The sequence below is a fragment of the Blautia luti genome (assembly GCF_013304735.1).
In the GTDB taxonomy this organism is placed as follows: domain Bacteria; phylum Bacillota; class Clostridia; order Lachnospirales; family Lachnospiraceae; genus Blautia_A.
Window position 1 is genome coordinate 1 of the sequence record NZ_JAAITI010000009.1, and the last position, 113,539, is coordinate 113,539.

The following is a 113,539-nucleotide window of genomic DNA, read 5'->3' on the forward strand; positions in this document are numbered from 1 at the left end:
TGTCAAGTATTTTTTTCAAGTTTTTTTCAAACATTTTTGAGTTAAGATTTTGTTGTCGTTTTGTTGACGACTTGGATACTTTATCATATCTTCTGTCTTTTGTCAACTACTTTTTTATTTTTTCTGAAACATGATTTCTTTATCATTTTCGCAAAAACAATTTGTTTCCAACAACTCTGATAGAATAGCATCTTTTCTTTTTTCTGTCAACATGTTTTTTACAGAATTTTACATTTTTTTCAAAAAACGTGTTTTTGCGTAAAAAACCGCATTCTGCGGACCGTGTAACACCTGAATTCAGGTATTCTTCTGTCTGCAGAATGCGGTTTTATTTAACTTTGATAAAATATTCCCGTAAAAATACGGATAAAGATGTTTTTATCGTAGAGGAAATTCAGCACGGTATCTCCCCGAATCAATCCCAGACCTTTCTGTCCGATTTCTGTGTTACACAAAACTGTCAGCACCAGCATTCCTACCCATACGAAGATAATACACTTTCCTCCGCCAATTACCGCTCCAGCCAGTTTGTTTATCCCACATATGACCGGAAGTTTTGCCAGAATGTCCAGTGCATATGCCAGCACATGAATTAATATTGATGACAATATATACGATACCAGAAAAGAAAGACAGTTCACTGCCACATTTGCAAGATAACCGGAAATATATCCAGCAAATGTATTAACTGCCAGATACTGATATACCGATGCTGTATTGTTTTCACTCATTCCCTTCTGAAGCAGTTCCGGAAGTCCCATATTACTGATCAATTCATTTTGTGTTTCTTCGTCCAGTACCCCATTTCCAGCTGCCAGAGAATCCACGAATGTTTCACTGGAAGTCTGTATTTTTTCATAAACCGATGTATTCTCTCTTAGAAACTGATTAACATAAGGATTAATCAACCATACCAGAACAACGGAAATCAGCACAAGGAGTACAGATACTGCTTCTTTTATAAATCCTTTTCTGTATCCGTCTACTACAGAAAAGGCAAGAAGGACCAGCACAGCCAGTCCCAGCCATGTCCAGCTCATGTCTGCCTCCCTAACTGAATTTTATGGTACTGACTCCGGTATCCAGCACCATAAGATATTTGTTCCAACCGATCTTGAAAAAGTCGCGGATCGTTCCATCAACACTTCCCATATATTTCTGCACACCACGGCTGTTCATCACACAGATCTGAGAACTGTTGTACATGATAATATTATCTCCACTCATTTTTATGGTCGTATATGGAACATTGAAATTCTTGCGGAATTTCAGCTGTCCGCTCATATTATAAACTTCCATTGTATACAGGTCATCTTTATTATTGTTCTTAAACACCAGACCAATTCTGTCATCACTGAAAAATGTACTTACAATCTCCTGCTTTACATTAATTGTTTTGCTTTCTTTTGGAATCTGACTTCCCTGATAAGTAGAAAATCCATCATCACGCAAGGCAATATACTGGTTCGCGCTGATGCACTCTACCTGTGGAATTACTACATTCTCATAAGTATAACCGCTTACAATCCGGTCTGCTTCGTTCTGTCCTACATCTCCATAATTATAGAATGCCACATAACTTGTGGTTTTGTTTCCGTCTACATACTGGAATGTCACCATCATAACACCATTGTCAGATACTGCCACATCCAGTGGATATCCCGGATCGTCAATCTTGGTAAGATTTTCCGCAACCAGACTTCCATCCGGATTGTAAAAATTAATCCAGGTATTTTCATCATTATCAAGAATCGCCGCAACCATTCCATTCGCCGCAACACGGACTTTTACGATGGAATAGGAAGTGGTAACTGTTCCTGTAATTCCTTTTTTGTCACAGATATACAGAGATGTTCCCTCGCTGTCCGCAATTACCGCTTTGCTTCCGTTTACATCTGCAATAGGGTTCTGCATGGTATACGTTTCATTCCACACGGTATTCATACTGCCATCTACTACGGACACGCCATCCGGACTGTATCTTAAAATATCGCCATCCATTTCCACATACTGGGTGGAAACAACATCCTCCTGCTCACTTGTATTTAATACCTTATAACTGTGATAACTTCTTTTTTCCACAAAAAGAAAAACCAGGCAGACTGCTGCAACAACCGCGGCAACTGCAATCACCTTTTTTCCATTTTTGGAAATCCTACGATGATGGGAGGATTTTCCACGGTAAGCGCCTTCCTGCGCTGCCTGTTCCTGTGCCAATTTTGCTTTTTGCTTCATAAGCTTTTTGCGCTTTTGTCGTTTCTGTATTTTTTTTATAATATTCACAACTGTATCCCTTACCTTATCTGTTTTATTTTCCAGTTATTATAGCACAGTTCTTTATGGTAAAACAATTACCTGCCCCGGATAAATGATTTCGTTGGCAGAAATTCCGTTCAATGCACAGATCTGTTCCATCGCCTCCACTGTTCCATAACGATTCAGGCTGATCTGATACAAAGTATCACCAGGACGTATCACATACGTTTCCCTTTTATTTTCTGTTGATGTGACAGTTTCTTCTGCAGAAATTTTTGAATCCGAATTCTTCTTTTCTTCTGAGCTTTTCTGTTTTTTTGTATCTGCCTTATTTATTTCTGCAGATTTCGTAGGAACCGGAACTTTTGTTACCGTTACTGTTGTGCCTGCAATCGGAGTTGCTGTGATTTTTTCCCTGTTCTGCGCTCTTGCGGTCGGTGTCGGTGTCTCCGTCTGAGTCACAATCTCTTCAGCTGTGATTACCGGCGTCATCTGTGCCACAGCTGCGGAAGTTTCGCGGAAATCTTCCGGGATTCCTGCGTTTTCCTGCTGATTCCGATAAAAATTTACACCTGCCACAAGAACAGCCAAAGCCAGACATACTGTAGCAGCATAAGAAAAAACGGAAGTTTTTTCCTCCTCCCGTTCTTCTGGCTTCTTGCTGTCTATAATTTTTCGGAAATTCCTGACAGCCTTGTCCTCCACTTTCTCTGACGTCTCCTGGCCTTTCCTCTGATTTCTTTCAATCATATAGGTCTGCATCTGAGAATTTTTTTCATAATAAATATAATAACCGTTTAATTGAACCATCGTCCCGTTATCATAACGAAAAAAAGCATCTTCCCGTTCTCCTGGTTCCATCAGCATCAGAACTTTTTCCCCTCCAAAATGCCGAAGATGCACTTTTACAAAAAGTTCTGTTATCTCCAATACCATCTGCCGCTGTGCAAAAAACCATCCCACAATTTCCTGCTCCGGAAAATACTGTTCTTTATCATCCTGAAGCTGTTGCCAGACCTTTTCTGAAAAGTCGATATGTTCCGCAGCCGCATCCATAGAATCCGCGGCAATCGCTCCCTTTACAAAAATACAGGTCATATCTGCTGTCCATTGAATCTCTCCGGTAAGCACTGCTGCCATTCCCCGGCCTTCCGCCTTCTCTTCCTCTGCCAGACTGCTGAGAAAAGTGTATACATAGTCTTCCACATAGATTCTATAATCTCCATTCGTCAGACCGATCTGTCTTACGTTTCTCGGCATGGAAAACGGTTCCTGTACGGTTTCCTGATCTTCCTTGTCCTCCTTATAAATGACCTCTATCATCTCATATCACCCCTTCTGTCCCCAAGCATAACACAGTAAAAATGCGGATTTTAGCAGAATGTAAGAGCCTATCCAGAGAATTTAACGACAGATTCCGCATCATGCATATTTTTCCTTTTTTCAGGATATGATAGAGGGAAAAAAGAATCGAGGTTCCCCATGGCTTTTTACATTGATGCCAGAAAAAACGGTTCATCCGGCGAGATTGCTTATCTCTTAAAAAAATGCATTCTTCACTGTCCAAAAAAATGGACTGAAATCGTTTTTCTATGTATCGGCAGTGACCGTGTTACCGGCGATTGCTTAGGTCCATATATTGGACACCTGCTTACGCCACATGAAACCGGGCATATTTTTGTCTACGGTACCCTTTCCTGTCCGGTTCATGCCTTAAACCTGGAAAAAACTTCATCGCTGATCAAAAGATTTCATCCCCATGCCCTTATAATCGCCATAGATGCTTCTCTTGGACAAAAAAAGCACCTGGGCTATGTGACCATTGGAAATGGTGCACTTTACCCAGGTGCTGGTGTTCAGAAAAATCTTCCTCCTGTAGGTGACATTCACATTACCGGCATTGTAAATACCGCCGGGATCATGGAGCATCTTACCTTGCAGACTACACGGCTCTCTACCGTGGTCACTCTGGCGGATGCAATTGCCGGAGGAATCCTGAAGATCCTCCCTGCAGAAGCAGACTTACCTCCTACAGATTACGCGAAATCTTTGATCTGTGTGTAGATACCCTCAGCGTCAAGACCATATTTATGGAGAAGCTCTACAGCCGGTCCGGACTCACCGAATACATCATGAATTCCGATACGTTTTACCGGTACCGGTGCCTTCTCAGCCAGGCACTCGCATACAGCTCCGCCAAGACCACCGATGATGGAATGCTCCTCAACAGTTACAACTTTACCTGTTTCTTTGGCAGCTGCAACAACAAGCTCCTCATCCAGAGGTTTAATGGTATGGATGTTGATTACTTTTGCATCGATTCCGTCTGCTGCAAGCTTCTCAGCTGCTTCAAGAGCCGGTGCAACGCAAAGTCCGTTTGCGATGATGGTAAGATCTTTTCCCTCGCGGAGAACGATGCCCTTACCAAGCTCAAATTTATAATCCGGTCTGTCATTGATAACCGGAACAGCAAGACGTCCGAATCTCATGTATACCGGTCCCTGATGCTCGTAAGCAGCAGCAACCATAGCTTTTGCTTCGATATCATCAGAAGGACTTGCAACGACCATGCCCGGAATCACTCTCATCAGGGCAAAATCCTCCAGGCACTGATGTGTGGCGCCATCTTCACCTACAGAAATACCGCCGTGAGTTGCTCCGATCTTTACATTCAGCTTCGGATATCCGATGGAGTTACGAACCTGCTCATAAGCACGTCCTGCTGCAAACATTGCAAAAGTACTTGCAAAGGGAACCTTACCTGTGGAAGCGATTCCTGCTGCAATACCCATCATGTTGCACTCTGCGATACCGCAGTCAATGTGACGCTCCGGGAATTCTTTTTTAAACATACCTGTCTGTGTAGCTGCAGCAAGGTCAGCGTCAAGAACGATAAGATCCTCGTGTTTTTTTCCTAATTCTATGAGGGCACTGCCGTAGCTTGCTCTCGTTGCGATTTTCTTTACTTCTGACATAATGCTTCACCTACCTTCTCCAGATCTTCCATTGCCTGTGCATACTGCTCATCATTCGGAGCTTTTCCGTGCCAGCCTACTGCGTTCTCCATGTAGGAAACGCCTTTACCTTTTACTGTTTTCATGATGATAGCTGTCGGCATACCCTTTGTAGCTCTTGCCTCATCAAAAGCAGCCTTCAGCTGATCCATATCGTTGCCGTCCGCAACATTGATCACATGGAAATTGAAAGCTTCAAATTTCTTGTCGATCGGATACGGGGAGCATACATCTGCAATGTCACCATCGATCTGAAGTCCATTGTTATCTACGATCACAACCAGGTTGTCCAGTTTACGGAAGCCTGCGAACATAGCTGCCTCCCACACCTGGCCCTCCTCGATCTCACCATCACCCAGCAATGTATATACTCGATAGTCATCATTACTGAGTTTGGCAGAAAGAGCCATACCTGCTGCTGCAGAGATTCCCTGACCAAGAGAACCACTGGACATATCAACGCCCGGAATATGCTTCATATCCGGATGTCCCTGAAGATAGGAGCCCAGATGACGAAGTGTTTTCAGATCCTCTTTTGGAAAATATCCTCTCTCTGCAAGTACAGAATAGAGTCCCGGTGCTGTATGTCCTTTAGAAAGGACAAAGCGGTCACGGTCTGCCTTTTTAGGATCCTTCGGATCGATGTTCATCTCTTCAAAATATAAATAGGTGAACACGTCTGCTGCAGAAAGGGATCCGCCCGGATGGCCGGCCTTTGCTGCATGGACTGCTGTTACGATATCCTTGCGGACTTCGTTGGCAACTTTCTGAAGTTCTAACTTATCCATGTTATAAATGTCTCCTTTTTAGTGCCCTGCTGTTCACAGGGAATTTGTATATAAAAGAGGTTTCGATCACTCACCGAATACTGCCTTGTAATCAGCCTGAAATTTAGCGATACCTGCATCTGTCAGCGGATGATGTGTCATCTGCTCAATTACCTTGAACGGTACCGTAGCGATATCTGCGCCTGCAAGTGCACATGCAGTTACATGCATTGGATGACGAACGCTTGCTGCGATGATCTCTGTCGGGATATCTGCAACTGCAAACATCTCAGCGATCTGCTGGATCAGCTCAACGCCATCTGTGGAGATGTCATCCAGTCTTCCAAGGAACGGAGATACATATGTAGCACCTGCTCTTGCTGCAAGAAGTGCCTGGTTAGCAGAAAAGATCAGAGTAACGTTTGTCTTGATCCCCTCAGAGGAAAGAACCTTAACTGCCTTCAGTCCCTCTGTTGTCATAGGAATCTTAACAACCATGTTCGGATGAATGGCTGCGATCTCACGTCCCTCACGGATCATTCCCTCAGCATCTGTTGTGGTAGCTTTAACCTCACCGCTGATCGGTCCGTCAACGATAGTTGTGATCTCTTTGATTACTTCGTTGAAGTCTCTTCCCTCTTTGGCGATCAGGGACGGGTTTGTGGTAACACCACAGATAACTCCCATGTCATTTGCTTCTCTGATATCTTCTACTTTCGCTGTGTCGATAAAAAATTTCATTGTTTTTTCCTCCTGTTTTACGTTCGTTCTTTTTCTTGATGATTCCATTATAACAAACTCATTGTGAGGGTCAAGACACTACTTTTTTATTAATAAATATTTTATTAATAAAATGTTGTTTTATTAACAGTGTCTGTCAATTTTTTCACCCAAAACAGCTTATCTCCATTTTTACCGATTTCGAATATCGCTGCAATTACCACTGTTACCACAGTTTTTATTCGAATACGTCATAGAAACTCTCTTTATATATTATTATTAATAATTTATACGCCATTATTTATTTTTCTGCTCGCCGGGCAGGTTTCTGTCCAGTTTTGCATACCCCGTTGTGCGGCGCGTAATCAGTTTCGGGGTATATTCGATATTATACAGACTGGCAGGTCTTTCATCCAGGTAAAATTTATCATTCATATCGATTTTACGGATAATGATGTCGCAGGCATCTCTTCCCTTCAGCGCTACAAAATGATCAATGGTGGTCAGTGAAATCCTGCGGATACTGGAATAAAAAATATTATCACATCCGATGACTGAAACATCCTTTGGCACATGGAGGCGCATCTCATGCAGTGCATCAATGGCACCTATGGCCATCATATCATTCTGGCCTGCGATAGCCGTAAATTTTCTGCCTTCACGGAGAAGCTCCATAGTCAGCTCGTAGCCCATGGCATACTCCGAATCCATTCGCGGGATTTTTCTGTCATTGGACTCATCTGCCGCCTTGATGATCACGTGATCTTTTTTGCCCTCTTTTTCAAACTCGCGGACAAAACCTTCTACACGTTTGGAGCGCTGCCACTGGCGTCTGGTAAGAGGCGGCGTAATAAACGCCACATCGGTATGCCCCAGATCCAGAAGATGCCTGGCCATCAGCCTTCCTACCACCGTATTATCCTGATTGATGGCATCTACTGTGGTTGTTTTTTCCTTGTTGCTGATGATAACAAGGGGCGTTTCTTTTGCGATCTTTTCTACCTGATGCTGAAAATCCGGATGGGGATTGCAGGTATAAATGATTCCTGCCGGCCGCATGGTCTGCATCATACGGAGATATTTTTCTTCCAAACCCGCATCTCGCTGGGTGTTACAGATAAATACCCCGTATCCCTGCTCATTGGCTACGGCCTCGATTCCCTGAAGCAACAGTACATAATAGGGACTGGTGAGTGTGGGGCAGAAAACAACGATCAACTTTTCTTTTCTGTTATCTTTATGTTTCCGACGTCCCGGAAGCTCGTAGCCAAGCTCTCTGGCTGCCTGCTCCACCCGTTCTACGGTTTCTCTTGAAAAGGAAACATTGTATTTCCGGTTCAGCACCATAGATACCGTTGCCTGGGAAACCCCGGCGCGTGCTGCCACATCCGATGAAGTTGCTTTCTTTTTTGCCACCGGCTCACCTCCTTTGTTGCCTGGGAAAATTTTTCACCTGATCCGGTTAAAGTTCTACCCTTCCCTCCAGGGCGCGTAGAAGTGTCACTTCATCAATATACTCCAGGTCACCGCCAACCGGAACTCCGCTGGCAATACGGCTTACTTTGATTCCGGTGGGCTTGATCAGTTTGCTGATGTACATGGCTGTAGTTTCACCCTCAAGGCTGGAATTGGTCGCCACAATAACTTCTTTTACATCTCCCTGAAGGCGCTTCATCAGTTCCTTCAGCTTGATATCATCCGGTCCGATTCCAAGCATTGGAGAGATCGCGCCGTGAAGTACATGGTAAACCCCGTCAAACTTGCCTGTTTTCTCATATGCTGCCAGATCCCTGGTATTCTCAACGACCATGATGGTGCTGTGATCTCGTTTTGGATTGGCACAGATCGGGCAGAGTTCCTGGTCTGTCAGTGTATAACAGCATTTGCAGTACTGAACGTTCTGCCTTGCATCGGTAATGGAAGCTGTCAGCTGCTCAACCTGGTCTTTTGGCATATTCATGATATGAAACGCAAGACGCTGGGCAGATTTTGCTCCAATTCCCGGAAGATGGGAAAGCTGCTCAATGAGTTTATTGATATGGCTGCTGTAATATTCCATCAGAAAGGAAGGCCTCCGCCAAGACCGCCAAGGCCTCCTGTCAGTTTGGACATCACTGCTGCTGACTCGGACTCAACCTGACGGAGCGCCTCATTTGTTGCTGCCGCGATCATATCCTCAAGCATCTCGATATCATCCGGATCTACTGCTTCCTCGGAAAGTGTGACTTTTGTTATTTCACGTTTGCCGGAAACGGTAACGGAAACAGCTCCGCCGCCTACGGTTGCTGTGAACTCTTTTTCCTCAAGAGCCTTCTGATTCTCTTCCATCTGACGCTGCATTTTCTGCGCCTGTTTCATAAGATTGTTCATATTTCCCGGCATACCCATGCCTGGGAATCCACCTCTTTTTGCCATAATAATGATCCTCCTGTTTTTATTTTACAGATTTATGACTCATCGTCCGGGTCTTCTTCCACTACGATATCCATGTGGATATTCTCCCGGAGTGCATCGTCTACTGTGATCTGCGCGAGATTGGTGTGCTGATGCTTGTTGGCTACCAGCATATGTATCTCCACGCTTTTTCCTGTCCGGGCCGCGATAATGTCCTGAAGTTCTTTCTGCGCCTCCGGATTGTCTACATAATTCATTCCCAGGAAATCCTGAAATTCCACGTAAAGGATAGGATCCCCTGTTTCCCCGTTATACTTGGGGACTGCCCGCTGCAGGGACTGTTTGAAAAGTCCTGTCGTCTGCCCCACAATGGCTCGCCATCCTGCTACGATCTTCTGAAGATCTTCTGGAGCTGCTTTCTGTGGTTTGGGCTGCTGTGACTGCACCGCACCTGGCACTGCATTCCCCGGTTCCCCGGATGTGCCGACATCGCCTTCCCGGACGATCACCTGCTGCACCGGCCGTTCTTCCATCTGTTTTTCCAGAACACGGAGCCGGTCAAGAACTGAGTCCAGATTGGTCTCCATAGCCGGTCTGCACAACTTGATCAGCGCAATTTCCACCAACACACGTTTCTGGCTTGCAAAACGGATCTGATTGGACAGATCGGAAAAAATACGAATATACCGCATCAGGGTTTCCACATCTGTCATCTCGCTCTCTTCCTTCAGAAGCTTCAGATTTTCGGAAGAAACATCAATTGCCTCCTCCGGATTCTCGGAAGTCTTCACAAGGAGAAGATTTCGCATATACCAGGTAAAATCGGATACAAACTGCCCCAGTTCCCGACCTCCTGTAATCAGGTCTTCCAGCACATGGATGGAACCGGTCACATCACCGGAAAGCACTTTCCGAAGGAGCTTGCTGAATACCTCTGTATCCACAGCTCCCAGAACGTCCAGGACTTTATCATAGGTAAGCACCTGTCCCAGATAAAAAGAAATGCACTGATCCAGAAGACTTAAGGCATCTCGCATGGATCCGTCACCTTTTTTTGCCACATAGCGCACGGCTTTTTCCTCCGCTTCCACGCCTTCTGCTGCCAGAAGCTCGGAAAGCCTGGCTGCTATGGTATCAATGGAAATCCGGTGGAAGTCATAACGCTGGCATCTGGACAGGATGGTGATCGGTATCTTATGGGCTTCTGTGGTCGCCAGGATAAAAATAACGTAGGAAGGCGGCTCTTCCAGTGTTTTCAGAAGAGCATTGAATGCTCCTGTTGAGAGCATATGCACCTCATCGATGATGTAAACCTTGTATTTACCCTCTGTCGGGCGGTAGGCAACTTCCTCACGGATCTCACGGATGTTGTCAACACCGTTGTTGGATGCCGCATCGATCTCGATCACATTCATGGCGGTTCCTGCCTGAATAGCCTTACACATGGCACATTCGTTGCAGGGACTGCCGTTTACAGGATGTTCGCAGTTTACTGCCTTCGCCAGGATCTTTGCAACCGTAGTCTTTCCGGTACCTCTCGTTCCGCAGAACAGGTATGCGTGTCCGATACGGTTCGCCTTGATCTGGTTGGTCAGTGTTGTCACAATATGATCCTGTCCTTTTACGTCGTCAAAATTATCGGGACGAAATTTACGGTAAAGAGCAGTATAACTCATAAAACTCTCCTTCTCTTCGCCACAGTCGCCGCGGAAAGACTTCCGCGGCGGCCAGATGACTTATGATTCATTAATCGCCAAAACTGATTCCAATCTGTTTGGCTGCTTTTACAAGCTGATCTTTCGGGGATACCATCTTCAGCTTGCCTGCACATTCAGCAAGAGGAACACGTTTGATCTTGCCATTGATAACGCCGATCATAACACCATATTCCTCATCCATGATCGCCTGTGCTGCGCCTGCACCGATCCTTGTGGAAAGAACGCGGTCATATGCACATGGCTCTCCGCCTCGCTGCATATGTCCCGGAACTGTGATACGTACTTCACTTCCGGTTACCTGCTGGATCTGGTCTGCGATCTCATAGGATACAGACGGATATTTCTTTGCTCTTTCCGCAAGTTTCTCTTTGTATTTTTTCTTCGGAAGCTCTGCGTCTTCTTTTGAGATGGCTCCCTCAGCTACTGCAAGAATGGTAAAACGCTTGCCTGCCTTGTTTCGTTTCTGGATGGCTTCCGCTACCTTGTTGATGTCATACGGGATCTCCGGGATCAGGATTACATCCGCTCCGCCTGCTACACCAGCATTCAGCGTCAGGCTTCCAACCTTATGTCCCATGATCTCAACAATAAATACACGTCCGTGGGATGCAGCTGTTGTATGGATACAGTCAATAGCATTGGTTGCGATCTCCAGAGCACTCTGGAAACCAAAGGTCATATCTGTGCCCCAGATATCATTATCAATGGTCTTCGGAAGATGGATGATATTCAGGCCTTCCTCACGGAGAAGATTGGCTGTTTTCTGTGTTCCGTTTCCGCCGAGGATCACAAGACAGTCAAGACAGAGTTTATAGTAAGTCTGCTTCATTGCCTCAACCTTGTCCAGTCCCTTCTCATCCGGAACCCGCATCAGTTTAAACGGCTGTCTGGATGTTCCGAGAATGGTTCCGCCCTGAGTCAGGATTCCGGAAAAATCCTTGGCTGTGAGCATACGGTATTTCCCGTAGATCAGTCCCTTATATCCATCATCAAAACCATAAACCTCAAGGTTCTCAACGCTGTTGCTCAGTCCCTTTACAACGCCTCTCATGGTCGCGTTCAATGCCTGACAGTCACCACCGCTTGTCAGCAGGCCGATTCTTTTAATCATAGCGTCCTCCATTCTGTGCCCTCTTATGTGCACATTTTATTTGTTGCTGTCCATTACAGAAATCCGGCATTCTGGCGGATCTTTTCCTGCAAAACAGCTCCATTGTTTTCTCTTTTCACAGAGTTTTACACATTATAATATTATAAAGCATTTTCAGGCTGTATACAACATGAAATGCTCCTTTTTCATCCGGCAGAAATTTTTTCGTGCTTCTTGACAAATCCGCCATAAGAGTCTATAATTAAATTCCGCGCAGCCGGGGAGATAGCGGTGCCCTGTACCTGCAATCCGCTACAGCAGGGGTGATGCCAATCTGAGGCTTGTATCTTGTGGAGCAGCCCTTTATAAGTGGCGTTGACGTCTGGGTCTTACGCAACAGGAATCTGTGAACCGTGTCAGGGCAGGAATGCAGCAGCACTAAGCAGAAGCTCTTGTGTGCCGTGAGGGTGCCTGGGCTGAGTTAACTGTAAAGGTAACGTCTGTGAGACCATTCCGAGGTGCGGCGCGCGTAAAAAAAGGTTATAATATATGATCTCTATATAAACAGCATTTCCGCCGGGTTCGTCATTTATGACTGATCCGGCGGGATTTTTTATTAAAAAAAAACACCGGAAGTCCTTAACCGGCTTCCGGTGTTTTCCTGTATTTCTGTATTATTTACAATATCCGGCAACTACCTGATTGATCAGCTTGCCGTCAGCTTTTCCTTTCAGGTCTCCCATGACTGCTTTCATGATCTGGCCCTTGTTTCCGGTTGCAAGAACATCTGCAAATTTCTCCTCGATATAAGCCTTGATCTCTGCTTCATCCATCTGCTTTGGAGCATATTTTGCAATAATGTCATATCTTGCCTGATACTCTTCTTTCAGGTCTGTACGGTCTGCCGGGCAGGTGTCGATCTGTTCTTTTGCTGTTTTCAGCTCTTTCAGGATAACTCTGTCTACCAGATCTCCTTTAATATCATCACGGCATCCTTCATCAATGGCAACTTTCTTTACTGCTGCGATCAGTGAGGAAACTGCTTCCTTGGTTACCTTATCCTTGGCTTTCATTGCTGCTACCATGTCTTTTCTTAAAACTTCAAGTTCCATTATGTGGTCCTCCATTTTCTGTCGTCCTCTGCCGGAACGGCTTTCATTTTTATCTGGTTTTATTTTGATATTTCTCTGTAATTCTGTCAAGAGAAAATCTCAGAGAACTTTTTGTTCCATATTTATCCCGTTCTGTTTTATTCTGTGCCATCCGTCTGTGTCTGCTGCCCGGCAAGGCGTTCTGCTTCCTGTTTCTTCAGAATTTTTGCCTGTTTCTTTTTCTCGCGGAGTTCACGGAAAAACGCAGAAAGCATTTCCGAACATTCTTCTTCCAGTACTCCTTCGGTAATCTTTACCTGGTGGTTAAACCCTTCGATCTGAAGAAGATTCATGACAGAACCTGCACAACCTGCTTTCGGATTCATACAGCCGATGACCACCTCATCAATTCTGGACTGTACAAGAGCTCCTGAACACATCTGGCAGGGTTCCAGCGTCACATACATGGTACATCCTTCCAGTCGCCAATCGCCCAGTTTTTTGCTGGCTTTCCGGATTGCATTCAGCTCTGCGTGGGATAACGTATTTTTATCTGTATTGCGGCGGTTGTAGCCTCTGGCTATAATTTTCCCTTCGTGTACAATTACACAGCCAATCGGAACTTCCTCCAGCGCACGGGCTTTTTTTGCCTGGCGGATCGCCTCTTTCATAAAACGTTCCTGGTCTGTCACGTTTTTTTCCTCCTGTGGTTTTAATCAAACATCTGCTTTCTGTTAGAATTATATCTGCCGTCCCTTCCCCTGTCAATCCGGGCCGGAACTTCAGTCTGAGCCGCTGCTTTTCTTCGCAGCACACAAAAAAAGCGCTGCAGGAACAGAAAAAAAGTTCCTGCGGCGCTTTCTCATATCTTGAGTCTTTATTTATGAAGTGCTTCTCCGTTGGTAGCAATCACATCTTTATACCAGTAGAAAGATTTTTTCTTATAACGGTTCAGGGTTCCGGTTCCATCGTCGTTGCGGTCTACGTAGATGTAACCATAGCGTTTTTTCAGCTCTGCTGTGGACGCGCTGACAAGGTCGATGCAGCCCCAGGATGTGTAACCCATAACGTCTACACCATCTTCGAGCGCCTCCTCTACCTGGAGAAGATGTTTCTGGAGGTAGTCGATACGGTAGTCATCCTCAACGGTCATAACGCCGTCTTTCTCAACAAGCTTGTCTACTGCGCCCAGTCCGTTCTCAACAATGAACAGCGGTTTCTGGTAACGATCCCAGTAGTAGTTCAGCACATAGCGGAGACCTTTCGGGTCGATCTGCCATCCCCAGTCGGAAGCTTCCAGATACGGGTTCGGAACACCGCCCATAAGATTGCCTTTTCCTTTTGTCTGCTTTGCAGGATCTGCTGTCTCACAGATGCTCATGTAGTAGCTGAAGGAAACAAAATCCACGGTATTTTTGAGGATCTCCTCATCGCCTGGCTCAAATTTGATCTCAATATTGTTCTCACGGAAATAGCGTTTCATGTATCCTGGATAGTATCCACGAACATGTACATCGCCAAAGAAATCGTTCTTGTGAACGCTCTCCATAGTCTTGATCACATCATCCGGGCACGGTGTCAGCGGATACATCGGCATGCTTAAGATCATGCAGCCGATCTTGGCATCCGGCATCATCTCATGGCCGATCTTTGTAGCAAGGGCACTTGCAACCAGTTCATGATGAACAGCCTGATAAAGATCCTGCTGGGAAAGCTTGTCCTTTTCTGTGTAAATGCCGCCGCTTAAGAATGGCTCATGAAGAACGGAGTTGATTTCGTTGAATGTCAGCCAGTATTTAACTTTTTTTCCGTATCTTGCAAAAATAGTTCTTACATATCTCTCATAGAAGCCGATCATCTTTCTGTTTACCCAGCCATCGTAGGTCTTTGCAAGATGAAGTGGTGTCTCATAATGGGAAATTGTTACCAACGGCTCAATTCCGTATTTATGGCACTCGTCAAAAAGATCATCATAGAACTGAAGGCCTTTTTCGTTTGGTGTCTCCTCATCTCCGTTCGGGAAAATACGGCTCCACGCAATAGAGGTACGGAATACTTTGAATCCCATCTCTGCAAATAATTTCACGTCTTCTTTGTAACGGTGATAAAAATCAATTCCGATAAGTTTCATGTTGTCTTCTGTAGGCTCTTCTGTTCTTGGTCCTACGATTCCGTGTGGTGTTACATCCTGTGTGCATAAACCTTTTCCGTCCTCATTGTATGCACCCTCGCACTGATTGGCAGCAACTGCGCCGCCCCATAAAAAATTCTTTGGAAATGACATTCTGGAGTCCTCCTTATGTAATATATTCAAACGGACATTCGGAATCCGCTTCGCTACTTCCTCATGAATAAATAAGTGGTTTTCACCGCTTATTTGTTCATGAAGTGATATAAAGCACCAATCAAATTTGCATCATTGTAAAATCTACAGTTTGTGATCTTTGGTTCCGGAACGTATGGAGAGATTTTTCTCAGCGGAATATTTTCCAGTACCTCATCCAGGCTCCTCTGCAGATATTTATGCAGAATCGGCTGCTGACTGATACCGCCGCCGATCGCGATAATATCCAGATCCAGATAAATATTCAGGTTGTAGATCTGTACAGCCAGACTGTCCGTATATTCTTTAAGTCCTGCGAGAACTTTTTCATCACCGTCATTTGCCAGGCTGAATATCTTCAGCCCGTCGTAAGTCTGCCAGTCCTCACCCGTATGCTTTGCAACAATCTTTGCAAGACCTTCCGCACCGCTGCTCATTCCCCAGTAACTGTCCATCTCTTCCGGCTTCTTCGCATCTGTGCACACATAGCTGTACTCACCCGCTGTGAAATGATTTCCGCGGAAAAGTTTTCCGTTGAGGATAATTCCGCCTGCAACGCCGGAACCCAGAACAACAACCGCTCCGTTTGTACAGCCCTTAAGGCTTCCTCTCCAGAACTCGGCAAGTGCCGCACATTTTCCATCGTTTTCTACAGAAACCTGGATTCCGTAACGTTTGGAAAGCTCTGTTCCAACTGTGCTTCCTGCAAGATATGCAAGATATCCCGCGGTTACACAGTAACCGTCCTTGTTGTCCAGCATACCAGGCATGCTGATGGCAATCCCTTCGATGCGGTTTCTGTATTTTTCTACAACACCGTCCAGAACCGCATAATAGTCCTCTTTTGTCTTTGTTCGATAGTCCGGTGTAGGAACTTTATCTTTTTCAAGAATTTCTGCATTTTCGTCCATTAACGCGTATTTCGTAAATGTTCCGCCTGCATCAAAAACCAGATAATTTTTCATTTTCATTTTACCTCAGAATTTATTTCTCGTCACCGAAATTCAGTGCAAGTTTTGCAAAGAAATCTTCCAGTGTCAGTCTTGCGTCCAGATATTTGTAAACACGGATCTCACGGTTGTTCTGTCCGTGAATGTAAGTCATATCCTCAGCGATTCTCGGAGCAGGTACCATATCGTAGCTTACTTTTTCCAGCTCTTCCATCAGAACCGCGATGGTTCCCTGATCGCCAAGTCCCCAGATTTCACCCTGCGGCCAGTCCATTTCGTACTTGGCTGCTACATGGTTGAAATCTACCAGCTGCTCGAAAAGATATTTTCCGATCTTTCCGCATGGACGGACCTTCAGCTGAAGCTCTGCAAGAGAAACAGCCATCACTTTGTAAAGGCTCATCGGTACCTGCCATACCGGTACTTTGGAGGAAAATACTACGTTTGCGGCGTTGATATCCATCATCAGGTTGAACTCAAATCCTCCCTTTGGATAATCCGCTCCACCGATCCAGATTACTGTCATTCGCTCTGCGATTTCCGGCTTCATCAGAAGTGCGGATGCAACATCTGTGATAGCGCCCTGGCATGCGATGTATAACGGTCTTTTATCCTCTTTCATCGCTTCTTCAATGATGAATCTTGCACCCTCGGAATCGATTGGTGTGTGTTCATCCTCAAGGGCACGCGGCGCACCAAGTTTTACCGGATACTGGTCCTTAAGGCCCATAAGATCCATAACTTTGATGATCTCATCATAGCTTGCCTGTGCAGTACCAAGCTCACCGTACTGCTGTGGGTTTTTCCAGAAATGACCTGCAACAAGACCTTTTACATCGAATCTTGGTGTCATGAGATGATGTGCTACCGCATACTGGTCATCTGCCTCGTTTTTGCAGTCTGTGTGCACAATCACTCTTACTTTTTTGTTTTCCGGTACTGTATAGGCATAATTCCACATATTATTTTTCCTCCTGAAAATTTCTTTTTCTGTAATTGAAAGGAGCACCTTTCGATGCTCCTTATTTTGATTTCTGTATTGTTTTATGCGTTCTCTTTATGGCGTTTGTCAAGATCTGCACGAATCTGCGGATATTTTTTATCCAGATCATACGGAAGAAGTACAACAACTGCCATCACTGTAGATACCAGCGCAAGACCACCAAATGCAAAGTTGATTGCTGTATGTGTCTGCGGATATTTTGTTGCGATATCTACACCATCTGCGATTGCTTTGTCAAGTTTGGATGCATCGTAGTTACCCCATACAAGAAGAGCAGATACGATAGCAGATGCTGCTGCAGATGAAACTTTGTTTACAAATCCCTGGATTGCGTTCTGTGTTCCACCAAGGTTTCTTCCTACCTGCCACTCTGTGTAGTCAAAGATGTCAGGCATCATGGAGAAGAACATACTGGAACGGAAACCAAATCCAAGTCCGATCAGTCCAAGTGCTGCGGTTGCAATTGTTCCGTCAGATGTGAAGAACAGGATTGCATAACCAATGATATCTACAATCGCACCAAACTGGATCAGTTTGATCTTCGCGATTCCCTTACCATTGAGGTAAGCGGCAAGGATCATGGTCGGGATAGCAAGTAAGGTAAGTAAAGTAAGTGCAAGTGACATTCCGCTTACATCACCAACAATGTAAGTATAGTAATACTGCATTGCTCCGTACATGGAAAGGTATCCAAGGAAGAGGAAGAATACCTCACCCAGGAACATGATGTAATATTTGTTCTTTACAAGGCTGCTGATATCTTTAACAAGGGAGCTTTTTCCTGCGGACTGTGTCGGCGGGTTGATCTCCACGATAGAGAATACGCAGATTGCCATGATGATGATAACGATGATTCCAAGTACAATGTTTGTGTTACGGTATCCGGTAGCCAGTGCTGCTCCTGTTGCATTTTTGGATCCGGAGAAGAAGTATACCATCGGAAGCACAAACAGGGAAGAGGTCAGTGATCCAAGGTTTGAAAATACAGTACGTGTTGTTGAAATCTTTGTACGCTCTGTTGCGGACGGTGACAAAGAAGATACGATCGGTGCCATCGGAATGTTTACCAGAGTGTAACCAAATGAGAAGATAACGTAAGTTACATATGCCCATGCAAGTTTTGCGCCTGCGCTCCATCCTGTCGGAACGGAAAACAGAAGAACCATACCAACTGCAAGGACCGGTGCTCCATAAAGCATCCACGGACGGTAACGTCCCATTTTTGTATCTGTACGGTCGATCATTGCACCTACCATGTAGTCTGTGAAAGCATCGATGAATTTTGTTACAACGAACATAAATCCAACAGCTCCAGCTGCAAGTCCCGCGCAGTTTGTGTAATAGAAGAGAAGATATGTATTGGCAAGAAGGTATGCAAGATTACAAGCATAGTCACTGATACCAAAACCGATACGCTGTCTCCATTTAAACTTTGTCGTTTCATAATATGCCGGTTCGTGTTTTAACTTTTGCATTTCTTTCCTCCACCTTTTTTATGTTGATTTAACGATCCGTTTCAGAACATGTAAATTTTTCTGCGCGCCCTGCTCCTGGCGGATCAATTAGGTATGTCTCAACCACAAGCATATTATAAGCAAAGATTTTCGATTTTCGTTATCATATTTTTGATGTTTTTGTTATTTTTCCAACATAATTCTAATATTTTTATAAACTCATTCAGGAATAAAATTCCTTACGCTTATATTTTTCCCGATATTGCCTGGGAGTCATCTTCATAAATTCTTTAAATACACTGCCAAAATGACTCTGGGAATTAAAGCAGACATAATCGCTGATCTCCGACAGAGTCGCATCCGAATATTTCAGGAGATTGGCAGCTCTTTTTACGCGGAATTTCAGAATATAATCCTGAATCTTTTCCCCTGTATCCTGACGGAAAATCCTGGAAAGATGCCCCTGGCTGATTCCAATGGCTTCTGCAATATCCTCCAGATAGATTTTATGGTGATAATTCTGGGAGATATAATCCTTGCACTGTTCTGTGTAGCTGGAAAAATTTCTCGTTTTTTTGGTATCTGCCACCAGTTTTGTAAATTTATAAAGACATCTTCGGTTCAGCTCAATCATCTCTTCCATTGTCTGGCACTGATCAATCTGGTTAATCAGATAGTCGCTGAGGCGGTAGGCATCTGCCGGCGCTACGCCTCCCGCTATGGCCTCTCTTGTAGCCATAGTTGTTGTTACAATAGCCAGATTTCGCTGATTATTAAAATGTTTCTTGGAAAGAATTCCTGCTTTTTCAAAGAGTCCGGATGCCCGCTCATTAATTTCCTCCACGTTTCCCTCTCGGATACAGTCCATTACATAGCGTTCTTCCATGTATGTATGGTGGTAAGCTGTCCCATCTGGTTTATCCAGTTCGATACGAACCGTATCGTTCTCCTCCCGGATCTCTTTTTCCTCGATGAGGTTGTTTTTCTCCATAAGATCGTCTGGCTGTACATCGTTTCCTTCCAGGAGCTCATACAGAAAACTTACGAAATTCAGCATCCGGTTCAGGGTCATTCTGTCCGGATGGCGCTCCTCCCTCACAGACATATGGTATTTTTTGTAAAACTGGTGAATTTCCACATAACTTAGCTGTTCCACACAAACAGGGCCTGACAGATAATATTTTTCTCCACTCTGTACGCAGAAAAAATAGATTTTCCCGGATATTTTGCAAATAGCCGGTACATTCTGTTCTTTTGCCTGGCAGATCAGAGACCGACGCAATTCTTCAGATACAGTCAACGGATTCTGTTTTTCAGAAAACACTCCAAGACTTTGGATATTTTCCCCTGTTTCGTCTGCATAAAAAATTGGAACTCCCCACAGGCTTTCCAGTTTTCTTAACAATGTATGTTCTGCCATGTCTATATCCTTTCTTTTGCAATATAAGGCTATTAATTGGAATAAATTATACGTTTTTTTCCTTTCCTGTGCAATCATGCTCTTGCGGCTTTTCCCGAGGGAGAGTATGCTTGTAGTATCATAAATAAGATAAATAAGGGGATTTTCCTATGAAAATATGTGGATTTAATAAAACAACTTTACTGGATTACCCGGGCCGTGTTGCCTGCACCATTTTTCTTGGCGGTTGCAACTTCCGCTGCCCGTTCTGCCAGAATGGCGCGCTTGTTGTGGAACCGGATACACAGCCGGAATATTCCCGGGAAGAGATTCTCTCTTTTCTGAAAAAAAGGAAGGGAATTCTGGACGGCGTGTGCGTGTCCGGTGGAGAACCGACGCTCTCCGCTGAGCTTCCGGATTTTCTTCATGAAATCAAAAATCTTGGCTACGATGTAAAACTTGATACCAACGGTTCCCGTCCTTCTGTGGTAAAAAATCTCGCAGCCGATGGCCTCATCGACAAGGTCGCCATGGATATCAAGGCCTGTCCTTCCAATTATCATGTGCTTACCGGTGTAGCTGCCGACCTGGATGCCATCCGTGAAACTGCCATGTGGCTGCTGAAGGGCGATCTGGACTATGAATTTCGTACCACCGTTGTACGGGAGCTTCATACAGAAAAAGATTTCCTGGAAATCGGTCAGTGGCTACATGATGCAAAGGCTTATTATCTTCAGGCTTACCGGGATTCCGATGGAGTTCTGATGCCCGGATTTTCTTCCTGCTCAGAGGATGAAATGAAAAACTACCGGGATATCCTTTCTCGGACAATCCCGATAGTTGAAATTCGTGGTATGGATCTGTAATTCCGGAGAATTATTCTGTTCAGACATTGATAAAACAATACCAGTATCCGCCTTTTCCTCCCGGAATATGAATTTCAGGGCTTTCTCTGAAATAGGGAAAACCGAACATATTTGCCATAAATCGTTCCTGCTGACTGTAGCTGCCGGGGACTCCCAGTATGTACTGTCCCCGGTAGTTCTGACACAGCAGAAGATGCCCGAAATTCTGATATCCGTACATGACAAAACGGTTGTTGCAGAAACAGCCGTTTTTTCTACACAGGGTACTGCAGTCGGATGGTTTGATCTTGCGGCAGTCTGTAAACTGACCATCGTTAAATGGATCGTAGGGGATACCTGGAACCGGGCGCGGTGGTCTGGGCGGCCGCGGACCTGGATGCGGTGGTTCCGGTGGCCTTGGGCCCGGGCCTGGATGTGGGGGGCCTGCTTCTGACATCTCCAGCTTATTCTCTTCCGGAACAATTCTGTCCTCTTGCGGCACTTTCTTTGACTCCTGATTCATCATGCTCGCGGAAATCCCTTCCTCTTCTTCCTGAACTTCCTCCACCGTCATAATCTTGTCTGCTTCCTTCTGATTTTTCTGCTCCTCCGCTCCTGCCTTTTCTATGCCTGTTTTCTCCGATTTTTTCTGCGGCTCCGTTTTCTCCTTCTTCCACTCCCGGAAATTCTCCGGCCGGATGGGCTGGTCATCCCACTCTGTTCCCCAGAATCCTCCTGCGTCTGAAATCAGCAGCATTCCCCCAAGATCCCGGAGATTTTTTCCCCTATCCCCGATATTCTCCGTCTCTGTTTCCAGAACACACTCAATCTGTTCCCGCCCGGTCACACAGCTTCCGATCAAGATTCCATCCATCAGGCCTTCCCGCCGCACAAATCCGTACACCCGGCACCGGCTCCCCGGCTCCAGCCCAACACAGCGAAGATGAACTTCAATCAGACACCGCCGATCTCTTGCTTCCACTCTCACATAGCCGCTGCTGCTGTCTTTTTTTCCTTTGCGATACTCATATACATATGCAACAAAACGCTGATATCCAGCCAACGCACGTCCCTCCGATATTTCGGTTTCGTTAATATATATGAAAATTGCAGGAAATCATTCCAGGAAAGCGTACATTCCCATTCCGGCTTTCCTGTCGTGGTAACACGAGGTAACTCAAACTTACGTTCTTTTATTTTTCATAAACAAAAAAGAATCCCTCAGCCAAGGGATTCTTAAAGCTTTAGTCGAAGCGACAGGATTTGAACCTGCGACCTCTGCGTCCCGAACGCAGCGCTCTACCAAACTGAGCCACGCTTCGTTATTTTGTTTTCAGTTGTTTGTGTGTTGTTCAACTGCAAGAGCTATTATATTAGAGTTTCTGTCCTTTGTCAATAGAAAAAATCAAAATTTTTCAAAAAAATCGAATTTTTTATTTTTTACCACTTCAGGACTGTATTTTCGCAGACCTGAAGTGGTTTCTGGAAAGGTTTTTTATATTTCGGTTATAATATTTCAGATGGAATATCAGCGGATATTACTTTACTGTAACTGTCACTTTCTTTGTAACTCCGTTACTGCTTACATAGATAACAGCTTTTCCTTTTTTCACACCTTTGACAACACCCTTGCTGCTTACCGTTGCAATTTTTGTATTGCTGCTTCTGTAAGTGATCTTTGCCTTTGAAGTAGCTGTCGCCTTGATGGTTGTTGTTTTCTTTGTCTTTACAGTTACCGCAGTTTTAGACGTGATCTTCAGGCTGCCTTTTTTAACAGTGATCTTGCAGGTTGCTTTGTAACTTCCACATTTTACTGTGATCGTAGCTGTTCCGGCTTTTTTCGCTGTTATCTTTCCGCTTGTACTTACTGTGGCAACGGATTTACTGCTGCTTCCATAAGTTACTTTTCCGGTAAGCCCTGTTCTGTCCACCTTAACCTGACTTGTCCCGCCTACAAACAAAGTGTTTACGGATGCCGTAGCTTTTACAGTTGGTTTTTTAACGGTAATTTTGCAGGTTGCTTTATAATTACCACATTTTGCTGTAATTACAGCAGTTCCTGCTGACGCAGCAGTTACTTTTCCTTTTGCGTCTACAGAAGCAACGGAAGATTTACTGCTTGTATAAGTTACTTTTCCGGTAACACCTGCTGTTGTTGTTTTCAGTGTAACAGTAGCCGGAGTTCCTTTTACATAAAGTGTTTTTGCTGAAACATTCAGTTTCACGGATGGAGTTTTTACCGTAAGTTTGTACTGTGCAGCCTTTCCTGCTGCAGATGTTGCCGTGATCACGGCTGTTCCCGCTGCCTTTGCAGTTACTTTTCCGTTTGCGTCCACAGATGCAACTTTTTCATTGTTGGAAGAATATGTTACATCTTTGCAGTTCTCACCTGTAGCTTCAAGCTGTCTGGAACTTCCAATGTAAAGAATTCCCGACTTTTCTTTAAAGGCAATTGTTCCATACACCAGCTGAACAGAAACATCCGCATAATCATCACTGGAAACTTTTACCGTATAAGTTTCATTCTCCGGTCTCGCTACAGTGGAATCCAATGTAACCACTCCATTTGCGGCAGCCACATCCTGTGCAAGATATGTTGTCTTTGAAGCATGTCCCACACCTGTTGTATAGAAAACAGATACTTTCGGATTTTTATATTTATCAAGATTTGCAAGTTTTACATGGGTACTGTCTGTAAATTCCGGAGAAACAGCCATTGCTTCTGTTGCCTGCGGTTTGATATAAATACCATTTGCAAACTCATATACATAAGCTCCATCTGCCATGATATATGTAATCCTGTTTACGGTTTTTCCTGCAAGACCTGCATCTTTTGCAAACGCAACCTCATATACCTGCAGCCACATCTCGCTCATATGGCGCATACCATATTTTCCGCCATCTGTTGTTTCCAGGATCATTCCCTGGATCCCGGAGTTAACTGCAAAATCAGCATCACTCTTTGTGTCGCGGAGATATTTTGTGCTGGTTTCTTTTACTTTGATCTCATAATCTCCCCAACGAGAAGATGTATTGAGTGTTGCCTCCGCATCTGTCACAGTTGCCTTTACATTAAATTTTGTAGCACTGTATGTTCCATCTGTATTCAATTTTTTATACTGCCCAGGCTCTACCGCCGGAGTACGCCCCAGGGTGATCCCTGCTGCTTCTGTATATACTCCGCTTTCCGGAAGTTCTCCCGCTTCTGAAAGGATCCGCGCCTCTACATACGTTTTTGCATCTGTAGCTACACTAACCTTTTTTACTCCTGCGATCTCATATCCATTTTCTGTCAGATTCTGAACATCTGCATTTCCGAAAGCAGTGCTTTTTCTGGTTGTAGCAGATGTAACGGAATCATATTTGCGGCTCGTTGCATCTCCTGCATAAAATTCCTCATATGTCAGAGTCGCTGTACCATAAAGATTTCCTGTCAGCGCTTCATGACCGTTTGCCACTTTATAATAAATATCACTTCCCGGAATCTGTGTATATCCTTCTGTTGCTCCTTTTACCCAGTAATAAGATACATTGGCAACTGTGATCGGCTCTCCTGTCAGCGTGATATTCTTTGTCATATCCACGTAATTGTCGCTTGAGATCATAACTGTGTAGATCTCATCTTCTGCTCTGGCAACACTGCTGTCAAAAGTTACAATTCCGTTTTCTGCCACTGCATGGTCTACGACATAGGTTGTTTGCTTTCCATGTCCGCTTCCTGTTGTATAATAGACAGAAACTTTGGGATTTTCATATTTGTCAAGTCCGTCCACTTTAATCTGGGTTGTACTCTCTTTTACAAAAGCCGCCTGTACTTTCATTCCCTCTTCAGGCTGTTTTTTCACAAGAGGTGCTTTATCTCCAAACTCATATACGTAGGAACCATCCGGAGTAATATAAGTCACTTTTGAAATTTTTTCCCCGATAAGCCCGGACTCTGCTGAAAATGCAAGTTCATAAGGCTGTACCCAGATTTCATAGGTATGACGAAGTCCTACCTTCTTACCACAGGCAGTTTCAAGGATCACTCCCAGTGTATTTCCACCTACGGCAAAATCACCCTGCCTGGAATTGCGGAGATATTTTGTGCTGGCTTCTTTTACCACCAGCATGTAATCGCCCCAGATCGATGGTGCCTGGATCTGGGCAGATGCATCTGTGACTGTTGCTTTTACATCGAATTTTGTTGCACTGTATGTTCCGTCTGTATTCAGTGTTTTATACTGTCCTGTTTCCTGTGACGGCGCTTCATTCAATGTAATATCTGCTGCCTCTGTATAGACACCCTCTCTCGGAAGCTTGGAAGCAGCTTTCAGCGCCTGTGCATCTACATAGGTTTCCGCGTCCACTGCAACACTTACATTCTTCACACCCTGGATCTGATATCCGGAAGAGGTCACCTCTGTGCTGTCCTCATTAGCAAAAATCTGATTTTTACTCGTTGTTGCCGAAGTGATAGCGTCATAGCTCTCCTGAGTGGTATCCCCGGCATAAAATTCCGAATAACTTAAGGTTGTCGTTCCGTACAGCTTTCCGTTCAGAGCTGTCTGCCCGTCTGCCACTTTTACATAAACGCCTGTTGTTCCTATCTGTGTATATCCCTCTGCCGGCTGCATGGACCAGAGATATTTCACTCCTGCAACAGTGATCTCAGAAGCATCCTGAAGAACCTCGCCTGCTTCTGCCATAAATGCTTCTCCATCACCGAATGCCTCTTCTGTATCCTCCTGGATCTGCGGTTCCTCTTCCTGTTGAATCTCTTCTGTTGAAATTTCTGCTACTTCTTCCTGAATAGCTTCTGCATCACTTTCTTCCGGCTCTTCCGACTGAATATCAGCTTCACCAACTTCCAGCTGGTCCTGGGAAACCGACTCCTGATCCTCGTTCTCTCCTTCTTCCTGTGCTGTCTCTCCTTGTGTTTCTCCTGACACATCACTAAAAACTTCCGCCTCAGACGCCATTGCCGTTACCGGCACTCCTGACGCGATCACCGCTGAACTCAGAACGAGTGCAGCTGACTTCTTAAAAAGCTTCCACTTATGCATACCTGTCCTCCTCTTTGTCTTTTATATTACACGACTTTATACCAGATTATGACCTTACAGCTGCTCTGGTTAATTGAAATTTCTTCTGCAGGATATTCAACATATGTCAGTTTCTGCAGAAGTGCTCTGTCAAGCACGCTTTAGTTTGTTCAAACTAACATATTGTCATTTTATCAATGCTTAAATTATTTGTCTATACATATCTGGCAAAAAAGCCTCACGGTTATTGTTGTTTTTTTCTCAACTAGAAATTGTTTTCAAAATATTTATATTATTATCTGATATTTCAAATAAAAAAAGTATATATTCCAAGACATCATTTCAGGAAATGCAACAGCCATTGCCATTTCCTCCGGCATTCTCAGATCATATACTTTTTATATTTCTATATTTTTGCTTTCTTTTATGCCCAGCGGCTCTTCTGTTCTTCGCAGATACTGTTCCACTGGCAGTTTCCACAGATTTCCTTACGTTTATCCATCGCAAGGATTTTTTCCTGTACTTTTTTTGTAAATTCGCTGAAGTGCAATGTCTGTCCGGCCTTCAGTCCACATTTTTCCAGCACGGCATTGTCATACTCTGCCACTTTATCTCCGGCTTCGCAATGTCCGCCCAGATTATTCGGACAGGCAGAGCAGATCTCATCCGTATCCACATGAAGCCTTATTTTCTTTCCCTCCAGAAAAATCTTCAGCATCTCGGACATATGTGCAGTAAAACCGTTACTGTAGCCTTCCCCCTTAAAATACGCCAGGCACATACCATGATGAGGGCGCAGAGGAATGATTATTTCCTCTGTGCCCTCATCAGAAGCATATGCCGCAGCAATGCTTTTATCTTGCATATTTACGTACCTTTCCTGATAAAACATAAGCCAGTGCGATCTTGATAAGATCCGGAATGATAAACGGGAATACGCACCAGCCAAGAACTGCCATCAGACCTACCGGACCTGTGCTTCTTGTGTAAGCAAACATAAACCATGCGGTTCCAAATGCATAGCATACGATCAGTCCAATGATCATGGAAATGATCTGAACAACCGGCTTTCTGCCAAAAACACTTTCAATGGCCCACATAACAAGTGCGGAAAAGATAAATCCGATAATATATCCACCTGCATTTCCAAGAAGAGATCCGATTCCTCCGGAAAATCCCGCAAATACCGGAACGCCTACAGCTCCAAGAAGAACGTAAACCAGAACTGCCAGAGTTCCCCTTTTTCCTCCAAGTACACCTACTGCCATAAATACACCAAATGTCTGCAAAGTAAATGGTACCTGTGCCGGAATGGAAATCCATGAGCAAACTGCCATCACTACTGCAAAAACCGCGATATAAACAAGATCGTAAGTCTTGCTTCTGGTTGCTGCCGCTGTTGTCATAATAACCTAAGTCCTCTCTTTCCTTTTCTGCTTTCCCTGCCGGAAAATCGTCTTACATCTTTTCCTAATGATTTCCGTCTTTTGCTGTTAATAATTTAACACAGCGCGTTTAGATTGTCAACCAATTTCTTCTCTTACAGTTTACGTTTTTTCTGCTTTCAAAATTTCTTCTCCGATGTTATACTGAAAGTAATGATTTTTCAGCCTAAAAAGGGGGATTTTTCCATATGGATATACATGATATACACAACATCAGCACAACCTGCACCCGGACGGAATTCGTGGGAACTGCAGTCCTTGACACCATCGGACTTGTGATTTCCGGAGTTGACGATTCCCTTCTTCAGCAGATGAATGTCGGCACAAAATACCACTGTCTCGGACTTTTCAGTTCCCGAACAGGTGCTGCCGGACAGATCACAGCCATTGATGATGCAGTAAAAGCAACCAATACGGAAGTTCTTTCCATTGAACTTCCACGAGACACAAAAGGCTGGGGCGGACATGGAAACTACATTGTACTTGGTGGAAATGACGTATCCGATGTACGCCACGCCATTTCACTGGCTTTGGAACTGACCAACAAAAATGCCGGTGAAGTTTACATCAGCGAATCCGGACATCTGGAATTTGCTTTTTCTGCCAGCGCAGGCCCTGCAATCCATAAAGCTTTCGGCACACCACTTGGTGAAGCATTCGGATTCATGGCAGGTTCCCCCGCCGCAATCGGACTTGTTATGGCTGACAATGCCGTAAAATCCGCTGCTGTTTCCATTACTAAATACATGACCCCGGATATCGGCACCAGCCATTCCAACGAGGTAATCATTGCCATCTCCGGTGACGCCAGTGCAGTAAAAGCAGCCGTACTGGAAGGCCGTCAGACAGGACTTGAACTTCTTATCGGCATGGGAACCTATCCGGAGATTCCTGGTACCCCATATTTATAGAAAATTTTTGTAACCCTGTTACCGCAAAAAACAGCGCCACAGAAAATCGTAACACGATTCTGCGGTGCTGTCTTCATCTTATATATTTTCTCCCCCTGTCAGAATCAGCCTACCTGATATACATCCGCAGACTGAAGTCCGAAACTTAATGCCTCCTCATGGCTTCCACAATAAATATCTACATGTCCGTAAGGAGTTCCAAGATCCTCTACTGTATATACATTACCATTGATCAGAAGTTTGGTTCCAAAAGGTACTCCTGCCATTGCAACTGTACGTCCTGCTGTCGGAACCGTACCACTGGCTGTAAGATTACCTGCTGTACCACAACACTGTGCACAGTTACAATATGCAGTCAGTGTAAAGTTTCCAAGGTAAGTTCCCTGACTGGAAGAACCGGAATCTGAAGATGTATCGGTTGTATCTGAAGATGTATCTTCGGATGATGTGTCCTCAGAACTCTCATCAGAATAATCTGAAGAACTTCCAGACTGTACATCGTCTTCCTCATCTTCTTCCTCTACAACAACCTCAGAACTTGTAGAGCTGCTGGAAGATTCTGTAGTATCCTCATCCGGGTCATATCCGTAATCGTAATCATCCGCTGCTGTATCCTCAGAACCGGAACTGCTGTCTGCATCGCTCTCTTCTGTATCCTGTGCGGCTTCCGCCTCAGCTGCTGCTTCTGCCTCTGCCTGTCTCTTCGCCTCTGCTGCAGCTTCCGCCTGTCTTTTCTCTTCGGCTGCTTTCTCAGCTTCTGCCTGCTGTACCAGAGCAGTAATACTGCTGTCCGCATTGCTGATATCCGCCATCAGCTGCTGGGCTTCTTCCTGGCTGGCACTGATCTGACTCACATAAGAGTTGATATCGCTGCTTGTACTTGCGGCCATGGACTGCACTTCCTGCTGTTTGGACGCACGCTCTGTCATCAGATTATCAATCTCTGCTGATTCTGTCTCTACCTTCTGTTCATTTTCCTGAATATTTTTCTGAAGGCTTATGTATTTATCCAGCATATTTCTGTCGTATGTGGAAATCTGGATCGCATTCTCTGCGCGGTTCAGAAATTCTGCCAGGCTCTCGGAGGAAAGCAATGTTTCCAATGCGGAAGTTCCGGCATTCTCATACATATATGCAATTCGAAGCTTCATGGATTCGTACTGATCTGCAGAAGCTTTTTTTGCTTTTGTAAGTTCGGTTTTTACTCTATTTAATTCTTCTTCCTTCTCGGCAGCCTGAATGCTCAGTTCTGCAATACTGTTGGTAAGATCCTCATACTGTGCGTTTAAATCGGCCAGATAGCTCTCCAGCTCCTGCTTCTTGCTCTCCAGACTTCCGATGCTGCTCTGTACCTGCGCCAGACCCTCTTGAGCGGCCTGTTTCTGCGCCTGTGCATCTGCAATGGCAGCTTCTGTGCTGGATGCATATACAGTGCTTCCCATGGAAAGGGTGAGCATACCTGTCAGCAGTAATGTGAAAACTTTTCTATTCTTCATATAAACACCTTTCGTCCTTTCATGGGTTATAGTATAACACATTTTTCATAAAAAGCAACAATTTTATTTTATTTCTGTAACAAATACGTAATAATTACAATTTCTCTGCAACAAAAGCCCACCAAAAAAGCTGCTGCTTTACAGATTTTCCATGTAAAACAACAGCTTTTTATTTACCTTATCTTATGCAGTCTCAATTCCCAAGTCGTCAGCTATGCGGATCTTTCTCCGCTGTCATTGCCATACACCCTTTGGCTGTATTTACTCTGCAGCCTCCATAAGAACCTCATTTTCAGCTTCCTCAGCCATTACTTCCTGATACTTGTCCAGGATAATGGTCTGAATCCGCTCTCTTGTTGCGGAGTTAATGGGATGTGCGATATCGCGATATTCTCCGTCACTTGCCTTGCGGCTCGGCATTGCGATAAACAGACCTTTCTCTCCTTCGATTACCTTAATGTCATGTACCACAAACTCGTCATCTATAGTGACAGACACAACGGCCTTCATTTTCCCTTCTTTTGCTACCTTTCTCACACGTACATCTGTAATATTCATTGTTACTTGCCCCTTTCATTTCGCTAAACGTATCTGCGGGAATTTCTGCATTTACAATACGTAGCGCTCGTTTTTCTCCACGACGATTTTCACTTCTCCTTCTTCGCCGCAGTAATATGAATTCGCCCGGATGGTATCCCGGCTCTCAACAATGCAATTCTCAATATGTGTATTATCTCCAAGGTATACATCATTGAGAATTACAGAGTTTTTGATTACACAGTTATTGCCTACAAATACATCACGGAACAAAACAGAATTCTCTACGGTTCCGTTGATAATACATCCACTGGATATCAGGCTGTTCTTTACAGCTGCACCAGGATTATATTTTGCCGGTGGCACGTCTGCAATTTTGGTCTTGATTGCAGGTTCCTGTTTAAAGAAATAATTACGGATCTCTGGTTTCAGGAAATCCATATTTGTCTGATAATAAGCCTCTGCAGTAGAGATGTTATTCCAGTAGGTATCGATCTTATATCCATAAATTCTCTTCAGATTCTTATATCGGATGAGAATATCATTTACAAAATCATGTCTTCCCTCCTGGGCCGCACGCTCGATCAGCTCAATCAGCTGTCTTCTGCGGATGACATAGATACCTGTAGACACAGTGTTATAAGAAGAAACAATCGGTTTCTCCTCAAATTCCTCAATCCGGCAGTCTTCATTCATACGAAGAACACCAAATCTCTCAACCTGGCTCTGATCCTGGCATGTGGTACATACAACGGTAACGTCTGCACGTTTCGCAATATGATACTCCAGAACTTTATTGTAATCCAGCTTGTAGATTCCATCGCCGGAAGCAATTACAACATACGGTTCATGGCTGTTCTTAAGGAAAGTCAGATTCTGATAAATCGCATCAGCAGTTCCCTGATACCATAAACTGTTGTCTCTGGTAATGGTTGGCGTAAAAACATAAAGCCCTCCCTGCTTTCTTCCGAAATCCCACCATTTGGATGAGCTTAAATGCTCATTGAGGGAACGGGCATTATACTGTGTCAGCACAGCAACCTTCTGGATATGTGAATTCGCCATGTTACTGAGGGCAAAATCGATTGCACGGTAGCTTCCTGCAATAGGCATCGCCGCAATCGCTCTTTTGTTTGATAATTCTCTCATACGGTTATTGTTACCGCCTGCCAAAATAATACCTATCGCTCTCATTCTTTCCCACCGTCCTTTGCTGCAATTACCTGGCCAGCTGCCAGCTCTCCGTCAGGGTAGTCTTCTTTCGTTGTAACGCCTGAGATGGCGGTATTCTTACCGATCTTAACATTGTCCGGAATCACGCTGTTTTCTCCGATTGCCGCAAGGCCGAAGGAATATACGGCAGGTTTCAGAACATTAGGTGCTTCCTCACCACATCCGATTACAACGTTATTTCCCACAACAACATCCTCTGCCACAATGGCTTTATCCATAACAACATTCTCACCAACAGATGTGTTCTTCATGATGATAGAATCACGGATCACACTGCCCTTGCCAATAACAACATTCGGACCGATTACTGAATTATGTACTTCACCGTAGATTTCGGTTCCCTCACCAATGATACATTTGTCCACAACCGCATCTTCGGAAATATACTGCGGAGGAATCACATCACCCTTGGTGTAAATTCTCCAGAATTCTTCATAGAGATTAAACTCCGGAATGATATCGATCAGCTCCATATTTGCTTCCCAGTAAGAACCCAGTGTTCCGACATCTTTCCAGTAACCATTGTACTCATAGGCAAAAAGGCGCTGTCCCTTCTCCTTGCAGTACGGAAGAATATGTTTACCGAAATCACATCCGTTCTGATCTTTCAGCGCAATCAACGCTTCCTTCAGAACCGGCCATGAGAAAATATAAATACCCATAGAAGCAAGATTGCTGCTTGGATGTTCCGGTTTCTCCTCAAATTCAGTGATACGGTTACTCTCATCAGTGACCATAATACCAAAACGGCTGGCTTCCTCGATCGGAACAGGCATACATGCAATGGTAATATCTGCCTTGTTCACCTTGTGGAAATCCAGCATCACTTCGTAATCCATCTTATAAATATGGTCACCGGAAAGAATCAGTACATAATCCGGGTTATACTGTTCCATATAAGCCAGGTTCTGATAAATCGCATTTGCAGTTCCTGTGTACCATTCGCTGCTTGTGCTCTTCTCATATGGCGGAAGAACTGTAACACCGCCTTCATTACGGTCCAGATCCCACGGAATACCAATCCCAATATGTGTATTCAGGCGAAGCGGCTGATACTGTGTCAGCACACCCACCGTATCAATTCCCGAGTTAATACAATTGCTCAGTGGAAAATCGATAATACGATATTTACCACCAAAAGCGACTGCCGGCTTTGCAACCTTTTCTGTCAAAACTCCTAACCTGCTACCTTGCCCACCGGCCAAGAGCATGGCAATCATCTCTTTCTTAATCATGCGATCACCTCTTGTATGTTATGATTATTTAATTATAACATACTTTACTGTATTAGTGAACATTTTTTACAATTATTTTGATTGCGTTTTACTTTTTTTATCGCTATTGTATACTATAAATTGGTAAGACTTGTCATTCTTTTCATTCTTCTGGTAAATTTCAACATTTTTCAACAATATTTTCTAGTTACTTTTACACTCCGTAGAAAACCATTTTTTATCCAAAAGTACCACTTTTCAATTGTTTCTGTTGGCGTTATAATAAAACAGACTAAAGAACCCCGAAAATAACATATATAAGGAGATTATTATGTATCAGATAGACTTTCATAAACCACTCCATATTCATTTTATCGGCATCGGCGGCATCAGCATGAGCGGCCTCGCAGAGATCCTTCTGGAAGAAGATTTTAAGATCTCCGGTTCCGATGCCAAGGCCAGTCCGCTGACCCGTACCCTGGAAGAGCGCGGTGCCGTAATCTACTACGGACAGCGTGCAGCCAACATCAAAGATGATGTGGACGTGGTTGTTTATACAGCAGCAATCCATCCGGACAACCCGGAATTCGCCTGTGCAAAAGAAAAAGGGCTTCCAATGCTCACACGTGCGGAACTTCTCGGTCAGATCATGCGTAACTACGATACACCGATCGCAATTTCCGGTACCCACGGAAAAACCACCACAACTTCCATGGTTTCCCACATCCTTCTTGAGGGCGAATGTGATCCTACCATCAGTGTAGGAGGAATCCTTCCTGCTATCCACGGAAATATCCGCGTCGGAAATTCTGAAACTTTTGTTACAGAGGCATGCGAGTATACCAACAGCTTCTTAAGCTTCTTCCCGAAAATCAGTGTCATCCTGAACATGGATGCGGACCATCTGGATTTCTTCAAGGATATTGACGATATCCGCCATTCCTTCCGGAAGTTTGCAGAACTTCTTCCTGCTGACGGCACCCTGATCATCAATGCTGACACACCGGAATATGAAACTATTACCCGTGATCTTCCATGTCATGTTCTTACTTACGGTCTTGAGCATGACGCAGATTATACAGCTGCAGATATCACCTGGGATAAATACGGACATCCTTCCTTCTCTGTTCTTTTCCAGGGCAAAAAAATCGGCAGCTATTACCTTCGTGTACCGGGCATCCACAATGTCTCCAACGCATTGGCCGCCATTGCCGTAGGACGCCTTCTGGATCTTCCGGATGATGTGATTGTCAAAGGCCTCGGAAGCTTTACAGGCACAGACCGCCGTTTCCAGTACAAGGGAGAAATCGGCGGCGTTACCATCATTGATGATTACGCACATCATCCAACAGAAATCGAAGCTACCCTTCACGCGGCGAAGAATTATCCGCATCAGAAAGTATGGTGTGTATTCCAGCCTCATACCTACACACGTACCAAGGCTCTTCTTCCTGAATTTGCAAAAGCCCTGACTCTGGCTGACCATGTTGTGCTGGCTGATATTTATGCCGCACGTGAAACAGACGATCTTGGTATTTCTTCCCAGGATCTCCAGAAACAGATCCAGGAACTTGGAACCCCCTGCGAATATTTCCCGACTTTTGATGAAATCGAGAGCTTCCTCTTAAAAAGTTGTGCACATGGTGATCTGTTGATAACTATGGGCGCCGGAGACGTTGTAAATATTGGAGAACACCTCCTCGGAAAATAGTTATCCACATTATCCACATGCTTATGCACATTCCAGACGTGCCTGGCATGTGGATTTTTTTGTGTATAACCCACTTGACATAATTCAACAGCCAATTTCAACAAATACCGCATTTTTCTTATAAAATCGAGGTTTTTGCAAGTTGCTGATAATGTTATCCTCAAAGTTTTCCACATTATCCACATTTTCCACATGTGGATTGATGCACACCCCCTGTGAAAATAAACTATTCTCAACTAAAAGTGGTTGTGCTATAATCCTGTTTAGCAAAAGCGGGCTTTTGCACCGCTTAAAGAAAAAGATAAAGAAAGGGAGCTGCTGATCATGAGTCTGGTTTCGCTTCAGAATTCCTCCGAACAGGAGGTGACGATTCTTTCCAATCGTTTTATTGACAATTTTATGCCGCGTGCCAACGGAGAGTTCGTGAAGGTATATATCTATCTTCTGCGGATGGTATCTGCCGCTCCTTCTTCTTTCAGTCTGGAGCGTATGGCTGACTGCCTCTTCTGCACTGAAAGAGATATCTCCCGTGCACTGAAATACTGGGAATCTGAGAAACTGGTTTCACTGACCTATACAGCCAACCAGCAGCTTTCCGGAATTACTCTTCTGGAACCATTTGCGGACGCCGGTCATATGGAGAGCAGCGCTTCCATGGAAGCAGGTACAACTGCTGCTCAGACAACACCTGCTGCCGTTTCCGGTAATACAGATACCACCATTCCGGAATCTTCTGATTATATCCGCAGCCTTACTCCGGACCGGATTAAGGAGCTGAAACAGAAAGAAGAGATCAGCCAGCTTCTCTACATCGCCGAGCAGTACCTTGCCAAGACACTGACTCCTACGGAAATGCAGAAGATTCTTTTCTTCTATGATGAACTGCACATGTCCGCGGATCTGATTGAATATCTTGTGGAATACTGTGTTTCCAGAGGCCGCAAGAGTATGCGTTATATTGAAACTGTTGCCCTCGCCTGGGCGAAAGACGGCGTCACCACCGTTGAAATGGCCCGCGATGCCAGCTCCCGTTTTTCAAAAGATTATTATACCATTCTGAAAGCAATGGGAATCAGCGGCCGTAATCCGGTTGATAACGAAATCACTTATATTGATACCTGGCGCAAGACTTACGGTTTTGACCTGGACCTGATCCAGGAAGCCTGTAGCCGGACAGTTCTCGCTACCGGACAGCCAAGTTTCCAGTATGCAGATAAAATACTCTCGGGCTGGAAAAAGAAAAATGTACATACGTTGGAGGATATCCGTATTCTGGACGCCGAACACAAGAAACGTCAGCTTGAGAAATCTGTTGCCCCCAAAAAGCAGCAAGCCACACAGCCCCAGAATAATAACCGTTTCAACAATTTCCACCAGCGTGATTATGATTTTGCAGAATACGAAAAACGTCTTTTAAACAACCAGTAACAGAAACTGGAAGGAGCTTTTTATGCCTTTACAGAATTTTCAGTATGATACTATAATGAGAGAATACAGCCGCCGTCAGGCACAGAACCACCGGATTCTGGAAGAACATACTGCCGAGGCTTACGGAAAAATCCCCCGTCTGAAAGAAATTGACGATGAGGTGGCAACCTTAAGCGCAGCTAAAGTACGGCGTCTCCTAAACAAAGAAGAGAAGGGCACTGCTGATCTGAAAGCCGCCATTCAGGAGCTTTCCGATGAGCGTATCACTCTTCTCGTTGCCAACGGTTTCCCCGGAGATTATCTGGAAATGCCTTATACCTGTCCTGCCTGCCAGGACACCGGCTACATTGGCAGCAAAAAATGCACCTGTTTTAAGAAAGCTGAGATCGAACTGCTCTATGCTCAGTCCAATCTGAACGAAATTCTGGAAAAAGAGAATTTTGACAGCTTTTCATTTGACTATTATTCTGCTACAATAAAAAACGAAGCCACGGGACTGTCTGCACTGGAAACAGCCAGACGGGCCTACGATACTGCGCAGCGCTTTGTGCAGGACTTCGACTATAAATTTGAAAACCTGTTTTTGTATGGCGATACCGGTGTGGGAAAAACATTTCTTTCACACTGCATCGCACGGGAGCTTCTCAGATCCACACACTGTGTCCTGTACTTTTCAGCCTACGATCTTTTTGATATGATGGCTGCGAATTCTTTTTCCAGAAAAGATACCGGCACGGATGAGGAACTGATCTATGACTGTGATCTTCTTATCATTGATGATCTGGGAACGGAACTTACCAACAGTTTCGTATCCTCACAGCTTTTTCTCTGTCTCAATGAACGGATCATGCGTAGAAAATCTACGATCATTTCCACGAATCTGACGCTCAAGAATTTCTCGGATACCTATTCCGAGAGAACCTTTTCCCGTATTGCCAGCAATTATCAGATGATATCGCTGATCGGGAAAGACATCCGTATACAGAAAATATTTTTAGGAGGAAATTAAAATGGCACAGGTAACTACAAAAGATTTTTCCACACTCCCGGTAGGAAGACTTGGACTGATTCCCCTTCAGAGTTGCAGCTCATTAGGTGCGAAGGTGAACGACTGGCTGGTTAAATGGCGTGCCGAAAGACAGTATCCTGGAATGGATTCCTTCGCATTCGAGGGATACAAGCGTGACTCTTACATCATCGATGCCAAGACTCCACGTTTCGGTTCCGGCGAGGGTAAATGTACCATCAATGAATCTGTCCGTGGCGATGATATCTACGTTATGGTAGACGTAACTAACTACAGCTTATCCTATCCGATCGGACCTTACACAAATCTTATGTCCCCGGATGATCACTTCCAGGATATGAAGCGTGTTATTGCCGCTGTAGGCGGAAAGGCCCGCCGAGTCAACGTAATCATGCCATATCTTTATGAGAGCCGCCAGGACAAGCGTGTCGGAAGAGAGTCTCTTGACTGTGCCAATGCACTTCATGAGCTGATCGACATGGGTGTTGAGAATATCATCACCTTTGACGCACATGATTCCCGTGTACAGAACGCAACTCCTCTTCACGGCTTTGAGACTGTACAGCCATCTTACCAGTTTATCAAGGCTCTTCTTAAAAATGAAGAAGGACTCCACATCGACAAAGATCACTTCATGACCATCAGCCCGGACGAGGGAAGCATGAGCCGTGCAATCTATCTTGCCAATGTTCTTGGTGTTGATATGGGTATGTACTACAAACGTCTGGATTACTCAAGATATGTAAACGGCCGTCATCCGATCGCTGCATATGAGTTCCTCGGACCGAAGATTGAAGGCAAGGATATGATCCTGATCGATGATATGATTTCTTCTGGTGATACAATCCTGAAAATCGCTTCTCTCCTGAAAGAGAAAGGAGCAGGCAAGGTTTATATCTGTTCTACATTCGGTTTCTTCACAGACGGGCTTGAGAAATTTGACGATGCTTACAAGAAAGGCTACTTCGACAAACTCCTTACTACCAACCTGGTTTACCAGGCACCGGAGCTTCTTGAGAAGCCATACTACATCAGCTGTGATATGAGCAAGTACATCGCACTGATTATTGATACTTTGAATCATGATACTTCTGTCAGCCACCTTCTGAATCCGGTAGACAGAATCAAACGCTGTGTAACAAACTACATGAGCCAGTATGAGAAATAAATAATCCCAAAAAAGAAACAGCGGTTACGCTTTCTGTAATCAGTATCCTGATTGTCAGAAAGTGTAACCGCTGTTTTTTATTCATCCTCACAGAAAAAGTTTCTGATATGGAATTCCTTCTTTATCCAGAATTTCCATTTCTCTCTTGTGGCAGGTGCTTATAATCACCTGTCTGTTTTCTTTATGAAGCCACCGGAGAGCTGCCGCAAGCCGGTCTTCGTCATACATTCCAAATACATCATCCAGGATTACAGGAAACGGTTCTTCTTTACAAAAAAGCTCTCCTGCCGCCATACGGAGTGCAAAATAAATCTGCTCCAGAGTCCCCCGGCTCAGCCGTTCAATGGAAACGGTTCTGTCACCGGTATTCACAGACATGTGAAGTTCCTCATCCATCAGAACTTCCCGGTATTTTCCACCGGTAATCTCACTTAAAATTTCTGAGGTACGGCGTTTCAGGCGGATTCCTACCTGCTCGGTGATGTTTCCTGAAAGTGCTTCAATCGTATCCATAGCCATATTCAGTGCCTGGATTTCCATTTCTTCCGGAGTTAATACCTCTGTATTTTCCTCACATTCCTGAAGTTCTGACTGAAGATTGGAAAGTGCCGTATATTTTTCTTCATAGTCACTGTCCAGGCTGTTGCGGTTCCAGGTCAGTTCATCATGTCTGGAAAGCCAGCGCTCTCTCTGACGTTCTCTTTTATTCAGTTCCCGGCTCAGCCGTACATGGAAAAACAAAGCTGCCACTGTAACTCCCGCTGTTGCCACACCGGCAAGGAGACTTAAAATAATCTGTCCGGAAAAAGCTGCCAGGCAGCCGGTTCCGGCAATACCGCACAGAAGAACAACCGCCAGGAATGCCCCGTTAAGCTCCCGTCTTCTTTTCACACGGTCAATTCGAAGTTCCAGAAGATCTTCCGTGCTTTTATCCCGGGTTCCCATATTCATGCCATTCTGCTGCTGTGTAATTCTGTCCCGCTTTTCATCCAGTTCTCTGATTTCCCGACGGATATATTCCATATTTGCGGAAATTTTTTCCTTTTCTTTTTCCAGGTCTTTTTTTCTGCGTGCAGATTCTGTCAGATATCCTTTTCTGGACATTTTCAGCATCTGCATGGCACGTCCCATATCCACGGAACTGTCGCCGGTTCCCTGATAGCTTGCCATGTAGTTCTGCAGTTCGCGGACGAGATCTTTTCCGGTAACGCTTTTCAGCTGCGCCACGGAAACCGTGTTATCATAAACTGCCTCACTCACATTTCCGAGAATCGTACCTAGAGCTCCCTGTTCCGCATCCACAAGACTTCCATCATCCTCGCAGAGAAGCTCCCCCAGTTTTTTTTCTTTGTAAAAATTTCTGGTAAGACGATAATTCTTTCCCTTACTTGTAAACCAAAGAATTCCGCCATATTCCGCCGGATTTTCCCAGGGTTCATATTTCGTATATGTATCATTCTGAGAGGCTTTTCCACGAAGTCTGCGAACCCCGTAAAACATGGAACGGATAAAGGTATGTGTTGTTGTTTTCCCGCTCTCATTCTCTCCGTAAAGTACATTGATCCCCGGAGAAAGTTCCATATCCTTATCCCGTATTTTACCGAAATTTTTTATTTTCAAACGTCTGATAACCATCTTCCACTATCCTCCTGCGCTTTCTGGTTATCGCCTGCTGCTTGTCTCAAGCAGTGCCTGAAGTCCATAATACAGTGCCTTTTTTTCCACAGTATCCATCCTTCCCTTGGCAAGAAAATAACCGATATAATCGCCAATCAGCGTACCGCTGTACCGTTTATAAAGATCTTCCAGATCATAGGCAGGCCAGGATTCATCTACCACCTCTGTGATATTTCCCAGACTTTTCAGTTTTTCCGGAATCAGAAGAATATCCGGCGACCGCATTCCCTGAAGGATAATCCGGTAGATATTCCTGCCGCCTCTGCGGAAAATCTGAGATTTCACAGCTTCTTCCAAGGAAATCTGCGTTGTTTCTTCATGAAGAGGCATCACCAGTTGCTGATAGGAACGGCAGGCAAACGGAACAAATTCCGTGCGGATTCTCCCATCCACCAGACGTCCTTCCATATAGCCATGTTCTCCGGTATCATTCCTGTCGATGGGCTCCAGCGCACCTGAAAAAGCGGCCTGGTCACGAATCAGAATCTGTGGTTTATGGATATGTCCCAGTGCCACATAATCGAATCCTGCCGCAGCCAGGGAAGCCGCACTTAACGGAATGTGTTTCTCATCTCCGCCATGGGCAAGAAGAATATGAATTCCCTCTTCCTGAATCGGCACAGCTTTATCATAAAGCCCTTCTTTGATTTCTCTGTCATAATAACTGAGTCCGTACACATAAACATCCAGCCTTGGATCTTTGACACAGGTCAGTTCTCTGCTTTTGAAAAAAGTCACATTGGAATTCCACTCAAATGTATTGTAAAAAGAATCCCTGCTGATAAAATCATGGTTTCCCGCCATCAGATACACTCTGGTGTCCGGAATGGTGGAAAACAGATAATTCACTTCCTTAAGCTCTCTCATAAGCGGCTGGCGGTGGAACAGATCTCCGGATATAAATAGCAAATCCACCGGATCTTCGCGGATGCCCGCAATAACCCGGCGGAAAGTGCTCCAGATTTCTTCCTCCCGCTCTTTGCTCCATGGGCAGCCCCTGTCAGGAACAGCGCCCAGATGCACGTCTGCAAGATGAATAAATCTCATAATAGTGTCTCCCTTGTGTATTCCTTACACGCAATCATTAAAGATCGCAGTTCTTTACAGTTCTCGGGAACGGAATCACATCACGGATGTTACCCATACCTGTGAGATACATAACGCATCTCTCAAATCCAAGGCCAAATCCGGAATGACGGGTAGAACCGTATTTACGAAGATCCAGATAGAAGTCATAATCTTCCGGTTTCAGTCCAAGCTCGTCCATACGTGCTTTCAGTTTACCGTAATCATCCTCTCTCTGGCTTCCTCCGATGATTTCTCCGATTCCCGGTACAAGGCAGTCCATAGCTGCAACTGTCTTGCCATCCTCATTCAGCTTCATATAGAATGCTTTGATTTCCTTTGGATAATCAGTAACAAATACCGGTCTCTTGTAAATCTGTTCTGTCAGATAGCGCTCATGCTCTGTCTGAAGATCGCATCCCCAGAATACCTTATAGTCAAATTTGTCATTGTTTTTCTCAAGAATCTCAACAGCCTCTGTGTAAGTTACATGTGCAAACTCAGAATTAAGCACATGGTTCAGTCTGTCAAGAAGTCCCTTATCTATGAAAGAATTGAAGAAATTCATCTCTTCCGGTGCGTTCTCAAGGACATAACGGATCACATATTTCAGCATAGCTTCCGCAAGCTCCATATCATCCTGAAGATCTGCAAATGCACACTCCGGCTCGATCATCCAGAACTCAGCTGCATGACGGGTTGTGTTGGAATTCTCTGCACGGAAAGTCGGTCCGAATGTGTAGATGTTACGGAATGCCTGTGCATAAGTCTCACCATTCAGCTGGCCGCTTACAGTAAGGTTGGTCTCTTTTCCAAAGAAATCCTGTGAATAATCTACCTTTCCATCTTCTGTCATCGGCATGTTCGCAGGATCAAGTGTTGTTACCTGGAACATCTCTCCGGCACCTTCACAGTCACTTCCTGTGATCAGCGGTGTATGCACATAAACAAAGCCTCTCTCCTGGAAAAATTTATGGATGGCATATGCACAGAGAGAACGTACACGGAATACAGCCTGGAAAGTGTTGGTTCTCGGTCTTAAATGGGTCATAGTTCTTAAATATTCAAGGCTGTGACGCTTCTTCTGCAGCGGATAATCCGGTGCGGAAGTTCCCTCTACGGATACCTCTGTTGCCTGGATCTCGAATGGCTGCTTCGCCTGCGGGGTAGCTACCAGTGTACCTTTTACAATGATGGCTGCTCCAACATTCAGTTTGGAAACTTCTGCAAAATTCTCCATATTGTCATGATATACAATCTGAAGAGTCTCAAAAAAACTTCCATCATGAAGTACGATAAAGCCAAAAGCCTTGGAATCACGAACGCTTCGTACCCAGCCGCCTACGGTGATCTCTTTATCGAGATACTGTTCACGGTTTCTGTAAATTTCTTTCACTGTTGTCAGTTTCATAATCTATACCTCATTCCTCATATTCAGGATTACACGTCCCTGCGGACTTCCAAATGTCCGTATCGAATTAAGTATAGACTATTCTTATGGTTCGTGCAAGGAGTAATTCTCACAGGGATAAAAAATCCCGCATACCGGACAGATTCCGGTATGCGGGATCAGCTTTGCTGTCAAACCGTTAATAATAGAATGAATCAATGCTTCCTGTATTCAGATAAATCACGCAGTAATAATAGATTCTCTTGAATGTTTTGGTTGTATAATGAAGTCCGTCGTCACTGACACTGTCTTCCCCATTATAAGAAGCGTTGGTTCCGTATCCGGTTTTCATCAGTACACTGTAGGTATCAATATACTTGTAATTTGCAGAAAGTCCCGAGCGGATCTTGCTGTTAAACTCTCTGACCTGTGCCTCTGTTCGGCTTCCTTTTCCTGCTTTCGTAATCATGGTACTGTTAAGCGGATTTACAGACATGTAAAACAGTTTACAGTTTTTACTTTTCAGTGTAGATGCAATATTGGTCATATAGCTTACATAATTGCTTGCATTCGCCATATCATTTACACCAAGATTAAAGACTACCGCCACCGGAAGAGATCCTTCGGCTTTCTCAACCTCTTTAAGCAATTTTGCATAGCCTTCACTCTGGAACCAGCTCAGGCCCTGGCCTGCACTTGCCACAAAGGAAACTCCACTGGACGATGAACTGCCGATCTGCTTATTCAGTGTTGCATACATTCCAACTGTACGGGAATCTCCTACAAAAATCACTTTGCTGTATTTCATTCCGACAGCCGGGCGTGCCATCTCATCTGCTGTAATATCTCTCTCTTTAGAGCGGTTAAATACTGTAGCATACAGGCCGGTGTTTTTGCTGACTTTCAAAAGTTCGCCTGCTTCATAATCCGGAGCTGCCGCTGAGCCGGAGCGTTTAGTCTTCGACCATCCCATAAACGTATATCCTGATGCATTGGATGCGGAAGGAAGCTTCAGGTATCCGCCTTTTCCAAGCGTTACCGTCTTCCATACGGTTCCGTTTGCCTTGCAGAGATTTACACTGACTGACTGCATCTGCACTGCATAGTATTTGATGTTGCCTGCTATCTTGATCTTTGTTCCTGCTTTTTTTGCGGTGGAAGACTTGCCATTCTTGGTTGTGGACCATCCCAGGTTTACATAACCAGTTCTGGACGGTACGGAAGGCAATGTATAATAAGTGCCCTCTTCCACACTCTTGGTAAGTTTCTTGTAGGCAGCATTGGTGCTTCCGTTTCCGAGATAAAAACTTACTGTATAGTACTTGCTCTTTCTGCGAACCGCATACAGTGTCATATCTTTTTTGACTTTTACACTTGCGCCGGCCTTATATACAACCTTGGTGCTTCCTTTCTGTGTGGTCCAGCCAAGGTTCTGATAACCGACTGCTTTCGGAACGGACGGAAGCTTAATCGTTGTGTTCAGTGTGACATTCCGTGTCAATGATGTATAGGTTTTGCTTTTACTGGTACCGGAATTGTTATTAAACTTCACAGTATAAACAAGTTTACTTGCTGATACCTTCTGCGAAGCAGCTGGCATAAGAATCAGTGCCATCGCAGCAAGTGCCAGTACAAGCCATTTTATTCGAAAGGCTTTTCCGGTTCTCTGTGTTTTTTTCATATAAATAAACTCCTCCTGAAATACATACCCATCACCGGTGCGCCTCCGTATACTACAGAGTGTTGATAAATCTCATAAATGCCTCTCTGCCCTCTGGTGTGCATTTATAAACACCGGCATCCTCCAGCACGTGAACAAATACATTGCCCACTTCTTTGCGGAGAACTTCCTGAATATTATCTTTGTCAAGTTTCTCATATTTCGGCAGAAATTCTGCAACCCATGCGGCATGTTTCTCAATCTTCTCGTTGGAAGCAATATCTTTGCCGCTTAAAATATACTCTTCCAGAAGTTCCAGTTCCTCTTTCAGGCGAGCCGGAAGAACTGCCAGTCCCATAACCTCAATGAGACCGATATTTTCTTTCTTGATGTGATGATACTGTGCATGAGGATGATAAACACCAAGGGGATTCTCGTCTGTTGTAATGTTGTTTCGAAGTGTCAGATCCAGTTCAAAAGTATCTCCCACTTTACGTGCAATTGGTGTAATCGTATTGTGAGGCTCCCCATCTGTCTCTGCAAAAACAAATGCCGCTTCATCTGTATAACCTCTCCAGTTCGCCAGCACATGTGTTGCCAGATCAATCAGTCGTTTCTCATCTTTACTGCGAATACGTAAAACAGAAAGCGGCCACTTAACAATACCGGCTTCCACATCTTCATATCCCGGAATCGTCACATGTTTCTCAATCTCAGCCTTCGCCATGGCAAACGTATAATGTCCGCCCTGGAAGTGATCATGGCTCAGGATAGAACCACCAACAATCGGAAGATCTGCATTGGAACCAAGGAAATAATGCGGGAACAGCTTCACAAAATCAAACAGCTTGATAAATGTATTTCTCTCAATCTTCATCGGAGTATGTTTGCTGTTAAATACGATGCAATGTTCATTGTAGTAAACATATGGGGAATACTGGAAGCCCCATGGACTGTCATTAATCGTAATTGGAATAATTCTGTGATTCTCTCTCGCCGGATGGTTCACCCTTCCTGCATATCCTTCATTCTCCGGACAAAGCAGGCATTTCGGATAACTGCTGGACTTCACCAGTTTGGCAGCTGCAATTGCCTTTGGATCTTTTTCCGGTTTGGACAGATTGATGGTGATATCGATCTTACCATATTTGCTGTCTACTGTCCACTTCTGATCTTTTTTCACACGGTAACGTCTGATGTAGTTGCTGTCCTGGCTCAGTTTATAAAAGAAATCCGTAGCTTTTTCCGGATCTTCTTTATAAGCATCCCAGAACTCTTTCTGCACCTGCGCCGGACGTGGCATCAGACAGTTCATAAGTTTTGTATCAAAGAGATCTCTGTATACGACACTGTCCTCAATAATGCCCCTCTTTACAGCTTCATCAAGAAGCTCATTCAGAGTTTCCTCAAGGTCAATTTTAGCATATTCTGTCTCCGGTTCTGTATATTCGCTTTCACCGAAGGCATCCAGAAGAAGATTTGTTGCATAGATTCTTTCACATTCCGGTGTAATACCACTCTCCACTCCATATTGCACCAGTTTTTTGATACTTTCACTTAACATTGCATTTTCCCCTTTCCTGTCGCGCTTTTTCCGGAAAACGGGTGTATGTTTCACCACGTTTTCCGATTTATGCCAAACGGGATTTCCCGTATGCCATTCTGCTGTAACCCCAGGGCCTCTGTCCGGCCATTTTTTATATTACTCGGTAATATTTTCTATATAAGTAAGAAATACATTTCCCGCACTTTCAAACAGTGCTGTACTGTCATTCAGTCCATATGGCGCTGTCTGTCCTGTAGACGGATCATAAAGATACGTATTGTATTCATCATACCCTACAATCACCACACTGGAATTTTCTCCTGTTTTGGCAATTACAGGTCTCTGGGCACTTACCTCATAAAGAACACTGTCAAGACTGCAGCCAGTCAGGTCAATCACGGTTCCGGCATCTCCCAGGCCATCCTGAAGCTCTTTCTTTTTCCAGTTGGCTGTACGTATGATTTCCGGTACATCCTCTATATTCAGCTGCATCTTTGTCTTCTTATTTCCACGTTCCCATACGTACTGCTGGGCACGGTTAAGAACAACTCCTGTCTGGTCATCTGCACGTTTTACAGCAGCCGCAGGATCTGTATAGATCCGGTCAAGCGTACCATATGCATAGACATAGTAGAGTTCTCCCTGTGGAACTGTAGTGTCCAGTGTTACCGGTGAATCCTCTGTACTTTCAATTTTTGAATAAACAAGCAGCGGATTATCGGTTTCCGGTTTCTGATTCATGGTCAAACGAATCATGGTTCCGGCACGGTTTGTAGTAATCAGAGCTACATCCACCTGACTTCCGGATGCTTTTTTGTTATTCATGATATTATCTTTTTTCTGAACAGCATAGGCATTTCCGGATTTGGCAGAAAGCTCAAACTCCATCATGGTACTGCCGACAGTTACATTTGTGATATAAAGTCCGTCCTGATGGTATTCTTTCTTTACCTTGCCTTTAAAACTTTCAATGCGGAAAGTACTGAGACCTTCTGTCTCATGTCCGTTGGCATCGGTAAGGATGTCCGCATCCGAAAGAATTCCATATACAAGATCTTCATTCATAAATCCCAGAACCCGCAGTTTCTGCCCATTCTCCGGGGAAAGATCTCTTGTTTTCAGTGAATCAAATTCAATCTCCCTGATTTTCCCCTGGTCATCTCCGGAGGTAATCAGCCATGCGGCATGTGCCTTGGTATCGGAAACCACAAAATGATTCTGTTTGATACCTTCTTCCAGAACCTCTGAAGTTCCCGTCTCAATATCTACCTGATAAAGTTTCTGGGCAAAAAGCAGAAACAGCTGATTATTTTTGTTTACATAAGTAAGCGTACCAAGATCTTCTTTCAGAAACTCGTAAGATTCCGTGCTTGGTATGAAAACTTTTTCTTCTACCACATTCCGGTCGCTGTTGTAATGATAGACACAGACACCGCTGTATCCTTCATGAACACCGCGGTTCATATAACCATATAATACAAAATCCACATCTCCATTATCAGCCACACGAATGATCTTGATATCGTGCTCGTTTCGCACATATCGCGAATCATTCTCTTCATCCTTGCGGAAACTGAAGATTCTTGTAATCTTACCACTTGACGGTGCATAAGACCAGAGATCTCCATCCTGTTCAAAAACAGCAATTTTTCCATCGCCGTTTACTGCATAGGTGACATTTTTGTCCCGGATTCCAAGAAGAAGGCCTGCATCCGAAACAACTGTCTGAGATGGATCAAAAACTTTTGTTGCAGACCGTTTGAAATCAAGAAGCATGATTCTTGTTTCTGTGTAACGCATACGGTAAAATTCCGTAACATCATAAATTTCGGTTTTATCCTCATCATTCTGTGCGGAAATCTGATAATTCAGTGTAATACTTGCGGTCGTCTCATTGATATCATCAATCAGCGGAACGCCTTCCATATAAAGTTTTGGGGAAAGTGAACCCCAGCTGATGTTGGACAGTCCTGAGTTAATCGTAATATTATTAAAATTCGTTCCACTGGATGTATCTTCCGCTTCCAGGTAACCGGCCAGGGTATCTGCCTGTTCCTTATCAAGACATTTAACAGAAAAATCTTTTACAAACTGAAGATACTCCTCTGTGTTCAACTGCGTTCTGGAAACCACCCTGGTATAGTAATAAACTTCTCCCTCATTGGTATCCAGTGTAATCTGCATGGAATATTCCTGGTTCATGCGAAGATCGCTTCCTATTTCGATCTCCGTACTCAGATATCCATTTTCTTCTTTTGTAAGATTCTTGATCTTACGGTTCTCCATAACCTTGCTTCCATCTGAAGTCCGTACTTCATAAGCAAGTCCTGTTACTGTATCTGAATATGGATTGATTTCAAAAGTCACCTTTTTGGTTGTATCCAACGGTGTAATACTGCCACGCATAAAATCTGTCTGCATCTGCTGCTTATAGCCATACATTTTATTCGCCTGCGTGCTTCCAATTTTTACCATTACTTCCGGAAGCGTGGCATCATTCATATCAGAACGGTTATCCGTAGACTGACTGTTCATCAGAAGTGACGTACCTGCCACAACTGCCACAAAAATCACCAGCAGTATTGCTCCCTTGCGTAGGATTTTTTTCATGTCACTCTCCCTTCTGTGAGGCTGACTCATCCGGATAGAGGAGCCTGTCCAGTGTAGGATTCACGTGAAGAGCTTTCATGGAGTCCGCAAAACTGTCCCTGCTCTTTTTCTTTCCGGTTTTTACTGCACGGATCAGAATGTTCTTCGGTGTGTGTTCCATATCAATAAATTCAAGCAGCTGCGTATCATATCCCTTACTTTCCAGCAATTCGGCACGCAGACCGTCTGTAATCAGTGCCGCCATACGCTCTTTCAGAATCCCATATCGCATAATCGGCTGTAAAGTTTCATTTCTGATCTGACGGTTCAGTTCATGCTGGCAGCACGGAACCGAGAGAATTACCTGTGCCCCCCATTCCACCGCCTTCGCAAGGGCAAAATCTGTAGCTGTGTCGCAGGCATGAAGCGTCACCACCATATCTACAGAAGAAACGCCCTCATATCCGGCGATATCTCCCTGATAAAAATGCAGCTTGTCGTAACCGTAAGATCTGGCAAGTTCACTGCAGTGACGGATCACATCTTCTTTCAGATCCAGACCTATGACATTTACATCGAATCCCTCCAGCTCCCGCAGATAGTAGTACATCGCAAATGTCAGATAGGACTTTCCGCATCCAAAATCCAGAATCGTAATCTCTCTGTCTTTTGGAAGTTTCGGAAGAATATCCCGGATAAACTCCAGAAAACGGTTAATCTGTCTAAACTTATCATATCGGGAAGCAACAATTTTCCCGTCTTTTGTCATCACACCCAGGTCTACCAGAAACGGGGCTGCCGTTCCCTCCTTGAGAATATACTGTTTTACCCGGTTGTGGGGCGCAATCTTTACCTTCTCATTCTGTGTGGTTTCATGATGTTTGGTTTTGATGGTTGCCTTTCCTTTTTTGCTGATAAGAATGCTTCCATCCTGACTGCGTCCGGTTGCCTGAAGCTGTCGGAATTCCTCCATGGCATGTTCCAGATAATCAATCATCTCTTCTCTTGAATAATTCTTATGATAAACCTTCGGCCCCTCAGTCATGGACGCCTGGTAAAAAATCTTTCCTTTCAGCTCCACAGGACGAAGCTTCACCTTGGAAGGTCCCTCGCCGGTCCTGCGGCCGCTGACAACAGCCTGAATCAGCTGTTCATTAATCTGTTCTTCTAAAAATTCCCTTATTGTTTTCATCATACTTCCATTATATTCATTTTTTGTTTTATTGTATATGGACAGATGTTGGACGAACCTGTCATTGATTCTGTCCTCATCCAGGGGTAAGCGTATTTTCAACGTGGAAAATACGACCTGCATCTCCGTCTTCTGCATCTTCTTCTGGAAATCTCCTGATATACCAGTACTTCAATCAGATCATCCAGAAAACCTCCCGGCATTTCCTGTGCACTGGTATCTGCTGCCATTTCCTCTTTTATCTGGCTGCATATATGATAAAGCATGAAACGATCCGGATATTCATCATAAAGACGGCTGCCTTCATAATCCAGAAGCTGACACTGTGCTTCCGCCTTCTCCTGAATCTTTCTGGCTGTATCCGGATAGTAGGATCTCATCAGATCAAATTCTCTCTCCTGCTCCCGCTCTTCATTATAAAAAACAGGATTCCCCTGTGCAGCATAAAACGGATAAAAATCTCGATAAAGCATAACAGTCCTTATGTCCTCTCTCTGCTATCTCTTCCAGTATATGCAGCAGAAATACGACGGTTCCCGTTCTGCCTGTAAAGCGGATATCCCTATTATGCCATCTGTTTCAGCATTCCCTGTGTCAGGCGGACACTATGCTCAATGGCAAGTTTCTCAAATGCAGGATAATCCATATTTGCACTGTTGTCTGCCTTATCGGAAATTGCACGGATAATCAGAAACGGTACCCCGTTAAGGGCTGCTGCCTGTCCAATTGCCGCACCCTCCATCTCAACTGCATATGCACCAAATTCTTTTACAATGGCATCCTTCACGCCCTGATCACATACAAACTGGTCTCCGGAAGCAATTCTTCCCTCAAAAACCTGAATTTCCGGATTTACTTCCTCACATACATTGTGAGCAATTTTACGCAGGCACTCATCTGCCTGGAAGGAAAATTCCTTCATCTGCGGAATCTGTCCCTTCGGATATCCAAATCCTGTTGCATCCATATCATGATGAAGAACATCTGTGGAAAGTACGATATCTCCGATGTTGATATCATTATTCAGACTGCCTGCAATACCGGTATTGATTACAGCCTCTACCTGAAAAAGATCCACCAGAATCTGGGTACACATTCCCGCGTTTACCTTACCGATTCCGGACTGTACTACTACTACTTTCTTTCCTTCCAGAATTCCTTCATAGAAATCCATGCCAGCTCTTGTTGTAATGGAAACATTCTCCATAACTTCTTTCAGTCTTGCAACTTCCTGCTCCATTGCACCTATAATTCCAACACATTTCATGATCTGTAAATCCTCTCTTTCAATATAGTATCCCTCTGAGTTTCTGTTTTTTTCTGCCCAGAAGTGCTTTTTCTTTTTCTACAACGTTCATTATAACAAATTTTATTTTTTATGGAAACTTTTTTTGAGAGATGATATAATCGGAAGATACAGAAAGTCACTGCTCACTTTGTGAACAGCAAATAAATATAAGGAGGTACCATTCATGGTTTATAAGACAAAAGGTGTCTGTGCTCAGGGAATTGAGTTCGAGATCGACGATAATAAGAAAGTTCACAACATCAAATTCACAGGTGGATGTTCCGGAAATACTCAGGGCGTTGCCCATCTTGCAGAAGGAATGGATGCAGATGAAGTAATCAGCCGTCTGGAAGGAATACGCTGTGGATTCAAGCCTACTTCATGTCCGGATCAGCTGGCAAAAGCTATCCGTCAGGCACTGAACGAAGGCTGATCTGCCAATCAGAGATTCTGTTAAATCATCACCCTGCGAAGATTTTCCGCAGGGTGATTTTTTTCTGTCAGATATCCGTTCTGTCCCATTTATCACACAGTGACTGAATATCTCTTGCAAAACGATCCAGATCTTTGTTCGGGCAGCCTTCATTCTTCCGGATTATGGTCATCAGGCGGCGTCCCATAGCCAGAAGTTTCTCGTATGCACGTGCAGCTTTGGTTGTCTTCGGTGAAGCGGTTGCCTTTACAATACGGACTCCCACAGCTTCATGGATACATTTATTCTCCAGAAGGTCATATTCGGTTCCGCTGAACGGCGCTGTGGCATCATATCCCAGTTCTTCTCTCAGTCTCTGTGCAAAAACCTCTGTTACCGTATCGTCTCCATGTGTGACAAACACATGCTTCGGTTTCGTCTCAAATGCCTTCGCCCAGTCCAGAAGCCCGTTTACATCTGCATGGCCGCTGATTCCGGGCATCCTACAGATTTCCGCTGCTACCTGCACAGTCTCACCAAACAGTTTCATCTCTGTGGCACCTTCCAGCAAAGCCCGGCCAGGTGTTCCAATTGCCTGGTATCCTACAAAAAGTACTGTATTTCTCGGGTCCCACAGATTGTGTTTCAGATGATGCTTGATACGTCCTGCATCGCACATACCGCTGGCGGAAATAATCACCTTGCAGTTTTCGTCAAAATTGATGGCTCTGGAATCATCTGTAGTAACTGACGTCTTCAGACCCTGGAAAGACAGTGGATTAATCCCCTTCTTTAAAAGATCCATCGCTTCTTCATCATAGCAGGTGTAGGCATTCTCACTGAAAATCGTAGTTGCCTCATTGGCAAGAGGACTGTCTACATATACGGTAAATCCATCGTGTCCATGGACCAGACCCATCTCCTTGATCTGACGAATAAAATACAACATCTCCTGGGTACGGCCTACTGCAAAGGACGGAATTACCAGATTACCTCCTCTGTCAAAGGTTCTCTGGATAATCTCAGCCAGCATAGCCGGATAGTCCGGCCTCTCTCCGTGACTTCTGTCTCCATAGGTAGATTCCATAACAACATAATCTGCCTCTTTAATATATACCGGATCCTTAATCAGCGGCTGATTAAGATTACCGATATCACCGGAAAATACGATTTTTTCCTTTTTATCATCCTCGGTGAGCCAGATCTCAATGCTGCTGGAACCAAGAAGATGTCCTGCATCTACAAAACGTACCTCTATTCCTTCTGCAGGTTTAATAATCTTATCGTACGGACATCTGACAAAATTCCGAAGCACTCCCATGGCATCTTCCATAGTATAAGCAGGTACAAATTCCGGCTTGCCTTCTCTGCGGCCCTTACGGTTTCTCCATTCTGCCTCAAACATCTGGATGTGTGCACTGTCACGAAGCATAATATCACAGAGATTGCAGGTCGCCTCTGTTGCATAGATCGGTCCCTGATAACCCTTGGCATACAAAGCGGGAAGATTTCCTGAATGATCCATATGTGCATGCGTCAGAAGCACAAAATCCAGATCACCTGGAGCTACTGGCAATTCCTTATTTTCGTAGTAGTCCGGTCCCTGTTCCATTCCATAATCTACCAGGAACTTCCGGCCCGCCGCTTCCAGATAATAACAGCTTCCGGTCACCTCATGCGTTGCGCCGATAAATGTTATCTTCATGCATAAGCCCCCTTTTCCGTCCGGTGTTTTAAAAATTTCTGTATCACAGAAAGCGCTGAATCTGGCAATCATACAGAGAATTTCCTGAAACACCGCAATTTATAAAATAACGTGTTCAAACAGAATTAACGGACATTCTGTTTAGAAACGGCTTGTTATTGTATTTATTATACACGAAATGTTTTATTTTTGACAGTCTTTTTGTGGAATATATCGAATTTTTAGAATTGATTTTTGGAGAATTGTTTTTATTTTTCAGAATATTTCAGAATTTTTGAATTCTCCCCGGCGAAGGTAATGTAAGTTTACTGGATTTTTGTTTTTTTTAAAAGGGGGTGAACATCACCGGGGATTGAATTTTGGATTTTTTTATTTGATGATTGTTATTTTACCAGAACGCCTTTGGTTAAGGTTGAGACAGATTCTTTACTTCCGTCTTTTGCTGCATGATAGCCACGTACACGGTAGTAGTAGCCGCTTGGTACAAGTACTGTTAAGTTTTTATCAAGATTGGTAGCATTAGAGGCTGTAAATTCCCAACTCTTATATGTAGAATATGTTCCCTTCACTTTTCGCTCCAGTGTTAAAGTCAAATAAACTGTACTGCAGACATGATGGCACTGTGTAATTCCTGAGATGGCAACTTTATTGCTGGCCAATTTATTGATAGCTGTAGTTCCAAAGTTCAGATTATTTCCACGTAACATGCTATACGTTGTATCTTCAGCAAAATCTTCATCTGTTTCCAGATCACTATCGGCTATTTCTCCGGCTGAAGCAGTAACTACACCTATACTACCAAGACATAATACTAAAAATAAGATTCCGAGCACTCTTTTCATTTTTCCTATCATACTTGCTCCCTTCACTCCTGTAACTTCCATTACATAAACTTATACGATATTAAAATAAAATGCTCTCTTAAAAATGTATATTTTCTATTAATTTTATAAATTCTTTTTCTTCCATATTTCCGCTGATTTGATAAAATGCTCTATCTGTTTTCCAATATGCAACATAATTTTCTTTCTTATCCTGCTTATCTTTTACTTTTCGTATTTCAATTTCAAATTTTTCATCTTTTATTTTTAATGATTCTATTATCTGCCCATCAAGAACATAATCCGTTGTCTTACTGTTATTTCTATAATCACTGATATAAACCGTTATAACAGATTTTCCATAACAGTATTCCATTAATGCAATACCTGTATTGGAATGGATTAAATAATCTTTATACTTAAAATTTTCGGGACGATACATAAATTTAGGAATTTTATCAAATCCCATTTGATTTTTTATATCATCAATCGCACCTTGCTCATCTCTCTCAACTTCATCACTGGTCGCATCATTATCTATACTAATGCTCGTATCATTTCCCGTCCATATCTTCACAGAATCAATAAAATAACTCCGATTCGCCTGGCTGGTCATTCCTGCGGCGAATACGCCTGCTGCACATACAAGCACCACAGCCGCCACACGGGCCAGTTTATGATGCCTTTTTTCAGGAAGATAGACAATTTTTTCCTTTGTATCTGCTTTATGGTCATCAGCCTCTTTGCTGCCATTTTCTTCATCTTCTTCATAAACCCCATCTGCTTTCAGCCTCGCTACAAGTTTCTGATAAGCAGCTTTTGCCTCTTCTTCTGTTTCCCCGTCATCTGGAAGGACTCCATCCGGAAACAGCACTTTTTCCATTTCGTCGATTTCTCGTTCGTATTCTTCTGCCAACCATTTTTTCAGTTCATCATCCCTGAAATCTACCATTATTTTTCTCCTGCAATCGTATCTTTCCTTGACAATTCCTCCGTTAGAGTTCATATTTAATGATAGTATATATGACTATTCAGGAGGAATCCAAATGAAACACATCGTACTTACCGGCGGTGGTACTGCCGGCCATGTAACTCCAAATATTGCCCTGATTCCAAGGCTCAAGGAGCTTGGTTATCAAATTTCCTATATCGGTTCCTATAATGGAATCGAAAAAAAACTGATCGAAGAACTGGGAATTCCCTACTATGGAATCTCATCCGGAAAGCTGAGACGTTACTTCGATCTCAAAAACTTTTCTGACCCGTTTCGTGTCCTGAAGGGCTTCAGCCAGGCCAGAAAAATTCTCAAAGAGCTGAAACCGGACGTTGTTTTCTCCAAAGGTGGATTCGTTACCGTTCCAGTTGTAATTGCTGCAAAACGCTTAAAAATTCCGGCTCTTATCCATGAATCCGATATGACCCCGGGTCTTGCCAATAAACTCTGTCTCTCTTCAGCATCTAAAATCTGCTGTAATTTTCCTGAGACAGTTGCAAATCTTCCTGCCGAAAAAGCAGTTCTTACAGGAACTCCAATCCGCCAGGAACTTCTTTCCGGAAGTGCCGAAGCCGGACGCAAATTCTGTGGTTTCACAGCGGACAAACCGGTACTTATGGTCATCGGTGGCAGCCTTGGTGCAGCCTCCGTCAATGATAATGTACGCAAAATTCTCCCTGAACTTCTGAAAGAATTCCAGGTTGTCCATCTTTGCGGAAAAGGTAAAACAGATGAAAGCCTTAACGGTACTGCCGGATATGTTCAGTATGAATATATTCAGGATGAGCTTCCAGATCTGTTCGCCATGGCTGATATCGTAATTTCACGTGCAGGTGCCAACGCAATCTGCGAAATCCGCGAGCTTCATAAGCCTAATCTTCTGATTCCACTCTCAGCAAAAGCCAGCCGTGGTGATCAGATTCTCAATGCCCGTTCTTTCGAACGTCAGGGCTTCAGCATGGTACTGGAGGAAGAAGAAATCACAGAAGCCAAACTTCTGGATACAATCCGCCAGCTTTATACTGACCGCCAGAAATATACAGATGCCATGGCAGGAAACGGCCGTGTGGATTCTATCAGCAAGATTACCGATCTTATTGAAGAGTGTGCCCGTTCCTGACACACCGCTCTCATACAGAAAACTCTGCCATTTCTTTTTCAGATACGGCAGGGTTTTCTTTTTTTATTCGTATACTTTCCGAAATTCTTCTTTCAGCCAGCGCTTTTCCTTATATATCCTGTTATTAACGCCACTTTTGGTCAGTCCGTACTCTTCTGCAACTACTTCAACGGGAACATCCAGATATTTAACCTGAATCAGAATGTCATAATTAACAGGCTGCTCCTCACGAAATCTTTCCAGTACCATATACATAAATTTATTCTTCTCTTTACGCAGAAGTTCTTCTTCCGCATCAACCGTCTTATATACATTCAGAACTTCTGTAACGTCGGCTGTGCAGATAACTTCATGCCGGAAACTGGATTTCTTTTTGTAATCCATCGCCTTATTCACCGATGCTCTCCGTATCAGAGAATACATCATTTTTTCATTATCAATATTCAGATGTTTCCGCTTGGTATACATTTTGTAGAGTACATCCTGACTGACATCGTCGGATATGTTCCAGTCATGCAAAACTCCGTATGCATATGCTCTGGATATTTTTCGATACTTAAGGTAAAACTCTTCATATGTCTGATTTTTCATTTTTCCTCTTTAGTAGGTATTGATTAGTCTCTGACCTTTTTTAGAATTTCGTCTCTCACCTCATCACTGAGTTCTCCCGGAGTCCAGGTCAGTCCAACTCCGTCTCCTTTATATCTCGGAATCAGATGCATATGAAAATGAAATACAGTCTGTCCCGCAATTTCTCCATTGTTCTGCACAATATTAAAGCCATCGCAATTCAGTGCGTCGCTAAGCTTGCCAGCCATTTTTTTTGCAAGGATCATAGCTTTTCCTGCAGTTTCATCCGGAAGCTCATAAATATTGGCTGCATGTTTCTTTGGAAGAATCAGTGAATGCCCCTTGCTGGCAGGACCCAGATCAAGAATTACCCGAAAATCTTCGTCCTCATAAAGTGTTGCTGCCGGAATTTCTCCATTTGCAATTTTACAAAATATACAATCTCCCATTTTATTGCCCTCCTGTTTCAGAAAATATTTTCACTTATTCTTATTGTGTCGTATTTTGTCGATTTTTTCAATACTGTTCTTGTTGATATTTGAAATTTCTGATGTTAATATTTCTCCGAGGTGATAATATGTGCAACGATGACACAGTCAGTAAATTAAAAAACGATTTTCATTACACACTTTCCAAATTTTCTCATGAAATCCGAAATCCTCTAACACTGATCAGCAGTGAACTCCAGATGATTTCTTCCGCTCATCCAGAAGTTGAAGATTACGACCACTGGAACGATGTCATGGATAATCTCGCTTATGTAACAGATCTTCTTGATGATCTTTCTGTTTTTAATAATGCAGGACGTATCCGGCTGGAAGCCACAGATACCTGCGATTATCTGAAAACAGTAATTTCTTCCATCAAACCTACTCTTGATTATCTGGGTATTACTTTTGAATCCCATATCCCGGAATCTCTTCCAGTTTTAATGCTTGACAAAATTCGAATCCGGGAAATGCTGCTGAACCTTCTGAAAAATGCATGGGAAGCCGTTCCTGTTCCCGGCGGAAAAATTTCCGTATCTGCTTTTTCCAAAAAATCCGGTATCTGTATCGATATTAAAGACAATGGATGCGGGGTTTCAAAAGAACTGCTGGACAATATTTTTCAGCCGTTTTTCACAACAAAAGAATCTGGCACCGGCCTCGGACTTGCCATTTCCAGACAGATTATTGAAGCTCATCACGGCAGTATCTCCATAGAGAGTACTCCTGGTCAGGGAACCGTTTTCCATATTTTTCTTGGATGATAAACGATTACAGCAGCAATAAAGCCACACAACAGACCGCCTGCATGGGCTGCATTATCTACTCCACCACTTGCAAAGCCGAAATAAAGAGAAAATGCAGCCATAAGCAGCATCTGCTTCATATTCAAATCTGCGACTCTTCCTCTGTGACGTATGATCACATAAATCATTCCACCCATCACTGCAAAAACAGCTCCGGAAGCTCCTGCTGACAGTGAATAATTTCCTGTCCGCATATCCCAGATCAGAGAAATCAGATTCCCGCCCAGTCCTCCAAGAATATAAATCAGCAGAAATTTCATTTTTCCGGTAACTGGTTCCAGGCGCTGTCCCAGAACAAACAGTACCAGCATGTTATTAATCAGATGTGGCGCACCGAAATGCAGAAACATACTGGTAATCATGCGATACCATTGTCCCTGCTCTATGATAAGTGGTGCATAAACAGCACCACATTCCAGCATATGCTGTCCATTCTCTGAACCACCGGTGAATTCCACAATAAGAAAAATAAGAGTATTCAACAAAATCAGTAGTGCAGTCACAGGTTCTCTCTTTATTTCTTCCACTTTAGTCCTCTTTTCTGCAGTTTTTCATGATAGTCTCAAAAACTGCGCCGTTATAATCTGAAAATTCAAATCTATTGGACTATTTTAACAGATTTCCATTATACAGACAACCTGTGGTCCATTATACAATACGACATAAACCTGATATTTTCGCTCTGTTATTTCAAAAAAATATAACGAGCCTGTGCAAAATCCACTTCATCTTCGTCTTCCAGAAGGCGGTCTTCTCCGTTTTTCAGGATCTGGCCATTAACAGATGTTCCATTTCTGGAATTCAGATCTGTCAGATAATACTCCCCATCTCTTTTTCGAATCTTTGCATGGATACGGCTTACGGTAGGCATATTGATCACTGCATCCGCTGCAGTCTCCAGCTTTCCGATTACTGTAATATCCCGGTCCAGATATATGGTTGCCAGCTCTCCTGGCTCATGGCTGACCAGAGTAGCCGGTCCCTTTGTTATTCCTGCCGAAAGAACTACGGTCTCTCCAAAACACTCCGTATTTTCTTCTGATACTTCGTGCTCTTTTATTTCCGGCTGTTTTTCTTTTTCCTGCGGAATCTCATAAATATTCTTTTCCTGAAAATCTCTGATCCTGTCTGTTTCCTCATGAGGATTCTGTTTCTTCTCAGGAATCTTTTTCATCAGAATATAACTCAGCATTCCAAGGACCATCAACCCCAGAATCACAGACAGAAATACGCCGGTGCTTACTCTTGGAAGATATCCTGCCGCCATTCCCGCAGTAATTCCCAGAAGAATCAGAAGTGCCAAAAGAAACCCTGCCGTTTTCCACAGTCTGTCCCTGTTCTCTTTTTTCACCTCTCTGTTATTTGGCTTACTGTCCTTTTTCTTTTTTTCCACCCCGTCCAGGTCTTCTCTGTTCCAGTTTTCCATCTGCCAGAGTTCTTCCTGTTCTTTATGCTCTTCCTGGCTTTTCTCTGCCTGCTTAAATGGCTTCTTTTTTTCGTATGCGGCAAAATCTGATGCCTTTCCATTTTTCACTTTATAAAGTTCTTCTTTGATATACTCCAGGTGAAAACTATCTTCCAGTGCACGTCTGTATACGCCATATCCCAGCATAACCGCTTTTCCGTCTTCATGATTCAGCTTTGGAAGAATATATTCAGCCAGATTCTGAAACTGTTTCTGTATCTCGCTGTGAAATCCTGGAAGATAACAGAACCGGACATTCTGTTTTTCCGCATCCAGATAAATATATTCCGGTTCCAGAATCAACTGGCAGGGATTCAGAAGATACTCGGACATTGCTTCCATAACCTGGACAAATCCTCCCAGAATTACCTGAAGTTCTTCCATCCCAATCTTTTTTTCTTCAAAAAGAGCAGTCATTGAATGCCTGGAAGTCACATCGTAATACACCATGAATTTTCCATCTATCCCCTGAATCCGGCACTGAAGAAGATCCGGTACTGCATTTGCCACAATCATTCGAACCTGATAGGAATTGGTATCAATTGCCTCTTCTCCTGTCAGAATCAGATAATTATGATTCATGTCTCTCTTATATTCTGATTTCATTTTATTTTTTCACCTCTTCCAAAACATCCACCGTTCCCTTCACTTTACGTATCCATCCTGTCGGACGCAAAACAGCTGCCTTTCCGCAAACTTCAATCTTCCATTTCTGTGACAGAAAACCAGCCGGTACATCCATCTGATAGGTTACCTGTACGGTTTTCCCTGCACTGGTCTGCATACTTAGGTTTTCACCACCCGGAAGTCCGGTACTCCCAAGCATTCTACCCTGAATATCTGCTTTTTCATATATGTCTCCGTCTTTTTTATAACCTTCCATACTTCCACTGACTGCCGCCTCATATGCCGCTGACGTCAGCCATGCCCGGTTATGTACAAAAAAATCCAGATACAGAAGCCCCATCAACACCATGAGGATCAACGGCATCAATAATGCCGCTTCTATTGTAAAACTTCCTTTTTTCAGTTTTTTCATAAAAGTATTCCTCCCAGATATCCGACCAGCAGAAACGGTGCAAAAGGTATTTCCGTATCACGCTTCTTTTTAAACACCAGAAGCTGCAGGCCTGAATAGATTCCACACAGCAAAAGCGCAGCGCAGAGTACTCCCAGTAATTCTCCACTTTTCAGTACAGATCCCATTGCCAGAATCAGAAGTCCGTCTCCAAATCCGATTTCCCCCCTGGTCAGCACCGATATCACCGCCGCAATTGTACCTGCTCCCATAGAAATCAGCCCATCTGCCCAAAACGTTCCTTCCCATATTCTCCACAGAATTCCCCCTGCAAGAAAAACACTTAATACCGGAACACAAATTTCTTTTTTCCGAATGTCTGTCCATGTATTAATTCCCAGGAATACAGTCATACAGATTTCCAGCCTGTCCATAGTCTTCCTCCTTTTAACCACAGCGCCCGCAGGCACTCATTTCACCGGATACTTCTGCTTCTTTTACCATTCGCACAGACCGTTTCAGTGCACTGCAGCTTTCCCTGTTGTGAAAACGATTGCTCTTTTTTGTAATATACACAGTTCCCGCCGGTTCCTGCCCGCGACTGCAAAGTTCACATGCCTGATATTTTTCCCCATATGTATTTTTGAGATTTTTTACCGAAGATCCGGATAACTGCTGCACAGACAGATTCAGATAACTGCATCCAAGTGTTCTGTGATACACGGTTCCAGACTCTGTCACATAGACCATTGGCTGGCTTTCCACTGCATCATTTCCTTCTTCATAGAGCACTCCTGTCCATGCATGAACCTTTACCGTGTTGTGGAACCATATTTTTGGAAGCGGAATCAGACCACCGATAGGCTGATAGGAATATACATCCGGCAATGTAACAGTTTCTGCTCCGGAACTGCCAGTTCCATAAGCATACATTCCTGCCTCTTTTGTTTTCTGGCATAAACCAGTCAGATGCTCTGTCTGGACTCTGTAAATATCCATAAATGAAATCAGTGCAATCACTCCAAAAAAGAACATTGGCAAAACCAGTGCAGTCTCCAGTGTAAGACTTGCTTTCTTTAAAAAGGTGCACGGGGATACTTTTTCAGAAAGCGGTTTTCTGCTTATCGGGGAAAACAGAAATAACCTTCCTTGAGAGCGCCTTTCTCTTTTTTGATCCAGTCTGTTTATCTGATTTTTATCTTCTTTTTCTTTCTGAAAAAGCATCCCTGTGCACCTCCTTTTCTATTCATAGGCATACTGCCTTGTAACCGTAAATATTTTCTTTTTGTTTGCTTTTACATCTGCGGATGCTTCCAGTGCAACAACACAATGATCCATCTGAAATCCCGGTCTTTTTCCTTTTTCACGGATCGCACATTCAATCATATCCATTCCTCTCGTAACTTTTTCCTGTTTTCCTTTTGCCATAAGAAGAACCCGGAGATAATCCTCATAAGACATCCCTCCACTGGAATCTTTTCTGGAAGAATCCAGCCTGTCCAGAATATGCGCCAGATTTTCCAGAGATAGCTGCCAGTCTGCTGCTGTTTTTACAAGCGGAACATGCCCGCCTGCAAACAGTTCCCTCACATCCAGAATACTTTCCGCAAACGCCCAGCAGAATATCAGTGCAGCTTCAATTACTACTGCTGCCGGCGGAATCAAAAAACCCGATGCAATTGCCAGAGCCAGTGTTTCTACCTGGATACGTTTTCCTCCGTCAGAAATTAAATATGCCATATTCACGCCCTGACGGATCAGAAGCAGTTTTGTTGCTACAGATTTCAGATTCTCGCGGTCACTGTTTTTTCCTCCCAGAATATACTCCACCTGGTAGTTCAGTCCCGAAGACGCAGGCTTTCGATAATTTCCCAGTTTTTTCAGCAGATACTGGCCAAACAGAATTCCTGAAGTATAGGAAGTATCTGACTGAATATCCGAATTCATTACCATTCCCGTCTGAAGTTTTCTTCCTGACGCCAATGTTCTCCTGTCTGTGGAAGCATCTGAAATTCCACGTTCTGCCGGAACTACCAGATCGAGAAGTCCCATTTTTCGGACTCTTCTGATAACCGGAATCGGATTTTCTACGGTTGTATCTGCTCCACCGGTAAAATCATCTCCACTTCCTCCATCTCCGAAATCTCCCTGTTCCTTCTGATTCTCCTGGTTATTCTTTGCTTCTTCACTTTTCTGCGCCGCATTTGAAATCTCAGAATCATAGGAATCCAGACTTCCACCGTTTTCAGACTGTTCTCCTTTTCTCTGCGCTTCGTCTGTTTTTTCTTCCTGGTCTTTCAGTTTTTCGAGAAGGATCTGTACCCCCTGACTTCCGAGTGTTTCCCGCATATAACCGGCAGCCTGCTGATAAAAAACTTCTCCGTCTCCGTCAGTCAGCAGACGGTATCCATTAAATCCTCCCTGCAAAAGTTCCAGTTTCTGACTGTTCTGTTTTAATACAGGTTTCATATAGGACTCAAAATTATCATACACAGAGGCCATATCTACCTCATCTTTTCCACCTGCATAGAATGCGAACAGATCATAATTTTCAAGCAGTGTCCTGTCGTACTGCCCGAACAGGGAATAAAGTCCGATATCCATACTGTTCAGTATCTGCGTCCTGGCAGCTGACATACGTACAGATTCGATACTGGCACATACAAGTGACAGAACAACACTCAGAATCAGCGCCAGAAAAATCGTAATACTGCCTTTTTTCACTGTCTTTGCCAAAGGGTACCTCTCCTTTCCAAAACGGTAAATCATCGCTTACCGTTTTTTATCCTTCTCAGATTGAATTACTTTGTTTGGTGATTTTTGAAAGGATATTTTTAACAAGCGAAGTGAGCTGTTGCTTAAAGATGACAACCAGACTGATCAGAACCACCAGAATCAGAATAATCTCCACAACTCCCACTGCATCTTCTTCCGCCACAAATTCTTTCATATATTTCCAGATATTTTTCATTTGTCACCTCTCATTTCTGTGTTTTCACACGGTTCTTCTATCCGCCGTAAAAGGAAAGACAGGCCGGCAGCATAATTACTGCCATCACAACCAGAAGCATCAGTACCATCGGAAGAAGCAGTTTCGTTGCTGCCGCCTCGCCCAGTACTCTTGCCTTTCTTTTTCTTTCCTCCCAGGCTTCCACAGATTCTTTTTCCAGTAAATCAGACAGATACCGGCTTCCTTTCTGAAGATTCTGAATCAGAAGTGTTGACAGCGTTTTATATTTTACCTGTCCACACCGCTCTCCAAATCTACGATAAGCCTCTGCTTCCGAAACGCCGCTGTCCATCTCATAACATGCTGTACGGATTTCCTCATATGCTGCGCGTTTATTTCCCTCTTCTCTTTTTCCATAATCCATGGCAATTTTCTGAAATGCCTTTCTCGCAGTTAAACCTGCCTGTACCAGAAGAGTGAATTTCATAACCAGCCCCGGATAATCCATCAGCATCTGTTCTCTTCTCTTTATCTGAACAGATTCTTCTTCTCTTCTTTTTGCGATTACCACTGCTGCTGCCGCAACCAGTCCCAATGCGGAAATCAGATTTCCGGTTGTATCCTTCGGCTGCTCCCATTCCAGGTGTTTTCCATTCCATTCTTCCGGAAGATAATAGTACCTGGGATCATTCTTTTTCTGGTTATACTGTACGATCATATCCTGCAGTTCTTTCTCGCGCTGCTGTTCTTCGCTCAGTTCTTTCTCAGTTTCCGGCTCTTCCCCGGACTTTTCCGTTTCCTTTTCCGGCACCTGCACATACAGGGAGCCGGCTTTTTTTCCGTCTACAGATACTATGAATTTCTCTTCGTAAGCACCTGTCTCCTCTTTTTCCATACGGTATCCGGATGAATACACCGTACCTCCGCCACTTTGAACGGTCAGAAGCATTCCGATGATATTTCCGGCAAGCGCTACCAGGATAAAAAGTTTCTGTCCTTCTGCATTCCCTGCCCACGGCGGCAGACGCCCCAGCTTTCCGGCAAGAAAAGCTCCAAGAATCACCATAAATATCACAATATGTATCCACATCACACACACCTACACTTCTATATCTACAATTTTCACTCCCAGCCAGTAAGACAATCCATAAATTACCATACAAACTGTCATGGCACAGATTCCAAAGGGATTTCCGTAAAGTACATCCAGAAATCCCGGAGAAGTCAGCTTCAGATAACAGATAATGCCGGCCGGCATAACGCTCATAACCATCTGTTCAGATTTTTTTGCAGCCAGCGTTGCCTCTATTTCTTTTTTTACTTCAATCTTATCTCCCAGCATCCTGGCAACCTTCTGAATCATCTGCGTCATATCTCCGCCAGTCCGTTTCGCTGTATAAAATACCGCCGCAAAATTCTCAATATCTTCCACGCCGCTTCGTTTTCCAAAATCCAGAAACAGTTCTTCCACAGGAACACTTAAACGCAGCTGACTCTCGATATAACGAAATTCTTCCAGAATATCACTTCCCTTTTCGTAGAGTCTTCCCAGATCCTTCACACTGGCCCGCACAGCATTTTCCGCAGAATACCCGGCCTGTACGGCTACATTCATGGATGTCAGCGCATCCCGGAACTGATAATTCAGATTCCGCTGTTGTCTTGCAATGCATTTTTTCTTCTGGATTTTCAGAAAAATCACCGGTACCGGCAACATAAACAGCAGTACTGGTAGGCTCTGATAAAACAGATAATCGGCTGCAGCGCATACGGCAACTCCCTCCAGAAGATACTTTGCTGTCTCCTTCGCCGTAAAATGATATGTCCTGTAATCTTTCCTCGTAAATTCCCATTTCTTTCCTTTCCGTTCTTTCATAATTTAATTCCCGCCCGTTCCATTTTTTCACAGCGTAAAAGTGTATTTACTTTTACAAGTCCTTTTCCTTCTTCCCTGCGATACAGCGGCCGTGTCTGAATCTCTCCATTCTCAAAACCACACACCTCCGTAATCTCAAGCAGTTTTCTGCTTTTGTCCCGCATTCGCCCAAGGTGTACCAGAACATCTACGCCAGAGGCAATCTGCCTGCGTATCGCTTCCAGGGGAAGATCAATTCCCATAAGCGTCATAGTTTCTATTCTGGACAGCATATCTCTGCTGCTGTTTGCATGAAGAGTAGACAGACTCCCATCATGTCCTGTATTCAGGCTTTTTATATGGACTCCCTATGTTCCCATCATGCAGAAATACAATATCTGTACTTAATATACACTGTATATAACGTTATTATCTTGCCATTCCACAGTTGCAAAAAGAAAAGAGAGCCTTTCACAGCCCTCTTTCATATTGACTTTCTCATTCATTTGTCATACTTAACAGTTTGGCAACCAATGTCTCTAAACTTTTTCCCCAAAATGGGACAAAGTCTGGTATTGCACCAAATGCCATCCCAATTATTATCATTCGCCCACATTCTCTTGCAGATTCCAATGCAAATCCATAACTCAAAACACCTGTCAGAATAAATATAATTGATAAAAAGTAAAGCAAAATATTTCCCAACATCATCGGAATTTTTAATAACCAGCGAATCAATGTCATTACTGCAAGAATTAAATATAAAAACACTTTTATTATGTACTTAACCAACATTTTTAATCCCTCACTTTTTTGTCTTTCCGGACAGCAAGAATCTTGCCATCCGGACTTCCACTTTTTTGCTATCCGGGCTGCAAAATTCTTGCTATCCAATGCAGTTCATTATCCTTTCGTGTATATCATTTCCGTCAAAATCATCTCTTCTGCATCATGACAAAGGGTATTCATCCTCCTTGTCCATTCCATGTTGTCTTGCCTTTTTAATTCCTCTGTAATTCCTTCTTTCTCCATCATCTGTTTTACTAATTGTTCTTCTCTATCCCTTGCTTCTGCATCAATCTGATTCAAATGCTCGACAAGTTTTCCTTGTAACAACAATATTTGATATTTTGCCTTTCTGTGTTCCTGTAAATAGCTTTTACGAAGCATCCCATATTTCCCATAAGTTGGTTCGATATCTGTAAGTGCCAATTCTGGCAAATAATAATCACCACATAACATATAAGTAAGTCCATTTTTCTCATCATAAATTTCGTTCTGCATAAAATATTCTCCTTTTCTTCCTATAATTGGTCGTACATCTTCAACAGTGTTCCCTTTTTCATTTGACTATATTTCACCTGTAATTCTTCATATTTTTTCTGAAGACTTTCATATTCGTTTTTCGGAACACTATCGGATAATTTCTGTTCTAAACTCTTAATCCGTGCTTCCTGTGCTTTTGCAATAGCATCACTTTTAGGATTTCGCAATATCATTCCCTGTTGTTTTTCCTTCAATTCCATCATGACCTGTTTCACATTCGGATTATTATAGAAAAAACCTCTGGAAAGTCCTGTTAGTTTTGTAAGTTCAGCAACTGAAATTTTTATATTTTTTCTATACATTGTTTCAATAGCTGTTATTGCTGTTTCCGTCATTTCCGCACTTTTTTCTTTTGCCAGTGCTACCATTTTATCGTGTTTCTGCATTTTCCTTTTCCCTCCTGTATTGTGCTAATAATTCATTCATTTCATCTCGTACAGCCTTTGTATCCTCCGCTAATGCTTCGTTTCTTAACCGCCGATAATGTGGTATGGTTCGTGTATCCTTATGCCCCAACAGCCTTGCAATGCTATCATCATCTAATTTCATTTCTGTAAGTTTTACTCCAAAAGTATGTCTAAAACGATGTGTACGAAACTCAAAATAATTTCCCTTATCATCCCTGATATCATTTTCATAAATCATGATATTTACATGATATTTCAGCATTGAATCTGTATACAATTTTCCATTATCTTGCAGAAAAATATATTCTGAATCTGGATGCTCCTTTTCTGAAACTTCTATTGCTTTTCTAATCAATTCTGCCAGCTGATCGCTAACTGGTCTTTTGTATTTCCTTGTTTTCTGCTGGATAATAGTTATAAAATAATGTCCTGATTTCTCAGATAAGCAATCTCTTCGCAAAGTCAACGTATCCTCTATTCTTGTACCGAGCATCTGATGTATTATTAAACATCTGCCTAACTGGGGCTTTAATTTTGTTAATGCACAATTAAATCTCCTGATTTCTGCATCTGAATACGCTTCTGGTAAAGCGTTATCATATGCTCTGCAATCACTGGACAGAAAAAGGTTGCATATATTTTCTATTTCCAGTTCACGCCCTATTTCATCCAACAGATTATCCAAAACCGACAGCTCTGTCGTGTAACTGACTGATGTAAGACCGGTATCCGTTTTTATATAAACCAGATAATCTTCTATCATATCCCTGCTAATTTCTGTAAAGTGCTTTACTTCTGGGAATCGATCATACATGAAACTAGCAAACCGACGGAATCCACGCAATTCACCTTTTATACTACCCATTGCTTTTGTCTGGCAGTGGCTATACAATATTTTCTTTATTATCTCTTTAAATTCTTTCTGCCTGATCTCACGAAAATCTAATCTATATCTTCCACGAATCGGATTACTCCTTGGCACAATATCCAACTTTCTCATATCCCATACATCTTTTTCATTTTCTGGAATATCTGCTGTTTTACACTTCACAACATACTCATAATACATTTTCAGAAAAGAAACCTGAGCGCTACTTTGCTGCTCAACATTCCGCCTATCCGGTCTATTTCTTCTAACGTACAGCGCCAATCCTTTTTTATATAAAAATGCTTTATAACTTCTCTCCAGTTCTTCCCATTTTTTATCAGTAATGCTGCTACAACTTGTACACTTCTCATTCAGAAATTCTTTCAACAGATCAAATCTGTAAATATCATTTACTACTGTTGATAATGACAAACGTCTACATCTATCATCGATATACCCATAAATCTCATCCTGTATCTTTTCATTATGAATCTCAGATATGTAGTACACCCTGTTTTCCTTCCATTTCAGCCCTGCCAACTGTTTTTCTGTAGCTTGTTGATAACAGTCATACGAAATCAAATTAATATTACCTTTCATCATCTTCTGCTCCTTTCAATTTAAATGACTGATTTTTAGAGAAATATTTATCTTCAGCCGATACAATACGTTCCGGCATGAAATCAATGTACTGTTTTGTCATATTCTCACTTGAATGTCCTAGATAATCTCGTACCCCTTGTATAGAAACCCCATTTCCGTACATTGAAGTTGCAAGGTTATGTCTGTAATCGTGTGCTCTAAAGATATAATCTCCGCAGGCAATCCCACGAACCTTACACTCCCGAATCATCTGATTTGAAAATGTCTGTCCATTAAATGCACCACCCTTTTTATTTTTGAATAAATACTCCCCATTTTTTATTCCGTACTTTTTTTCATAATCATTCACCAGTCCAACCAATAGACTGGGAACAGGAATAACTTTTTCTCTCCGCATTTTGCTTTGATATATGCGCATCCAATTCTCATTGCCTTGTGAATAAAAGGCTCCCGATTTTATTGTACAAACCTCGCTTTTCCTAATTCCTGTGCAAAGCAAAATCAAATACATCAACTGTAAATGCTCTGGGAATGCCGGCAGCTCCTTAATCAGATGAGCAATTGTTTTTTCTGGAACACTTCTTTCATTGTGTTCCGAAAAACCTTTTTTTAAAAATCGTTCCGGATAAAACTTCAACACTTCAATATTTTTCATTTTCAAAAACTGTAGAAATGTATGCATATGTGTGATATATCGGTTAAAAGTGGAATACTTAATATCGGACTCATCCAAAACAGACACATAATCCGCTATATCTTGCATCGCCAGTTCAGTTACTTTCTTACTCTGTCCATCCAGATATTTTAAAAATTGTGAAATAAAACTTATTGTATTTCGGATATTTGATAAAGACAGATCAGATATCCCGACCAAATATTTTGCGTATAATTGTAAATACCAACGATTTTCTTTTTCGTAAATATTAATAAATGAAAGGCTTTTAACAGGTGAACTGGCATTGATTCTCGATTTATCAAACTGAAACCTATCCATATACCAGATACACGCTCGCCAATTTGTCTCTGAATCTGTTAGAAATAACGTTCTTCTCGCAAACTCAACAATCTTAGAAGCCTGTTTTTTTATAATTTCCGACTCCTTGTTTAAATACAGATAAAATCTGTTTTCGTCTGCCTGTTCCATTTCTTCAATATCATCTATTCCGTACTTATCGCAAAACCGTATAAGTGCTTTTAATGGTTCTAAAAAATATCTTCGATGTCTTTGTACCTTATCCATATTCAGAATTTCACACAGCAATATTTTTGTCTGTCGCACCAACTGTGATGAATGTATCCTCGTTAAGTCCCATAACAAATCATTCTTATCAACCACCTGACGGAAAGATTGTGCTTTCTTCTTATTGGGGACATACAGCAAAAACAATTTGTCTTGCTTAAAAAACTCCTGTTCTACAGAGAAGGGGGTTCCTTGTGAATAGACATCCGGCATATTTTCTATTTTTAAACGATCAAATAAGCTCAGTAATTCCGCTTTATATTTTTCTGAAATATCCTCTTTTTCAAGAGAATCCATATACATTTTTCTCGTTTCATAGTTAATATCTGCAGTACACTGTATATCGGTATACTGAAAAAATTTGTATAACCGGTTATAGTATTTTGCTTCTCCATTTGTAACTAAAGATATTTCTTCCTTTAATTTCTCAGATATTTTTTCCTGATATAACTTCGGAACAATTTTTAATACTGCCAAGGTAATCCCTCCTTCCTTTTACAGAAAATCTGCAATTTGGTATAAATCTTCATTATTTGAGTAGTATTGATCTGTCGCTTCTATCAATCGTTCATTATTTTCACCCAAGTATTTAATGGTAGTTTCGACTTTCTTATGCCCCAGGGCAAAACGAATGTCATTCAAATCCCACCCTTCTTTTCTTCTTTCCTCCGCAAAATAGTGTCGGAGCTGATGCGGATGGGAATTGATATCCGTTTTTTTGGATAGCCTTTTCAACATGCTATACACAGAATCCGCATCTAATGGCTCTCCTTTGTTTTTTCCTGTCAATTTTGTAAATAGATACTCCGAGTTCATCAGACTTTTTCGGTTATCAGAAATGTACTTAACCAAGAACTCAAAAGTTGTATTACTTAACAAAGCCATTCTATATTCTGCATTTTTTGCTCTTGCCAAGTTGGTATTGGATTCACGATACCTTACCCGAACCGTCCTTCTTTCAAAATCAATATCTTCGGTATAATGGATTCCCAGAATTTCCCCTAATCTAAGACCGGTTTCTGCCATCATTGCTATCAGCAATCGATCTCTATCATTCGTACAGGCATTTATCAGTTCCTGTATTTCTTCGGATGTTATTTCTTCCAGATTAGGTTCTTCTTCTTTGAAGAAACCTTTAAACGAATTCACTGCATTTTGATGATTTACTCCCATACTGTCAAAATACGATACTTTTTTTACTCGTAAGACTTTAAGCATTGGCAAAACATCTTCCAGTGCCAAAAACTGGTAGTATCTGAAGACTGCACCAAGATACATATTGCAGGTCTTATTGCTCGTCTGTGTGTTATGCTCAGTATGCTTTCCACTCTTAACCCAATACAAGAAATCAATAAAATGTTTATTCTGCTCTGAATAGGATCGCAATATAATCTCATCCAATCCTATCGTTTGCTCCTGCAGAAAATTGTAATAATATGAAAGTGCGAAAGCTGCAGATTTTACAGTATTCGGAGAAGCATTAATCTGATCCAGATGCTTCAAATACTTTGATGGAAGGATTTCAATTTCTTCAATATCAGAAATAATCAAAAAACGTGGTCTATTATCTTTCAAAATCGAAACAACCCTATATTTCAATCCACAGCCCTCCTTCCTTTCTTTTTGATTCATTTGACTTCTTTGACTTCTTGATTTACATTATACACAAAGATGTCAAAATGTCAATTACGTTTTTGACTTCTTTGACTTTTGCAAGAATATCAATAAAGCATTTTTTGATTTCTTTATGTTTTAAATTGATTTTTAGGGATATAATTGATAAGATAAAATACAAGAAGTCAATTTATACAAAGTCAAAGAAGTCAAGAGGAGATTTGAATGAACGAATTTATATCAAATTCAGGCACACTAATAAATCCTGACAGCGTTTACGATCAGGAAAGATTCATCAATATACTTCAAATCATTTTACAGAAAAAAACACAAAAAGAATTATCTGAACAAACAGGCTTAAATAATGCAACCATTTCACGAATGCTCAACGGTGCCCGATCTGGAAGACCATATAAAAGCACTATTGATAAAATTGCAAAAGCCATTGATGATCCAGAACTTATCCAAGAATTATATGATGCAACGGGATATTCTTCTAAGAAAATACGGGAACGAAAAAAGATAATTGCAGACAATGGATTTTCTCTGGATCTCTCTACTGTTCAGGTGCATGAAAAGTTTTTTTCTACTTTAATGCGTGGACTTTCCATGATGACAAGTCTGCATAAAGTTGAATGGACAATAAAATCTGGAACGCCCAGATCATACGATTATTTAATTGAATTAAAAGAGGGAAATATAGATTATTGGTATATTAGATATGTAGATAGAATTACTTCTGATGAAGAAAGAAAAAAAGCCTTAACTGCCATTTATGGAGAATTTGCAAAATTGAAATTGGACGGAAAAATTAAAGTTTCTTGCGCCACTCCTTCTTACGAAGATTATGATTATTTTGTTACAATTCCACCATACCAATTAAATACAAATGCTTCAATTATACATTTTGATTCTGAACTCGAAAGATTTGCAGACGAAACCTTTTTAGAGACAGCTTTACCACTTAAAGAAAATATTCCTGTTAAGGATTTTTGTAATCTTACCGAATCACTGATACTATAACTTTTTAATTTTATCACAGAGAGAGTTGCTTATGGCTCTCTCTTTTTTTAACGCTTCCTCCTCCCATGTTCTAACTCATTATGGCAAATCATTTTCTAAAGCAAGTATCGCCTAGAGTAACTCAAAATCCCATTTCTGGATTATGATTCTCTGACGAACTTAATGGAGATTACGATTCCCCATACCCTCAATATCACAAAATATCAAATTTTGCTATTAGCTCATAATAAATTTTCGCAGCTATCTGTTTTTGCACTCATAGTTATCAAAAGCTTTTTATAACCATCTGCTTCTACCAGTAACAAAATGTCAATAGTTTTTTAATCACTTTTTCAAAAAAGGCAAAAAAATAGAACGTATAGATTATTTCCATACGCTCTATCTCACATTTCATATTAAATTTTTGAATTCTACAAACTTGAATTTTTCTTGTTACTTATTTTTTTGATTGTGGCGTTTCTTATTCCACAGTGAACCTACCAACATACCGATTGCAGAGATTATTGCTCCGGCTACAATCATTCCCAAGTCAGGGGTATTCAGTTTGTTAAAAGCAATGTTGTTTGCCATTTTGAATGTGCCATATTCAGCAAGCATATACATTACGCCAAAGAAAAGAGTGAATGCCCATTTTCCTTTTCCCCAAAAGTTATTTTTACCAATAACAATAGATACAATAAATGTGGATATAGGAAGAATAAACCAAAGAAACATCAAACTGTAACCCATAGCGTCACTTCCACTTGTAAAAAACCAGAACACTATCATTGCAAACGCCCAAATCAAGAGATAGGAGAGAATCGTAATAATCTTGTTTCTGTTGGCATTGCTTTTCACAACATTCGTACTTTCTTCAAGATAATCATAATAGCTTTTCATTTTTCGTTCTCCTTTCAATAGATAGTCAAGAGAGACATCGTAGCATTCGCTCATTTTAATGACGCTGATAATATCTGGATAGGATTTTTCATTTTCCCAATTTGAGATGGTCTGACGACTCACACCCAACAATTCGGCAACCTGTTCTTGCGTCAGCTTTTTTTCAATTCGGGCTTCCTTGATTTTGCATCCAATATCATGCTCCATGCCACTATACCTCCTTGCACTTTTATTGTAGGAAAAACACTCACTATTGTCTACAAAATAGCTTTGACATCACTTATTATGCGTGTCAAAATCCTTTTACATCTGCCAAATCCCGATTTGTTACTCACATGATATCATATTTTTTCTTCAATTACATCCACCTAATTTTAATACACTGCCTGTCGACTTGCTTCTGTAACCAGCATCCGGTTAATCTTCTCCTGCATTGTTTCCTTTGCATTTTCATTGAAATGATAACGGACAACATAGACTGTCTGCCCGATTTTCTTTGTAAATGTGTTACCCTCTGTTTTTGTATTCATCATTTTTTCCATAATCATTTTTCCTTTCTTTTGGAGCCCCAGCAGAGAGTCATTCCATTGGTCTCTGTCAGAACATTATTCTTTAAATCAGGCCCAAAATGGGCACTTCCAGTTTCACAGGCTACCTATATATAGCCTTTTCATTTTTGCTTGCAAAAAGCCTTGTGATCACAGCACTTTTTTAACGTAAAAAGCGTTTTAATATGATGCAGCCAACGACAAGAAGCATATCTAACAAATATCATTGTCTATCACTTCTGTTTTCTCTGCCGATATCTCTCTGGTTAATGCCTAATAATCTTCCCTGCCAGACAAGACGATAAGTACAGCGTTTGCTTCTATCGTGTTTCCAAATACTTTCTTCCATCATCCGATGGTTCTTCATCAAGTTTCAGTCCGTGACGTTTACAGATATCTAAAAACATTGTCCGGCAGGCAGAATCGGCTGCAGATTCAAAATTTTATTATTCAAAAATAAATAAAAATGGATTCCACCAAAATACCCATCACCAAAAATGTACTGGACACTTCTATTCATTATATTTGCACCAACAACTTGAAGTTATCTTCCTGCTTACGACTTTCCAACAACATAAACTCCAAATATCATTTTGATAATATAAAGATACTTCTTTCTTACCCCAGAGCAAGATCCACCTGTGTTTAACAATATTGTCTTTCATCACAATATTCTCTCATCAGGTTTTCATCTTGCTGGAGATTCCCCAAACCCATTTTTCTATTTATGCCGAGGTCTCAGTACACACTAGAGCAAGATCCACCCCGGTAATACCATATCGCTATTTTAGCAATATGATATTTTCCGGATGTAGGATTCTTGCTGAGGATTGTGCTCCCCAGTTCCTCACATTCAGCATAAATATATAATTGGTTCCTCGAATTTCTTCGGTCACAGCACAGGGAGAAAAAATAGGCTAAACAGCCCTATATCCCTGTGAAATCACCATGTGATTATAAAAACAGCAAGGACAGGAAGTGTGGATACACTTCCGCAAAATTGCCAATTTCGGAGCCATATCCAAAATTGAAAAATACATAAAAATCAAAAATCCGAAACCTTACTCGATATCCAAATTTATAATTTTTACATATTACAAAAAAACCAATATGAAAATTTTACAAATTTTGTAACACCTGTAAAATTCCCATATTGGTTTTTATTCATCTTTTATGGATTTGGAATATTCTATGTTTTCAAATATTTTACTTTGAGCAAAAAAACAGCTCTATAAACTTTTATCATTGCATTTTCTGGTATAATTTCATCAACTCTCCCACACAATCTGCTTCCGTCATTTTTGTACTAAAGCCATATGCAGCCATAACAGCTTTATCATTTGCAGTATGTGCTCGCCGTAACTCGGCTGGCATTGTTAAAGGATCATATAAAGCCGCAAGATTACTATTCGGATATAATGTTCTTGCTTTCAAAATTTCCTGTGCCGATTTTTCAATTTGTTCCCGATTCTTCTCCGTTACTACAGGCCACGGGAAATTGTTATACACTATTGTGTTTGAATAACTATAATCACTTTTTAATCTTCCACACACTGCTCGCATCCATGCCATATGAACATTCGACATCAATACACCAAATTCATAAAATGATGCATTTGGCATAGTGAATAATTTGTCTCCCGGAATAATTTCACCATCTAAATAATCCATTGGAATATATCTACGATTCTGAGAAGAAACTTTGGGAATCGCAATATATTGATTTTTATGTTCAAGTATTGATGCAAATAAAGTTGGATTCTCAGCCGCTTTTTTTGTGTTCGCTCTTGTACTACTAAGTCTAAATTCACGTACTTTATTCACTCGTTCTAATATCATCGGACATTTTTTTAATAATCCAGGATCAGCTCCAACAAGCCAAATACAATATCTCGGCTTTCGATCAATAAAATCTTTTCCCATCATATAATGTCTAAAAAACGGAGAAGCCTGTGGTTCTTTTTCCAAAAACTCTTCCTTTTCCTCTTCCGTCAATATTAAAAATCCACCATCAATTGCTTGCCCACCTAATGCTATTTCAGGAACATTACACAATGGTTTCATTCTTTTTTCAATGAATATATTTTCTGCATCAAGCAAATATCCATTAATATTATTCGCCGGAATTGTGTTCTCACCTGAAAAAATTATTTTCTGCTTATTATTTACAGCTCTACTAAAGCCAACAATTACACAATGAACATGCGCTTTTATTGACGCTTCACTATCCCATATAAATGTTCTGTATGCAAAATCAATGTGTAGACCTGATTCAAAAAGAGGTTTCCAGAGAATCGAAACACTTTCTCCCTGTGTAATTGAATTAGTTGATACCAATGCTGCTCTGATATTATAATTTCCCATATAGTCAGCCGCTTTTTTATACCAGCAACTAACATAATCAAGATTTCCTATACTCTTCCATCCTTCAAATATCTTCTCAACATCTTCCTTCTGCTCCGACGCCATCCAACGTGCTCCTACAAATGGCGGATTTCCCATTATAAACGATAATTTTTCTGCAGGAATTACATCATTCCAATCAATTCTTAATGCATTTCCTTCTGTGATATTTACATATGTCTTTAAAGGAAGAAAATCATCATTAAATCCATACACAATATTTTTCGTTTCTTCCAACATTTGAGATTCTGCAATCCATAAAGCCGTTTTTGCAACTGTAACTGCAAAATCGTTAATCTCTATTCCATAAAATTGCTGAATAGAAACTCTAATTGGATTATTTACCTCTACCAATGTCATTTGTCCGCCAACTTTTTCCCTTATCACCTCATTCTCCAAACGACGAAGCGACAGGTATGTTTCTGTAAGGAAATTTCCGGAACCACACGCAGGATCAAAAAATGTAAGTGATGCCAATTTATTTTGGAATTCTTCCAATTTTTTATCTCTGGTACGCTTCACTTGAATTGCTCTAACACTATCAAATTCCTTTTGCAAATCTTCCAAAAAAAGAGGACTAATAACTTTATGAATATTTTCAATAGATGTATAATGCATTCCTCCTGAACGTCTGGTCTCAGGATTTAATGTAGATTCAAATACCGCTCCAAATATAGTTGGAGAAATATCACTCCAGTCAAAATCTTCTGACGCTTTTGTAAGAAGTAATTCTTTAATTTCCTCTGTAAAAGGTGGTATCTCAATAGTTTCATCAGCAAATAACCCACCATTTACATATGGGAACTGAGCAAGTTCTTCTTCCAAATACTCGTCTCGCTCTGATACAGGTGTATCCAATATCTTAAATAATTCTATTAAAGCTCTCCGGCAATCCTTTACTTCATATGTTTCCAAATAATCGTGAAACATATTTCTCTTTCCAAAAATACCAGCATCTTCTGCATACAAGCAAAAAACAATTCGCACACATAAAGCATTCAGGCTCTTTAGTTTATGCTCTCTTTTTTCTTTCTGCTCAAATGTTTCATCCTTTTCCTTAATATCTGGTATACGATATTGTTTTAAAAACGCATCATAAATAAGCCCAACAATACCTCCTGCTTTTATTGATACTTCCATTTCATGCGATATTGTCTTTACTTCCTTTTTCACCAAGAAGTCCAACAATGGATATTTGCTTTGTAATTCATCTAAAGCAATCTTTGTCGGTTCTGGCTGTTTCTGGTTCATATCATAAATCCAAATTTCAGCAAAATTTGACGTAACAATCCATCGAGCTCTTTCATCAAAAGTCAGTTTCCCATTATATCTGTCTGCCTGTTCAAATGGAGTAAGATCAACATCTCCTGAATTCCTGATTTTCTGATCCAATGCTTTTCCAAGACTCTTCTGTTCAATGATTACTCGTGTTTCAGGAATATATACATCAATACGTTTTGTATTTCCATCAATTACAACTTTCTTTTCAAAATTCAAACGTTCTGTCACATTATCCATTCCCAAAACATTCGTCAATAAATCAATCCAATAAGAACGTCCATCTTCATCTTCTTTCCCTTTTCCCATCCATCGGTTTACAAATTGACGGGCAGCCTCTCTTTGTTCTGCATCTGTCATGCTTTTTTCCTCCTAAATAATCGTGCATTCACCAATCTTTCTCCGACTATTTTTACATATCATATCCACAGTATATCATAAAATTATTACAGAACAGCATTCATATATCATTATTTGTATTTTGTCTACACACAAGGAACTTCTACCGCCAAATCATAATAATATTGATACATGATCATGTTATCTTTTGCTTCTATATACACTCTCTGAGCTTCTTTCATCAAGTTATTCCAAATATCTTTCCATTCACTAGGAGCCGAATCTAAAAACCACATATTATTAAATGACATTTCTATCGTCCCCCATAAATCATCTTCTTTACGCTCAGTTTTTATATTCATCTGCATATTTCGGGCAATTTCCAATGCATCTTTTTGTAAAAAAGTAAATTTCACTACTTTTTGAGGATCTGGAACTTTCTTAAAACGACGCATATGAGCTTCTGCCTTTTTTATAATTGTTTCCAATTGTTCATCATGCCATTTTTTATCCTCTAGTATCTCTTCTTCTGACATTTGCGCTTTTTCTGCATTAATTTCTCTTTGCATTTCTTCCAATTCACGCTGTGCAATATCATAATATTTCTTTTCAATCACCATAATCTCCCAACTCCATAAAAAAAGAAACAGTCAACATTTTCGTTACAACTGTTTCCTTTATTTTTGAAGTCCCCGGAGCATTTGTATCACTACATTCTGTTCTTTTTCATCAAGATTATTCCAAATATTCAGAACCTCTTGTTGTGATTCTGATAAGCTTACTGGAACATCCATTCCGGCAAAGAATTGTGCCATTGTTACTCCCAGTGCATCACATATCTTTTCTACAGTAGGCATAGTGGGTAAACTTTCTTTAGCAATAATTTTTCCAATCGAAGATTGAGATATACCAGTCAATTGTGACAGCCGATATTTACTCATATCACGTTTTTTACATAAAGCTATAATATTGTCCGCAATATAATCCTCTGTACGCAAGTAAATACACCTCTTTCCGATAGTAGTTACCTTAATTGTAACTAGAAATCCGAAAAAATATTAGAGATGTATCTTACAAGTATTTACTAAGGGAAACAGTAGTATTAAAACAAAAAAAATAGAACTATATAAAGTTGTATTCCATTAATGTCAGCTTATTATCTAAATGCTCATATTCTCTTTGTATTTCTTCAATTTTATCATATAGTTTCAACACTGTCGAACCCTTTATCATTTTATTTTCTTGGCACATCTGCCGGAATTTTTCTTTGTACTCCCCGCAGTATTCTTCCTTTTTCCTCTAATCCTCCAGTGTTTTGATTTCCTCTTTATCTGCCATGTATTTTCCTCCCAGACATAATTTTTAATACATAAATGATAACCCTTTTTTCACTGTTGTTCAATTACAACTCATCGCCTTTTTCTCCCATCAATCGACAATCTTCTTTTTGCTATATACATATGATATACTTCTCTTTATACAACCAATTGCTGTTGTGTAGCTCACCATTTTTTCTATCTACAACACAAAAAAGTCAAGTTGTGATGGAAAGGAGGTGAGGACATGGAAATAAATTATGCACTTATAGGCAAACGTATAAGAGAAACCCGCAAACAACGAGGATTATCTGCCGAGGAGCTGGCTGAAATTGCTGATCTTTCTACTGTTTATATAAGCTATATAGAAAATGCCAAGCGTAAACCCAGTTTAGAATCTTTAATCAAAATTAGCAACGCACTTGAAATTACTATTGATGAATTACTCTATGGGAACTTGTTATACAATCCTACTGAATATCAAACTGACATTGATTTATTAATGGCAGATTGTACCAGCACTGAAAAACGTTACATATTCGAGGTTCTTTCAGCCATAAAAAACATTTTACGAATCAATGATTGGCATCTATCCTCAAAACACAATTACGATGCTGATAACCTGAATGATTATTAAATCATTCAATAACAATCAAATATCTATTTCTACATAAACCATCCGTTAATCACTTAACCGATGGTTTATGTCTTTTTCAATCCAAAAATTCTATGATAGTTATATCAACTATAAAGGATGTCGCTATTGATGAAAGAAAGTGAAGAACAAAGCAGTAATATTGATGAACAGAAAGCCAGAATCCGGCAAAGATACAAAGGTATTGATCCAGAAGAACTGGAAGTAATTCCGGCACTTCCACCAGAGGATATTTTTAAAACAGAAAAAAAACTACGAGTAGCTGTATATGCAAGGGTATCTACGGATGATCCACGCCAAACATCCTCATATGAATTGCAGAAAAATCATTATCAGGATGTAGTAAATAAAAATCCGAATTGGATGCTTGTAGAAATATATGCCGACGAAGGCATTTCCGGCACTTCGCTTCAACATAGAGATGCATTCAAAAAAATGATTGAAGATTGTGAAGCCGGAAAAATTGATTTAATCATAACAAAAAGTGTATCCCGATTTGCAAGAAACGTTGTTGACTGTATCCGATATGTACGAGAGCTTTCTTCACTCCGTCCACCCGTCGGTGTATTTTTTGAAACAGAGCATTTAAATACTCTTGATCCCAAAAGCGAAATGATTCTGTCATTCATGTCAACACTTGCGCAGGAAGAAAGTCATACCAAAAGTGAAATTATGAATTCTTCCATTGAAATGCGTTTTCGTCGGGGAATATTCCTTACACCTCCTCTGCTCGGATATGACCAAGACGAAAATGGAGATCTTGTAATCAATCCACATGAAGCTAAAATTGTGCAGCTTATTTTTTATATGTATCTGAATGGAAGCAGTACTCAACAAATTGCTGATTCTTTGACAGAACTCGGTTGTAAAACAAAAAAGAATAATGATGTCTGGTCATCCAGTACCATACTACAAATCCTTCAAAATGAACGCCATTGTGGGGATGTTCTGGCGAGAAAAACATGGACTCCAAATTATCTTGACCATAAATCAAGGAAAAACAATCAAGACCGTAATCAATACAGAAAAGTCGGACATCACGAAGCTATTATCTCCCGAGATGATTTCATAGCTGTTCAAAAATTAATTACAAATGCGAAATATGGAAATAAAGAGATTTTACCAGAATTACATGTGATACAAGAAGGCTCTCTAAGTGGATTTATAAGCATTAATCCAAGATGGTCTGGATTTAAAGCCAGAGACTACTTTGAAGCATCTCAAAGCGTCCTTAAACCGGCAAATATGAATGTACCTGATACAATTACTGCTTCCGCCGGTTCCTTCGATTTAAGAGACTATGAAGTTGCCAGAGGACAATTTTTCTCCTCTGTTGGTCGGATTTCTGTTTCTTTTTCATATAAACAGATCTCTTTTAACAAAGATGCTATACGGAAATTTCCAAACATAAAATTTGTCGAACTGCTAATACACCCAAGCTCAAAACTACTTGCTATCCGACCATGTTCCTCTGAAACAAAAAATAAAGTGCAGTGGTCACGTCTCAAAGATGGTCAACTTATTCCAAAACCAATTTCCGGCGCTGCATTTTTGCCAACATTATACGAGATATTTAAATGGGACAAAAAATGCAAATATAGAATATTAGGAGTTGCCCACCAAAAAGACAATGAAAATGTCCTTATTTTCAACATGGACGATACAGAAATACGAATACCGACAAATACCAACGACGTATCCGCCCTCAACAATAACACGCCTGATACAATATCTGATTCTAAGAGTGTGTTAGCTTATCCTGCCGACTGGATGAATAGCTTCGGTAATAATTACTATACTCAGTCTCAAGCGCCAGAATTAACAGAATTTACAGCGGACAAAAACTGGCAGACTGCTTCAGAAAGTAAACCTTATAAAGAACCCGAGCTACAAACCACTCCCAAAGAAACCATTATACAAAATATAAAGAATATTATTACAGAAATTAAAGGAGACACCCAATGAGCGAGCAACCTATAAATCAATGGAATATGACTACAGAACCTTCTGATATGATGAAAATCAACACACCTATGCCAATAACAGTCGCACCCAGCCCCTCAAATCAAATGGAAGTCATTGACGATGATTCTTTCAGCTATGACGGTTATCAAGTTGTACGTGGCGAATTCTTCGCTCATATTTACGAACCTTCGTTTACGTTTAATAACTACAAGGTATCTGTAAATACCGCCTGCATAAAAAAACTACCCGATGTCGAATATGTGCAAATATTAGTCAATCCCATTGAAAAAAAACTGGCTGTCCGTCCCTGTCGAGAAGAAGAAAAAGACTCTTTTCGTTGGTGTTCCTCTGGAAAAAAGCGTTCGCCAAAACAAATCACCTGTCGAATTTTCTTTGCTAAAGTGATATCTCTCATGGACTGGAATCCTAATTATCGGTACAAGATTCTCGGCAAACTAATTCGTTCTGGCAATGAAATACTGTTCATTTTCGATTTAACTTCACCTGAAATATTTCCTCGTACACTAAAAGACAATGGAACTGTAACCACTGCTAGGACACCTTCTTATCCTGAAGAATGGAAGAATCAGTTCGGTATTCCAGTGGAAGAACATCAAAAATCAATGCAAGTCAATATATTTGAAGGCTACGCAGTATTTGACATACAAGAAAAGAAGAAGGCAACTGATAAATCCATAGAAAAAGCAAAAGAACCATCAACAACAGAAAGTGAGGAAAAATCCTATGAACAACAAACACTCTTCCCATCCACTAATATGTATTGACTTTAAAAAGAATCGTATACGAATCCACCGCAATACACTCCGTCAAATTGGTAACCCAGAATATATTCAACTTCTTGTTAATCCTGATCAAAAAATGATAGGTATAAAGGCTAGTTGTGCAGAGGATAAATTGGCACATAAAGTTAAGGATTATTTTGTCATCAATGGTAACAGTTATGAATTGTACAGCCGAGAATTACTATATTCACTTTCCCAGCTTAACCTTTCTTGGGAGAAATTTAACATTTTTCGTTTAGAAGGCAATATTTACCCAGATAAGAAAATAGCTCTATTTTCCATGGATAACATCATCACAAAACTGCCACAAACAGAATTCAAATCAGAAATAATGGGAGATGAGTATGCGCAATTATAGTATATATACATTAAAAACAAAACTAGAATTCACCAATTTGTATCAATATCTCAGTGAAAAAGATTATAAACAACTTGAACAACAGATATTATGTCATTCCTATCACACCCCAATCTGCACATGGAATGGTATTGTCATTAATGGTATAGAAGCGTATGAATTATTTCGTAAACACAGTATTCCTTTCCGAATAAAAAGACTCCATTTTTCCAGTAAAGAAGATGTAATTTCATGGATATGTACTGACCAACTTAAACGAGAGGATTTAACCAATATCAATAAAAAATACCTGATTGGGAAAAAATATGATGCTGAAAAAATTTTAGTTTCAAGACAACTTTCATCTACGAATAAATCTCATATTTCCGGTGCAAGCATCGCAGCGAAAAAAATATCCGAAGAATGTAATGTAGCAATGGCTACCGTTTACAAATATTCTGCTTACAGTAGTGCACTAGATATAATTGATGAAAAAGTTCCCGATTTTGTCAAACGAGTTCGTTCTGGTCAGCTCTGGATTTCCCAAGCTAATATTATTGAGCTTTCAGGATTATCAAAAGAGCAGCTTTTAAGCCTAAATAACTACCTTCTTGCCGAAAAGATAGAACATCTCAGTTATCATGATATGAAAAGGGAATTACTATGGAATAATTACGCCAAACCGATGTTAAGGAAAGAATCTTCCGTTTCTATTCCTTCAATACGCAACCTGCCACAATTTGATCCAGATGCGGAAATTGCAAGTCTTACATTGACGATTCCCTCGTGGAACAGTTCTATCGAAAGGGTATTAAAAGTTTCAGATTTTAAAATTGCATCTGATACAGCAAAATATAAGCTTAAATATCAGCTTATGTGCCTAATATCAACCACAAATAATATTTTAAAAAAATTGGAGGAAATATAATTATGGATGGAAATACCGAAGATTTACAAAAGTTTGTTCCCCAAGTGCATTTTGAGCAAATACCTATTAAAAATTTATGTTCAAATCAAGATTATCAACGTAATCTTTCCATCAAACACGTTCAGCGTGCTGCAGCTAATTTTGACCTTTATCAGATAAACCCTGTAAAAGTAAGTAGACGTGATGGGATAAATTATGTGTTCAACGGACAACACACTATAGAGATTGTTGCTCTCGTCTCTGGATCAAGAGAAACTCCTGTCTGGTGTATGGTTTATGATGATCTTGTTTACACCCAAGAAGCAGATATTTTTGCAAATCAGATGAAATATGTCAAATCGTTATTACCTTATGAAATATTCATGGCTAATATTGAAGCTGGTAATGATAGAGAACTTATTATTCGTGACCTTGTTGAATCATATGATCTCACTATTACTTCTTCCTCTCGCCCCGGAGGTATATGTGCTGTATCCACTTTAATTAATATCTATGAAAAATATGGTTTTCACACTCTTGATCGTGTTTTACGCCTTTGTGTTGCCACATGGGAAGGTGCGCCTATGTCCTTTAGTTCCAATATGCTTAATGCTATTGCCCGTCTGGATAATGCTTATGGAGAAACAATGAAAGATGACACCTTTAAAGAAAAAGTTGGGCGTGTCTCTGTCAGAGAAATCAGTCGTACTGCCAGAGAACGTCGTGCCGGTTCATTAGGATTCGCAGAAGCTCTTTTACTAGAATACAATAAAAAATCCAAGTATTCACTTCCTTTTGAGAAATTATACACTCATAAAACACCCAAAAAAAGAGAACCATCAACTGAAGATGAATCCGGTCAAAGTTCCACTCCAGAAGGTCAGTTAGATTTATTTTCTACGGATCAGGAGAATACTCAGGCTCTGCCAAACGAATAGCGCAGAGCCTTCAGCCTTTATTCTATCCATACTTTCAAAAGAACACCCTGCTTTAAGGCTCTCTTACATGCAATCACTATTTTATCTTATCCCAAATTCATCATCCGCTCCATCCGCCACCTTATATATGAATACCCATTCCAAATATTTGCTTTTACCGGATACTCTTTCCTGTAAACAAATACAGTGTGATATTTAACAAAATGTATTCTACACCAATTATGTATATCTTTCATATATATGTTATTTATACCATTCACCCACTGTTCTAAAGACCATATGTCTTTATCTGACACTAACTCCATTATGAACAGTACATTATAATATTGAATGACACCTACTCTCTTCCTTTCCTCTATTAACCTTTTACACAATAACCTATACTTAATGTTCATATCGTTCCTATGTCTCTCCCTCTAATCTATATTTTCCATCCTTATATACGTTATATATATAATTATTATATAGTACATATAAGGCTTTGCAGCATATCTACCGCTTCTCCTCCTCGAACTTCGCCTACAATTATTCTGTCCGGCCTCATTCTGAGTGCAGACCGTATCAGATCACGGATTGTCACAGAAGCCGCACCTGCCATATTTGCCATCTTTGCCTCAAGACATACCAGATTTTCAATGCCACGGATCTTCAGCTCAGCATTATCTTCAATCGTAATCAGACGTTCATCCTTCGGAATATACTCCGCAACAGCACCAAGAAATGTTGTTTTTCCGCTGCCCGTACCACCGCCAATTACCATCGAATACCTTGCCTGCACAAGTTTCTTCAGAAATTCAGCACATTCTTCCGTAATACTGTCCAGGGAAATCAGTTTCTCCATGGTAATCGGATCATCCGGAAATCGACGAATTGTCAAAATTGGCCCATTGAGGGCTACCGGATAAACTACCGCATTAACCCTCGCTCCGTTTTCCAGTCTCGCATCCACAATTGGCATGGATTCATTTACTACACGGTTGCATCGCCCTACAATCTGCTGAATCACATCTTCCAGTTTTTCTTTTGATGTAAAAGTTTTATTCCATCTGGTCAGTTTTCCCGCCCGCTCCACAAAAATAGCATCCGGTCCATTGACCATAATTTCTGTTACACTTTCATCTTCAATCAGTTCCTGTAGTACATCCAGCTTTCTCACCGAACAGAACAGCTCCTGACGAAGTTCCACTTTTTCTTTCAGTGAAAAAACTGTCTTGCCCGACTGATTCAGTATCAGATCATCGATCACCTCCAGGATTTCTTCATCAGACAGCTCACGGGAAACATCCAGCTGTTCCATGAGGAGATCATGAATTTCCCGGAAACGTTCTCTGTTCATGTCCGCTCCTTTCTTAACAGTTTGCGTATATAGTCTCCCAGCTGGCTCCAGACCAGCTGTTCCACGTAAGATTCCGGAGATATGTTATCTGCATGAAAGGGTAAATGCAGTTTTTCTGTTTTTTCCAGAATTTTTTCTTTATTCCAGATACGCAGAAGATTTTCAAACTGTGTAATCTTACAGGCAGACATGGTATCATTCAAAACCGGCATATAAATTCTGTTACACAACTCCAAAAGCTGAAAATTTTCATCCGCACCTCCTCCGATATCCAGAATCAGAACTTCATAGGAACTTTGCAGAGTTATCGCCTGCAAAAGCCGTTCCCAGTCTTCCCAGCACACGGTCTGAATATCCGAAGGTGTCCGTACCGGCGGTACAAAATCCAGATTATTCACGGACTGAATCATTCCGTTCATTCTGTGAATCAGATTCTCATTTCCCTGCCGTACATAATAAAAAAGATCACTTAAGTTTGCAGAAAACTTTTTTCCAAAAAGCTCCTCAAATCCGGAATATTCTTCAAGATTCAGATAAAGAACCGCCCGTTCTTTTGCCAGAATCTGCCCCAACGCAAGCGCAAAGGATGTTTTCAGGCATCTGCCAAGTGGTGAAAAAACACCGATAATGTCCATATTCTTTTTCATTGCCGGAAAATCCACAGGGTTTAATGACTTTTCCTCTCCATAGCAGGCCATTACTTCGCGTATTACATCGGATGAGGACTGGTATTTATACACACTTGAATACTGATCCAGTTCCGGCGGATGTACTCCTTCCGAAAGAATGATAATCTTTCCGATTCCAAGCTCACGTACCTCTCTCTGCATTGCCTTATCCGAAATCAGCAGCAACTCAATATGATTTTCTTTTCCATAGGCAACAAGACTTTCCGCCGTGGTAAATACCTGGATTTCAAAGGGAAGATTTCTTTTCTGGTTCAGATAGTCCATGAAATTAAAAGCGTATTCCACTTCCAGATCACAGACTGCAAATATGTTTTTCTTCAATACACACCTCCTACATAAAGCAACACACTTAAAAATACTGGCACTGTAAAATGAAAATTCTCCGGAAATTCCATTCCTTTTCGGTAATAAGGCCGTATCTCGCCTGTACAGTAAAATTCATTCATATACTGACATAAATAGAGGATTCGCTGGCGGATACCGCCTGTAGAAAGAAGAATTGCCAGAGAGATGAACGCACCTGCAAGCAGAGAATAAACAATACATTCCACAATTGTCCGGGGTCCCATAATTCCACCCAGAGCACACAGAAGTTTAATGTCTCCGGCCCCAAGCATCCGAAGTACAAAAAGAATTCCCAGAAGAATGACCGGAACTGCAGCCCCTGTCAGAAATATAATTCCTCCCTTCGGCCCTTTTTCCATAACCTGGATCACAAGTCCCATAATAAATGAAAACAAAATCCAGCCATTATCTACAGATGCATCTCTCAGATCCATCCATACGGCCACTGCTGAAATCACTACAGGTAAAAATATACCAAAAGACATACACACCCCTTTCTTATTACAAATATATGTTTATTCAATTAGATAAATGTGGAATTTCCCGCCTGACCTGGCGGTGATCGATACCAGAAGATCTCTGGTGAAATTTATTATAGGATTCTATAAAGCTTTTGTCCAGCATTTTCGTTCGACAAATTCTGACATTCAAGAAGCTGTTCGCAATCTCATTGCTGCATTATCTGAATATAACGAAAAAACAGTTAGAATAAGATTTCTAACTGCTTCATCTGATAGCCAGTACGGGAATCGAACCCGTGTTTCCGCCGTGAGAGGGCGGCGTCTTAGCCCCTTGACCAACTGGCCATATTCATTTGTTTCTGTCGTTTAAGTTGTTTCCCTCAACCGACTTCGTTAGTATATAACACTTTCTTTCAAAATGCAAGTACTTTTTTTAATTTTTTTTAAAAAAATTCATGTTTTTCATGTTTATTCGTTTTTTACCCATTTTCCGGTATTTCATGCGCTTGACCACTGTGGGTGTAAGTGCTACTATCAAAGCACTAAATGTTACAGAAAGAAGGATTTTTTATGCCCCGTCTCCTGTGTCTTGGCGACAGCATCACAGACTGTGGCCGGCTTTTTTCCACAGATCCTTTGGGAAATGGATATGTGAAGATTCTCTCCGGCCTCCTTCATAATGCCGGCCATGATTTTTCCGTGGAAAACAAAGGAATTGATGGTTTTACCCTGGAACGGCTTCTTCAGAACACGGATTTCTGGCTTAAAGCCTCTGATCCGGATATTGTTACTGTGCTGATCGGAATCAACGATATTGGAATCATGATGAACACCCGACGTTCATCCACACAACAGCAGGATTTAATGGAAATATTCGCTGCCCGGTACGAACAGCTTGCCCGGAAGCTCTCCGGCACAGACTCCCGGAAACGGGAACTCTTTTTCCTGGAACCGTTTGTTTTTCCATGGCCACGCTGTTATGCTTCCTGGTTTCCCCTTCTTTCGCAGATGTCCTCACATATCCGAACAATCAGTCAAAAATACGGTGCCGTTTTTGTCCCGCTGCAAAACGATCTGAATCAGGAAGCTTCTCTGCATGGAATGTCAGCCATAACGGAAGACGGCATTCATCTTACCCGGCAGGGACACCGGATTCTGGCTGAAAAACTTTATACATTGATCACATCAGAAAGGTAATATTATGGAAAAAGCAATCAAAAAAATTGAAGATATGTCACTGAACGCCTGGCCATCCCATAAAATGGAACTTTATGACGGATGGATTCTCCGTTTTTCTTACTTTTACACTCACAGAACCAACAGTGTGGAACAGTTTGGAACTTCCACCCTCCCATGGCGGGAAAAAATCCCCTACTGCGAGCAGGTCTATAAGCGTCTGGGAACTCCTGCAATCTTTAAGATCAGTCCACTTGTATCCCAGGATTTTGACTACATGCTGGAAAACCGTGGCTATTCCATTCAGCATGTAACCAATGTCATGACTGTAGATCTGGATAAGGCTGTTCTGGATGCCCCTGTCACAGATGTTCTTTTTACCAATGAGATCCCTGATTTCTGGATCCACAGTCTTTTTGACCTGAAAAAAACCACCAATCCAATCCACAGAAGTGTGGTTCCTTCCATGTACCGGGCCATTCTTAAAGAGACGGTCTGCGCTTCCATCACAAAAAACGGCCAGATCATTGCCACTGGGCTTGGAATTCTGGACCGTGACTATATCGGTATCTATGCAATCCATGTACGTGAAGATTACCGCCGCAGAGGATATGCCCGTCAGATCTGCACCGGTCTTCTCAATGAAGGTAAAAAAAGAGGTGCACGTCACGCTTATCTTCAGGTGGTAAAAAATAATGATTCCGCAGAAAAGCTTTACAGCTCTCTTGGTTTCCAGTATTTTTATACTTACTGGTTCCGCGTACAGCCTGTCGGAACACGCTTTCAGTAAATACAGGGATTTTCACAAAATCCCTGTAGAAATCAAAAAATCTTTTTGCTATAATACTTTTAACATGTATAGAATCTTTCCTGCTTTCATATACTGATCCTTATCAATCAATAAGGAGACTGATCCCATGAACGATCCGCAGGAAAAAAACAAAAAAAATCCCTATCACATTAATTACAAAAATTATCTGGATACCAATGCCTGTACTGAATGCACGGGTCTGATCAACCATGGAATAGACAGCCGTGAGCAATGGGAATCCTTCCGCCAGATCTTCGATTTTGTGCCGGTACCGGAATCTCAGGACCTTACAGATAAACAGGACTGACCGTTATCCCAGATCGGAGGACACAAATGAAAAAACTGTCTGCTGCATGTATGATTCTGGGCCTTTCCCTGTTTGTGGGTGGCTGCAGCAATGATCAGATCGATGATCACATTATTTCCCTTCAGGATAAAATTTCAAATGCCACATCTTCAGATTCCGCTTCCCAGGAAACATTGGATTCTTCCCAGGAAGAACGTGTTTATATGGATGAAATTACCGGCACACTGCAGAATTTTGACGGCACAAATCTGACTATTTCCAGTGACGGAGAAACCTATGTCTTTGACGTTTCCAACACACGGCTGGAATGTAAATACGGCGTTGTGTTCAGCGACCAGGTCAGCATCATCTATCAGGGACAGCTTTCCGGAACCGATATCAGCACCATTTCTCCAATCAAGGTAACTGACAAATATCATAACGAAACCCCTCTGGAAAACCGCACCCTGAAAGGAAAAGTAAAAAAACTTACTTCCAACGCACTCGTTATTGTTACAGAAAAAGGCAATACCGTAACTTTTCCTGTCACCGGTGTCAGACAATACTATAAAAAAGGAATCAAAGCCGGCAGGTGGGTCTATGTCCATTTTCGTGGCAAATTCATCAACGAAACCATAGTCGGAGACAAACAGTACAATGGCAGTTTCACAAAAGTGATCAGTGTTTCTGACACCGATCCTCTGAAAGTACCTGCCGCAACCCCAACCCCTTCCCCAGCACCAAAGAAAATAGAACAGCATCTCCGGGCAAAAATTGTAAGTGTCAGCACCAGTACCATGACCGTTATCCCTCAGACCACAGGTTCGGAACTGACTGTTCCAATCACTTCTGTTCCTGTATACTTTAAAGGTGGCATGGCACCTGGTTCTTATGTAAATATTATCTATACCGGTAAATTCAATGGAGAATCCACCAGCGGCATGAAAATCCGCGGAATTACCGGTGAAGATCCGGATACACTTTCTGTCCGCAATATCTCATCCACTGTAACCGGTACAATCCTGGCCACAACCGCCAATACCGTACTGATCCAGACTTATGATGGTGTAAAAATTCTCTGCAGCCGTGAAAATGTACAGGATCTTTCCACCAGTGGAATGGAAGAAGGTGCGGACATCCGGGTTACCTTTAACCCTGCGAAATCACGCACCTCCAATATTTATACCTGTATTAAATTCGAAGACCCGTGACGGAAGAGCGTTCGGATTCTTTCTTCCCCCTCTTCCATCCAGGCGCACACCTCCGGTGTCTCACCTAAGATGTCAAAAAAAGCTCTGCATTCATCTTCCACACCTTTTCCGTGAAGAACCTTAAATGCACCGGCATCACTGCCAACTGCCACATGCACTTTTTTTCGGAAAGCTTTTTTCAGATTTTCTTCTCCTGTCCGGATAATGGAGGACAGGATCTCATTTTCGAATCTCCCACAGTCCATCAGATTCCGAACTGTCACAAGAGTAGGTACCCACACACTTTTGCTGTCTGCCAGCATGGAGAGGGTTTCTTCATCCATGTAATTGGCATGCTCGATGCTGTCAACACCGGCCTCAACTGCCGCCTGCACCCCATAATTTCCATTGGTATGGCTCATCACTGCAAAACCTTCTTCATGTGCAATATGTACCATTTCTTTCACTTCGGCCGCAGAAAGCGGAGTTCCCGTGATCTTTCCGTGATCCTCAAAATCCAGAAGGCCGGTAGTCATGATCTTGATAAAATCAGCCCCTTCCTCAGCGGCTTCCAGAACTCTGCGGTGATATTCCTTCATATCCGAAAAACTTTTTCCGACAATTTTTCCGTAATGCCCTTCTTTATAAATAGCAAAAACCGGCGTACGGTAATCAATTCCATATTCTGCGGCCAGCTGCGCGGTTCTTCTGGAAACACCATAATGATCTCCTCCATCTCTTACAAAACGGATTCCTCTTTTCTGGTATTCCTCAAGATGGCTTCGGATCAGTACATCCTGTGGCCCGTTTTTCTGTGTCTCAACGGCTTTCCGGTAATCATAGCCATTGAGAAATATATGTGCATGACATTCTCCAAACATTTTCATCACTGCTCAAAAAATCTTCTGATCTCTTCCTCAGTTGCCTGTACAGATCCCTGCACAAAGAATGGCTTTCCGCCTCCCCGTCCGTTTAATTTTGCATTCATCTCTTTTGTAAACTGGCGGAAATCGCCATCTTTTTCACCCATTGCATATTTGTAACTTCCATCTGCATTTTTGGAAAATACCGCACAGCAGCCCTGACAGGTCTGTGTTACGGCATCCGCAAGTTTCCTCACACTGTCCGCATCCATTCCGTCCATAAAGATAAGAACACTTCCGCTTCCTGCATAGCGCTCTGCCTCTTTACGGCACATGTCATCTACCATCTGGCCAACCTGTCCCTTCAGGCGGAAATTCTCTTCCTGAAGACGTTCCACTGCCTGCGCGGTCTTGTCCATCTTTGCGGAAAGTTTTACAGAAATCTGATGGTTCTGATCGTTGACCATATTCAGATAATCCAGAACACGTTTTCCACAGATCATCTCAATACGGACACCTTCACGGAATTTTTCCACAGAAAGAAGCTTCACCATACCGATCTCTCCGGTATGTGTCACATGGGTTCCGCAACATGCACAGATATCCACGCCCGGAAATTCCACAATACGCACCTGGCCGGTAAGTTCTTTTTTACTTCGGTAATCAATTTTTTCCAATTCTTCTGCTGTAGGATATAAAATCTTAACCTCCGTATCTTCCCAGATCTTTTCGTTTGTTTTCCGCTCGATCTCGGCAAGCTGTGCCTCATCCAGTGGACCATTCAGATCTACCGTAATAGTATCGCTTCCCATATGGAACCCTACATTATCGTATCCGTAAGCCTCATGGATCAGTCCGCTCACCATATGCTCACCGGAATGCTGCTGCATCAGATCAAATCTTCTTGCCCAGTTGATACGCCCCTGTACTTCGGTTCCGGCTTCCAGCGGTTTATCTGTATAATGAAGAAGTTCTCCGTCTTTTTCGTGAACTTCCTTTACTTTCACATCGCCCAGATATCCGATATCACTTGGCTGTCCGCCACCTTCCGGGTAAAAAGCACTCTCATTCAGAATAATATGAAAGCCTTTTTTCGCTTCTCTGCACTCCAGGACTTTGGCTGTAAATTCTTTTTTATATACATCTTCATAATATAAGCGTTTTGTCTCTGTCATCTGTCTCATCCTTTCTGCATCTCTGCTTTGACGTTTTATAGTATAGACCAATTTGGGGTTCCCTGCTATAAGAATTCTATTTTTTTCAAAAAATTGCTTTTAAAACTGAAGTTTTATCTCTGTCTTACGCGTTATAATAAGTGAACGGGCTGAGAAAGGAGCTGATCACATCACACGGGAAGAATATCTGGAATATCTGATACATACATACCAAAATTTAATATTTTCCATTTGTCTGAAATCGGTGGGCAATCCTTTTGACGCCGAGGATCTGACACAGGATGTTTTTCTTTCCGCCTACAAAAATCTCTCCCGTTTTGACGGTACCTACGAAAAAGCCTGGCTCAGCAAGATTGCAATCCGAAAATGCCTGGATCACCTGAAGGCTGCCGGCAGACGTACCATTCCCACAGAGGATACTTATTTTGAACAGCTCCGTGATAAAGAATTCTCCCCAGAAGAGGCCTGCCTGGACAAAGATTTCCAGAATCGGATCCGACAGCTTTGTTCCGATCTGAAAAGTCCCTACAGAGAAGTGGCCACCGCTCATTTCTGTGAAGAAAAAACTGCAGCCGAGATTGCAGCTTCACAAAATAAAAATACAAAGACAGTCCAGACTCAGATCTACCGTGCAAGATCTATACTGAAGGCACTGTTGGAAAGGAGTGATTAGATGCATATACCACAGGATGAATTACAGAAATTTCAAGACGGGACTATGAATACAGGCGAAATGATCTATTTTCTGGAACATATAGATCAATGTGATTTCTGCCTGGAACAGCTGCTTCAGGATGAGGAAACTTCTTCTGAACATGCTCCTGCCTATCTTCAGGATAAAATTCTGAAAAAAGCAGCTTCTCCTGAAGTACAAACTTCCAGAAAAATACATGAAACTGCTTACTGGATGAAGCTTCTCTGCACAGGCTTACGTACTGCAGTGGGTATGGGTGTTGCGCTGATCATGCTTTTTTCTGTATCGCAGACAGATTTTACAGCTCTTCATACTTCACCGGAAACAAAAGCTAAGATATCTTCATCCCTTGACATTGGTTTCAATCTGAGCCAGCTTTCCAGGAAGGTAGGTTCCCAGCTCAGTGAAAATTCTCAGAATATCAGTGATAATCTGAGTGATCTTACGAATAAAATTATAAACGGAGGCAAGTAAATATATGAAAAAACAAAAACATGGTTTCTGGGTATTTATCTTTTCCCTGATCCCCGGTGCCGGAGAAATGTATATGGGATTCAAAAAACAGGGAATCAGTATTATGCTGCTGTTCTGGGGAACAATTGCGCTGGCTTCCATTACCGGCCTTGGATGGCTGGCCATGTTTCTCCCTGTGATATGGTTCTACAGTTTTTTCAATGTCCATAATCTGAAGTCACTGTCAGAAGAAGAATTTTATTCTGTAGATGATAATTACATTCTTCACATGGATCAGTTTTCCGGTGATATCGGAAAATTCTTACAGAAGCATCGAAATACAACTGCCTGGATCCTGATCCTGTTTGGTATCTGTATCCTGTGGAGTCGTTTCACAAGTCTTCTGTACCTCATTGTACCGTATGATCTGGAAGACTATGTATACAATATCTGCAATAGTCTTCCTCAGATTGCCATTGCTATCGGTATCATTGCTGCAGGTATTTATCTGCTCACTCAACAAAAAAAGAAACTGGAGGAAGAAAAAAATAAAGATGAGCATTATTGGGAACCGTACCGTCCATATCAGCAAATAGCTTCCCCTGATGATAATTCAGAAGCTGCTGAAAAAAATCCTGAGACATTTTCTTCTCAGGACAATATTTCTTCTGAAAATAGTATTCCTTCTGAAAATGCTGTCCTTTCCGAAAATAAGAAAGATACCTCTTCCTCTGAATAATCAGTAACTTCAAAAAAAGATCCGAAGTCTTCCGACAACGGATCTTTTTATTTTCATCAGCCTGTATACATAACCCTGGAAAACTGCGGTGACCCTGCATGGCCCTGTGATTCCTTAAATGTTACTGCTTTGATCCAGCCTGTTTTGGAACCATTTTTTACACGAATATACATCTTATTCCCAGCGATCCAGAAATTCAGAATTTTCACGCCCGTATTCTTGCGGATCACAAATGCTTTACTTCCGGAAGTGGGAGTTGTGTACGCCTGTATGTTCTTTGCCGCTGCAAAAAGTCCTGTTCTCTTGTTAGCAGCATTAAGTTTTATATATTTTCCGTAATTGGATGTACGAAGTAATGTTCCTTTCTGATATTTGTATGTAAATTCTGTTGTACAATATCCAAGAGAATATGACATAGCCTCCGTTCTTACACGAACTGTATTACCACTCAGGTAAATTTTCGCTTCATTTACCGGTCGTCCATATGTTTCATTAATGAAATTTACAACCTGAACGATTTTTCCGTTACGGTACTGATAAAGTCCGTGGAATACACTGATATCATTATCCGTACCACCTCTCAGACACAGGAAAGGTTTTCCATTAGATAATGTAATAATACGAATGGACATATCCATAAAAGCTTTATTTATTGCACAGGCTTTTGTATTATTTACATAAATATCTGCACCGTTCCAGCACCCATCATACTGACTTTTTTTCCGGACAACCTTAATCCTGTCTTTCTTTCCATCGCCGGTAATATCATACCTTGTCCAGGTTTTTCCCGGCTGAATTGTATACATCCTGGGTGCTGCCGCCTGCACTGGCAGTACGGAAAAGATCATGAGACCCATAAGAAATATACAGATACCCAGTAATTTTTTTGCTCTTCCTTTCTTCATTTTTTCTCCTCCTTTTTCTTTGCATACTCTGGCTTTTTTATATCAGTATAATAAAAAAGCACCTTTTGAATATTCTCTGTACAAAGCGGCTGTTCTCATTCCGCTCTGTCACATGGTCATAAACGTAACCAACTTATGATCTACGTTTATTTTACTATTCAACAGGTGCTTTCTGTAATATATTTTTTACTGCTTATGTGTTACTTTAAGACGTGTCATCGCTCTCGCAAGAGCCATCTGGTTCATATGATACTCCTGAATGCTCTGCTTCTGACGAAGCTGCTCTTCTGCACGCTCCTTGGCTTCCTGTGCACGGCGGATATCAATCTCCTCCGGGCTCTCTACGCTGAGGCAGAACAGCTTGGCACGGTTGTTGATCATCTCAACAAATCCGCTGCTCACCGCAAAAATATGCTCATTGCCCTCTGCATCCGCAAAACGCATCTCACCGGGAATGATAGCTTCTACGACATTCGCATGATGAGCAAGAAATCCCCGCTCACCATCCACTGCCGGAATAATGAGCTTCTGAGCACGTCCTGCATAAGCCAGTTTATTGCTGGCGTAAATTTCCAGGCCAAATGTCTCACTCATAGCCGCTCCTTACTGCCGGTTCTCCTCGGCTTTTGCTTTTGCAATTACGTCATCAATAGTTCCAACATTAAAGAATGCATTCTCAGGATAATCATCCATCTCGCCATCGATGATTGCCTTAAATCCACGGATGGTCTCTTTCAGTGGTACGTATTTACCTTTGATACCGGTGAAGTTCTCAGCTACATGGAATGGCTGGGAAAGGAACTTCTGGATCTTTCTTGCACGGAATACAGTCTGCTTATCTTCCTCTGAAAGCTCTTCCATACCGAGGATAGCAATGATATCCTGCAGTTCTTTATACTTCTGAAGAATCTCCTGTACTCTACGTGCTACTTCATAGTGTTCTTCACCGACAATATCTGCCTCCAGGATACGGGAAGTAGATTCCAGAGGATCTACAGCCGGATAAATACCCTGCTCAACGATCTTACGGGAAAGAACTGTTGTTGCATCCAGATGGGCAAATGTTGTTGCCGGAGCCGGGTCAGTTAAGTCATCGGCCGGTACATATACTGCCTGTACAGATGTAACAGATCCTTCCTTGGTAGATGCGATTCGTTCCTGCAGTTCACCCATCTCAGTTGCCAGTGTAGGCTGATATCCTACTGCGGATGGCATACGTCCAAGCAGAGCGGAAACCTCAGATCCTGCCTGTACAAAACGGAAGATATTATCAATGAAAAGAAGTACGTCTCTGTGTTCCTGATCACGGAAATACTCTGCCATGGTAAGTCCTGTCTCAGCAACACGCATACGTGCTCCGGGCGGCTCGTTCATCTGTCCGAACACTAAGGCTGTCTTCTCAAGAACACCTGATTCCTTCATCTCGGTCCAAAGGTCATTACCTTCACGGGAACGCTCACCGACACCGGTGAAAATAGAATATCCACCATGCTCGGTAGCGATATTCTGGATCAGCTCCTGGATAAGGACTGTCTTACCAACACCGGCACCACCGAACAGACCAATCTTACCACCTTTGGCATATGGTGCAAGAAGGTCGATAACTTTGATACCTGTCTCCAGGATCTCAACTGCCGGTTTCTGTTCTTCAAATGAAGGCGGATCACGATGGATGACCCAATGCTCTTCGCCCTCCAGAGATTCACCACCATCTACGGTATCTCCAAGAACGTTGAACAGACGACCAAGTGTTTTATCTCCAACCGGAACCTTGATACCGCTTCCGGTAGCTGTTACTTCTCTGTCCCGCTGCAGGCCCTCACTGGCTCCCAGCATGATGCAGCGTACGATATTATTTCCAAGGTGCTGGGACACCTCCATAACGCATCTCTTACCGTTGTTCTCAACTTCAAGCGCATCCTTGATATTCGGAAGCTGTCCGTCTTCAAAAACAACGTCTACAACAGGTCCCATAACCTGTACAATCTTACCTTTATTCATAGTCATCACTTCCTTTTTTGTGCTTTAGCACCGCTGATAACCTCTGTGATCTCCTGCGTGATCGCAGCCTGACGTGCACGGTTGTACTGAATGGAAAGATCCTTCAGCATCGCCTTCGCATTATCTGTAGAGGACTGCATTGCTGTCATTCTCGCATTGTTCTCACTGGCATATGCCTCTACAAGACATCCATAGATCACACCTGTAAGGTAGTTCGGGATCATGGTATCCAGAAGTACATCCGCAGATGGAGATAACACGATCTCCTCCTGGTAAATGTCTGCCGGAACCTGACCAACTTTAAAATCAGCTTTTTTCAGCGGTAAAAGCTGCATATTCACATTCTCCATCGCCATTGCATTCTGCATCTGTGTATAGACAATGTGAATTTCATCCAGCTCTCTTTCCAGAAATGCCCGTACGATCTCTTCTGTGATAAGACGCGCTCTGTGCATGGTCGGCTTCTGTACTGTATACTGAAAACTGCCGTCCATATCCACATCTCTCTTGCCGAAATACTGACGTCCTACCATACCCAGAACATACAGTTTATGATGTCCCGGTACCTCTTCCATGAAATCTTCTGTCATTTTCTGTACATTATGATTGTATGCACCAGCCATACCTTTATCACCTGTAATGACAATGGTACCTACCTTTCTCTCTTCCTTTGGAACAAGATGACGCTCACTGAAGAAAGGATGCTGGATATCCGGCATATGACGGAGGATTCTGGCAATGGCAGCCTGCATATTATAGAAATATGGTTCTGTATCCTGCAGAATCTTCTTCGCCTTCTGCATCTTGGAAGAAGAAATCATGTACATCGCATTGGTGATCTTCATGGTGTCCTGAATGCTTTTCATACGAGTCTGTATTTCTTTTGCATTTGCCATATCAACACCTACCTGCTCTTATCTCTGAATTCTTCTGCCGCCTTTATGATTTTCTCTACAAGCTCATCAGAGAGCTGTTTTGTAGTTTCGATCTCTTTGCCGATCTCTGGATATACATTATCAAAATACTCCAGAAGGTCTTTCTGGTATTTCTTGATCTCTTTCTTTTCTACGTCGACCATCAGCTTGTGAGTTGCAACACAGAGAGTAATTACCTGCTGATGAAGACTTAACGGACTGCAAAGAGGCTGTTTCAGAAGTTCCATCAGACAGCTTCCGTATTTCAGCTGTGCAGTTGTAGCCTCATCCAGATCAGAACTGAACTGGGTAAATACTTCCATTTCTCTGTACTGTGCCAGATCGATACGTACGCTACCGGAAGCTTTCTTCATAGCCTTGGTCTGTGCCGCACCACCAACACGGGATACAGAAAGACCAACATTGACTGCCGGACGCATACCTGAGAAGAACAGATCACTTTCCAGGAAAATCTGACCATCTGTGATGGAAATTACGTTTGTAGGAATATATGCAGATACATCACCGGCCTGAGTCTCAATGATCGGAAGTGCTGTGATGGATCCGCCACCTGCCTCTTCACTCAGACGGCTGGAACGCTCCAGAAGTCTGGAATGGAGGTAGAATACGTCACCAGGATAAGCTTCACGTCCCGGAGAACGCTCAAGCAGAAGTGACAGCGCACGGTATGCCACTGCATGCTTGGAAAGATCATCATATACGATCAGTACATCTTTACCCTGATACATGAAATACTCTGCAAGAGCAGTACCAGCATAAGGAGCAATATACTGAAGCGGTGCACAGTCGCTGGCTGTTGCGGAGAATACGGTTGTATACTCCATTGCACCGTATTTTTCAAGATTGGAAACTACCTTTGCAACGGTAGAAGCTTTCTGTCCGATGGCAACATAGATACAGATCACATTCTTACCTTTCTGGTTGATGATCGTATCGGTTGCGATGGATGTTTTACCTGTCTGTCTGTCGCCGATGATCAGCTCTCGCTGTCCACGGCCGATCGGGAACATGGAATCAATAGAAAGGATTCCCGTTTCCAGAGGTACAGTTACAGACTTACGGTCGATGATTCCAGGAGCCGGATTCTCGATCGGGCGGTATTCCTCTGCCTGGATCTCTCCCTTTCCATCAATAGGCTCACCAAGTGCGTTCACGATTCTTCCGATAAATTTATCCCCTACCGGAATACCTGCCTGCTTGCCAGTTCTGGCAACCTTGGTGCCTTCCTTGATTCCTGTATCCTTTCCGAAAAGAATACATCCCATGCTGTTGGCACGGACATCTTGTACCATACCTTTCAGACCATTCTCGAAGGTCACGACCTCACCGTACATGGCATGATCGATGCCATAAACAGTTGCGATACCATCTCCCACGGAGATGACAGTGCCTACTTCCTGGTCCTTGCTGATTTCGTCATAGTTCTTTATTTCTTCCTTGAGAATCGAAATGATTTCATCTGGATTTATTGCACCCAATTCAATTTCACCTCCGGGTTAATTTCTGTTTCAGTTTCTTATAACGTCCGATGAGGCTCCAGTCGTACTCACGATCTCCTGCCCTGAGAACAAATCCACCTACAAGGCTTTTATCCTCTGTAAGGGTAAGTTCCACTTCTCTGGCAGAAAACTGGCTACGGAGAAACTCCTTCATCTTATTTTCCTGCTCTTCGGCAGGACGTGTTACATAAAGAAGCTCTGCCTTGAGAATTCCTTTCTGTTCCCGGCTGTAAGCATCATAAGCTTCAAGGATCTCTCCGATTCTGTCAATCTTCTGATACTTACACGTTACTTTAAGAAAACTCTTCATTTCCTGCGGAAAAACCCGCTCTATTACCTGTTCTTTTTCTTTGAGGGAAACAAGTGGATTTTCAAGCATCTTACCTATCTCAGGTGTATTCTTAAAAATCCTTCCTGTTTCGCAGATTGCCTCCCCCGGGACAGAAAGACCGTATAATGCTTTTGCATAATTAATGGACGTCTCTGTCATGAGGATCACCTGCTCCTTCTAAAAACTGGTCATATAGGGACATATCCTGTGCTTCGTCGTTCTTTTTTCCCATGATTCTGGATGCTGCATCCATAGCCAGCTCGGCAACCTTGCCTTCCATCGCTTTCATAGCAGCCTCCTGCTCAGTGCTGATATCTCTTCTTGCTTTCTCAAGAATCTGACCAGCCTGATCATTGGCTCTCTTCACGATGCTGTCTGCCTGTACTTTTGCCTCGTCCTTAGCCTGCTCTACAATACTGAAGGATTCTTCCTTCGCAGATTTCAGTGCATCCTCATACTGTCCTTTCAGCTGGTTTGCTTCAGCGGTTGTCTTCTCAGCTGAAGCAAACTGTTCGTCGATCATGGCTTTTCTCTTTTCCATGACAGCAATGATCGGTCCGAAAAGGAACTTTTTCATTAAAAGATAAAGAACGATCAGGTTTATAATAGTAAAGACAAGGTTGATATCAATTTTAATCACCTGGTCCACCTGCCTCTCTTAATCCTGAATTTATTGTCTCGTCTTTACCTATTAGCCAAGCATGATGATGATCAGAAGACCAATTACGAAACCGTAAATAGCTGTTGCCTCTGCAAGAGCACATCCAAGAAGAAGTGCTTTACTGATCTTGCTCTCTGCCTCAGGCTGTCTTGCGATAGCTTCTACTGCTTTGGATGTTGCGAGACCGATACCAATACCTGCTCCGATACCTGTAAGAACTGCGATAGCTGCACCAATTGCGATTAACATAGTTTTTTCCTCCTGTAAAATACAATTTTTTTCATTTTTGAATCAAGCGGATGTTCCGCTTCACTACTCAATTGCTTCCTTGATAAACAAGGATGTTAAGAATACAAATACATATGCCTGTATGAATCCGTCGAAGAAATCAAAATACAGACTGAATGGTATGGGAAGAATAGCCGGACAAACAAACTCCAGCAGTTTCATAACTACGAAACTTCCCAGAACATTACCAAACAACCGCATGCAGAGAGATGTAGGTCTGATCGCGATTTCCAGAATATTGATTGGAAGCATGATCGGAACCGGCTCCGCAAAGCTTTTCAGGAAACCTTTCAGTCCCTTTTTGTGAAAGCCTGCATATTCGATCAGAATAATGCTCATCAGCGCCAGCGCAATGGTCACGTTCATGTCCTTCGTTGGTGGTGTAAAACCAAACACGCCTGCGATATTGGCTATTCCGATGTAAATTACGGTTGACATCAAATAAGGCACATACTGTTTGCCTTCTTCTCCAAGGATACCCATGAAGAAATCCTGAAGAAAACTTACCCCGGATTCCAGAAGCAACTGCTTCTTACCCGGATTTTCAACACTGAGATTCCGAACTAAGATCAGAGACAGAATCACAAGAACCGCCATGATGACCCATGTGACTACCACACATTCTGCAATTGGTATTCCACCAAACACCGGAATGGTAAAGGCTGTCTTGCTGTTTAGCTCTTCTGCCAGTGTACTTGATAAATCTCCCGTTTTTCTCCCTCCTTTTCTCTTGGCGCTGATCGCATCTTTTTATAATTGGTATGACCACGCCTTGTAGTTGACTTTATTTTACTCCGCATTTCCAGAATGTCAATATTATTTTTGCCTGTTTTGCATAAAAATGTATCTATTTTTTGTGCAAAATAGACAATTCATTTTGACTGATCCTCATCCGGCTTCCTGCGTACGGAAACTTCTCCATAGGAAAGCAGGGTTTCTGAACCATCCTGTTCTCTTACAACAAGCCTTCCATCCGGTGCTATAGCCTCGGCATAAGCCTCCCTTGTACGCGCTCCGTCTGTGATCACGATCATATTTCCAGGAATGATATTATTTTCTGTATATTCTCTGGAAAGTCCCGGAGTTTCTACTTCCATAAGAAGCTGATTGGCAATCTCCGCCACAAGAATACTGCAGTTCACATGTTCTGCAGCCTCCCTGCTTCCAAACAGTGCACCTGCCGTTTCCTGTATCTCTTCCGGAAATCCGTCTTCCGGTACATACAGATTCAATCCGATTCCAACAACCGCAAACTCGATGTTTCCACTTTCAAAGTCTGTAACAGCCTCAGTCAGTATTCCACACACTTTCCTGTCGTGAAGATACAGGTCATTGACCCACTTGATCCCAAGGTCAATCCCGCAGATTTTCTTCACAGCACGGCACACTGCAGTTGCTGCCGCTGTCGTGATCAAAAGGCCTTCCTTCAGAGTCCGGTCTGGTCTTAGAACGATACTCATATAAAGTCCTGCATTTTCAGGGGAATAAAAACTTCTGCCTCTGCGGCCTCTTCCGCTTTTCTGCCTGCGCGCCAGTATCAGTGCGCCATGGCCTGCTTCTCCTGAAAATGCAGCCTCCTTGGCTGCCCGGTTTGTAGAATCCAGTTCTCTGTATATTTTTACAGGGACATCCGGATGATCGAGGTAAAGCCGTATTCCTTCTTCTGATAAACGGCTGCCGCCTCGAAGTACATAGCCTTTGTTTGGTCCCGCTTCTATGGTATATCCCTCTTCCCGAAGGGATTTCACAGCTTTCCAGATGGCTGCCCTTGTGCAGTTCAGTTCTGCTGCTGCCGCTTCTCCGGATATCAGTTCATTCTCGTGCTGCTCCAGAAGCTTCAGCATTCTTGCTTTTACAGTCATATCTTCACCGTCCATAATCTGCCTGAAATGGCAAAATTTGTTCCCTTCCAAGAGACGAAAGCATTATAGCACTTAAACATCGCGATGTCTATTATCTTTTTTACATATGCTGTCTATATTATTTTTATATTTCAGATATGTTTATTATATAATTTTTCTCATTTTTGTCTGTTTTCATTAATTTTTTTGGGAATTATTTCTGCAGAAAACGTACAGATTCAGGAATAAATCTTCCTGAATCTGTAGTATACGCAGATTTTCTTTGGTATAGATTTATCATTTGTAATTAGAAAGACTTTTCTCAAGAAATTCCCGGTACCTGCCGCGTACATCATCTGGTGACGCGATTACCGCATCCGGGCCAAGACTGGCTATCCAGCCAAAAAACTGATCACTGACGTTTACACGGACCAGCGTTTTGAAATGTTCATGATCCTTCCTCTGGATCATAATGTCCCTGCCAAACCGGTCCAGTACAACTCCGACCAGACGGTTATGCGCTTCCAGACATATGGTTTCTTCTTTACCGCCAAACATCCCAAAGGTTCTGGATGTCAGCTCTCCCGCATCATAATTCTCAAAAAGCTCCCTGCCGCTGCGGGCTGCCTCCTCAAGGCGGATCTGCATGATCTTGTCTACCCGGTAGTGCTTCACTCTGCCACACTTCTCATCACAGGCGACCAGATAATAATTCTCATTCTGCCACACAAGTCCCCAGGGACTGACACGGTACCGTTCTCCATTCTTCTTCAGCCGCAGCTCCTTCTCCACTGTCCATTCGCAGTACTGAAACGAAATCTGCTGATCCTCGGTAAGTGCTCTCTGAATCTCATCAATACTGTAATACACACTCTCATTCATAGTCCGCACACGGTTCTGCACAAAAACCTGGCGACGCAGCTGTCTGGCCTCATGGACACTCGCAAGGCTCTCCAGCTTCCCGATCAGCTGGCGGGACTTCCCACTGGTAATAAATCTGGACGACTGTACCGCATCTACCAGAAGTTTCAGTTCCGGAAGCTCAAATTTCCGGCTGGCCAGATAAAAACCTGCCGGCTGTTCTCTGCGGTTGAGAATGTCCATTCCAAAATTCCGTAATGTTTCAATGTCATCGTATACGGTTTTGCGCTCTGCGCTGATTCCCAGGCTGTTCAGATAAATGATCAGTTCCTTCACAGACATCGGATGTTCTTCATCTGTCCGTTCCAGAAAAACACGCATCAGATATAAAATTTTTATTTTCTGGTTAAAAACCCTGGGCATTCCGACTCCTCCGTTCTATTTATCTGTCAGTGAGGCAACCACTGCAAAGTATAATACCATGAATGCGAGCACAACAGCAATGATATCCGCTCCCTTAAAATCAAAATTAAGGATCATCGCGCCACCGATCATGATCTCTATTGTCAGAAGTGCTCCCAGAATCATAGCCATTCCGGAAGAAAGCTTCTGCTTCCCGGTGTGTCTGTGCTCTGTCTCCACGTATCTTCCCTCTGCCAGTGCAACCTTCCTGCTGTTCTCTGTATTCCACATAAGATCCATCCTCCCTGTTATATGTTCATTCACGATTTATCGAACATATTTTCCAAACATATTTTCTGTATGTTGGTATTATAGCGCATTATAAGTCCGATAAAACGGTATAAACATGGTTTTTCCGAACATTTGTTTATTTTGCACAAAAATATGTTCGATTTTACAGCAAGAAAAAAGTCTGCCAATAACAGCAGACCTTTCATACACATTTCTTTTCTATGGAAACAGGATTACATCATTCCGGCAAATACCGATGCGCCTACAACAGTAAGCAAACCGGCCACTGCAATAGCAAGACTGCTCATAGCACCTTCCACAGGACCAAGCTCCATGGCTTTGGCTGTTCCGATGGCATGGGCGGAAGTCCCAAGTCCAAGTCCTCTTGCGATCGGCTCCTCGATCTTTGCAATCTTATACACAACCTCTGCGATCATATTTCCAAGAACTCCTGTGATAATGATCACGGCAACTGTGATCGTCACAATGCCGCCAAGTTCCTCGGAAACACCCATTCCGATAGCTGTTGTGATGGACTTCGGGAGCATAGTGACATATTCCTGATGGTTGAAACCAAACAGTTTGGAGATAAGCAGAATACTGCAAAGTCCTGCCAGGGTTCCGGAAATAATTCCAGCTGCTACTGCCTTGAGATTCTTTTTCAGCAGATGGATCTGCTCATAAAGAGGTACTGCCAGGCATACGGTTGCCGGTGTCAGAAGATAACTGATGTATTTTCCACCTTCGTTATAATCATTGTAATCAATGTGGAATATCAGAAGAACACCAATGACACAGATGATTGAAATCAAAAGGGGATTGAAAATCGCCATTTTAAATTTCTTTTTCAGGATAAGACCAATCTCATAGGCAATCAGACTTATCATCGCTCCGAAAAATGCGGAGTTTTTTATGAATTCCATCATTTTTCAGTTCCTCTCTTTCCTTTTCGGATTACTCCCTGTGTCACTTTTCCTGTTACGACCATTACAACCACCGTGCTGATAAACGTCATGATGAGAACCGGTACACAGATCGGTTTCAGAGAACTCCAGGCTGTAATCAGCCCCGCACCTGCCGGCACAAACATCACCGGCATAATCTCAACCAGAAAATCTGCCGCACCTTTTACCTGATCCAGTTTCAGAATACCTGTGAGCAGTGCCACCAGCATAATCACCAGACCATAAACACTGGCCGGTACCGGAAGTGGGAGAAAAGTTTTCAGTAATTCTCCAATGACGGAAATCAGCAGGATGATGCTGAACTGCTGCACGTACTTCATGTTACATCCCTCCTGATTCATTTCAAACGGACATTGCAAAAGTGGTCTTACCACTTTTTGTTTTAAACGTTTTCTTATTATACGCTCCAAATCTTAAATTACAAGGATTGTTTCCCATAAAGTACAAAAAAGCTACAGTATAATCTTTTCTATCTGATACTGTCCGTCCTCCACGGTCATTACCGCCATAGTGACCTCTCCTCCAAAACGACTTCTTCCACAGCTTCCCGGATTCAGCCACAGACGGCCATCTACGTACTTTTCAAAGTACTTATGGGTGTGCCCGAAAATTACAACCTGCGTGTCTCCCAGATCCCATGCCACATCTTTTTTGTTATGAACCATAAAAAATTTCACTCCGGCGATGGTAAAGCTTAAACTGGTACGCAGGTTTTCTGCCCAGTCTTTGTCATTATTTCCACGAACCACATAAAGGTTTCCCATAGAACGCAGCACGTCCAGAATCTCATCCTTATTCACATCTCCCGCATGAAGAATGTATTTACAGTCTTTCAAAATTTCCAGCACCTCCGGGCGCAGAAGGCCATGGGTATCTGAGATAATCCCAATTTTTTCTTTCATATCTTCCTCCGTCAGAATAATTCTATCTTTCCATACTCTCCGTCAAATCCTGGTTTCCGTATAACTTCTCCGGCACGAAGGCGACGAATTCCCTCCGCCAGGGAAGCCCCGCCCACAGTCCGGATATCTTCACAGGGTACCTTACGCAGAATTTCAAATTCGGCACCCAGTTTTCCAAGAAGCATTTCATACTGTCCCTGAACTTTTTTGCTTGCTGTGGAAAATCCCACACAGGCGGAAATCACCTCCGGTAAAGGCACAAGGCTTTCATAGGGTCGTCCACTTTCCGGCATGGCAGCCGCACCTTCATCTCTGTCCGAAAGCTGCAGAATTCTGTGATCCACTCCCATGGTCAGTTTCTTTCCACAGACCGGACAGATTCCATTATATTTTTCGGCTTCCCGTGGACTTAAACAGACACCACATTTTCTGTGTCCGTCGTAATGATACTTTCCTTCCTCCGGAAAAAACTCAATAGTTCCCTCAAGCCCTTCCCCCTTCTGGACAGCATTCCACAGACCTTCGTAAGAAAGTTCCATATCCAGAAGATCTGCCTCTCTTCCCAGTTTGGATGGTGAATGGGCATCTGAATGAGATACCAGCTGATAACCGTCCAGTGCCGAAATCTGCCAGTTCATCACCGGATCTGAAGATAATCCCGTCTCCAGCGCATGAATATACGGTGTCAGATCCCCGAAGCACTCTTCTATGGTATCAAAACCGGATTTTGCCCCGAACAGAGAAAAATGTGGCGTCCAGATATGCGCCGGAATATACATGCCTTCCTCACTGACTTCCAGCATGATTTCCAGAAGATCGTGGCAGGGCAGCCCCAGAATAGGCCGGCCATCGGAATGGATATTTCCGATTTTTTCAAGCCTTGCGGCAAAAGCATCTGCTTCATGGAATCCGGGAAGCAGGATCAGGCTGTGTACCTTTCTGGTTTTTCCGTCTTTTTTATAGATAGAACTGATTTCTCCTGACAACACAAATCTGGGGACGTTTCCCGGATACTGCAAGGCTTCGGGGAGAACATACTCCTCTTTCAGCCGAAAGAGGCCCTGCTCCGCCGGAATCAGCTTTTCTTTTAATTCCTGCCTCCAGAGCGGATGTGTCATATCTCCTGTTCCAATCAGTGTAATTCCCTTTTTTCTGGCCCAGAGATCCAACATCTCCATCGTCCCGTCTTTACTTGTTGCCATGGAAAATCTGGAATGGATGTGTAAATCTGCAATCTGCTTCAAAATTTTTCCTCCTGTAGTAAAGCATTCCTACCTGTATTATAATTTCCCACCGGCGGCATGTACATCCTGTTTTCCATTTTCCTGTTATGAAAAAATTCCCATAAAAAAAGAATCCCCTCAAAAGGGATTCTCTTTTTCTTCAAAAACTGCCTTGATTTCCTCTGCCACTTCCTGAAGTTTCTGAGCACGGTGTCCCAGAATACGGACAGCCAGATCTCCGTGGACCAGCTGTGTCACGCCACCGTCACACTCCTTCTCAGCTTCCAGAATTTCCCAGATTTTCTCCTGCATATCGCCTGCCGGACCACTTAAGAATATGTTTGCCATATGCGTACACCCCTCATACATTCCCAGGCACTTCATGTCCATTATTTCCGGAATATAACGCGTGTTATCCCGGTAAACCAGCCGGTTTTCCCGTCGGATATTCACTCTGGACGCAAATTTCCGATACCGGAACTGCTCATCAGATGCCTTTCTTCCGCAGGAAATAATTTCCAGCAGAAACAACCTGGCACTTTCGTCTGCCAGATCAATTTCCATGGTACTGTCAAAGGCAGACTGGGCATAAGGAATCACAGGCTGTGGATAATAATAAAAAACAGCGTTTTTCTCCACCTGAGCCTTTACGTGACGGACAGCCTCTCCTTCTTTCATCTTATGAACCTTATCAAAAGACTGGGACAAAAATTCCATGTCTGTACCTTCTGCCACAGAAAAATCAAACTCCTGTCTGTCTCCTTCCATAATCCCCGCAGAAGCACACAGTGGCATTACCGAGATTCCTCCGTTTTTCTTTGGAAAGGGATTCATAATCTTATAAGGTGCGGTAAAAGCAACATCTTCTATTATCGTCTTTCCATTTCTTAATCCGGTACGCAGAGAAAGCCTGGAAAGTTTTCCAAATTTATTCTCAGACAAAAATTATCCCGCCTTTCTTACAGACCTTCCAGCAATACATTCTTTTTGATCCATTCCACAACTGTATCCACGTTCTCATCTCCGCGGATATTGGTAAACACAAAAGGTCTTTCCCCTCTCATTTTTCTGGAATCCCGTTCCATAACTTCAAGACTTGCACCAACATAAGGTGCAAGATCAATCTTGTTAATCACCAGAAGATCTGATCTGGTAATACCCGGTCCTCCTTTTCTCGGAATCTTATCTCCTTCTGCCACATCAATAACAAAAATCGTCGCATCGACAAGCTCCGGGCTGAACGTTGCAGAAAGATTGTCTCCACCACTCTCAATAAAGAGCAGCTGAATGTCAGGAAAGCGTTCCATCATTTCATCCACAGCCTCAAGATTCATGGATGCATCCTCACGGATGGCAGTATGAGGGCATCCTCCGGTTTCAACACCGATGATACGTTCTACCGGAAGTACACTGTTTTTTGCAAGAAACTGGGCATCCTCCTTGGTGTAGATATCGTTTGTAATAACACCAATGCTGTAGTCCTTTGCCATTTTTCTGGATAAGGCTTCAATCAACGCTGTTTTTCCGGAACCAACCGGTCCGGCAACACCGATTTTTACATATGACATAAAAAAATCTCCTCTCTGTTTACGACATATAAAGTCTGGAGTAAAGCTTCTCATGCTGAATTCCGCGAATATCAAATCCAGGTGCGGACAGGCAGAGATCGTCCTCCGTACAGTCCATAATATAGGACAGTATTTCTTCGAATTCCTCATAGCACCCGCAGAGAAGTGTCTGTCCCGCACTCTGACTCAGCGGGATAGTCTTTACACAGTTGGTCACCATTGCAGATGTCTGGGCATAAAGATAGTGATAAAGAGTCTCTTCCTCTTCAATACCAAGAGCGGCACAAAATACCCCATATGCACAGCAGTGGCTTACCGGTTTTCCCTTTCGGGTTTCCAGATATTTTTCAAAAACTTCTCTCTTTTCCATAGGAATTTTTTCCTGTGGAAGTTTGCAGACCGTTTTCGTAAAGCGGGAACCCATTTTTCTGGATGCCTCTCTCTGTTCCATGGGAATTCTGGATGCACCCAGGATTTCTTCCAGTATATCCAGCGCATCCACATCTTCTTTCAGTGCATATTCATAAGCCAGTCTTACACCCAGAAGATCTGTGCAGGCCAGATTCAGTTTCAGTTTTTTGCTGATATATTCTGCCGCCGTTTTTTCATCATGGACCCTTCCCTGCTGAATATACGTCTCCAGTCCCTGGGAATGGGAATAACCTCCGATTGGAAAAAGAGCATCATTTACCTGCAGAAGAAAAAAACGGCGGATTTCTTTCTTTTTATCCATACAGATTCCTCAATGATGATGATTGTGGACAGCTGCTGAGATTCTCCGGTCAAAGTCCAGTTTCACAGTCTTTTTCTCTGCTTTTACACCATGAATCTTTTCCAGCATAACCATCATCGGTTCATTATAGATTGTAATAAATGTGTTTTCCTGGTCTCCCCAGAAAAGCGGTGCATGGCGGTTTCCGATCTCATAGCAGACTTTTGCCACATATTTTTCATGTCCCGGTTCCAGAGATACTTCGATTACCTCACAGGGCGGTGTATTCACAGCAATTATCGCTCCATCCTCTTCACCGATCACATCATCCTGAAAAAGTCCTCTTGTAAGCACGGAATCATCCAGGCGAATCCCTATTTCACGGTCTTTGTCCGTAATCTTTCTGTGAATTTTCTTGAACGCTTCATGCCACTCAATATCCACATATTCCACCGTTTTTCCGGTCAGATCAAAATCCTTTAATTTTCCCAGAATTTTTTCACAAAGCATATATTTTCTCCTCTGTTTTTACCATACTCCAAGAAGCATCATTACGCCCGGTATCCAGGCTGTAACCACTCCTTCAAACACCTGAAGCCCCGGAACAAATTTTCCAAGTTTTTTGCCCATGATGTCCTCCACAAAGGCTGTTCCCCAGAGAATTGCCCAGAGATACCAGATTCCTGCCCAGCGAAGATCCGGTGTAATTCCAAGAACCTCGCTGCCCAAAAATCCCTCAATGGTTCCAAATACAACTGCATTGACAGCTACAAATGTGGAAAACCAGGCAAAAGGAACCGGATTCAGTTTCAGAATTTTTGAAAAAGCGACAAACAGGTAGGTAAAGCAGAACAGAAGTCCTGTTCCCGCCGCATAGTAATTTCCCTGTACAAGGTTTACAAAGTTAATAAACAGAGACAGTCCGCCTGTAAAAATATTCATAACTGCAGCGGATTTTCCATCTACATTATATAAGGTACACATTCCGTTATTGATCAGAACAATTCCTACAAATAAAAGGCATACTCCTAACATCTGTTTTCCTCCCTATGGTAAAGTCTGTCCGTCCGGAAACAGTCTCCGGAGACCTTTACGCGTCCCGGAAGACTGCAGTCCGAACGAATATTAACTGCTATGTCTTTTAGAACAGATTGTAGAGCTGTGTAAGCGGAAGTTTCTCGGCAGGTTTGGATGTAATGGCCTCTCCGTCTACCGTTACTTCATAAGTTTCAGGATCTACGGTAATTTCCGGTGTACGGTTGTTGAATACCATATCCTTCTTGGCAATGTTTCTGCATCCTTTTACAGGCACGACTGTTTTTTCCAGACCATAAGCCTCCTTAATGCCCGCCTCATATGCAGCCTGAGAAACAAAAGTAAGGCATGCCTCGTTCTTTGCTTTTCCATGAGCAGCAAACATTGGCTGATACATAACCGGCTGTGTAGTTGGAATGGACGCATTGGCATCGCCCATCTTGGAAGCGATGATCATTCCGCCTTTGATGATGATATCCGGCTTTACACCGAAAAATGCAGGATTCCACAGAACAAGGTCTGCAAGTTTTCCTTCCTCAACAGATCCTACATAACTGGAAATTCCATGCGTAATGGCTGGATTGATGGTATATTTTGCAATATAGCGTTTTACACGGAAATTGTCATTTCCTTTTCCTTCGTCTTCCGGAAGGGCCCCCCGCTCATCTTTCATTTTGCTGGCTGTCTGCCAGGTACGTGTGATAACTTCTCCTACACGTCCCATTGCCTGGGAATCGGAACTCATCATACTGAAAATTCCCATGTCGTGAAGAACGTCTTCCGCTGCAATGGTCTCAGGACGGATACGGGAGTCTGCAAAAGCCACGTCCTCCGGAATTTTTTTGTCCAGATGGTGGCATACCATCAGCATGTCCAGATGCTCGTCCAGCGTATTTACCGTATACGGCATGGTCGGGTTTGTAGAAGATGGCAAAACATTTCCTGCGGCAGCAGCACGGATAATGTCCGGTGCATGTCCGCCGCCGGCACCCTCTGTATGGTAAGTATGGATGGTTCTTCCACCGATGGCAGCAAGAGTATCTTCCACACATCCACCCTCATTTAAGGTATCTGTATGAATAGCAACCTGCACGTCATACTCATCCGCAACATTCAGGCAATGGTCAATTACTGCCGGTGTTGCTCCCCAGTCTTCATGGATCTTCAGTCCCATGGCACCGGCTTTTACCTGTTCGATCAGTGGAGCCTCATCGGAGCAGTTTCCTTTTCCGAGGAAACCAAGATTCATCGGATATTCCTCGGCAGCTTTCAGCATCATCTTAAGATTCCACGGTCCCGGAGTACAGGTTGTTGCATTTGTTCCATCTGCAGGACCGGTTCCGCCTCCGATCATGGTTGTGACACCGCTGTACAGGGCACAGTCAATCTGCTGCGGACTGATGAAATGAATGTGGGTATCAATACCACCGGCTGTGACAATCATACCTTCTCCTGCCAGTGCTTCTGTGGAAGCTCCTACCGTCATTCCGGGAGTCACACCATCCATGATATCCGGGTTTCCCGCTTTTCCGACTCCGACAATTTTTCCGTCTTTGATTCCGATATCGGCTTTGACAATTCCTGTGGCATCCACAATCAGAGCATTGGTAATCACAAGATCCAGATCTCCGTCACGGCTGCATGTTTTTACCGACTGACCCATTCCGTCACGAATGGTTTTTCCTCCGCCGAATTTCACCTCGTCTCCATATGTGGTGTAATCTTTTTCGACCTCGATTACAAGACTGGTATCTGCAAGTCTTACCTTGTCGCCAACTGTAGGGCCGTACATCATTGCATATTTTTCACCGGAAATTTTTACGCTCATTTGTGTCCCTCCTTATAAGAATCCCTTTAATGCTGCCTTTTCCATGGAGGCTTTCTTAGTGTCCTCTGCTGCCCTTGCTCTTGTCAGGTCATTCAGACCAAATACGCGTTTTCTGCCGCCCATCTCTGTCAGCTGTACCTCTTTTTCTTCACCCGGTTCAAAACGTACCGATGTACCGGACGGAATATCCAGATGATATCCATAAGCGGCCTCACGGTCAAAAGAGAGGCATTTGTTTACTTCAAAAAAATGGAAATGAGAACCTACCTGTACAGGACGGTCGCCTTTGTTGGCAACCAGAATTTTTGTGGTCTTTTTCCCTTCGTTTAGTGTAATTTCTCTGTCTGCGGGAATGATTTCACCAATTTTCATGTCAATTCCTCCTTACTGAATCGGATTGTGTACAGTCACAAGCTTTGTTCCGTCAGGAAATGTTGCTTCCACCTGCACTTCGCCAAGCATATCTGCCACGCCTTCCATCACCTCGTCCTTTGTGAGGATCTTGGTTCCAAGCTGCATCAGTTCCACGACTGTTTTGCCGTCACGTGCAAGCTCCAGAAGCTCTGAGCTTATATAAGCCAGCGCTTCCACATAATTCAGTTTCAGTCCGCGTTCCTTCCTCTCCTTTGCCAGATTTCCGGCCATATGGAGCATGAGTTTTTCCTGTTCCTTCGGGGTAAGTCTCATTGTTTCTTCCTCCTTTTTGCCTGTCATTGGTTAGTTCTGACTAATTTAGTCCAAGTCAAGACCACCCGCTTAGCGGGTGGCTTGCTCTGTCCCTATAAGGGACTATTC

At 42.4% G+C, this 113,539-nt stretch carries 112 protein-coding genes, 2 tRNA genes, 1 other RNA gene and 2 pseudogenes; 25 read left to right on the forward strand and 92 right to left on the reverse strand.

Features of this window, described 5'->3' with window-relative positions:
• Positions 1–332: 332 nt before the first annotated feature.
• From G5B06_RS06800 to G5B06_RS06810, 3 genes are all read right to left on the reverse strand, one after another.
• Positions 333–1,040 carry a CvpA family protein gene (locus G5B06_RS06800; RefSeq protein ID WP_148445852.1) on the reverse strand — a complete coding sequence of 236 codons (708 nt, stop codon included), beginning with the start codon at positions 1,038–1,040 and terminating at the stop codon, positions 333–335.
• Between the two features lie 10 nt (positions 1,041–1,050).
• Complete coding sequence (locus tag G5B06_RS06805; RefSeq protein ID WP_148445854.1) at positions 1,051–2,235, reverse strand: DUF5711 family protein; 1,185 nt, start codon at positions 2,233–2,235, stop codon at positions 1,051–1,053.
• A 102-nt stretch (positions 2,236–2,337) separates the two neighbouring features.
• Entirely contained in the window at positions 2,338–3,579 is a 1,242-nt protein-coding gene (locus G5B06_RS06810; RefSeq protein WP_173762331.1) for a LysM peptidoglycan-binding domain-containing protein, read from the reverse strand.
• A 159-nt stretch (positions 3,580–3,738) separates the two neighbouring features.
• Between G5B06_RS06810 and yyaC the strand changes: the two genes are divergently transcribed.
• Positions 3,739–4,320, forward strand: coding sequence for a spore protease YyaC (gene yyaC, locus G5B06_RS06815; protein WP_148445858.1), 582 nt, complete (start codon positions 3,739–3,741; stop codon positions 4,318–4,320).
• Here the strand turns inward: yyaC and G5B06_RS06820 are convergent.
• The 8 genes from G5B06_RS06820 to G5B06_RS06855 all read right to left on the reverse strand — a co-directional run bounded on the left by G5B06_RS06820 (position 4,293) and on the right by G5B06_RS06855 (position 11,980).
• The gene (locus G5B06_RS06820; RefSeq protein WP_118062387.1) at positions 4,293–5,231 is read right to left on the reverse strand and encodes a transketolase family protein; all 939 of its coding nucleotides are present in this window, start codon (positions 5,229–5,231) and stop codon (positions 4,293–4,295) included. The genes yyaC and G5B06_RS06820 overlap by 28 nt on opposite strands.
• Complete coding sequence (locus G5B06_RS06825; RefSeq protein ID WP_015525669.1) at positions 5,219–6,058, reverse strand: transketolase; 840 nt, start codon at positions 6,056–6,058, stop codon at positions 5,219–5,221. Before G5B06_RS06825 ends, G5B06_RS06820 begins: the two co-directional genes overlap by 13 nt.
• Positions 6,059–6,124: 66 nt before the next feature.
• Positions 6,125–6,778, reverse strand: a complete 654-nt coding sequence (gene fsa / locus G5B06_RS06830; RefSeq protein WP_015525668.1) for a fructose-6-phosphate aldolase — start codon at positions 6,776–6,778, stop codon at positions 6,125–6,127.
• Positions 6,779–7,054: 276 nt separating this feature from the next.
• The gene (locus G5B06_RS06835) at positions 7,055–8,173 is read right to left on the reverse strand and encodes a LacI family DNA-binding transcriptional regulator (protein ID WP_148445860.1); all 1,119 of its coding nucleotides are present in this window, start codon (positions 8,171–8,173) and stop codon (positions 7,055–7,057) included.
• 46 nt (positions 8,174–8,219) lie between these two features.
• Positions 8,220–8,816 (reverse strand): recombination mediator RecR, encoded by a 597-nt coding sequence (gene recR / locus G5B06_RS06840; protein ID WP_015525667.1) that lies wholly within the window; start codon positions 8,814–8,816, stop codon positions 8,220–8,222.
• Entirely contained in the window at positions 8,816–9,172 is a 357-nt protein-coding gene (locus G5B06_RS06845; protein ID WP_015525666.1) for a YbaB/EbfC family nucleoid-associated protein, read from the reverse strand. The genes recR and G5B06_RS06845 overlap by 1 nt, the downstream gene beginning before the upstream one ends.
• Before the next feature lie 32 nt (positions 9,173–9,204).
• Positions 9,205–10,827 carry a DNA polymerase III subunit gamma/tau gene (gene dnaX, locus G5B06_RS06850; protein ID WP_119248102.1) on the reverse strand — a complete coding sequence of 541 codons (1,623 nt, stop codon included), beginning with the start codon at positions 10,825–10,827 and terminating at the stop codon, positions 9,205–9,207.
• Positions 10,828–10,897: 70 nt separating this feature from the next.
• Positions 10,898–11,980 carry a 6-phosphofructokinase gene (locus G5B06_RS06855; protein ID WP_118062409.1) on the reverse strand — a complete coding sequence of 361 codons (1,083 nt, stop codon included), beginning with the start codon at positions 11,978–11,980 and terminating at the stop codon, positions 10,898–10,900.
• Positions 11,981–12,228: 248 nt separating this feature from the next.
• On the opposite strand from G5B06_RS06855, the gene ffs reads away from it, so the two are divergent.
• Positions 12,229–12,490, forward strand: an RNA gene (gene ffs / locus G5B06_RS06860) — signal recognition particle sRNA large type.
• 143 nt (positions 12,491–12,633) lie between these two features.
• Here ffs and G5B06_RS06865 read toward each other — a convergent pair.
• From G5B06_RS06865 to G5B06_RS06895, 7 genes are all read right to left on the reverse strand, one after another.
• Positions 12,634–13,071, reverse strand: coding sequence for a GatB/YqeY domain-containing protein (locus G5B06_RS06865; RefSeq protein WP_021977973.1), 438 nt, complete (start codon positions 13,069–13,071; stop codon positions 12,634–12,636).
• Positions 13,072–13,208: 137 nt separating this feature from the next.
• Positions 13,209–13,742 carry a tRNA adenosine(34) deaminase TadA gene (gene tadA, locus G5B06_RS06870; RefSeq protein ID WP_173762333.1) on the reverse strand — a complete coding sequence of 178 codons (534 nt, stop codon included), beginning with the start codon at positions 13,740–13,742 and terminating at the stop codon, positions 13,209–13,211.
• Between the two features lie 185 nt (positions 13,743–13,927).
• Positions 13,928–15,334 (reverse strand): glycoside hydrolase family 1 protein, encoded by a 1,407-nt coding sequence (locus G5B06_RS06875; protein WP_148445866.1) that lies wholly within the window; start codon positions 15,332–15,334, stop codon positions 13,928–13,930.
• 89 nt (positions 15,335–15,423) lie between these two features.
• Positions 15,424–16,338, reverse strand: a complete 915-nt coding sequence (locus G5B06_RS06880) for an ROK family protein (RefSeq protein ID WP_173762334.1) — start codon at positions 16,336–16,338, stop codon at positions 15,424–15,426.
• Positions 16,339–16,357: 19 nt separating this feature from the next.
• Complete coding sequence (locus G5B06_RS06885) at positions 16,358–17,284, reverse strand: nucleoside hydrolase (protein ID WP_173762335.1); 927 nt, start codon at positions 17,282–17,284, stop codon at positions 16,358–16,360.
• A gap of 83 nt (positions 17,285–17,367) precedes the next feature.
• The gene (locus tag G5B06_RS06890) at positions 17,368–18,801 is read right to left on the reverse strand and encodes an MFS transporter (RefSeq protein ID WP_173762336.1); all 1,434 of its coding nucleotides are present in this window, start codon (positions 18,799–18,801) and stop codon (positions 17,368–17,370) included.
• Between the two features lie 202 nt (positions 18,802–19,003).
• The gene (locus G5B06_RS06895; RefSeq protein ID WP_173762337.1) at positions 19,004–20,200 is read right to left on the reverse strand and encodes a helix-turn-helix domain-containing protein; all 1,197 of its coding nucleotides are present in this window, start codon (positions 20,198–20,200) and stop codon (positions 19,004–19,006) included.
• Between the two features lie 149 nt (positions 20,201–20,349).
• Here G5B06_RS06895 and G5B06_RS06900 point away from each other — a divergent pair, with 149 nt between their 5' ends.
• A complete protein-coding gene (locus G5B06_RS06900) occupies positions 20,350–21,045 on the forward strand; it encodes an anaerobic ribonucleoside-triphosphate reductase activating protein (protein ID WP_173762338.1) in 696 nt (231 codons plus the stop codon).
• Between the two features lie 19 nt (positions 21,046–21,064).
• Here the strand turns inward: G5B06_RS06900 and G5B06_RS06905 are convergent, their stop codons facing one another.
• From G5B06_RS06905 to G5B06_RS06925, 5 genes are all read right to left on the reverse strand, one after another.
• Complete coding sequence (locus tag G5B06_RS06905) at positions 21,065–22,087, reverse strand: DUF6128 domain-containing protein (protein WP_173762339.1); 1,023 nt, start codon at positions 22,085–22,087, stop codon at positions 21,065–21,067.
• Positions 22,088–22,272: 185 nt separating this feature from the next.
• Positions 22,273–22,346, reverse strand: a tRNA-Pro gene (locus tag G5B06_RS06910).
• Positions 22,347–22,562: 216 nt separating this feature from the next.
• A complete protein-coding gene (locus tag G5B06_RS06915; protein WP_173762340.1) occupies positions 22,563–26,069 on the reverse strand; it encodes an Ig-like domain-containing protein in 3,507 nt (1,168 codons plus the stop codon).
• Between the two features lie 403 nt (positions 26,070–26,472).
• On the reverse strand, positions 26,473–26,913 hold the full coding sequence (locus tag G5B06_RS06920) for a DUF1284 domain-containing protein (RefSeq protein WP_173762341.1): 441 nt from the start codon (positions 26,911–26,913) through the stop codon (positions 26,473–26,475).
• Entirely contained in the window at positions 26,903–27,454 is a 552-nt protein-coding gene (locus tag G5B06_RS06925) for a biotin transporter BioY (protein ID WP_148445884.1), read from the reverse strand. The genes G5B06_RS06920 and G5B06_RS06925 overlap by 11 nt, the downstream gene beginning before the upstream one ends.
• A 227-nt stretch (positions 27,455–27,681) precedes the next feature.
• Between G5B06_RS06925 and pduB the strand changes: the two genes are divergently transcribed.
• Entirely contained in the window at positions 27,682–28,404 is a 723-nt protein-coding gene (gene pduB, locus G5B06_RS06930; RefSeq protein WP_021977988.1) for a microcompartment protein PduB, read from the forward strand.
• A 104-nt stretch (positions 28,405–28,508) separates the two neighbouring features.
• Here the strand turns inward: pduB and G5B06_RS06935 are convergent, their stop codons facing one another.
• The 4 genes from G5B06_RS06935 to G5B06_RS06950 form a co-directional block, all read right to left on the reverse strand.
• Positions 28,509–29,900 (reverse strand): hypothetical protein, encoded by a 1,392-nt coding sequence (locus G5B06_RS06935; RefSeq protein WP_173762342.1) that lies wholly within the window; start codon positions 29,898–29,900, stop codon positions 28,509–28,511.
• Between the two features lie 261 nt (positions 29,901–30,161).
• Positions 30,162–30,458: a septation regulator SpoVG gene (spoVG, locus tag G5B06_RS06940; protein WP_148445888.1), complete on the reverse strand. Its 297-nt coding sequence runs from the start codon at positions 30,456–30,458 to the stop codon at positions 30,162–30,164.
• A 51-nt stretch (positions 30,459–30,509) separates the two neighbouring features.
• A complete protein-coding gene (glgD, locus tag G5B06_RS06945; protein ID WP_148445890.1) occupies positions 30,510–31,631 on the reverse strand; it encodes a glucose-1-phosphate adenylyltransferase subunit GlgD in 1,122 nt (373 codons plus the stop codon).
• Entirely contained in the window at positions 31,628–32,905 is a 1,278-nt protein-coding gene (locus G5B06_RS06950) for a glucose-1-phosphate adenylyltransferase (RefSeq protein ID WP_173762343.1), read from the reverse strand. The genes glgD and G5B06_RS06950 overlap by 4 nt, the downstream gene beginning before the upstream one ends.
• 310 nt (positions 32,906–33,215) lie before the next feature.
• Between G5B06_RS06950 and murC the strand changes: the two genes are divergently transcribed.
• The 4 genes from murC (at position 33,216) to G5B06_RS06970 (ending at position 38,218) form a co-directional block, all read left to right on the forward strand.
• The gene (murC, locus tag G5B06_RS06955; protein WP_173762344.1) at positions 33,216–34,595 is read left to right on the forward strand and encodes a UDP-N-acetylmuramate--L-alanine ligase; all 1,380 of its coding nucleotides are present in this window, start codon (positions 33,216–33,218) and stop codon (positions 34,593–34,595) included.
• 324 nt (positions 34,596–34,919) lie between these two features.
• Positions 34,920–36,023, forward strand: coding sequence for a DnaD domain protein (locus G5B06_RS06960; RefSeq protein WP_173762345.1), 1,104 nt, complete (start codon positions 34,920–34,922; stop codon positions 36,021–36,023).
• Positions 36,024–36,045: 22 nt separating this feature from the next.
• On the forward strand, positions 36,046–37,032 hold the full coding sequence (locus tag G5B06_RS06965) for an ATP-binding protein (protein WP_148445897.1): 987 nt from the start codon (positions 36,046–36,048) through the stop codon (positions 37,030–37,032).
• 1 nt (position 37,033) lies between these two features.
• A complete protein-coding gene (locus tag G5B06_RS06970) occupies positions 37,034–38,218 on the forward strand; it encodes a ribose-phosphate pyrophosphokinase (protein ID WP_148445899.1) in 1,185 nt (394 codons plus the stop codon).
• 87 nt (positions 38,219–38,305) lie between these two features.
• Here the strand turns inward: G5B06_RS06970 and G5B06_RS06975 are convergent, their stop codons facing one another.
• The 9 genes from G5B06_RS06975 to G5B06_RS07015 all read right to left on the reverse strand — a co-directional run bounded on the left by G5B06_RS06975 (position 38,306) and on the right by G5B06_RS07015 (position 50,604).
• Complete coding sequence (locus G5B06_RS06975) at positions 38,306–39,853, reverse strand: ATP-binding protein (protein ID WP_173771620.1); 1,548 nt, start codon at positions 39,851–39,853, stop codon at positions 38,306–38,308.
• A gap of 27 nt (positions 39,854–39,880) precedes the next feature.
• Complete coding sequence (locus tag G5B06_RS06980) at positions 39,881–40,942, reverse strand: metallophosphoesterase family protein (protein ID WP_173762348.1); 1,062 nt, start codon at positions 40,940–40,942, stop codon at positions 39,881–39,883.
• Positions 40,943–40,979: 37 nt separating this feature from the next.
• On the reverse strand, positions 40,980–42,371 hold the full coding sequence (asnS, locus tag G5B06_RS06985; RefSeq protein WP_173762349.1) for an asparagine--tRNA ligase: 1,392 nt from the start codon (positions 42,369–42,371) through the stop codon (positions 40,980–40,982).
• A 178-nt stretch (positions 42,372–42,549) separates the two neighbouring features.
• A complete protein-coding gene (locus G5B06_RS06990) occupies positions 42,550–44,031 on the reverse strand; it encodes an InlB B-repeat-containing protein (RefSeq protein ID WP_173762350.1) in 1,482 nt (493 codons plus the stop codon).
• Positions 44,032–44,083: 52 nt separating this feature from the next.
• Positions 44,084–45,574, reverse strand: coding sequence for a UDP-glucose--hexose-1-phosphate uridylyltransferase (gene galT / locus G5B06_RS06995; protein WP_173762351.1), 1,491 nt, complete (start codon positions 45,572–45,574; stop codon positions 44,084–44,086).
• A 138-nt stretch (positions 45,575–45,712) separates the two neighbouring features.
• Positions 45,713–48,166 carry a hypothetical protein gene (locus tag G5B06_RS07000; RefSeq protein ID WP_148445910.1) on the reverse strand — a complete coding sequence of 818 codons (2,454 nt, stop codon included), beginning with the start codon at positions 48,164–48,166 and terminating at the stop codon, positions 45,713–45,715.
• Position 48,167: 1 nt separating this feature from the next.
• Positions 48,168–49,337 (reverse strand): class I SAM-dependent methyltransferase, encoded by a 1,170-nt coding sequence (locus G5B06_RS07005; RefSeq protein WP_173771631.1) that lies wholly within the window; start codon positions 49,335–49,337, stop codon positions 48,168–48,170.
• A gap of 98 nt (positions 49,338–49,435) precedes the next feature.
• Positions 49,436–49,810: a hypothetical protein gene (locus tag G5B06_RS07010; protein WP_148445912.1), complete on the reverse strand. Its 375-nt coding sequence runs from the start codon at positions 49,808–49,810 to the stop codon at positions 49,436–49,438.
• A 92-nt stretch (positions 49,811–49,902) separates the two neighbouring features.
• On the reverse strand, positions 49,903–50,604 hold the full coding sequence (locus G5B06_RS07015; protein ID WP_148445914.1) for a 5'-methylthioadenosine/adenosylhomocysteine nucleosidase: 702 nt from the start codon (positions 50,602–50,604) through the stop codon (positions 49,903–49,905).
• Between the two features lie 205 nt (positions 50,605–50,809).
• Here G5B06_RS07015 and G5B06_RS07020 point away from each other — a divergent pair, with 205 nt between their 5' ends.
• The gene (locus tag G5B06_RS07020) at positions 50,810–51,058 is read left to right on the forward strand and encodes a TIGR03905 family TSCPD domain-containing protein (protein ID WP_173762352.1); all 249 of its coding nucleotides are present in this window, start codon (positions 50,810–50,812) and stop codon (positions 51,056–51,058) included.
• Between the two features lie 67 nt (positions 51,059–51,125).
• Here the strand turns inward: G5B06_RS07020 and G5B06_RS07025 are convergent, their stop codons facing one another.
• The 3 genes from G5B06_RS07025 to G5B06_RS07035 form a co-directional block, all read right to left on the reverse strand.
• Positions 51,126–52,742: an MBL fold metallo-hydrolase RNA specificity domain-containing protein gene (locus tag G5B06_RS07025; protein WP_173771622.1), complete on the reverse strand. Its 1,617-nt coding sequence runs from the start codon at positions 52,740–52,742 to the stop codon at positions 51,126–51,128.
• A gap of 383 nt (positions 52,743–53,125) precedes the next feature.
• Complete coding sequence (locus G5B06_RS07030) at positions 53,126–53,596, reverse strand: DUF6147 family protein (RefSeq protein WP_180215121.1); 471 nt, start codon at positions 53,594–53,596, stop codon at positions 53,126–53,128.
• Positions 53,597–53,663: 67 nt separating this feature from the next.
• On the reverse strand, positions 53,664–54,515 hold the full coding sequence (locus tag G5B06_RS07035) for a DUF4367 domain-containing protein (RefSeq protein WP_173762354.1): 852 nt from the start codon (positions 54,513–54,515) through the stop codon (positions 53,664–53,666).
• Positions 54,516–54,609: 94 nt separating this feature from the next.
• Between G5B06_RS07035 and G5B06_RS07040 the strand changes: the two genes are divergently transcribed.
• Entirely contained in the window at positions 54,610–55,677 is a 1,068-nt protein-coding gene (locus G5B06_RS07040; protein WP_173762355.1) for an undecaprenyldiphospho-muramoylpentapeptide beta-N-acetylglucosaminyltransferase, read from the forward strand.
• A gap of 63 nt (positions 55,678–55,740) precedes the next feature.
• Here the strand turns inward: G5B06_RS07040 and G5B06_RS07045 are convergent, their stop codons facing one another.
• A complete protein-coding gene (locus tag G5B06_RS07045) occupies positions 55,741–56,268 on the reverse strand; it encodes an RNA polymerase sigma factor (protein WP_173771624.1) in 528 nt (175 codons plus the stop codon).
• Between the two features lie 23 nt (positions 56,269–56,291).
• The gene (locus tag G5B06_RS07050; RefSeq protein WP_173771626.1) at positions 56,292–56,696 is read right to left on the reverse strand and encodes an HIT family protein; all 405 of its coding nucleotides are present in this window, start codon (positions 56,694–56,696) and stop codon (positions 56,292–56,294) included.
• A gap of 128 nt (positions 56,697–56,824) precedes the next feature.
• Between G5B06_RS07050 and G5B06_RS07055 the strand changes: the two genes are divergently transcribed.
• A complete protein-coding gene (locus tag G5B06_RS07055) occupies positions 56,825–57,499 on the forward strand; it encodes a two-component system sensor histidine kinase NtrB (RefSeq protein ID WP_173771627.1) in 675 nt (224 codons plus the stop codon).
• Here G5B06_RS07055 and G5B06_RS07060 read toward each other — a convergent pair.
• The 16 genes and pseudogenes from G5B06_RS07060 to G5B06_RS07135 all read right to left on the reverse strand — a co-directional run bounded on the left by G5B06_RS07060 (position 57,466) and on the right by G5B06_RS07135 (position 70,905).
• A complete protein-coding gene (locus tag G5B06_RS07060) occupies positions 57,466–58,068 on the reverse strand; it encodes a rhomboid family intramembrane serine protease (protein ID WP_294413919.1) in 603 nt (200 codons plus the stop codon). The two genes, G5B06_RS07055 and G5B06_RS07060, sit on opposite strands and share 34 nt — an antisense overlap.
• A 158-nt stretch (positions 58,069–58,226) precedes the next feature.
• Positions 58,227–59,612, reverse strand: a complete 1,386-nt coding sequence (locus G5B06_RS07065; protein ID WP_148445931.1) for a DUF6382 domain-containing protein — start codon at positions 59,610–59,612, stop codon at positions 58,227–58,229.
• A gap of 1 nt (position 59,613) precedes the next feature.
• Positions 59,614–60,045, reverse strand: a complete 432-nt coding sequence (locus tag G5B06_RS07070) for a TadE family protein (protein ID WP_148445933.1) — start codon at positions 60,043–60,045, stop codon at positions 59,614–59,616.
• Positions 60,042–60,458, reverse strand: coding sequence for a prepilin peptidase (locus G5B06_RS07075; protein WP_148445935.1), 417 nt, complete (start codon positions 60,456–60,458; stop codon positions 60,042–60,044). Before G5B06_RS07075 ends, G5B06_RS07070 begins: the two co-directional genes overlap by 4 nt.
• 13 nt (positions 60,459–60,471) lie before the next feature.
• Positions 60,472–61,248, reverse strand: a complete 777-nt coding sequence (locus G5B06_RS07080) for a hypothetical protein (protein ID WP_148445937.1) — start codon at positions 61,246–61,248, stop codon at positions 60,472–60,474.
• Positions 61,249–61,266: 18 nt separating this feature from the next.
• Complete coding sequence (locus G5B06_RS07085; protein ID WP_243278976.1) at positions 61,267–62,760, reverse strand: DUF5702 domain-containing protein; 1,494 nt, start codon at positions 62,758–62,760, stop codon at positions 61,267–61,269.
• A gap of 55 nt (positions 62,761–62,815) precedes the next feature.
• On the reverse strand, positions 62,816–62,995 hold the full coding sequence (locus G5B06_RS07090; protein ID WP_173762360.1) for a Flp1 family type IVb pilin: 180 nt from the start codon (positions 62,993–62,995) through the stop codon (positions 62,816–62,818).
• Positions 62,996–63,032: 37 nt separating this feature from the next.
• Positions 63,033–64,064, reverse strand: coding sequence for a type II secretion system F family protein (locus G5B06_RS07095; RefSeq protein ID WP_148445941.1), 1,032 nt, complete (start codon positions 64,062–64,064; stop codon positions 63,033–63,035).
• Positions 64,065–64,073: 9 nt separating this feature from the next.
• A complete protein-coding gene (locus G5B06_RS07100; protein ID WP_173762361.1) occupies positions 64,074–64,850 on the reverse strand; it encodes a type II secretion system F family protein in 777 nt (258 codons plus the stop codon).
• Positions 64,847–65,188, reverse strand: a pseudogene (locus G5B06_RS07105) (ATPase, T2SS/T4P/T4SS family); the annotation flags it as partial. The pseudogene G5B06_RS07105 and the gene G5B06_RS07100, both read right to left, overlap by 4 nt.
• 139 nt (positions 65,189–65,327) lie before the next feature.
• Positions 65,328–65,723 (reverse strand): hypothetical protein, encoded by a 396-nt coding sequence (locus G5B06_RS07110; protein WP_227275210.1) that lies wholly within the window; start codon positions 65,721–65,723, stop codon positions 65,328–65,330.
• Between the two features lie 9 nt (positions 65,724–65,732).
• Positions 65,733–66,113, reverse strand: a complete 381-nt coding sequence (locus G5B06_RS07115; protein ID WP_055151993.1) for a TnpV protein — start codon at positions 66,111–66,113, stop codon at positions 65,733–65,735.
• Positions 66,114–66,133: 20 nt separating this feature from the next.
• Entirely contained in the window at positions 66,134–66,541 is a 408-nt protein-coding gene (locus G5B06_RS07120) for a DUF6262 family protein (protein ID WP_008374214.1), read from the reverse strand.
• Positions 66,525–68,033 carry a tyrosine-type recombinase/integrase gene (locus G5B06_RS07125; protein ID WP_243862294.1) on the reverse strand — a complete coding sequence of 503 codons (1,509 nt, stop codon included), beginning with the start codon at positions 68,031–68,033 and terminating at the stop codon, positions 66,525–66,527. The genes G5B06_RS07120 and G5B06_RS07125 overlap by 17 nt, the downstream gene beginning before the upstream one ends.
• Positions 68,020–69,750: a tyrosine-type recombinase/integrase gene (locus G5B06_RS07130; protein WP_173771628.1), complete on the reverse strand. Its 1,731-nt coding sequence runs from the start codon at positions 69,748–69,750 to the stop codon at positions 68,020–68,022. Before G5B06_RS07130 ends, G5B06_RS07125 begins: the two co-directional genes overlap by 14 nt.
• A gap of 18 nt (positions 69,751–69,768) precedes the next feature.
• Entirely contained in the window at positions 69,769–70,905 is a 1,137-nt protein-coding gene (locus G5B06_RS07135) for a tyrosine-type recombinase/integrase (protein WP_244094536.1), read from the reverse strand.
• A gap of 207 nt (positions 70,906–71,112) precedes the next feature.
• Between G5B06_RS07135 and G5B06_RS07140 the strand changes: the two genes are divergently transcribed.
• Positions 71,113–71,910, forward strand: a complete 798-nt coding sequence (locus G5B06_RS07140) for a helix-turn-helix domain-containing protein (RefSeq protein ID WP_015513596.1) — start codon at positions 71,113–71,115, stop codon at positions 71,908–71,910.
• A gap of 432 nt (positions 71,911–72,342) precedes the next feature.
• Here the strand turns inward: G5B06_RS07140 and G5B06_RS07145 are convergent, their stop codons facing one another.
• The 5 genes from G5B06_RS07145 to G5B06_RS07165 form a co-directional block, all read right to left on the reverse strand.
• Positions 72,343–72,996: a helix-turn-helix transcriptional regulator gene (locus G5B06_RS07145; RefSeq protein WP_015513595.1), complete on the reverse strand. Its 654-nt coding sequence runs from the start codon at positions 72,994–72,996 to the stop codon at positions 72,343–72,345.
• Between the two features lie 167 nt (positions 72,997–73,163).
• On the reverse strand, positions 73,164–73,331 hold the full coding sequence (locus G5B06_RS07150) for a transposon-encoded TnpW family protein (RefSeq protein WP_015513594.1): 168 nt from the start codon (positions 73,329–73,331) through the stop codon (positions 73,164–73,166).
• A 1,248-nt stretch (positions 73,332–74,579) separates the two neighbouring features.
• Positions 74,580–77,378 (reverse strand): DNA methyltransferase, encoded by a 2,799-nt coding sequence (locus G5B06_RS07155; protein WP_015513592.1) that lies wholly within the window; start codon positions 77,376–77,378, stop codon positions 74,580–74,582.
• Between the two features lie 125 nt (positions 77,379–77,503).
• Positions 77,504–77,977 (reverse strand): hypothetical protein, encoded by a 474-nt coding sequence (locus tag G5B06_RS07160; protein ID WP_015513591.1) that lies wholly within the window; start codon positions 77,975–77,977, stop codon positions 77,504–77,506.
• 57 nt (positions 77,978–78,034) lie between these two features.
• Complete coding sequence (locus G5B06_RS07165; RefSeq protein WP_013976760.1) at positions 78,035–78,355, reverse strand: helix-turn-helix domain-containing protein; 321 nt, start codon at positions 78,353–78,355, stop codon at positions 78,035–78,037.
• A 565-nt stretch (positions 78,356–78,920) separates the two neighbouring features.
• Here G5B06_RS07165 and G5B06_RS07170 point away from each other — a divergent pair.
• The 6 genes from G5B06_RS07170 to G5B06_RS07195 all read left to right on the forward strand — a co-directional run bounded on the left by G5B06_RS07170 (position 78,921) and on the right by G5B06_RS07195 (position 84,278).
• The gene (locus G5B06_RS07170) at positions 78,921–79,310 is read left to right on the forward strand and encodes a helix-turn-helix domain-containing protein (protein ID WP_055177530.1); all 390 of its coding nucleotides are present in this window, start codon (positions 78,921–78,923) and stop codon (positions 79,308–79,310) included.
• Positions 79,311–79,439: 129 nt separating this feature from the next.
• Positions 79,440–81,293 (forward strand): recombinase family protein, encoded by a 1,854-nt coding sequence (locus tag G5B06_RS07175; RefSeq protein ID WP_173689185.1) that lies wholly within the window; start codon positions 79,440–79,442, stop codon positions 81,291–81,293.
• Complete coding sequence (locus tag G5B06_RS07180) at positions 81,290–82,078, forward strand: hypothetical protein (protein ID WP_055177523.1); 789 nt, start codon at positions 81,290–81,292, stop codon at positions 82,076–82,078. Before G5B06_RS07175 ends, G5B06_RS07180 begins: the two co-directional genes overlap by 4 nt.
• The gene (locus tag G5B06_RS07185; RefSeq protein ID WP_044999283.1) at positions 82,038–82,454 is read left to right on the forward strand and encodes a hypothetical protein; all 417 of its coding nucleotides are present in this window, start codon (positions 82,038–82,040) and stop codon (positions 82,452–82,454) included. Before G5B06_RS07180 ends, G5B06_RS07185 begins: the two co-directional genes overlap by 41 nt.
• Positions 82,441–83,361, forward strand: coding sequence for a hypothetical protein (locus G5B06_RS07190; RefSeq protein WP_055196442.1), 921 nt, complete (start codon positions 82,441–82,443; stop codon positions 83,359–83,361). The genes G5B06_RS07185 and G5B06_RS07190 overlap by 14 nt, the downstream gene beginning before the upstream one ends.
• Positions 83,362–83,363: 2 nt before the next feature.
• Complete coding sequence (locus tag G5B06_RS07195) at positions 83,364–84,278, forward strand: DUF6551 family protein (protein WP_055155695.1); 915 nt, start codon at positions 83,364–83,366, stop codon at positions 84,276–84,278.
• Positions 84,279–84,738: 460 nt separating this feature from the next.
• On the opposite strand, the gene G5B06_RS07200 is transcribed toward G5B06_RS07195, so the two are convergent.
• The 4 genes from G5B06_RS07200 to G5B06_RS07215 all read right to left on the reverse strand — a co-directional run bounded on the left by G5B06_RS07200 (position 84,739) and on the right by G5B06_RS07215 (position 87,454).
• A complete protein-coding gene (locus G5B06_RS07200) occupies positions 84,739–85,614 on the reverse strand; it encodes a CpaF family protein (protein WP_148445970.1) in 876 nt (291 codons plus the stop codon).
• The gene (locus G5B06_RS07205; RefSeq protein ID WP_148445972.1) at positions 85,611–86,624 is read right to left on the reverse strand and encodes a hypothetical protein; all 1,014 of its coding nucleotides are present in this window, start codon (positions 86,622–86,624) and stop codon (positions 85,611–85,613) included. Before G5B06_RS07205 ends, G5B06_RS07200 begins: the two co-directional genes overlap by 4 nt.
• Positions 86,621–87,133 carry a prepilin peptidase gene (locus tag G5B06_RS07210; protein WP_173762365.1) on the reverse strand — a complete coding sequence of 171 codons (513 nt, stop codon included), beginning with the start codon at positions 87,131–87,133 and terminating at the stop codon, positions 86,621–86,623. Before G5B06_RS07210 ends, G5B06_RS07205 begins: the two co-directional genes overlap by 4 nt.
• A gap of 249 nt (positions 87,134–87,382) precedes the next feature.
• Positions 87,383–87,454, reverse strand: a tRNA-Glu gene (locus G5B06_RS07215).
• Positions 87,455–87,679: 225 nt separating this feature from the next.
• Here G5B06_RS07215 and G5B06_RS07220 point away from each other — a divergent pair.
• From G5B06_RS07220 to G5B06_RS07235, 4 genes are all read left to right on the forward strand, one after another.
• Positions 87,680–88,306: an SGNH/GDSL hydrolase family protein gene (locus G5B06_RS07220; RefSeq protein WP_173762366.1), complete on the forward strand. Its 627-nt coding sequence runs from the start codon at positions 87,680–87,682 to the stop codon at positions 88,304–88,306.
• Positions 88,307–88,310: 4 nt separating this feature from the next.
• Positions 88,311–89,075 carry a GNAT family N-acetyltransferase gene (locus tag G5B06_RS07225; protein WP_173762367.1) on the forward strand — a complete coding sequence of 255 codons (765 nt, stop codon included), beginning with the start codon at positions 88,311–88,313 and terminating at the stop codon, positions 89,073–89,075.
• A 127-nt stretch (positions 89,076–89,202) separates the two neighbouring features.
• The gene (locus G5B06_RS07230) at positions 89,203–89,403 is read left to right on the forward strand and encodes a hypothetical protein (protein WP_148445980.1); all 201 of its coding nucleotides are present in this window, start codon (positions 89,203–89,205) and stop codon (positions 89,401–89,403) included.
• A gap of 26 nt (positions 89,404–89,429) precedes the next feature.
• Positions 89,430–90,593 (forward strand): hypothetical protein, encoded by a 1,164-nt coding sequence (locus tag G5B06_RS07235; protein WP_173762368.1) that lies wholly within the window; start codon positions 89,430–89,432, stop codon positions 90,591–90,593.
• On the opposite strand, the gene G5B06_RS07240 is transcribed toward G5B06_RS07235, so the two are convergent.
• Positions 90,563–91,453, reverse strand: a complete 891-nt coding sequence (locus tag G5B06_RS07240; protein ID WP_173771629.1) for an amidohydrolase family protein — start codon at positions 91,451–91,453, stop codon at positions 90,563–90,565. The two genes, G5B06_RS07235 and G5B06_RS07240, sit on opposite strands and share 31 nt — an antisense overlap.
• 5 nt (positions 91,454–91,458) lie before the next feature.
• On the reverse strand, positions 91,459–92,661 hold the full coding sequence (locus G5B06_RS07245) for an alanyl-tRNA editing protein (RefSeq protein WP_256442535.1): 1,203 nt from the start codon (positions 92,659–92,661) through the stop codon (positions 91,459–91,461).
• A gap of 148 nt (positions 92,662–92,809) precedes the next feature.
• Between G5B06_RS07245 and G5B06_RS07250 the strand changes: the two genes are divergently transcribed.
• The 3 genes from G5B06_RS07250 to G5B06_RS07260 are packed head-to-tail and all read left to right on the forward strand — an operon-like array spanning position 92,810 to position 94,496.
• Positions 92,810–93,283, forward strand: a complete 474-nt coding sequence (locus G5B06_RS07250; RefSeq protein WP_294408924.1) for an RNA polymerase sigma factor — start codon at positions 92,810–92,812, stop codon at positions 93,281–93,283.
• The gene (locus G5B06_RS07255) at positions 93,284–93,778 is read left to right on the forward strand and encodes a hypothetical protein (protein ID WP_148445988.1); all 495 of its coding nucleotides are present in this window, start codon (positions 93,284–93,286) and stop codon (positions 93,776–93,778) included.
• Positions 93,779–93,782: 4 nt separating this feature from the next.
• A complete protein-coding gene (locus tag G5B06_RS07260; protein WP_173762371.1) occupies positions 93,783–94,496 on the forward strand; it encodes a hypothetical protein in 714 nt (237 codons plus the stop codon).
• Between the two features lie 56 nt (positions 94,497–94,552).
• Here the strand turns inward: G5B06_RS07260 and G5B06_RS07265 are convergent, their stop codons facing one another.
• The 24 genes and pseudogenes from G5B06_RS07265 to ureA form a co-directional block, all read right to left on the reverse strand.
• Positions 94,553–95,401, reverse strand: coding sequence for a hypothetical protein (locus tag G5B06_RS07265; RefSeq protein ID WP_118169535.1), 849 nt, complete (start codon positions 95,399–95,401; stop codon positions 94,553–94,555).
• A gap of 186 nt (positions 95,402–95,587) precedes the next feature.
• A complete protein-coding gene (gene atpC, locus G5B06_RS07270; protein WP_021977343.1) occupies positions 95,588–95,995 on the reverse strand; it encodes an ATP synthase F1 subunit epsilon in 408 nt (135 codons plus the stop codon).
• A gap of 9 nt (positions 95,996–96,004) precedes the next feature.
• Positions 96,005–97,402 (reverse strand): F0F1 ATP synthase subunit beta, encoded by a 1,398-nt coding sequence (atpD, locus tag G5B06_RS07275; protein ID WP_021977342.1) that lies wholly within the window; start codon positions 97,400–97,402, stop codon positions 96,005–96,007.
• Between the two features lie 5 nt (positions 97,403–97,407).
• Positions 97,408–98,298: an ATP synthase F1 subunit gamma gene (atpG, locus tag G5B06_RS07280; RefSeq protein ID WP_021977341.1), complete on the reverse strand. Its 891-nt coding sequence runs from the start codon at positions 98,296–98,298 to the stop codon at positions 97,408–97,410.
• A gap of 8 nt (positions 98,299–98,306) precedes the next feature.
• The gene (atpA, locus tag G5B06_RS07285; protein ID WP_021977340.1) at positions 98,307–99,815 is read right to left on the reverse strand and encodes a F0F1 ATP synthase subunit alpha; all 1,509 of its coding nucleotides are present in this window, start codon (positions 99,813–99,815) and stop codon (positions 98,307–98,309) included.
• A gap of 7 nt (positions 99,816–99,822) precedes the next feature.
• Positions 99,823–100,326 carry an ATP synthase F1 subunit delta gene (gene atpH / locus G5B06_RS07290; RefSeq protein ID WP_015525579.1) on the reverse strand — a complete coding sequence of 168 codons (504 nt, stop codon included), beginning with the start codon at positions 100,324–100,326 and terminating at the stop codon, positions 99,823–99,825.
• Positions 100,307–100,807, reverse strand: a complete 501-nt coding sequence (gene atpF / locus G5B06_RS07295; RefSeq protein WP_295272265.1) for a F0F1 ATP synthase subunit B — start codon at positions 100,805–100,807, stop codon at positions 100,307–100,309. The genes atpH and atpF overlap by 20 nt, the downstream gene beginning before the upstream one ends.
• 51 nt (positions 100,808–100,858) lie before the next feature.
• A complete protein-coding gene (atpE, locus tag G5B06_RS07300) occupies positions 100,859–101,077 on the reverse strand; it encodes an ATP synthase F0 subunit C (protein ID WP_021652814.1) in 219 nt (72 codons plus the stop codon).
• A gap of 63 nt (positions 101,078–101,140) precedes the next feature.
• Positions 101,141–101,806 carry a F0F1 ATP synthase subunit A gene (locus tag G5B06_RS07305; RefSeq protein WP_148446002.1) on the reverse strand — a complete coding sequence of 222 codons (666 nt, stop codon included), beginning with the start codon at positions 101,804–101,806 and terminating at the stop codon, positions 101,141–101,143.
• A gap of 182 nt (positions 101,807–101,988) precedes the next feature.
• Positions 101,989–102,993: a biotin--[acetyl-CoA-carboxylase] ligase gene (locus G5B06_RS07310; RefSeq protein WP_330384911.1), complete on the reverse strand. Its 1,005-nt coding sequence runs from the start codon at positions 102,991–102,993 to the stop codon at positions 101,989–101,991.
• Between the two features lie 261 nt (positions 102,994–103,254).
• A complete protein-coding gene (locus G5B06_RS07315; protein WP_148446004.1) occupies positions 103,255–104,241 on the reverse strand; it encodes a helix-turn-helix transcriptional regulator in 987 nt (328 codons plus the stop codon).
• Positions 104,242–104,256: 15 nt separating this feature from the next.
• Positions 104,257–104,511 (reverse strand): hypothetical protein, encoded by a 255-nt coding sequence (locus tag G5B06_RS07320; protein ID WP_148446006.1) that lies wholly within the window; start codon positions 104,509–104,511, stop codon positions 104,257–104,259.
• A 233-nt stretch (positions 104,512–104,744) separates the two neighbouring features.
• Positions 104,745–105,437 carry an LrgB family protein gene (locus G5B06_RS07325; protein ID WP_173762373.1) on the reverse strand — a complete coding sequence of 231 codons (693 nt, stop codon included), beginning with the start codon at positions 105,435–105,437 and terminating at the stop codon, positions 104,745–104,747.
• Positions 105,434–105,796 (reverse strand): CidA/LrgA family protein, encoded by a 363-nt coding sequence (locus G5B06_RS07330; RefSeq protein WP_148446008.1) that lies wholly within the window; start codon positions 105,794–105,796, stop codon positions 105,434–105,436. The genes G5B06_RS07325 and G5B06_RS07330 overlap by 4 nt, the downstream gene beginning before the upstream one ends.
• Before the next feature lie 132 nt (positions 105,797–105,928).
• Positions 105,929–106,378: a metallophosphoesterase family protein gene (locus tag G5B06_RS07335; RefSeq protein WP_148446010.1), complete on the reverse strand. Its 450-nt coding sequence runs from the start codon at positions 106,376–106,378 to the stop codon at positions 105,929–105,931.
• A gap of 14 nt (positions 106,379–106,392) precedes the next feature.
• Positions 106,393–107,580: pseudogene (locus tag G5B06_RS07340) on the reverse strand (endonuclease Q family protein); the annotation flags it as partial.
• A 159-nt stretch (positions 107,581–107,739) separates the two neighbouring features.
• Entirely contained in the window at positions 107,740–108,543 is an 804-nt protein-coding gene (locus G5B06_RS07345) for an urease accessory protein UreD (protein ID WP_173762374.1), read from the reverse strand.
• Between the two features lie 17 nt (positions 108,544–108,560).
• Positions 108,561–109,169, reverse strand: coding sequence for an urease accessory protein UreG (ureG, locus tag G5B06_RS07350; RefSeq protein WP_173762375.1), 609 nt, complete (start codon positions 109,167–109,169; stop codon positions 108,561–108,563).
• A gap of 19 nt (positions 109,170–109,188) precedes the next feature.
• Positions 109,189–109,902 (reverse strand): urease accessory protein UreF, encoded by a 714-nt coding sequence (locus G5B06_RS07355; RefSeq protein ID WP_173762376.1) that lies wholly within the window; start codon positions 109,900–109,902, stop codon positions 109,189–109,191.
• Between the two features lie 9 nt (positions 109,903–109,911).
• Entirely contained in the window at positions 109,912–110,391 is a 480-nt protein-coding gene (locus G5B06_RS07360; RefSeq protein WP_173762377.1) for an urease accessory protein UreE, read from the reverse strand.
• A gap of 18 nt (positions 110,392–110,409) precedes the next feature.
• Entirely contained in the window at positions 110,410–110,916 is a 507-nt protein-coding gene (locus G5B06_RS07365) for an AmiS/UreI family transporter (protein ID WP_148446020.1), read from the reverse strand.
• A 106-nt stretch (positions 110,917–111,022) separates the two neighbouring features.
• Positions 111,023–112,744, reverse strand: a complete 1,722-nt coding sequence (ureC, locus tag G5B06_RS07370; protein WP_148446022.1) for an urease subunit alpha — start codon at positions 112,742–112,744, stop codon at positions 111,023–111,025.
• Positions 112,745–112,756: 12 nt separating this feature from the next.
• Complete coding sequence (ureB, locus tag G5B06_RS18985) at positions 112,757–113,116, reverse strand: urease subunit beta (RefSeq protein WP_148446024.1); 360 nt, start codon at positions 113,114–113,116, stop codon at positions 112,757–112,759.
• A 12-nt stretch (positions 113,117–113,128) separates the two neighbouring features.
• Entirely contained in the window at positions 113,129–113,431 is a 303-nt protein-coding gene (gene ureA, locus G5B06_RS18990) for an urease subunit gamma (RefSeq protein WP_148446026.1), read from the reverse strand.
• Positions 113,432–113,539: the final 108 nt, after the last annotated feature.

Excerpts from the sequence above, each read along its gene's own strand:
- pduB (WP_021977988.1), top strand. The coding sequence starts at position 27,682 with ATGGATATACATGATATACACAACATCAGCACAACCTGCACCCGGACG.
- G5B06_RS07175 (WP_173689185.1), top strand. The coding sequence starts at position 79,440 with ATGAAAGAAAGTGAAGAACAAAGCAGTAATATTGATGAACAGAAAGCC.
- G5B06_RS07365 (WP_148446020.1), bottom strand. The coding sequence starts at position 110,916 with ATGTTAGGAGTATGCCTTTTATTTGTAGGAATTGTTCTGATCAATAAC.
- G5B06_RS06855 (WP_118062409.1), bottom strand. The coding sequence starts at position 11,980 with ATGATTAAAAGAATCGGCCTGCTGACAAGCGGTGGTGACTGTCAGGCA.
- ureG (WP_173762375.1), bottom strand. The coding sequence starts at position 109,169 with ATGTCATATGTAAAAATCGGTGTTGCCGGACCGGTTGGTTCCGGAAAA.
- G5B06_RS07190 (WP_055196442.1), top strand. The coding sequence starts at position 82,441 with ATGCGCAATTATAGTATATATACATTAAAAACAAAACTAGAATTCACC.
- G5B06_RS07235 (WP_173762368.1), top strand. The coding sequence starts at position 89,430 with ATGAAAAAACTGTCTGCTGCATGTATGATTCTGGGCCTTTCCCTGTTT.
- G5B06_RS06820 (WP_118062387.1), bottom strand. The coding sequence starts at position 5,231 with ATGTCAGAAGTAAAGAAAATCGCAACGAGAGCAAGCTACGGCAGTGCC.
- G5B06_RS06975 (WP_173771620.1), bottom strand. The coding sequence starts at position 39,853 with ATGGTTATCAGACGTTTGAAAATAAAAAATTTCGGTAAAATACGGGAT.
- G5B06_RS07230 (WP_148445980.1), top strand. The coding sequence starts at position 89,203 with ATGAACGATCCGCAGGAAAAAAACAAAAAAAATCCCTATCACATTAAT.
- G5B06_RS07070 (WP_148445933.1), bottom strand. The coding sequence starts at position 60,045 with ATGAAAAAACTGAAAAAAGGAAGTTTTACAATAGAAGCGGCATTATTG.
- G5B06_RS07035 (WP_173762354.1), bottom strand. The coding sequence starts at position 54,515 with ATGGTAGATTTCAGGGATGATGAACTGAAAAAATGGTTGGCAGAAGAA.
- G5B06_RS06920 (WP_173762341.1), bottom strand. The coding sequence starts at position 26,913 with ATGCAAGATAAAAGCATTGCTGCGGCATATGCTTCTGATGAGGGCACA.
- G5B06_RS07075 (WP_148445935.1), bottom strand. The coding sequence starts at position 60,458 with ATGGACAGGCTGGAAATCTGTATGACTGTATTCCTGGGAATTAATACA.
- G5B06_RS07140 (WP_015513596.1), top strand. The coding sequence starts at position 71,113 with ATGAACGAATTTATATCAAATTCAGGCACACTAATAAATCCTGACAGC.
- G5B06_RS07260 (WP_173762371.1), top strand. The coding sequence starts at position 93,783 with ATGAAAAAACAAAAACATGGTTTCTGGGTATTTATCTTTTCCCTGATC.
- G5B06_RS06960 (WP_173762345.1), top strand. The coding sequence starts at position 34,920 with ATGAGTCTGGTTTCGCTTCAGAATTCCTCCGAACAGGAGGTGACGATT.
- ureC (WP_148446022.1), bottom strand. The coding sequence starts at position 112,744 with ATGAGCGTAAAAATTTCCGGTGAAAAATATGCAATGATGTACGGCCCT.
- G5B06_RS07240 (WP_173771629.1), bottom strand. The coding sequence starts at position 91,453 with ATGTTTGGAGAATGTCATGCACATATATTTCTCAATGGCTATGATTAC.
- G5B06_RS07265 (WP_118169535.1), bottom strand. The coding sequence starts at position 95,401 with ATGAAGAAAGGAAGAGCAAAAAAATTACTGGGTATCTGTATATTTCTT.
- G5B06_RS07325 (WP_173762373.1), bottom strand. The coding sequence starts at position 105,437 with ATGATGGAATTCATAAAAAACTCCGCATTTTTCGGAGCGATGATAAGT.
- G5B06_RS07025 (WP_173771622.1), bottom strand. The coding sequence starts at position 52,742 with ATGAAGATAACATTTATCGGCGCAACGCATGAGGTGACCGGAAGCTGT.
- G5B06_RS07310 (WP_330384911.1), bottom strand. The coding sequence starts at position 102,993 with ATGGACGGTGAAGATATGACTGTAAAAGCAAGAATGCTGAAGCTTCTG.
- G5B06_RS07055 (WP_173771627.1), top strand. The coding sequence starts at position 56,825 with ATGTGCAACGATGACACAGTCAGTAAATTAAAAAACGATTTTCATTAC.
- G5B06_RS07135 (WP_244094536.1), bottom strand. The coding sequence starts at position 70,905 with ATGAATCAAAAAGAAAGGAAGGAGGGCTGTGGATTGAAATATAGGGTT.
- G5B06_RS07115 (WP_055151993.1), bottom strand. The coding sequence starts at position 66,113 with ATGCAGAACGAAATTTATGATGAGAAAAATGGACTTACTTATATGTTA.
- glgD (WP_148445890.1), bottom strand. The coding sequence starts at position 31,631 with ATGAGAGCGATAGGTATTATTTTGGCAGGCGGTAACAATAACCGTATG.
- asnS (WP_173762349.1), bottom strand. The coding sequence starts at position 42,371 with ATGAAACTGACAACAGTGAAAGAAATTTACAGAAACCGTGAACAGTAT.
- G5B06_RS07225 (WP_173762367.1), top strand. The coding sequence starts at position 88,311 with ATGGAAAAAGCAATCAAAAAAATTGAAGATATGTCACTGAACGCCTGG.
- G5B06_RS07160 (WP_015513591.1), bottom strand. The coding sequence starts at position 77,977 with ATGGTGATTGAAAAGAAATATTATGATATTGCACAGCGTGAATTGGAA.
- G5B06_RS07355 (WP_173762376.1), bottom strand. The coding sequence starts at position 109,902 with ATGGATAAAAAGAAAGAAATCCGCCGTTTTTTTCTTCTGCAGGTAAAT.
- G5B06_RS06885 (WP_173762335.1), bottom strand. The coding sequence starts at position 17,284 with ATGTGGAATTATGCCTATACAGTACCGGAAAACAAAAAAGTAAGAGTG.
- G5B06_RS06875 (WP_148445866.1), bottom strand. The coding sequence starts at position 15,334 with ATGTCATTTCCAAAGAATTTTTTATGGGGCGGCGCAGTTGCTGCCAAT.
- G5B06_RS06865 (WP_021977973.1), bottom strand. The coding sequence starts at position 13,071 with ATGGAACTTGAAGTTTTAAGAAAAGACATGGTAGCAGCAATGAAAGCC.
- G5B06_RS07255 (WP_148445988.1), top strand. The coding sequence starts at position 93,284 with ATGCATATACCACAGGATGAATTACAGAAATTTCAAGACGGGACTATG.
- G5B06_RS06895 (WP_173762337.1), bottom strand. The coding sequence starts at position 20,200 with ATGGCAGAACATACATTGTTAAGAAAACTGGAAAGCCTGTGGGGAGTT.
- G5B06_RS06935 (WP_173762342.1), bottom strand. The coding sequence starts at position 29,900 with ATGAAGAATAGAAAAGTTTTCACATTACTGCTGACAGGTATGCTCACC.
- spoVG (WP_148445888.1), bottom strand. The coding sequence starts at position 30,458 with ATGAATATTACAGATGTACGTGTGAGAAAGGTAGCAAAAGAAGGGAAA.
- G5B06_RS07030 (WP_180215121.1), bottom strand. The coding sequence starts at position 53,596 with ATGATAGGAAAAATGAAAAGAGTGCTCGGAATCTTATTTTTAGTATTA.
- murC (WP_173762344.1), top strand. The coding sequence starts at position 33,216 with ATGTATCAGATAGACTTTCATAAACCACTCCATATTCATTTTATCGGC.
- atpG (WP_021977341.1), bottom strand. The coding sequence starts at position 98,298 with ATGGCAAATGCAAAAGAAATACAGACTCGTATGAAAAGCATTCAGGAC.
- G5B06_RS07010 (WP_148445912.1), bottom strand. The coding sequence starts at position 49,810 with ATGCTTTATCGAGATTTTTATCCGTTTTATGCTGCACAGGGGAATCCT.
- G5B06_RS07170 (WP_055177530.1), top strand. The coding sequence starts at position 78,921 with ATGGAAATAAATTATGCACTTATAGGCAAACGTATAAGAGAAACCCGC.
- G5B06_RS07100 (WP_173762361.1), bottom strand. The coding sequence starts at position 64,850 with ATGAAAGAACGGAAAGGAAAGAAATGGGAATTTACGAGGAAAGATTAC.
- G5B06_RS06805 (WP_148445854.1), bottom strand. The coding sequence starts at position 2,235 with ATGAAGCAAAAAGCAAAATTGGCACAGGAACAGGCAGCGCAGGAAGGC.
- G5B06_RS07335 (WP_148446010.1), bottom strand. The coding sequence starts at position 106,378 with ATGAAAGAAAAAATTGGGATTATCTCAGATACCCATGGCCTTCTGCGC.
- atpC (WP_021977343.1), bottom strand. The coding sequence starts at position 95,995 with ATGAGTGAGACATTTGGCCTGGAAATTTACGCCAGCAATAAACTGGCT.
- atpH (WP_015525579.1), bottom strand. The coding sequence starts at position 100,326 with ATGACAGAGACGTCCATTAATTATGCAAAAGCATTATACGGTCTTTCT.
- G5B06_RS06825 (WP_015525669.1), bottom strand. The coding sequence starts at position 6,058 with ATGGATAAGTTAGAACTTCAGAAAGTTGCCAACGAAGTCCGCAAGGAT.
- G5B06_RS06950 (WP_173762343.1), bottom strand. The coding sequence starts at position 32,905 with ATGATTAAGAAAGAGATGATTGCCATGCTCTTGGCCGGTGGGCAAGGT.
- fsa (WP_015525668.1), bottom strand. The coding sequence starts at position 6,778 with ATGAAATTTTTTATCGACACAGCGAAAGTAGAAGATATCAGAGAAGCA.
- G5B06_RS07090 (WP_173762360.1), bottom strand. The coding sequence starts at position 62,995 with ATGAAAAATATCTGGAAATATATGAAAGAATTTGTGGCGGAAGAAGAT.
- G5B06_RS06970 (WP_148445899.1), top strand. The coding sequence starts at position 37,034 with ATGGCACAGGTAACTACAAAAGATTTTTCCACACTCCCGGTAGGAAGA.
- G5B06_RS07020 (WP_173762352.1), top strand. The coding sequence starts at position 50,810 with ATGGTTTATAAGACAAAAGGTGTCTGTGCTCAGGGAATTGAGTTCGAG.
- G5B06_RS07005 (WP_173771631.1), bottom strand. The coding sequence starts at position 49,337 with ATGAAAACAATAAGGGAATTTTTAGAAGAACAGATTAATGAACAGCTG.
- G5B06_RS07320 (WP_148446006.1), bottom strand. The coding sequence starts at position 104,511 with ATGTGGAATACAGAGAACAGCAGGAAGGTTGCACTGGCAGAGGGAAGA.
- G5B06_RS07120 (WP_008374214.1), bottom strand. The coding sequence starts at position 66,541 with ATGCAGAAACACGATAAAATGGTAGCACTGGCAAAAGAAAAAAGTGCG.
- G5B06_RS07315 (WP_148446004.1), bottom strand. The coding sequence starts at position 104,241 with ATGCCCAGGGTTTTTAACCAGAAAATAAAAATTTTATATCTGATGCGT.
- G5B06_RS07145 (WP_015513595.1), bottom strand. The coding sequence starts at position 72,996 with ATGGAGCATGATATTGGATGCAAAATCAAGGAAGCCCGAATTGAAAAA.
- G5B06_RS07015 (WP_148445914.1), bottom strand. The coding sequence starts at position 50,604 with ATGAAATGTGTTGGAATTATAGGTGCAATGGAGCAGGAAGTTGCAAGA.
- G5B06_RS06845 (WP_015525666.1), bottom strand. The coding sequence starts at position 9,172 with ATGGCAAAAAGAGGTGGATTCCCAGGCATGGGTATGCCGGGAAATATG.
- G5B06_RS07065 (WP_148445931.1), bottom strand. The coding sequence starts at position 59,612 with ATGAAATCAGAATATAAGAGAGACATGAATCATAATTATCTGATTCTG.
- G5B06_RS07330 (WP_148446008.1), bottom strand. The coding sequence starts at position 105,796 with ATGAAGTACGTGCAGCAGTTCAGCATCATCCTGCTGATTTCCGTCATT.
- G5B06_RS06880 (WP_173762334.1), bottom strand. The coding sequence starts at position 16,338 with ATGAAAAATTATCTGGTTTTTGATGCAGGCGGAACATTTACGAAATAC.
- ureB (WP_148446024.1), bottom strand. The coding sequence starts at position 113,116 with ATGAAAATTGGTGAAATCATTCCCGCAGACAGAGAAATTACACTAAAC.
- atpD (WP_021977342.1), bottom strand. The coding sequence starts at position 97,402 with ATGAATAAAGGTAAGATTGTACAGGTTATGGGACCTGTTGTAGACGTT.
- G5B06_RS06980 (WP_173762348.1), bottom strand. The coding sequence starts at position 40,942 with ATGAGATTTATTCATCTTGCAGACGTGCATCTGGGCGCTGTTCCTGAC.
- G5B06_RS07095 (WP_148445941.1), bottom strand. The coding sequence starts at position 64,064 with ATGTGGATACATATTGTGATATTTATGGTGATTCTTGGAGCTTTTCTT.
- G5B06_RS07195 (WP_055155695.1), top strand. The coding sequence starts at position 83,364 with ATGGATGGAAATACCGAAGATTTACAAAAGTTTGTTCCCCAAGTGCAT.
- G5B06_RS07080 (WP_148445937.1), bottom strand. The coding sequence starts at position 61,248 with ATGCTTTTTCAGAAAGAAAAAGAAGATAAAAATCAGATAAACAGACTG.
- G5B06_RS06990 (WP_173762350.1), bottom strand. The coding sequence starts at position 44,031 with ATGAAAAAAACACAGAGAACCGGAAAAGCCTTTCGAATAAAATGGCTT.
- G5B06_RS07200 (WP_148445970.1), bottom strand. The coding sequence starts at position 85,614 with ATGAACAGAGAACGTTTCCGGGAAATTCATGATCTCCTCATGGAACAG.
- G5B06_RS07155 (WP_015513592.1), bottom strand. The coding sequence starts at position 77,378 with ATGACAGATGCAGAACAAAGAGAGGCTGCCCGTCAATTTGTAAACCGA.
- ureA (WP_148446026.1), bottom strand. The coding sequence starts at position 113,431 with ATGAGACTTACCCCGAAGGAACAGGAAAAACTCATGCTCCATATGGCC.
- G5B06_RS07220 (WP_173762366.1), top strand. The coding sequence starts at position 87,680 with ATGCCCCGTCTCCTGTGTCTTGGCGACAGCATCACAGACTGTGGCCGG.
- G5B06_RS06965 (WP_148445897.1), top strand. The coding sequence starts at position 36,046 with ATGCCTTTACAGAATTTTCAGTATGATACTATAATGAGAGAATACAGC.
- G5B06_RS07000 (WP_148445910.1), bottom strand. The coding sequence starts at position 48,166 with ATGAAAAAAATCCTACGCAAGGGAGCAATACTGCTGGTGATTTTTGTG.
- G5B06_RS06800 (WP_148445852.1), bottom strand. The coding sequence starts at position 1,040 with ATGAGCTGGACATGGCTGGGACTGGCTGTGCTGGTCCTTCTTGCCTTT.
- G5B06_RS06900 (WP_173762338.1), top strand. The coding sequence starts at position 20,350 with ATGAAAATATGTGGATTTAATAAAACAACTTTACTGGATTACCCGGGC.
- galT (WP_173762351.1), bottom strand. The coding sequence starts at position 45,574 with ATGTTAAGTGAAAGTATCAAAAAACTGGTGCAATATGGAGTGGAGAGT.
- G5B06_RS07040 (WP_173762355.1), top strand. The coding sequence starts at position 54,610 with ATGAAACACATCGTACTTACCGGCGGTGGTACTGCCGGCCATGTAACT.
- G5B06_RS07045 (WP_173771624.1), bottom strand. The coding sequence starts at position 56,268 with ATGAAAAATCAGACATATGAAGAGTTTTACCTTAAGTATCGAAAAATA.
- G5B06_RS07210 (WP_173762365.1), bottom strand. The coding sequence starts at position 87,133 with ATGTCTTTTGGTATATTTTTACCTGTAGTGATTTCAGCAGTGGCCGTA.
- yyaC (WP_148445858.1), top strand. The coding sequence starts at position 3,739 with ATGGCTTTTTACATTGATGCCAGAAAAAACGGTTCATCCGGCGAGATT.
- G5B06_RS07050 (WP_173771626.1), bottom strand. The coding sequence starts at position 56,696 with ATGGGAGATTGTATATTTTGTAAAATTGCAAATGGAGAAATTCCGGCA.
- dnaX (WP_119248102.1), bottom strand. The coding sequence starts at position 10,827 with ATGAGTTATACTGCTCTTTACCGTAAATTTCGTCCCGATAATTTTGAC.
- G5B06_RS07360 (WP_173762377.1), bottom strand. The coding sequence starts at position 110,391 with ATGCTTTGTGAAAAAATTCTGGGAAAATTAAAGGATTTTGATCTGACC.
- G5B06_RS06810 (WP_173762331.1), bottom strand. The coding sequence starts at position 3,579 with ATGATAGAGGTCATTTATAAGGAGGACAAGGAAGATCAGGAAACCGTA.
- G5B06_RS07150 (WP_015513594.1), bottom strand. The coding sequence starts at position 73,331 with ATGGAAAAAATGATGAATACAAAAACAGAGGGTAACACATTTACAAAG.
- G5B06_RS06915 (WP_173762340.1), bottom strand. The coding sequence starts at position 26,069 with ATGCATAAGTGGAAGCTTTTTAAGAAGTCAGCTGCACTCGTTCTGAGT.
- G5B06_RS07185 (WP_044999283.1), top strand. The coding sequence starts at position 82,038 with ATGAACAACAAACACTCTTCCCATCCACTAATATGTATTGACTTTAAA.
- G5B06_RS06890 (WP_173762336.1), bottom strand. The coding sequence starts at position 18,801 with ATGCAAAAGTTAAAACACGAACCGGCATATTATGAAACGACAAAGTTT.
- G5B06_RS07125 (WP_243862294.1), bottom strand. The coding sequence starts at position 68,033 with ATGATGAAAGGTAATATTAATTTGATTTCGTATGACTGTTATCAACAA.
- G5B06_RS07180 (WP_055177523.1), top strand. The coding sequence starts at position 81,290 with ATGAGCGAGCAACCTATAAATCAATGGAATATGACTACAGAACCTTCT.
- atpE (WP_021652814.1), bottom strand. The coding sequence starts at position 101,077 with ATGTTAATCGCAATTGGTGCAGCTATCGCAGTTCTTACAGGTATCGGA.
- G5B06_RS06925 (WP_148445884.1), bottom strand. The coding sequence starts at position 27,454 with ATGACAACAGCGGCAGCAACCAGAAGCAAGACTTACGATCTTGTTTAT.
- recR (WP_015525667.1), bottom strand. The coding sequence starts at position 8,816 with ATGGAATATTACAGCAGCCATATCAATAAACTCATTGAGCAGCTTTCC.